The 114,420-nt window shown below is 66.5% G+C and carries 100 protein-coding genes and 1 pseudogene (2 of these 101 cut by a window edge); 53 read left to right on the top strand and 48 right to left on the bottom strand.

What is annotated here, in order from left to right:
* The 3 genes in view from msrQ to msrP are tightly spaced (at most 34 nt apart) and all read right to left on the bottom strand, a layout consistent with a single transcriptional unit that may run on beyond the window.
* Positions 1-591, bottom strand: partial view of a protein-methionine-sulfoxide reductase heme-binding subunit MsrQ gene (msrQ, locus tag RXV88_RS05260; RefSeq protein WP_316291055.1) — the 5' portion only. It extends 18 nt beyond the left edge of the window; the window shows 591 of its 609 coding nt (coding positions 1-591); the start codon lies at positions 589-591; its stop codon lies beyond the left edge, outside the window.
* Positions 588-794: a GDCCVxC domain-containing (seleno)protein gene (locus tag RXV88_RS05265; RefSeq protein WP_316291056.1), complete on the bottom strand. Its 207-nt coding sequence runs from the start codon at positions 792-794 to the stop codon at positions 588-590. The genes msrQ and RXV88_RS05265 overlap by 4 nt, the downstream gene beginning before the upstream one ends.
* 34 nt (positions 795-828) lie before the next feature.
* A complete protein-coding gene (gene msrP, locus RXV88_RS05270) occupies positions 829-1,731 on the bottom strand; it encodes a protein-methionine-sulfoxide reductase catalytic subunit MsrP (RefSeq protein ID WP_316291057.1) in 903 nt (300 codons plus the stop codon).
* A gap of 209 nt (positions 1,732-1,940) precedes the next feature.
* On the opposite strand from msrP, the gene RXV88_RS05275 reads away from it, so the two are divergent.
* From RXV88_RS05275 to RXV88_RS05290, 4 genes are all read left to right on the top strand, one after another.
* Positions 1,941-2,378 (top strand): DUF302 domain-containing protein, encoded by a 438-nt coding sequence (locus RXV88_RS05275; protein ID WP_316291058.1) that lies wholly within the window; start codon positions 1,941-1,943, stop codon positions 2,376-2,378.
* Positions 2,379-2,563: 185 nt separating this feature from the next.
* Complete coding sequence (locus RXV88_RS05280) at positions 2,564-3,043, top strand: fasciclin domain-containing protein (protein ID WP_316291059.1); 480 nt, start codon at positions 2,564-2,566, stop codon at positions 3,041-3,043.
* 237 nt (positions 3,044-3,280) lie between these two features.
* Positions 3,281-4,693, top strand: coding sequence for a calcium-binding protein (locus RXV88_RS05285; protein WP_316291060.1), 1,413 nt, complete (start codon positions 3,281-3,283; stop codon positions 4,691-4,693).
* A gap of 234 nt (positions 4,694-4,927) precedes the next feature.
* A complete protein-coding gene (locus RXV88_RS05290; protein ID WP_316291061.1) occupies positions 4,928-6,616 on the top strand; it encodes a calcium-binding protein in 1,689 nt (562 codons plus the stop codon).
* 66 nt (positions 6,617-6,682) lie between these two features.
* Here the strand turns inward: RXV88_RS05290 and clpB are convergent, their stop codons facing one another.
* Positions 6,683-9,301 (bottom strand): ATP-dependent chaperone ClpB, encoded by a 2,619-nt coding sequence (gene clpB, locus RXV88_RS05295; RefSeq protein WP_316291062.1) that lies wholly within the window; start codon positions 9,299-9,301, stop codon positions 6,683-6,685.
* Between the two features lie 240 nt (positions 9,302-9,541).
* On the opposite strand from clpB, the gene pyrF reads away from it, so the two are divergent.
* Positions 9,542-10,231 carry an orotidine-5'-phosphate decarboxylase gene (pyrF, locus tag RXV88_RS05300; protein WP_316291063.1) on the top strand — a complete coding sequence of 230 codons (690 nt, stop codon included), beginning with the start codon at positions 9,542-9,544 and terminating at the stop codon, positions 10,229-10,231.
* A gap of 81 nt (positions 10,232-10,312) precedes the next feature.
* Entirely contained in the window at positions 10,313-10,618 is a 306-nt protein-coding gene (locus tag RXV88_RS05305) for an orotidine 5-phosphate decarboxylase (protein WP_316291064.1), read from the top strand.
* A 13-nt stretch (positions 10,619-10,631) separates the two neighbouring features.
* Here the strand turns inward: RXV88_RS05305 and RXV88_RS05310 are convergent, their stop codons facing one another.
* On the bottom strand, positions 10,632-11,048 hold the full coding sequence (locus RXV88_RS05310; RefSeq protein WP_316291065.1) for an NUDIX hydrolase: 417 nt from the start codon (positions 11,046-11,048) through the stop codon (positions 10,632-10,634).
* Positions 11,049-11,120: 72 nt separating this feature from the next.
* On the opposite strand from RXV88_RS05310, the gene RXV88_RS05315 reads away from it, so the two are divergent.
* Complete coding sequence (locus RXV88_RS05315) at positions 11,121-12,374, top strand: DNA polymerase IV (protein WP_316291066.1); 1,254 nt, start codon at positions 11,121-11,123, stop codon at positions 12,372-12,374.
* Positions 12,375-12,442: 68 nt separating this feature from the next.
* On the opposite strand, the gene RXV88_RS05320 is transcribed toward RXV88_RS05315, so the two are convergent.
* The 6 genes from RXV88_RS05320 to RXV88_RS05345 form a co-directional block, all read right to left on the bottom strand.
* A complete protein-coding gene (locus RXV88_RS05320) occupies positions 12,443-12,760 on the bottom strand; it encodes a DUF3775 domain-containing protein (RefSeq protein ID WP_316291067.1) in 318 nt (105 codons plus the stop codon).
* A gap of 72 nt (positions 12,761-12,832) precedes the next feature.
* Positions 12,833-13,564, bottom strand: a complete 732-nt coding sequence (locus tag RXV88_RS05325) for an SDR family NAD(P)-dependent oxidoreductase (protein ID WP_316291068.1) — start codon at positions 13,562-13,564, stop codon at positions 12,833-12,835.
* Entirely contained in the window at positions 13,561-14,127 is a 567-nt protein-coding gene (locus RXV88_RS05330; protein WP_316291069.1) for a DUF3833 family protein, read from the bottom strand. The genes RXV88_RS05325 and RXV88_RS05330 overlap by 4 nt, the downstream gene beginning before the upstream one ends.
* A 2-nt stretch (positions 14,128-14,129) precedes the next feature.
* Complete coding sequence (locus RXV88_RS05335; protein ID WP_316291070.1) at positions 14,130-15,350, bottom strand: MFS transporter; 1,221 nt, start codon at positions 15,348-15,350, stop codon at positions 14,130-14,132.
* Positions 15,350-16,111 carry a DUF1365 domain-containing protein gene (locus RXV88_RS05340; protein WP_316291071.1) on the bottom strand — a complete coding sequence of 254 codons (762 nt, stop codon included), beginning with the start codon at positions 16,109-16,111 and terminating at the stop codon, positions 15,350-15,352. The genes RXV88_RS05335 and RXV88_RS05340 overlap by 1 nt, the downstream gene beginning before the upstream one ends.
* Complete coding sequence (locus tag RXV88_RS05345) at positions 16,108-17,403, bottom strand: NAD(P)/FAD-dependent oxidoreductase (RefSeq protein WP_316291072.1); 1,296 nt, start codon at positions 17,401-17,403, stop codon at positions 16,108-16,110. Before RXV88_RS05345 ends, RXV88_RS05340 begins: the two co-directional genes overlap by 4 nt.
* A gap of 260 nt (positions 17,404-17,663) precedes the next feature.
* On the opposite strand from RXV88_RS05345, the gene RXV88_RS05350 reads away from it, so the two are divergent.
* Positions 17,664-18,185: a sigma-70 family RNA polymerase sigma factor gene (locus RXV88_RS05350; RefSeq protein WP_316291073.1), complete on the top strand. Its 522-nt coding sequence runs from the start codon at positions 17,664-17,666 to the stop codon at positions 18,183-18,185.
* An 8-nt stretch (positions 18,186-18,193) separates the two neighbouring features.
* Entirely contained in the window at positions 18,194-18,841 is a 648-nt protein-coding gene (locus RXV88_RS05355) for a ChrR family anti-sigma-E factor (RefSeq protein WP_316291074.1), read from the top strand.
* On the opposite strand, the gene RXV88_RS05360 is transcribed toward RXV88_RS05355, so the two are convergent.
* The 9 genes from RXV88_RS05360 to RXV88_RS05400 all read right to left on the bottom strand — a co-directional run bounded on the left by RXV88_RS05360 (position 18,842) and on the right by RXV88_RS05400 (position 31,955).
* Entirely contained in the window at positions 18,842-19,612 is a 771-nt protein-coding gene (locus RXV88_RS05360; protein ID WP_316291075.1) for a carbon-nitrogen hydrolase family protein, read from the bottom strand.
* Positions 19,609-20,868, bottom strand: coding sequence for a M24 family metallopeptidase (locus RXV88_RS05365; protein ID WP_316291076.1), 1,260 nt, complete (start codon positions 20,866-20,868; stop codon positions 19,609-19,611). Before RXV88_RS05365 ends, RXV88_RS05360 begins: the two co-directional genes overlap by 4 nt.
* A gap of 64 nt (positions 20,869-20,932) precedes the next feature.
* Complete coding sequence (lpdA, locus tag RXV88_RS05370; RefSeq protein ID WP_316291077.1) at positions 20,933-22,678, bottom strand: dihydrolipoyl dehydrogenase; 1,746 nt, start codon at positions 22,676-22,678, stop codon at positions 20,933-20,935.
* Between the two features lie 14 nt (positions 22,679-22,692).
* Positions 22,693-23,976: a dihydrolipoyllysine-residue acetyltransferase gene (gene aceF, locus RXV88_RS05375; protein ID WP_316291078.1), complete on the bottom strand. Its 1,284-nt coding sequence runs from the start codon at positions 23,974-23,976 to the stop codon at positions 22,693-22,695.
* A 24-nt stretch (positions 23,977-24,000) separates the two neighbouring features.
* Positions 24,001-26,655 carry a pyruvate dehydrogenase (acetyl-transferring), homodimeric type gene (aceE, locus tag RXV88_RS05380; RefSeq protein ID WP_316291079.1) on the bottom strand — a complete coding sequence of 885 codons (2,655 nt, stop codon included), beginning with the start codon at positions 26,653-26,655 and terminating at the stop codon, positions 24,001-24,003.
* A 259-nt stretch (positions 26,656-26,914) separates the two neighbouring features.
* Positions 26,915-27,841 carry an ornithine cyclodeaminase family protein gene (locus tag RXV88_RS05385; RefSeq protein WP_316291080.1) on the bottom strand — a complete coding sequence of 309 codons (927 nt, stop codon included), beginning with the start codon at positions 27,839-27,841 and terminating at the stop codon, positions 26,915-26,917.
* Positions 27,842-27,844: 3 nt separating this feature from the next.
* Positions 27,845-29,017 carry a DNA recombination protein RmuC gene (locus tag RXV88_RS05390; RefSeq protein WP_316291081.1) on the bottom strand — a complete coding sequence of 391 codons (1,173 nt, stop codon included), beginning with the start codon at positions 29,015-29,017 and terminating at the stop codon, positions 27,845-27,847.
* Positions 29,014-30,849, bottom strand: coding sequence for a DNA mismatch repair endonuclease MutL (gene mutL / locus RXV88_RS05395; RefSeq protein ID WP_316291082.1), 1,836 nt, complete (start codon positions 30,847-30,849; stop codon positions 29,014-29,016). Before mutL ends, RXV88_RS05390 begins: the two co-directional genes overlap by 4 nt.
* A 71-nt stretch (positions 30,850-30,920) precedes the next feature.
* Entirely contained in the window at positions 30,921-31,955 is a 1,035-nt protein-coding gene (locus RXV88_RS05400; RefSeq protein WP_316291083.1) for a LacI family DNA-binding transcriptional regulator, read from the bottom strand.
* Between the two features lie 124 nt (positions 31,956-32,079).
* Between RXV88_RS05400 and RXV88_RS05405 the strand changes: the two genes are divergently transcribed.
* From RXV88_RS05405 to RXV88_RS05420, 4 genes are all read left to right on the top strand, one after another.
* Positions 32,080-33,144 (top strand): sugar ABC transporter permease, encoded by a 1,065-nt coding sequence (locus RXV88_RS05405; protein WP_316291084.1) that lies wholly within the window; start codon positions 32,080-32,082, stop codon positions 33,142-33,144.
* On the top strand, positions 33,144-33,980 hold the full coding sequence (locus RXV88_RS05410) for a carbohydrate ABC transporter permease (protein WP_316291085.1): 837 nt from the start codon (positions 33,144-33,146) through the stop codon (positions 33,978-33,980). Before RXV88_RS05405 ends, RXV88_RS05410 begins: the two co-directional genes overlap by 1 nt.
* A 39-nt stretch (positions 33,981-34,019) precedes the next feature.
* Positions 34,020-35,300 carry an extracellular solute-binding protein gene (locus RXV88_RS05415; protein ID WP_316291086.1) on the top strand — a complete coding sequence of 427 codons (1,281 nt, stop codon included), beginning with the start codon at positions 34,020-34,022 and terminating at the stop codon, positions 35,298-35,300.
* 68 nt (positions 35,301-35,368) lie between these two features.
* Positions 35,369-36,454 carry a hypothetical protein gene (locus tag RXV88_RS05420; RefSeq protein WP_316291087.1) on the top strand — a complete coding sequence of 362 codons (1,086 nt, stop codon included), beginning with the start codon at positions 35,369-35,371 and terminating at the stop codon, positions 36,452-36,454.
* A 6-nt stretch (positions 36,455-36,460) separates the two neighbouring features.
* Here RXV88_RS05420 and RXV88_RS05425 read toward each other — a convergent pair whose 3' ends face one another.
* Positions 36,461-37,681 carry a urate hydroxylase PuuD gene (locus RXV88_RS05425; RefSeq protein ID WP_316291206.1) on the bottom strand — a complete coding sequence of 407 codons (1,221 nt, stop codon included), beginning with the start codon at positions 37,679-37,681 and terminating at the stop codon, positions 36,461-36,463.
* Positions 37,682-37,781: 100 nt separating this feature from the next.
* Between RXV88_RS05425 and RXV88_RS05430 the strand changes: the two genes are divergently transcribed.
* Both RXV88_RS05430 and RXV88_RS05435 read left to right on the top strand, forming a co-directional pair.
* A complete protein-coding gene (locus tag RXV88_RS05430; RefSeq protein ID WP_316291088.1) occupies positions 37,782-38,690 on the top strand; it encodes a LysR family transcriptional regulator in 909 nt (302 codons plus the stop codon).
* 80 nt (positions 38,691-38,770) lie between these two features.
* Positions 38,771-39,145 carry a rhodanese-like domain-containing protein gene (locus tag RXV88_RS05435; RefSeq protein ID WP_316291089.1) on the top strand — a complete coding sequence of 125 codons (375 nt, stop codon included), beginning with the start codon at positions 38,771-38,773 and terminating at the stop codon, positions 39,143-39,145.
* A gap of 239 nt (positions 39,146-39,384) precedes the next feature.
* Here RXV88_RS05435 and RXV88_RS05440 read toward each other — a convergent pair whose 3' ends face one another.
* A complete protein-coding gene (locus RXV88_RS05440; RefSeq protein ID WP_316291090.1) occupies positions 39,385-40,788 on the bottom strand; it encodes an aspartate aminotransferase family protein in 1,404 nt (467 codons plus the stop codon).
* A 162-nt stretch (positions 40,789-40,950) separates the two neighbouring features.
* Here RXV88_RS05440 and RXV88_RS05445 point away from each other — a divergent pair, with 162 nt between their 5' ends.
* Complete coding sequence (locus tag RXV88_RS05445) at positions 40,951-41,652, top strand: SDR family oxidoreductase (RefSeq protein WP_316291091.1); 702 nt, start codon at positions 40,951-40,953, stop codon at positions 41,650-41,652.
* Between the two features lie 14 nt (positions 41,653-41,666).
* On the opposite strand, the gene RXV88_RS05450 is transcribed toward RXV88_RS05445, so the two are convergent.
* Positions 41,667-42,329 (bottom strand): GntR family transcriptional regulator, encoded by a 663-nt coding sequence (locus RXV88_RS05450; protein WP_316291092.1) that lies wholly within the window; start codon positions 42,327-42,329, stop codon positions 41,667-41,669.
* A 169-nt stretch (positions 42,330-42,498) separates the two neighbouring features.
* Here RXV88_RS05450 and RXV88_RS05455 point away from each other — a divergent pair, with 169 nt between their 5' ends.
* The 5 genes from RXV88_RS05455 to RXV88_RS05475 all read left to right on the top strand — a co-directional run bounded on the left by RXV88_RS05455 (position 42,499) and on the right by RXV88_RS05475 (position 48,217).
* On the top strand, positions 42,499-43,581 hold the full coding sequence (locus tag RXV88_RS05455) for a polyamine ABC transporter substrate-binding protein (protein WP_316291093.1): 1,083 nt from the start codon (positions 42,499-42,501) through the stop codon (positions 43,579-43,581).
* A 54-nt stretch (positions 43,582-43,635) separates the two neighbouring features.
* A complete protein-coding gene (locus tag RXV88_RS05460) occupies positions 43,636-45,054 on the top strand; it encodes an ABC transporter ATP-binding protein (RefSeq protein ID WP_316291094.1) in 1,419 nt (472 codons plus the stop codon).
* Between the two features lie 79 nt (positions 45,055-45,133).
* Entirely contained in the window at positions 45,134-46,024 is an 891-nt protein-coding gene (locus tag RXV88_RS05465) for an ABC transporter permease subunit (RefSeq protein WP_316291095.1), read from the top strand.
* 58 nt (positions 46,025-46,082) lie between these two features.
* Positions 46,083-46,901 (top strand): ABC transporter permease, encoded by an 819-nt coding sequence (locus RXV88_RS05470; RefSeq protein ID WP_316291096.1) that lies wholly within the window; start codon positions 46,083-46,085, stop codon positions 46,899-46,901.
* Positions 46,898-48,217 (top strand): FAD-binding oxidoreductase, encoded by a 1,320-nt coding sequence (locus RXV88_RS05475; protein WP_316291097.1) that lies wholly within the window; start codon positions 46,898-46,900, stop codon positions 48,215-48,217. Before RXV88_RS05470 ends, RXV88_RS05475 begins: the two co-directional genes overlap by 4 nt.
* 2 nt (positions 48,218-48,219) lie before the next feature.
* Here the strand turns inward: RXV88_RS05475 and RXV88_RS05480 are convergent, their stop codons facing one another.
* The 5 genes from RXV88_RS05480 to ilvD all read right to left on the bottom strand — a co-directional run bounded on the left by RXV88_RS05480 (position 48,220) and on the right by ilvD (position 52,895).
* On the bottom strand, positions 48,220-49,134 hold the full coding sequence (locus RXV88_RS05480; RefSeq protein ID WP_316291098.1) for a DMT family transporter: 915 nt from the start codon (positions 49,132-49,134) through the stop codon (positions 48,220-48,222).
* Positions 49,135-49,210: 76 nt separating this feature from the next.
* Positions 49,211-49,588 (bottom strand): hypothetical protein, encoded by a 378-nt coding sequence (locus tag RXV88_RS05485; protein ID WP_316291099.1) that lies wholly within the window; start codon positions 49,586-49,588, stop codon positions 49,211-49,213.
* A 16-nt stretch (positions 49,589-49,604) separates the two neighbouring features.
* Complete coding sequence (locus tag RXV88_RS05490) at positions 49,605-50,378, bottom strand: DUF6478 family protein (protein WP_316291207.1); 774 nt, start codon at positions 50,376-50,378, stop codon at positions 49,605-49,607.
* A 62-nt stretch (positions 50,379-50,440) separates the two neighbouring features.
* Positions 50,441-51,160 carry a dihydroxy-acid dehydratase gene (locus RXV88_RS05495; RefSeq protein WP_316291100.1) on the bottom strand — a complete coding sequence of 240 codons (720 nt, stop codon included), beginning with the start codon at positions 51,158-51,160 and terminating at the stop codon, positions 50,441-50,443.
* Between the two features lies 1 nt (position 51,161).
* Positions 51,162-52,895 (bottom strand): dihydroxy-acid dehydratase, encoded by a 1,734-nt coding sequence (ilvD, locus tag RXV88_RS05500; RefSeq protein WP_316291101.1) that lies wholly within the window; start codon positions 52,893-52,895, stop codon positions 51,162-51,164.
* A 318-nt stretch (positions 52,896-53,213) separates the two neighbouring features.
* Between ilvD and RXV88_RS05505 the strand changes: the two genes are divergently transcribed.
* The 3 genes from RXV88_RS05505 (at position 53,214) to RXV88_RS05515 (ending at position 56,394) form a co-directional block, all read left to right on the top strand.
* The gene (locus RXV88_RS05505; RefSeq protein WP_316291102.1) at positions 53,214-54,104 is read left to right on the top strand and encodes a CPBP family intramembrane glutamic endopeptidase; all 891 of its coding nucleotides are present in this window, start codon (positions 53,214-53,216) and stop codon (positions 54,102-54,104) included.
* An 80-nt stretch (positions 54,105-54,184) separates the two neighbouring features.
* The gene (accD, locus tag RXV88_RS05510) at positions 54,185-55,123 is read left to right on the top strand and encodes an acetyl-CoA carboxylase, carboxyltransferase subunit beta (RefSeq protein ID WP_316291103.1); all 939 of its coding nucleotides are present in this window, start codon (positions 54,185-54,187) and stop codon (positions 55,121-55,123) included.
* The gene (locus tag RXV88_RS05515; RefSeq protein WP_316291104.1) at positions 55,120-56,394 is read left to right on the top strand and encodes a folylpolyglutamate synthase/dihydrofolate synthase family protein; all 1,275 of its coding nucleotides are present in this window, start codon (positions 55,120-55,122) and stop codon (positions 56,392-56,394) included. The genes accD and RXV88_RS05515 overlap by 4 nt, the downstream gene beginning before the upstream one ends.
* A gap of 549 nt (positions 56,395-56,943) precedes the next feature.
* Here RXV88_RS05515 and zapE read toward each other — a convergent pair.
* From zapE to RXV88_RS05550, 7 genes are all read right to left on the bottom strand, one after another.
* Positions 56,944-58,008 (bottom strand): cell division protein ZapE, encoded by a 1,065-nt coding sequence (gene zapE / locus RXV88_RS05520; protein WP_316291105.1) that lies wholly within the window; start codon positions 58,006-58,008, stop codon positions 56,944-56,946.
* A 64-nt stretch (positions 58,009-58,072) separates the two neighbouring features.
* Positions 58,073-59,005: an alpha/beta hydrolase gene (locus RXV88_RS05525; RefSeq protein ID WP_316291106.1), complete on the bottom strand. Its 933-nt coding sequence runs from the start codon at positions 59,003-59,005 to the stop codon at positions 58,073-58,075.
* Positions 59,006-59,033: 28 nt separating this feature from the next.
* Entirely contained in the window at positions 59,034-59,654 is a 621-nt protein-coding gene (locus tag RXV88_RS05530) for an HAD family phosphatase (RefSeq protein ID WP_316291107.1), read from the bottom strand.
* Positions 59,655-59,725: 71 nt separating this feature from the next.
* Positions 59,726-60,175: a YaiI/YqxD family protein gene (locus RXV88_RS05535; RefSeq protein WP_316291108.1), complete on the bottom strand. Its 450-nt coding sequence runs from the start codon at positions 60,173-60,175 to the stop codon at positions 59,726-59,728.
* A complete protein-coding gene (gene fghA / locus RXV88_RS05540; protein ID WP_316291109.1) occupies positions 60,172-61,002 on the bottom strand; it encodes an S-formylglutathione hydrolase in 831 nt (276 codons plus the stop codon). Before fghA ends, RXV88_RS05535 begins: the two co-directional genes overlap by 4 nt.
* 56 nt (positions 61,003-61,058) lie before the next feature.
* The gene (locus RXV88_RS05545) at positions 61,059-61,985 is read right to left on the bottom strand and encodes an AEC family transporter (protein WP_316291110.1); all 927 of its coding nucleotides are present in this window, start codon (positions 61,983-61,985) and stop codon (positions 61,059-61,061) included.
* A gap of 94 nt (positions 61,986-62,079) precedes the next feature.
* Positions 62,080-63,117 (bottom strand): glutathione S-transferase C-terminal domain-containing protein, encoded by a 1,038-nt coding sequence (locus tag RXV88_RS05550; protein ID WP_316291111.1) that lies wholly within the window; start codon positions 63,115-63,117, stop codon positions 62,080-62,082.
* A 339-nt stretch (positions 63,118-63,456) separates the two neighbouring features.
* Between RXV88_RS05550 and RXV88_RS05555 the strand changes: the two genes are divergently transcribed.
* A complete protein-coding gene (locus RXV88_RS05555; protein WP_316291112.1) occupies positions 63,457-63,996 on the top strand; it encodes a hypothetical protein in 540 nt (179 codons plus the stop codon).
* Positions 63,997-64,087: 91 nt separating this feature from the next.
* Here RXV88_RS05555 and RXV88_RS05560 read toward each other — a convergent pair whose 3' ends face one another.
* On the bottom strand, positions 64,088-64,645 hold the full coding sequence (locus RXV88_RS05560; protein ID WP_316291113.1) for a TlpA disulfide reductase family protein: 558 nt from the start codon (positions 64,643-64,645) through the stop codon (positions 64,088-64,090).
* Between the two features lie 22 nt (positions 64,646-64,667).
* On the opposite strand from RXV88_RS05560, the gene argH reads away from it, so the two are divergent.
* The 4 genes from argH to RXV88_RS05580 all read left to right on the top strand — a co-directional run bounded on the left by argH (position 64,668) and on the right by RXV88_RS05580 (position 70,703).
* Positions 64,668-66,059: an argininosuccinate lyase gene (gene argH / locus RXV88_RS05565; protein ID WP_316291114.1), complete on the top strand. Its 1,392-nt coding sequence runs from the start codon at positions 64,668-64,670 to the stop codon at positions 66,057-66,059.
* Between the two features lie 100 nt (positions 66,060-66,159).
* Positions 66,160-66,480 (top strand): DUF2834 domain-containing protein, encoded by a 321-nt coding sequence (locus tag RXV88_RS05570; RefSeq protein ID WP_316291115.1) that lies wholly within the window; start codon positions 66,160-66,162, stop codon positions 66,478-66,480.
* A 301-nt stretch (positions 66,481-66,781) separates the two neighbouring features.
* On the top strand, positions 66,782-68,047 hold the full coding sequence (gene lysA, locus RXV88_RS05575; protein WP_316291116.1) for a diaminopimelate decarboxylase: 1,266 nt from the start codon (positions 66,782-66,784) through the stop codon (positions 68,045-68,047).
* Positions 68,048-68,084: 37 nt separating this feature from the next.
* A complete protein-coding gene (locus RXV88_RS05580; protein ID WP_316291117.1) occupies positions 68,085-70,703 on the top strand; it encodes a TIGR02302 family protein in 2,619 nt (872 codons plus the stop codon).
* Between the two features lie 292 nt (positions 70,704-70,995).
* On the opposite strand, the gene arfB is transcribed toward RXV88_RS05580, so the two are convergent.
* The 6 genes from arfB to RXV88_RS05610 form a co-directional block, all read right to left on the bottom strand.
* Positions 70,996-71,421 carry an alternative ribosome rescue aminoacyl-tRNA hydrolase ArfB gene (arfB, locus tag RXV88_RS05585; RefSeq protein ID WP_316291118.1) on the bottom strand — a complete coding sequence of 142 codons (426 nt, stop codon included), beginning with the start codon at positions 71,419-71,421 and terminating at the stop codon, positions 70,996-70,998.
* 251 nt (positions 71,422-71,672) lie between these two features.
* A complete protein-coding gene (locus RXV88_RS05590; RefSeq protein WP_316291119.1) occupies positions 71,673-72,302 on the bottom strand; it encodes a queuosine precursor transporter in 630 nt (209 codons plus the stop codon).
* Positions 72,303-72,365: 63 nt separating this feature from the next.
* Positions 72,366-73,274, bottom strand: coding sequence for an esterase-like activity of phytase family protein (locus tag RXV88_RS05595; protein WP_316291120.1), 909 nt, complete (start codon positions 73,272-73,274; stop codon positions 72,366-72,368).
* On the bottom strand, positions 73,247-74,167 hold the full coding sequence (gene mepA / locus RXV88_RS05600) for a penicillin-insensitive murein endopeptidase (RefSeq protein ID WP_316291121.1): 921 nt from the start codon (positions 74,165-74,167) through the stop codon (positions 73,247-73,249). The genes RXV88_RS05595 and mepA overlap by 28 nt, the downstream gene beginning before the upstream one ends.
* Positions 74,164-75,501 carry an MFS transporter gene (locus RXV88_RS05605; RefSeq protein WP_316291122.1) on the bottom strand — a complete coding sequence of 446 codons (1,338 nt, stop codon included), beginning with the start codon at positions 75,499-75,501 and terminating at the stop codon, positions 74,164-74,166. Before RXV88_RS05605 ends, mepA begins: the two co-directional genes overlap by 4 nt.
* 144 nt (positions 75,502-75,645) lie before the next feature.
* Positions 75,646-76,209, bottom strand: coding sequence for an acyl-CoA thioesterase (locus RXV88_RS05610; protein WP_316291123.1), 564 nt, complete (start codon positions 76,207-76,209; stop codon positions 75,646-75,648).
* 130 nt (positions 76,210-76,339) lie between these two features.
* On the opposite strand from RXV88_RS05610, the gene RXV88_RS05615 reads away from it, so the two are divergent.
* The 3 genes from RXV88_RS05615 (at position 76,340) to yaaA (ending at position 79,819) form a co-directional block, all read left to right on the top strand.
* Positions 76,340-76,624 (top strand): YggT family protein, encoded by a 285-nt coding sequence (locus tag RXV88_RS05615; RefSeq protein WP_316291124.1) that lies wholly within the window; start codon positions 76,340-76,342, stop codon positions 76,622-76,624.
* A gap of 339 nt (positions 76,625-76,963) precedes the next feature.
* Positions 76,964-79,018 (top strand): DNA helicase RecQ, encoded by a 2,055-nt coding sequence (gene recQ, locus RXV88_RS05620; protein WP_316291125.1) that lies wholly within the window; start codon positions 76,964-76,966, stop codon positions 79,016-79,018.
* A gap of 30 nt (positions 79,019-79,048) precedes the next feature.
* Positions 79,049-79,819 (top strand): peroxide stress protein YaaA, encoded by a 771-nt coding sequence (gene yaaA / locus RXV88_RS05625; RefSeq protein ID WP_316291126.1) that lies wholly within the window; start codon positions 79,049-79,051, stop codon positions 79,817-79,819.
* Between the two features lie 3 nt (positions 79,820-79,822).
* On the opposite strand, the gene RXV88_RS05630 is transcribed toward yaaA, so the two are convergent.
* Both RXV88_RS05630 and RXV88_RS05635 read right to left on the bottom strand, forming a co-directional pair.
* Positions 79,823-81,028: a response regulator gene (locus RXV88_RS05630; RefSeq protein ID WP_316291127.1), complete on the bottom strand. Its 1,206-nt coding sequence runs from the start codon at positions 81,026-81,028 to the stop codon at positions 79,823-79,825.
* 169 nt (positions 81,029-81,197) lie between these two features.
* A pseudogene (locus RXV88_RS05635) lies at positions 81,198-82,340 on the bottom strand (PAS-domain containing protein); the annotation flags it as partial.
* A 121-nt stretch (positions 82,341-82,461) separates the two neighbouring features.
* Between RXV88_RS05635 and RXV88_RS05640 the strand changes: the two are divergent.
* From RXV88_RS05640 to pbpC, 3 genes are read left to right on the top strand one after another with little or no spacing between them, the layout of a single operon-like run.
* Positions 82,462-87,891: an alpha-2-macroglobulin family protein gene (locus tag RXV88_RS05640; protein ID WP_316291128.1), complete on the top strand. Its 5,430-nt coding sequence runs from the start codon at positions 82,462-82,464 to the stop codon at positions 87,889-87,891.
* Positions 87,888-88,448 carry a putative glycolipid-binding domain-containing protein gene (locus tag RXV88_RS05645; RefSeq protein WP_316291129.1) on the top strand — a complete coding sequence of 187 codons (561 nt, stop codon included), beginning with the start codon at positions 87,888-87,890 and terminating at the stop codon, positions 88,446-88,448. The genes RXV88_RS05640 and RXV88_RS05645 overlap by 4 nt, the downstream gene beginning before the upstream one ends.
* Complete coding sequence (gene pbpC, locus RXV88_RS05650; RefSeq protein WP_316291130.1) at positions 88,438-90,462, top strand: penicillin-binding protein 1C; 2,025 nt, start codon at positions 88,438-88,440, stop codon at positions 90,460-90,462. The genes RXV88_RS05645 and pbpC overlap by 11 nt, the downstream gene beginning before the upstream one ends.
* Here pbpC and RXV88_RS05655 read toward each other — a convergent pair.
* The gene (locus RXV88_RS05655; protein WP_316291131.1) at positions 90,459-91,376 is read right to left on the bottom strand and encodes an ABC transporter ATP-binding protein; all 918 of its coding nucleotides are present in this window, start codon (positions 91,374-91,376) and stop codon (positions 90,459-90,461) included. The two genes, pbpC and RXV88_RS05655, sit on opposite strands and share 4 nt — an antisense overlap.
* Before the next feature lie 76 nt (positions 91,377-91,452).
* On the opposite strand from RXV88_RS05655, the gene RXV88_RS05660 reads away from it, so the two are divergent.
* The 11 genes from RXV88_RS05660 to RXV88_RS05710 all read left to right on the top strand — a co-directional run bounded on the left by RXV88_RS05660 (position 91,453) and on the right by RXV88_RS05710 (position 105,013).
* Positions 91,453-91,632, top strand: coding sequence for a zinc-finger domain-containing protein (locus RXV88_RS05660; RefSeq protein WP_316291132.1), 180 nt, complete (start codon positions 91,453-91,455; stop codon positions 91,630-91,632).
* 94 nt (positions 91,633-91,726) lie between these two features.
* On the top strand, positions 91,727-94,549 hold the full coding sequence (gene polA / locus RXV88_RS05665) for a DNA polymerase I (RefSeq protein WP_316291133.1): 2,823 nt from the start codon (positions 91,727-91,729) through the stop codon (positions 94,547-94,549).
* Between the two features lie 29 nt (positions 94,550-94,578).
* Complete coding sequence (locus tag RXV88_RS05670; protein ID WP_316291134.1) at positions 94,579-94,992, top strand: GFA family protein; 414 nt, start codon at positions 94,579-94,581, stop codon at positions 94,990-94,992.
* 317 nt (positions 94,993-95,309) lie between these two features.
* Positions 95,310-96,005, top strand: a complete 696-nt coding sequence (locus tag RXV88_RS05675) for a hypothetical protein (protein ID WP_316291135.1) — start codon at positions 95,310-95,312, stop codon at positions 96,003-96,005.
* Positions 95,992-97,020: a hypothetical protein gene (locus tag RXV88_RS05680; RefSeq protein ID WP_316291136.1), complete on the top strand. Its 1,029-nt coding sequence runs from the start codon at positions 95,992-95,994 to the stop codon at positions 97,018-97,020. Before RXV88_RS05675 ends, RXV88_RS05680 begins: the two co-directional genes overlap by 14 nt.
* A gap of 6 nt (positions 97,021-97,026) precedes the next feature.
* A complete protein-coding gene (locus tag RXV88_RS05685; protein ID WP_316291137.1) occupies positions 97,027-98,703 on the top strand; it encodes a peroxidase in 1,677 nt (558 codons plus the stop codon).
* A gap of 124 nt (positions 98,704-98,827) precedes the next feature.
* A complete protein-coding gene (locus RXV88_RS05690) occupies positions 98,828-100,186 on the top strand; it encodes a cytochrome P450 (protein WP_316291138.1) in 1,359 nt (452 codons plus the stop codon).
* A 9-nt stretch (positions 100,187-100,195) separates the two neighbouring features.
* Positions 100,196-100,969 carry a glutathione binding-like protein gene (locus RXV88_RS05695; RefSeq protein ID WP_316291139.1) on the top strand — a complete coding sequence of 258 codons (774 nt, stop codon included), beginning with the start codon at positions 100,196-100,198 and terminating at the stop codon, positions 100,967-100,969.
* A gap of 18 nt (positions 100,970-100,987) precedes the next feature.
* On the top strand, positions 100,988-101,383 hold the full coding sequence (locus RXV88_RS05700) for a hypothetical protein (protein WP_316291140.1): 396 nt from the start codon (positions 100,988-100,990) through the stop codon (positions 101,381-101,383).
* 60 nt (positions 101,384-101,443) lie between these two features.
* Positions 101,444-103,900, top strand: coding sequence for a LodA/GoxA family CTQ-dependent oxidase (locus RXV88_RS05705; RefSeq protein ID WP_316291141.1), 2,457 nt, complete (start codon positions 101,444-101,446; stop codon positions 103,898-103,900).
* A 9-nt stretch (positions 103,901-103,909) separates the two neighbouring features.
* Positions 103,910-105,013, top strand: a complete 1,104-nt coding sequence (locus RXV88_RS05710; RefSeq protein WP_316291142.1) for a tryptophan 7-halogenase — start codon at positions 103,910-103,912, stop codon at positions 105,011-105,013.
* Here the strand turns inward: RXV88_RS05710 and serB are convergent.
* Positions 104,977-105,855: a phosphoserine phosphatase SerB gene (serB, locus tag RXV88_RS05715; protein WP_316291143.1), complete on the bottom strand. Its 879-nt coding sequence runs from the start codon at positions 105,853-105,855 to the stop codon at positions 104,977-104,979. The genes RXV88_RS05710 and serB overlap by 37 nt on opposite strands.
* A 62-nt stretch (positions 105,856-105,917) precedes the next feature.
* The gene (locus RXV88_RS05720) at positions 105,918-107,573 is read right to left on the bottom strand and encodes a DUF6504 family protein (RefSeq protein WP_316291144.1); all 1,656 of its coding nucleotides are present in this window, start codon (positions 107,571-107,573) and stop codon (positions 105,918-105,920) included.
* Between the two features lie 134 nt (positions 107,574-107,707).
* On the opposite strand from RXV88_RS05720, the gene RXV88_RS05725 reads away from it, so the two are divergent.
* The 6 genes from RXV88_RS05725 to RXV88_RS05750 all read left to right on the top strand — a co-directional run bounded on the left by RXV88_RS05725 (position 107,708) and on the right by RXV88_RS05750 (position 112,663).
* The gene (locus tag RXV88_RS05725) at positions 107,708-108,145 is read left to right on the top strand and encodes a cytochrome c (protein WP_316291145.1); all 438 of its coding nucleotides are present in this window, start codon (positions 107,708-107,710) and stop codon (positions 108,143-108,145) included.
* Between the two features lie 98 nt (positions 108,146-108,243).
* Positions 108,244-109,356 (top strand): S-(hydroxymethyl)glutathione dehydrogenase/class III alcohol dehydrogenase, encoded by a 1,113-nt coding sequence (locus RXV88_RS05730; protein WP_316291146.1) that lies wholly within the window; start codon positions 108,244-108,246, stop codon positions 109,354-109,356.
* A 41-nt stretch (positions 109,357-109,397) separates the two neighbouring features.
* Positions 109,398-109,895, top strand: coding sequence for a GNAT family N-acetyltransferase (locus RXV88_RS05735; protein ID WP_316291147.1), 498 nt, complete (start codon positions 109,398-109,400; stop codon positions 109,893-109,895).
* Positions 109,896-109,973: 78 nt separating this feature from the next.
* Positions 109,974-110,873 (top strand): haloalkane dehalogenase, encoded by a 900-nt coding sequence (locus tag RXV88_RS05740; protein ID WP_316291148.1) that lies wholly within the window; start codon positions 109,974-109,976, stop codon positions 110,871-110,873.
* Between the two features lie 70 nt (positions 110,874-110,943).
* The gene (locus RXV88_RS05745; RefSeq protein WP_316291149.1) at positions 110,944-111,654 is read left to right on the top strand and encodes an NYN domain-containing protein; all 711 of its coding nucleotides are present in this window, start codon (positions 110,944-110,946) and stop codon (positions 111,652-111,654) included.
* A 181-nt stretch (positions 111,655-111,835) separates the two neighbouring features.
* The gene (locus RXV88_RS05750; RefSeq protein WP_316291150.1) at positions 111,836-112,663 is read left to right on the top strand and encodes a cobalamin B12-binding domain-containing protein; all 828 of its coding nucleotides are present in this window, start codon (positions 111,836-111,838) and stop codon (positions 112,661-112,663) included.
* On the opposite strand, the gene RXV88_RS05755 is transcribed toward RXV88_RS05750, so the two are convergent.
* The gene (locus RXV88_RS05755; protein ID WP_316291151.1) at positions 112,651-113,268 is read right to left on the bottom strand and encodes a TetR/AcrR family transcriptional regulator; all 618 of its coding nucleotides are present in this window, start codon (positions 113,266-113,268) and stop codon (positions 112,651-112,653) included. The two genes, RXV88_RS05750 and RXV88_RS05755, sit on opposite strands and share 13 nt — an antisense overlap.
* A gap of 266 nt (positions 113,269-113,534) precedes the next feature.
* Between RXV88_RS05755 and mbfA the strand changes: the two genes are divergently transcribed.
* On the top strand, positions 113,535-114,420 hold the 5' portion of the coding sequence (gene mbfA / locus RXV88_RS05760) for an iron exporter MbfA (protein WP_316291152.1). Its footprint extends 89 nt past the window's final position; the window shows 886 of its 975 coding nt (coding positions 1-886); the start codon lies at positions 113,535-113,537; its stop codon lies beyond the right edge, outside the window.

The raw sequence follows: 114,420 nt of genomic DNA on the forward strand, positions 1-114,420 counted from the left end.
ACGCGCCGGACGAATCCGCAGCGCCAGGAGGGCCAGGATCGCCCCCAAATAGGCCAGCGGCTCGATCTGGAAGCCCTTCACCAGCATCACGTAGTGAATCGCCCCCAGCAGAACCGCGCCATAGGTCAGCTTGTGCAGTTGCCGCCATTTCGGCCCCAGCTTGCGGACCGACCAGTTGTTCGACGTCGCCGCAAGTGGCAGCAGCAGCGCAAAGGCCGCCATGCCGACCGTTATATAAGGACGCTTCAGGATGTCGGCCCAGATCTGGCTGACGATCTGTACATCCAGCACCAGCCACACCAGCAGGTGCAGCGCCACATAGACAAAGGCCATGACGCCGATGGCGCGGCGGAACTTCAGCAGGTTGATGCCTGCGTGACGGCGCAGCGGCGTCACCGCCAGCCCGGCGATCAGAAGTTGCAGGGCGATCTCGCCCAGCCGGTGCTCCAGCTCCTTGATCGGCTCGACCCCAAGACCACCGGTTACACCGAGATAGAGCAGCCACGGAACGGGAAGCGCGCACATTATATATAGGGCCCAGCTGGGCACCCTGCGCGCGGTCTGGTTTATGCGGTCCGCAAGCAACGTCATGCGCAGCATCCGTTGCCGTCCTGAACCGGCGGGCACGGAACCGTTCCGTAGGAACAATAGACGCAGCAATCGCCGGGATTGGGCCGCAGCACGGCGCCGCAGCCCTTGCAGTCGTAAAAGAACTGGCAGGCGTCCTCGGGCATCGTCTCGACGCTTTGATGTCCGCAGTGCGGGCATGTGAGAGTAGAGATCAATTCGGCCATGTCGGCCCCCATTGTCTGCCGCGCCGCCGCAGGTTCAGAAATTCTCGGCCAGGTCCATGCCGGCATAGAGGCTGGCGACCTCTTCTTCGTAGCCGTTGAACATCAGCGTCGGCTGGCGGCGCGAGAAAAGGCCGCCGCCGATGCGCCGCTCGGTCGCCTGGCTCCAGCGCGGGTGATCCACGTTCGGGTTCACATTACTATAGAAACCGTATTCCCGCGCGTTCGCTTTGTTCCAGCTGGTCGGCGGCTCGTCCTCGGTCAGGGTAATGCGCACGATCGACTTGATCGACTTGAAGCCGTATTTCCACGGCACCACCAGCCGCAGCGGCGCGCCGTTCTGGTTGGGAATGGTGCGACCGTAAATCCCCGTCGCGATCATCGTCAGCGGATGCAGCGCCTCGTCCAGCCGCAGCCCCTCGACATAGGGCCAGTCCAGCACCGGATAGGCGAGCCCCGGCATTTCCTCGGGACGGTAGGCGGTTTCGAAGGCCACGTATTTCGCGCCCGACTGAACGCCCGCCATCTGCAGCAGATCGGCCAGCTCGAACCCGTTCCAGGGCACCACCATCGACCAGGCCTCGACACAGCGGAAGCGATAGATACGTTCCTCGACGGTCATCGCCTCCATGATCTGGTCAAAGCCATAGTCGCCGGGGCGGTCCACCAGCCCGTCGATCTTGACCGACCAGGGATCGGTGGTCAGCTGGCCCGCGTATTTCGGCGGATCGGACTTGCCGGTACCGAACTCATAGTAATTGCAGTAGTTGGTGATGTCCTCGAACGCGTTCGGTTCCAGCGCCTCTTGCGCCTGCGCCTTGCCGCCCACGCCGAGGATCGAGCCCGCCGCCATACCCGCAATGATCTGCCTGCGGTTCAGAAACGCCGCCTCGGGCGTGACGTCGGCGTGAGTCAGGTCGTTTTTCCAGCGAAAGGCCATAGCGTTCTCCGTCGTTTCTTTCCTTCTAGGTAGGGGGACACACCGCCCCGGTCCAATAAAGGCGTGTCACGTCTGCGTGCCAGAATTGTAACACGGCATCCGCCCTGGCCCTTGCCACGCACTGTTGATTTGCATCATTCCAGACAGTCCCCCTGTCGGTTACGGTCGGATGCCAATCGTCAGCGGCAACAATAAAGGAGTGCCCTCTCATGAAACACCTCGTGATCGCCGCCTGCCTGGCCGCCACCCCGCTCGCCGCGCAGGACATGATACAATACGACACCGACCAAAGCTTCGAGGATGTGCTCTTTGGGCTGGAGAACGCGATCCTCAACGAAGGCCTCGTGATCGACAGCACCAGCCACGTCGGCGCGATGCTGGAACGCACCCGCGCCGACACCGGGTCGGACGTGCAGCTTTACGAAGCCGCCGATGTGTTCAGCTTCTGCTCGGCCACCCTGTCGCGCAAGGTGATGGAGGCCGATCCGATGAACATCGTCTACTGCCCCTACGATATCTTCGTCATGGTCCGGTCCGACACGCCCGGCACCACCACCGTCGGCTTCCGCACTTTCCCCGAAGGCCCGATGAAAGAGGTCGAGGCGCTTTTGGACTCGCTCGCCAAGGCGGCCATCGGCATGGAATAGGACACGCGGACTCACACCCCGGTCACAAAGATTTCAGTAGAATTCCAACTGGTCCGCGGCTTAGCGGGCCAGCCCGTTTCGTCAAACCCGATCGGCGAAAAATCCCGCTGAACCAACCCTATGCCCCCTGCGTAGGCTAGTACGATGCAACACGGCATCGGAACGCAAAAAAGGAGGACATATCCATGTTCCGCAGAACTTATCTTGCCCTCACCGCCGCCGCCGTCATGGCCGGCCCGTCGTTCGCCGGCGGCCATTCCAAAGACATCGTGGACACCGCCGTCGAGGCGGGCAGCTTCTCGACCCTCGTCGCCGCCGTTCAGGCCGCCGGTCTGGTCGACACGCTGAAAGGCGAAGGCCCGTTCACCGTCTTCGCGCCCACCGACGAGGCCTTTGCGGCGCTGCCCGAAGGCACGGTCGAAACCCTGCTCATGCCCGAGAACAAGGATCAGCTGACCGCGATCCTCACCTACCACGTGGTGCCGGGTAAGGTCATGTCGTCGGATCTGTCCAACAACATGATGGCCACCACCGCGCAGGGCACCGACGTCACCATCATGACCGAAGGCGGCGTGACCGTGAACGGCGCCAATGTCGTCACCGCGGATATCGAGGCGTCGAACGGCGTGATCCACGTGATCGACGCGGTGATTCTGCCCGAATAAAGCGAGAATTTTTACAATTCTGTCCGGGCGCGGGGATTGTCTCGCGCCCGGAGTCGGTTTTTGCCATGATTGGGGCAAAGCCGCCCCAATTCAGCACTTTTTCGACACATTCTTTGCACAATTCCCAACGGCTGCTTACCCTTTGGAGCAATAACAAAATGATAACGAGGCCGGTTTAAACAGTGACCTTCAAGTGGACGGGTGTGGGGCAACACCTTTGGAAAGGGGAATTCCGGTATGGCCACGACATTTGGCACCAGCGGCAACGACACTCTCTCCGGGACCGGCGTACGTGATGTCGTCGATCTGCTGGAGGGCGACGATTATTACTTCGGCGACAACGGCGCCGACCTGATCGTCGCAGGGCTCGGCAACGACACCGTGCTCGGCGGCAACGGCAGCGATGTTGTCGAAGGTGGCGGGGGCGACGACAGCCTGGTGGGGGCCTGTGGCCACGACACCATGTTCGGCGACGATGGCAACGACATCCTCTCCGGCGGCAATGCGAACGATGTGCTTTACGGCGGGCTTGGCCTGGACACGCTGCTGGGCGGCAACAATCAGGACGCGCTTTATGGCGGCGACGGCAACGACTCGCTCAATGGCGGCCAGGACAACGATACGCTCGATGGCGGCGCGAATGACGACACGCTGGTCGGCAACAAGGGCGACGACCTGATGACCGGCGGGGACGGCGCGGATCTGTTCCTGATCGACGGCTACCAGACCGGCAACGACACCATCACCGATTTCGAGATCGGCATCGACACGATCGACCTGTCGATCCTCGGGGTTTGGGACATCTCGCAGATCGGCGTGACCGATCTTGGCACCGGCACGCTTCTGAACCTGGGCAACGGCAATTCGCTCGAACTTTCGGGCATCGCGGCGGGCGCGCTCTCGAACGCCGATTTCATTCTGGTCGACGCGCCCGATCCCATCGCCACCTCGACCGGCGGCGACAACGTGACCGGCACGGCCGTTGGCGAGTTGATCAACGGGATGGACGGGTCCGACCGGATCGACGGCGCGGGCGGGAACGACACAATCACCGGCGACAACGGCGAAGACACGCTGATCGGCGGCGCGGGCGACGACCTGATGGACGGCGGATCGGGCCAGGACAAGCTCTATGGCAACGACGGCAACGACACGATCACCGGCGCGGCGGACAATGACCTGATCTACGGCGGCAGCGGCGATGACGACCTCGACGGCGGCAACAAGAACGACCGCCTTTACGGCGACGACGGCGCGGACAACCTGATCGGGGCCCATGGCAACGACAAGCTTTATGGGGGGAACGACAGCGACACCCTCGACGGCGGCGCGGGGCGCGACATCCTCGAGGGTGGCGCGGGCGACGACATCTTGTCCGGTGGCTGGAACGACGACACCATGACCGGCAACGCCGGCGCGGATGTCTTCGTCTTCGAGATCCGCAGCGGGTTCGACACGATCACCGACTACGAGGATGGCGTCGACAGCTTCCAGATGGGCGATCTCAGCGCGATCGGAGTCTTCGGCTTTGACGATCTCACGGTCGAGGGCGTGGACGGCAACACGGTGGTCACGCTGAACGACTACAACGCCTTCACGCTGACCGGCATCGACGCAGCGACCATCACGGCCGACGACTTCGGTTTCTGATCCGGTTTGCCCCAACAAACACCGTTCAGGATCAGGGCACCCTCTGCGGAGGGTGCCCTTTTTCATGCATGCATTGGCTTTCAAGCAGAAACAATTTCGGTTCTGACGCGGATTTGGCGCCCAAATGAAATCAAACTTCGGCCAAAGGCCGGCCATTAACCACGCTTAATCACCCATCCAAGGGCAGAAGTCCCTTTTCAGGCGAACGGCAGCCCCGGCCGCAGATGGTGGAGTATGAGCGACATGGCGACGATCTACGAAAACGGCGATTCCGACTATTTCACGCCGCCCAGCCAGACCATGCAGGTCGGCGATGTCTTCGAAGGGATCAATTACACCGGCGACTTCGGCGACAAGGTCTGGGTGCCTCTGATCGCGGGCGCGCGCTATACGATCACCATGACCGGTCTCTCCGCGACCGACGCCTACCACATCTACTGGAACAACTTCGCCGGCGACGCCGGTTCGATCAGCTTTTCCGGCGGCGCGATCACCGGCACCAACAACGTGTCCGGCGCGGCCAGCGACATCGAGGCGGGCCCCGGGACGGTGACCTATACGCTGACCCCGCTGGTCAGCACGGATTACGAAATGATCCTTGCGCGCGGTTCCTGGGCGGATGGCGACATCACTTACCAGATCGGCGTGGCCGATTTCGTCGTGCCGACGCTCTTTACCGACGAGGCCGACAATGTAACCGGCACCTCGGGGGCCGACGATTACAATATGCTGCGCGGCGACGACACGCTCGACGCCGGGGATGGAAACGACTCGGTGTTCGGCGCGCATGGCGCGGACGACATCACCGGCGGGCCGGGTGACGATTCCCTGAACGGCGACAACGACAACGACGTCGTGTCCGGCGGCACCGGGCGCGATACGCTGCTGGGCGGCAACCATGACGACACGCTCAGCGGCGGGGCGGATGACGACCTGCTCAACGGCGGCAACGGCAACGACTCGCTCTTGGGCGACGGCGGGGCCGACCTGCTGATCGGCGGCAAGAACGACGACATTCTCGACGGCGGCGCGGGGGCGGATACGCTCAACGGCAGCTTCGGCAACGATACGATGACCGGCGGGACCGAGGCCGACGTCTATGTCATCTCGGCCAGCAACGGTGCCGACGTGATCGACGCTTTCGAGGACGGGGTGGATCTGATCGACGTTACGGCCATAGGTGTGGCCGGGCTTGGCGACATGGCCATCAGCCAGGCTGGCGCGGATGTGCTGATCGACCTTGGCGGCGGCAACCAGATCACCCTGACCGCCTTTGACTTGGCCGATGTGGACGCCGGCGATTTCATCCTGGCCCCCGATCCGACGCTGGGCACCGCGGGCGACGACATGCTGATCGCCGACGACAGCGCCACCACGATAGAGGGCGGCGAAGGCGCCGACCGCATCCACGGCAAAGCGGGCAACGACAACCTCTCGGGCGGCAATGGCAAGGACAGCATCGACGGGAACGAGGGCGACGACACGCTCGACGGCGGCGATGGCAACGACCGCATGTCGGGCGGCAAGGGGGCCGATGTCATGTCCGGCGGGGCCCGGAACGACGACATGTCCGGCGGGGCCGAGGCCGATGCGATGAGCGGCGGCACCGGCAACGACGCACTGGCGGGCGACGATGGCGATGACACGCTTGAGGGCGGCGCCGGGCACGACGAACTGAGCGGCGGCACCGGCGCCGACACCTTTGTCTTTTCGGTCGTCAACGGGCGTGACACGCTCACGGATTTCGAGGATGGCGTCGATCTGCTCGATGTGCAGGCGCTGACCCTGACGGGCATCGCCGATCTGACGATCACCCAGGATGGCGCGGATGCGCTGATCAGCCTCGACGGGTCTATGGGCAATACCGTGCGGCTGACCGGCGTCGACATCGCCGATATCGACGCGGCCGACTTCCTGTTCTGACCGCCGCGCCGGCAACGAAAAAGGCCCGCCATCTCTGGCGGGCCTTTCACATTTTTCAGGCAGCGCTCAGTGCACCACGGCATCGTCCGGTCGGGGCCGGTTGCTCGCCGCGATGCGGTCGCCGATGATCAGCCCGTCGGTCCCGGCGCTGACCGGCACGGTGTCGCCGTCGGCCACATCGCCCGCCAGCAGCATCTCGGCCAGCGGATCCTGCAGGCTGCGCTGTATCACCCGCTTGAGCGGCCGCGCCCCGAACACCGGATCGTAACCTTCGTCGGCGAGCCAGGTCTTGGCCGCATCGTCCAGCTCGAGCCGGATCTTGCGCGCTGCAAGCCGCTTGAGCAACCGGCTGAGCTGGATATCCACGATCCCGGCCATGTCGTCGCGCTTGAGCCGGTCGAAGATGATCGTCTCGTCCAGACGGTTCAGGAATTCGGGGCGGAAATGCGCCCGCACCGCATCCATCACGTCGCGCCGCGCCTGGCCGCTGTCCGCGCCCTCGGGCAACTGGCTAAGCGCCTGCGAGCCAAGGTTCGAGGTCAGCACGATCAGCGTCTGCTTAAAGTCGACCGTGCGGCCCTGACCGTCGGTCAGCACACCGTCGTCGAGCACCTGCAAGAGCACGTTGAAGACATCCGGATGCGCCTTTTCGACCTCGTCGAAAAGCACAACCTGATAGGGACGCCGCCGCACCGCTTCGGTCAGCACGCCGCCTTCGTCATAGCCGATATAGCCCGGAGGCGCGCCGATCAGGCGGGCGACCGAATGTTTCTCCATGAACTCGGACATGTCGACGCGGACCATCGCGTTGTCGTCGTCAAAGAGGAACTCGGCCACGGCCTTGGTCAGCTCGGTCTTGCCCACGCCGGTCGGCCCGAGGAAGAGGAACGACCCAAGCGGGCGGTTCTCATCATTCAGCCCGGCACGCGCGCGCCGCACGGCATTGGCCACGGCGGTGACGGCCTGATCCTGGCCGACGACCCGCTTGTGCAGACCTTCTTCCATGCGCAGCAGCTTTTCACGCTCGCCTTCCAGCATCTTGGCCACCGGGATACCGGTCCAGCGCTCGACCACACCCGCGATCTGTTCGGGCCGCACGGCCTCTTCGACCATGACGCCGTCGTCTTCCTGCGCCTCGGCCTCGGCCAGCTGCTTTTCAAGCTGCGGGATGACGCCGTAGGACAGCTCGCCCGCCTTGGCCAGATCGCCGTGGCGCTTGGCGATTTCCAGATCGGCCCGCGCCTTGTCGAGCTGTTCCTTCAACTCGCGCGCGCTGGCCAGCTTGTCGCGCTCGGCCTGCCACTTGGCGGTCATCTCGGCGCTCTGCTGCTGCAGATCGGCCAGGTCCTTTTCCAGCTTTTCCAGCCGGTCGCGCGACGCCTGGTCGTCTTCCAGCCGCAGCGCCTCGACCTCGATCTGCTTTTGCAGGATGTCGCGGTCCAGCGCGTCCAGCTCCTCGGGCTTGCTGTCCACTTCCATCCGCAGACGCGACGCCGCCTCGTCCATCAGGTCGATGGCCTTGTCCGGCAGGAAACGGTCGGTGATATAGCGGTTCGACAAGGTCGCCGCCGCCACCAGCGCGCTGTCCGAGATACGCACGCCGTGGTGCAGCTCGTACTTTTCCTTGATGCCGCGCAGGATGCTGATCGTGTCCTCGACCGTCGGCTCCTGCACCAACAGCGGCTGGAACCGCCGCGCCAGTGCCGCGTCCTTTTCGACGTGCTTGCGGTATTCATCCAGCGTGGTCGCACCGACGCAATGCAGCTCGCCCCGCGCCAGCGCCGGTTTCAAGAGGTTCGAGGCGTCCATCGCCCCGTCCGCCTTGCCCGCGCCGACAAGCGTGTGCATCTCGTCGATGAAGAGGATGATCTCGCCCGCTGCAGACGTGACCTCATTCAGCACGGCCTTCAGCCGTTCCTCGAATTCACCGCGGTATTTCGCACCGGCGATCAGCGCGCCCATGTCGAGCGCCAGAAGCCGCTTGTTGCGCAGCGATTCCGGCACGTCGCCGTTCACGATCCGCAGGGCGAGGCCCTCGGCGATCGCGGTCTTACCGACGCCCGGCTCACCGATCAGCACCGGGTTGTTCTTGGTCCGGCGGCTCAGCACCTGCATGGCGCGGCGAATTTCCTCGTCGCGGCCGATGATCGGGTCGATCTTGCCCTGCTCGGCGGCCTCGGTCAGATCGCGCGCATATTTCTTCAGCGCGTCATAGCCTTCTTCCGCGCTCGCCGTGTCGGCGGTGCGGCCCTTGCGGATGTCGTTGACGGCGGCGTTGAGCGCCTGCGCGTTCACCGCGCCGGCCTCCAGCGCCTCTTTCGCCGGGCTTTTGACCATGGCCAGCGCCATCAGAATACGCTCGACCGGCACAAAGCTGTCGCCCGCCTTCTTGGCGATTTTCTCGGCCTCGTCCAGCACCTTGGCGGTGGTCGAATCGAGATAGACCTGCCCGGCGTCGCCGGACACCTTGGGGATCTTGGCCATCTTGGTATCAAGCGCCTGCACCACGCGCTCCGGCGCGCCGCCGGAGCGCGTGATCAGGTTGCTGGCCAGACCCTGATCGTCGTCCATCAGCGCCTTGAGAACATGTTCGGGGGACAGTTTCTGATGGCTCTCGCGCATCGCAATGGTCTGTGCGGCCTGAATGAAACCGCGCGACCGTTCCGTGAACTTCTCCAAGTTCATGGCATTCTCCTTCCGCTAAGCGCCCGGTGAATGAAACCGCGCCTGACTTGGCAGCACGCGAAGGGCCCGGGCCTCTGCTGGAAAAGATGGCAACGGGGCGCGCGCCCTTCAAGCCCGCAAGGTGAAATATCTCGGTTTTTGAATATGACTCGCACCCACATCTTTTCCGGCGCAACACGTGCTTGACAGCCCGCCCACCGGCACCCATCACCGCCGCAGCGAAAACCAGAGGAAAGCCCCATGTCCGATGACCGTCTGATCGTAGCCCTCGACGTGCCCAACGCGCTCGATGGGCTGGCCCTGTGCGAACAACTGGGCGACGCGGTGTCGTTCTACAAGATCGGGCTGGGGATGCTGACGGGCGGCGGGCTGGCGCTGGCCAACGAGCTGAAGCAGGAACACGGCAAGCGCGTCTTTCTGGACATGAAGCTTTTCGACATCGGCGCGACCGTCGAAAACGCGGTGCGCGGGCTGGCGCAGTTCGATCTGGATTTCCTGACCGTGCATGGCGACCCCCATGTGGTGCGCGCCGCCAAGGAGGGCGCTGCGGGCAACGACCTGCAGATCCTGGCCGTCACCATCCTGACCTCACTCGACCGCGCCGATCTGGACGCGGCGCTGATCCAGCCGGGCAATATCGCCGATCTGGTCGCGACCCGCGCCGCGCGGGCCTTCGAGGCCGGGGCCGACGGGGTGATCGCCTCGCCCAACGAGGCGGCGATGATCCGCGCCCTGCCCGAGGCGGCGGGCAAGCTGATCGTTACCCCCGGCGTACGACCCGAAGGCGCGGACGCGGGCGACCAAAAGCGCATCGCAACTCCCGCCGCCTCAATCGCCGCCGGGGCCGATCACATCGTGGTCGGCCGCCCCGTCTGGCGCGCCGCCGATCCCGCACAGGCCGCGCGGGACATCCTGGATACCCTGCCCTGACGCACCTGCGGCAATGCTTAGCGGGAACAATTTCCGGCCTGTCGGCGTTGCACGACAATATGACAGGCACGAGGTTAACCCATGAGCACCGGAAACCCGCAGCTTCGCGACGTCACCTACAACGCCGCAACCCAGGCCTTCGAGGCGCTGGTCGCCTTTGACACGGCAGAGGGCCGCCAGCGCATCGCCAGCACCTTCGCCGCCCCCATCGACACACCATTCGAACGCGCGGCACAGGGGCTTTGGCAGGCGGCGCTGGTCCGTCTGAACCAACCCGGCACGTTGCGGTCGCGCCGCGCGACCGCGGCAGACGCCGCGCGCGAAACGGCGGAATCCCGCACAATCGCTGCCTTCTTCCAGCAGTTCGTGCAGCGCCGCGCGGCCTGACGCGCCCCGGCCCTCAGCGGTTCGGGCGGTCGAGCAGATAGGCTTGCAGCACGTCCCGAAAATGCGGGATCGCATCGGGGCTCTGCACAAAGGCCTCTGCCGTCATCATCAGCCAACCCGCGCCCTCACCGCCAAAGCGCACATCGGCGATCCGTTCCGCGCCGAATTCCGCCGCAAAAAACCAGCTCGCCGCACCGCCCTGCCGGTGAACATGCGACCAGATCAGCGCGTCCGGCGCCACTGACAGCCCGATCTCTTCGCGGGTCTCGCGCAGGGCACAGGCCTGCGGGCTCTCCGCGCCCTCGCGGCCGCCGCCAGGGAAATCCAGACAACCGGGCCAGGGAATGCCCGGCGCGTGGTCGCGCCGCAGAACCACCAGCCGTTCCCCCAGAAAGAGGATCAGCTTGGCCCCGGCAAATGGTGCAGTCATGTCGGTCATGGTGTCGGGTCCATCTCGGACGTATACTGCACACATAGTCTCTCCGTCCCCGGATCGCACCCCATGCCCGCCCTCTGCCGCGATTGTCTGACGATGTTCGACGACGGCCCCCGTTGCCCGTCGTGCAAGCGGCCGCGCATCCTGCGCCATGACGAGCTCTGGGACCTCAGCATCGCGCATATGGATTGCGACGCCTTCTATGCCAGCGTGGAAAAGCGCGACGATCCCTCGCTCGCCGACAAGCCGGTGATCATCGGCGGCGGGCGGCGCGGCGTGGTGTCCACCGCCTGCTACATCGCCCGTATCCGCGGCGTGCGCTCGGCCATGCCGATGTTCCAGGCGCTCAAGCTTTGCCCCGACGCGGTGATCATCAAACCCCGGATGGAGGCCTATGCCGAAGCCTCCCGCGCCATTCGCGCGATGATGGAGGACCTGACCCCCGCCATCGAACCCCTGTCGCTGGACGAGGCGTTTCTCGATCTCACCGGCACCGCGCGGCTGCACGGCGCGCCGCCCGCGGTGATGCTGGCGCGGCTGATCAAGAGGATGCGGTCGGAACTGGGGCTGACCGGCTCCATCGGCCTGTCGCACAACAAGTTCCTGGCCAAGATCGCGTCGGATCTGGACAAACCGCACGGCTTTTCGGTGATCGGCAAGGCCGAGACCGAAAGCTTTCTGCGGCCCCGGCCGGTGCGGCTGATCTGGGGGGTCGGCGCGGCCGGGCAAGAGTCGCTGGACAAGGCCGGCATCCGCACCTTCGACGATCTGCTGCGCTGGGAACGCGCCGATCTGGCGGCGCGCTTCGGATCGATGGGCGACCGGCTCTGGCATCTGGCGCGCGGGCAGGATCGCCGCCGCGTCAGTCGCGACGCGCCGATGAAATCGGTCTCCAACGAAACCACCTTCAGCGATCCCACCGCCGACCCGGATATCCTCGACGGCCACCTGTGGCGCATGTGCGAAAAGGTGGCCGACCGCGCCAAGGCCAAAGGACTGGCGGGGCGCGTGGTGACGCTGAAACTGAAACGCGCCGATTTCACCCTGATCACCCGCCGCCACGCGCTGAGCGACCCCACACAGATCGCCGACCGGCTCTACCGCACGGCGCATGACCTTTTCCAGCCGCAGGCGCACAAGGGCCCGTTCCGGCTGCTGGGCGCGGGGCTCTCGGATCTCTGCGCCGCCGACAGCGCCGACCGGGCGGGCGATCTGCTTGACCCCGGGGCTCTGACGCGCGCGCATGCCGAACGCGCGACCGACGCGATCCGCGCCCGCTTCGGCCCCGACGCGATCCTCAAAGGCCGCGCGCTGCGCTGAACAAAGCACCCCACGGGACGGCGGGCGGGGCGACGCGCCTTGGCGCGAGCGGCGCCCGTCGGCCCCGACTAGAGAACCTCGTCTTCCTCGTCGGTCACATCATACCCCAGCGCTTCCAGCCCGGCCTCCAGGTTGTCGGCCAGATGCGGCGTGCCGATCAGGTAATCCGCCGTCGGCGTCGTCGCCTCGGCCCGCGCGGTGCCGATGGCCTCGGCCCAGTCCTCGGCCTCGAACGCCCCGCGTCCGATCCACATCACCGCCACCAGCGCGGCCTGCTCGTCCTCGTCCATCCGGTCGATCAGACCCCGCAGCTCCGCCTCGCCGCGATGCAGCTCTCGGGCCATGACGATCACGGCGGCCACCTTTCTGACAGAGATTTCATCCATAGCGCGTCTCCTTTTCCTGCCCCCACCATGAGGACGGAGGGGACCCCGCGCCTTGATCTTACGCAAACCCGCTCAGGCAAACAGCCGGTAATAGAGCCAGTCCGGCAGAAACTGGCTGCCCCGGAACACCAGGCTGAAGAGCGTCGGGAAGGAGGTCTTGAACGCGTTCGAATTCATGTGTTCGAAATAGACCCGCGCGGCCTTGTCCGGATCCATGATGAACGGCATGGCAAAATCGTTCTTGTCGGTCAGCCGCGTCTTGATGAACCCCGGGTTCACCAACTGCACATCGACCCCGGTCTTGCGCGTGTCCGCATGAAGCGATTCCGCCAGCGTCATCACCCCGGCCTTCGACGCCGTGTAGGGTGCCGCCGCCGGCAATCCGCGAAAGCCCGACAGCGACCCGGTCAGCACGATATGCCCCCGGTCCCTTTCGATGAACCGCGGCAGGACCACGCCCATCAGCCGCATCGCCCCGGTGAAATTCACATCGGCCATCATATTGGCCTGTTCGGCGTTCCAGCCTTGCGCGCCGAAGGGCCAGTAGACCCCGGCCATCTGCACCACCCCGTCGATGTCGCCGATCGCCTCGGCGGCCCGCGCCAGACTATCCGCATCGGCCAGATCGACCGGCTGCACCTCGGACGGGCCGGGCAGCGCGGCGGACAGGGCCTCGAGCTTGTCGCGCGACCGGGCCGACAGGATCAGCCGCACCCCGGACGCGGACAACCGGTGCGCCAGCGCCTCGCCCAGCCCCTCGGACGCGCCGACGAGCCAATAGCGTTTGCCGGCCCACTCCCTCATACGGGTTCCTTCTGGCGCATCGTGGCCACCAGTTCGGCCACCTTGATGCCGAATTTGCGGAACTGGCTGCGGTTCACGATGGTGCCGTTCGGGGCAAGATACATCCAGTCGGTCGTGTCCAGCACATGCCCGCCCGCGTCCTCGGGCAGCCGAATCCGGTAGCGCAGTTGCAGCGACGGGCCGCATTGCACACCCTGCCCCTCACCGACCACGTCGGCGGCGGTCGCCCGCACGCGGCCGTCATTGCCCAGCGTCAGGTTCCACTGACGCTCCTGCACCTCGCCGCTGTCATAGGTGAAGCGTTCGCGCATCACGCCCACATTGCCGTTCCACTCGGCCTCGAAATCGCCCACGAAGCGCGAAGTCACACGGCCCGTCGGACCATATATCACGCCTTCGCAGGCAATCGGGCCATTAAGGTGGCGGCGCAGGTCCAGCGCCTCGCCCGGCGCGTCGGCATAATCGCCGGGCGCCTGCGCGACAAAGGTGAAATACCGGGTCTTGAGATAGCCCAGAACCGCCATCAGAACGGAACCGAGCAGCACGTAGTAGAGGGCTTCCATTTTCAGTCCTCCGAAATCGGGGTGGCCGCCAACAAGGCGATTGCCACCAGTTTCAAAACGCAGGGCACGCCCGCGTACAACAAGGAGAGGGTCCAGAGCGCCTGCGCGTCATTCCCCCCGCCCGACACAAATCCGCTCGCTTCCAGTGTTGGAAGTAGCGCGACCGCCGCAAAGGCCAACGTGAACTTCGACACGAAGGACCACAGGGCAAAGCCCTCGGTGGCGTTGGGCGCCACCACCTGCATCCGCGCGGAGAAGATCGCGGGCAGCAGCGTCATGTCCGCCCCCAGCGCCGCGCCAGACGCCAGGCAGATCAGCGCAAAGGCCAGCGTGTCGCCCGCCCCCAGCCCCAGCGCAAAGCCGAAGGCGACGATGCTCAGCACCATGGCCGCCAGCAGCACGCGCTTCGCGCCCAGCCGCTCGGCCAACACGCCCCAGACCGGGGCCGCCGCCGCCGCCGCCACGAAGAAGAGCAGCAAGAGCGGCCCTTCCCAGCCCGGCGCGTCCAGACGGCTTTCGACGAAGAAGAGAAACAGGGTCGAACTGACGGCCACCGGGGCCGCGTTCACCAGCGCGACCAGCAACAGCCTGCGCGACACCGCATCCCCCAGCACCGGCCCGAAGCCGCTGGCGGGCAGGTCGACATCGCCCCCCCATTCCGCCGACATCAGAGCCGCAGCAACAGCGCACATGACTGCAAAGATCAGCGCGAAGGCCGCAAAGGCCGGCCAGCCCATCGTCATGAAGACCGCAGGAAGCACCGACGCGACGCAGACGCCCAAAAGCGCCCCGGTCTCGCGCCAGCGGGCCAGCCGCAGGTGGCCGCGCCCGCCCAGAGTATCGGCCTTGGCGACACCGCGGGCGTAGAAGTTGATCGTCAGAAAGCTGAAGGCCGAGAAGACCAGCGTCAGCATCACCGCGAACCAGATCAGCGGCGAGCCTATCGGCTCCACCGCAAAGAGCCCCAGCATCGCCGCGCCCATCACCGCCGCCGCCACGCCGACCGCCAGCGCCTGGTGCCGCCGCACCGCCGTGGCCAGTCGGCCCAGCAGCGGGTCCTGCACCACGTCAAGCAGCCGCAGACCGAACAGCACCGCGCCCAGCGCGCCAAGGCTGACGGCGTATTCGTCGACGTAGAACTTGGGGGCGTGGATGTAGATCGGCAATCCCGCCGCCGCCAGCACCCCGGCAAAGACGGCATAGGCCGGCAAACGATGGGTCATCACTGGCTGACATCCTCCACCGGCGGCGTGGGGCGGACACGATAGCGCGCGCCCTTCCACCACAGTTTCAGCGCCTGCCAGTGGATCAGCGCCAGCACCCGCCGCGCGCCCAGCGGGCGCGTCAGCGCCGACCACAGGATCGAGCGGTTGGTCAGCCGCCGCCGGCGGCCGGTCAGCGTGGCGATCAGCCCGCCCGTCTGCGAGGTGTAGTCGATCCAGATGCCGATCCGGTCCTCGCGGATGTCGAAGCGGAAGACATAGCCGCCCTCGATGGGCTGGAACGGCGAGACGTGAAAGATCTTGGTCGCGGTCAGCCGGTCGCCGGGTCCGATTTCGGACCGGTCCGGCTTGACGCAGAGGTAGGAATGCCGGTCGCCGAAGGTGTTGCTCACCTCGGCGATCACCGCGATCAGGCGGTCGCTGTCGTCATGCGCCAGCCAGAAGGACACCGGGTTGAACACATGGCCCAGCATGCGCGGCTGCGCCAGCAGCATCAGCGGCCCACCGGCACGCACCTGATGCGCCTCGAGCACCTCGCGCGCCCAGATCGCGCCGCGCCCCGCGCCCGGCGCGCCGCCATGGTCGCGGTCGTGCAGCGACACCAGATTGCCGCCGTTGCGCGAAAACAGCAGGGGTGCGCGCGGCTTCTCGGCCTCGGCGTCCAGCATCACGAAGTCCACCGAATAGCGGAAGGCATTGGCGATCGCCCCCTTGCGCCCGTGGTAGGTATGCCCGGCGATATGATCGACGGCGGCACTCATGCGGCGGTGGCCACCGCATTCTGCGCCCGGATCGCCGTGACCACGTCCACCGCGCTCGACAGCCCGTCCTCGTGAAAGCCGTTCTTCATCCAGGCCCCGCAGAACCAGGTGTTGCCGGTCCCGTTCATCGCCGCGACGACCTGCTGCGCCTCGAGCGCGGCAAGGTCATAGACCGGATGGCGCAGCACGGTCTCGTCATATATCAGCTCTTCGCGGATCGTCCGGGCCGAATTCAGCGTGACGAACATCGGGTCGTCCATCGGGATCGGCTGCAGGCAGTTCATCCAATAGGTCAGGTCGATGGTGTTCATCGCCTTGACCTTGTCCTCGGTATAGTTCCACGACGACCACGTCACCCGCCGCTTGGGCATAATGCTTTCGTCCGCGTGCAGCACGACGCGGTTGGGCTGGTATTTCACCGCTCCCAGCGCGCGCTGTTCCATCGGGGTGGCGTCGGACAAGAGCCGCAGGGAATCGTCGGAATGGGTGGCAAAGACCACCTCGTCGAAGCTCTCCCATTCGCCGCCCTGCGCTTTGACTTCGGCCCCGGCGACGACGCGGCGTACCGCATCGATGGGCGTACCCAGACGCAGCTGCACGCCCTGGCGGACCATCTCGTCGCCCAAACGGCGGACGTATTCCACCGATCCGCCGTCCACCGTGTACCACTGGTGCTGGCCGGTGTGGTGCAGCAGCGCGTGGTTCTCGAAGAACTGGATCATCGCGTGCGCTGGAAAGTCGAGCATCTGCTCGACCGGTGTGGACCAGATCGCACCGGACAGCGGCAGCAGATAATAATCGCGGAACCAGTCGCCAGTCCCAAGATTGGCCAGGAAGTCGCCCAGGCTGAGCGATCGGTCGCGGCTTTCCTCCAGCGCGCGGGCGTTGAATTTCGCAATGTCGCGGACCATCCCGAGGAACCGGGGGTTTACCGCGTTACGCTTTTGCGCAAAGAGCGCCGAAAGACTGCGCAGCCCGTATTCCAGATCGCCGCCGCGCAGAGAGGCGGCAAAGCTCATGTCCGACTTGACGACGGGAACATCCAGCCGTTCGAAGAGTTGCGCCATATGCGGATAGTTGGCGTAGTTGAACACGATAAAGCCGGTATCGACCGGCTGGTCCCCGCGCTTGCCGGCGATCTTGGTGCGCGCGTGCCCGCCCAACCGCGGTTCGGCCTCGAACAGGGTGACGTGATTGTCGTCCGCCAGCATGTGCGCGGCCCCCATCCCCGAAATCCCTGCGCCGATCACGGCAATTCTTCGCGGCTTACCGGCGCGGGCTTCAAATGGCATCTGGGGAGTGCTCCTTGGCGATTGTCTACTTTGCTTTACGCCGTCCCGCGCCGTTCGGATGAAAAATGAAAAAGAAATTTTGTTGTGATCCACGGAAGGCACACGCCCGTAATCAGTTTATGTTAGTCAGTCAGGGCCTCATGGATGTCAGTGGCGCGGAGTCGGATGTTTCCGGCGGTACGGTGCTTTCGTCTCAACAGATCAGGACTGCGGGACCCGAAGGGTTGGAGACTTCTAAAAACGACACGACCGAGGACCTGATGACCTTGCTCATCCGGATCCGCGACCACAAGGACGAAGCGGCCTTTGTGGCGGTGTTCCGGCACTTCGCGCCGCGGCTCAAGTCCTTTCTGATGCGCTCTGGCACCGATGCCGCGCTCGCAGAGGAATGCGTGCAAGAGGTGATGGCCACCGTCTGGCGCAAGGCGCATCTCTTCGATCCCAGCCGCGCCAGCGTGGCGACGTGGGTCTATACGATCGCACGGAACAAGAAGATCGACGTTCTGCGCAAACAGAAACGCCCCGAACCCGAGGATCTGCCCTGGGGGCCCGAGGCGGAACCGGATCAGGCCGATGTGATCGGTCTGCAACAGGAAAGCGAACAACTCGGGGCCGCTATTGCAGCCCTGCCCGAAAAACAACGAGAGCTGATCGAAAAGGCGTATTTTGGCGACTACACCCATTCGGAAATCGCCGAACAGACGGGCCTGCCGCTTGGCACGATCAAATCGAGAATACGGCTGGCGCTGGAACGACTGCGCCGCGCCATGGACCAGAAGTGACCAAACCGATGAAGATACGACATCATCTTACCGACGACCTGATCATGGGGTATTCGTCCGGCACCCTGCCCGAGGCGGTGAACCTGATCGTGGCGACGCATGTATCGCTCTGCGACGAGTGCCGCGCGGCGGTGGAATCGTACGACGCTGTGGGCGGCGCCCTCGTCGAAGGGTCTGACATGGTCGAGGTGTCCGACGCCTGCCTGTCCGGCGCGCTCGACCTGATCCGCAACGGTGCCTGGTCCGCGACCGAGGCGCGTATGTCGGCCGGCGACGACGTCCTGCCCGCCCCGCTGGCCGATTACGTCGGCGGCACGCTGGAGGATGTGAAATGGCGCCCGGTCGGGATGGGCGTCAAGCAGGCCATCCTGCCCACCTCCGACACGGCGACCGCGCGGCTGCTCTATATCCCTGCAGGCACCGCGATCCCCGACCATTCGCATTCGGGGATGGAGCTGACGCTGGTTCTGAAAGGCGCGTTCGAGGATGACGACGGCCGTTTCGCCCGTGGCGATATCGAGGTCGCGCATGAAGAGGTGCACCACACACCCGTCGCTGATATCTCTGAGGATTGCATCTGCCTTGCGGTCACCGACGCGCCGCTGCGGTTCAAGGGGCTTCTGCCGCGTCTTGTGCAGCCTTTCGTCAAGATCTGATCACAGTTTCAAGCGGCTTCTGTCGCTGAGATAGGGAAGTCGCGCCTGCGCGGCTTCGACCGCGTCGGCGGTGATCGTCGCCGTGATCGGTTGCGGCCCGTCCCCGGCGCGGGCCGCTTCGACGCCGCCTGGCGCGGCGATCACGCTGCGGCCCAGATAGGTCAGGCCATTTTCGGCACCCGCATGGTTGGCATAGGCCAGCCAGACGCCGTTTTCATAGGCCCGCACCGGGATCATGCTGTCCGCGACCCAGCCCCAATCCGCCCCCAGCGCGGTCGGCACCAGCACCAGCTGCGCGCGCTGCGCCGCCACGTGGCGGACAGTTTCCGGAAACTCGGCGTCGTAGCAGATCAGGATGGCCAGCCGGAGCCCCGCCAGATCGAACAGCGTACAAGCCGCACCAGGGGTAAAGACGTCGCGCTCGAACCCCGGCGGGATGGCGAGCTTGCGTTGATGCGCCAACACCGCGCCATCCGGCCCAAAGCATTGCGCCGCGTTGTAAAGCGCCGCGGCCCCGGCCTCTGCATAGCCATAGCAGATCGCGATGCCATGCGCGCGGGCAAGCGCGGCGATCCGTGTTGCTGCCGGCCCGTCGCGCGGCTCGGCCCGGTCGCGCAACAGCCCGCTGATGTTGTAGCCGCAGGCGAAAAGCTCTGGCAGCAGCACCAGATCGGCACGAAGCCTCGCCAGCTGCGTCTCCAGCCAGTCCAGCCGCGCATCGACACCGTCCAGCGCGCCGGGGCTTTGCAGAACTGCCAGGCGAAGGCTCATGTCACCATGACCTCGCGCGGGTAATCGGTCAGGTATTCGCAGCCGGTCTCGGTCACCACCACCGAATCGCCGATCCGCCCGGCGGTGACACCATCGACCGATATCCCGCCGTCGACGGCGAAGGTCATGCCCGGCTGCAGCACGGTCCTGTCCCCGGCCTTGAGTTCTGGCGCCTCCAGATAGGCCACACCGATGGACCGTCCGGTGCGGTACCCGGTCTGATAGCCCCGCTCGGCATAGACGGCATCCGCGGCGGCGGCGATATCCTGCGCCTCGACCCCCGGCCGGATCGCTGCAATTGCGGCCTGTTGCGCGTCGATGGCCGCCTGCTGGACGCGGGCGGCCTCGTCCGTCACGCCCGAGACATGAAACATCCGGTCGAAGCCCAGCTTGTATTGCTTGAACTGCGCCATGTTGCAGAAGCAGAAATAGACCGGGTCGTAGGCGGCATAGGGTTTGACCGACGCGCGGCGGTGCACCATCGAGGTGTCGCGCCCGCTTTGCAGGATTTGCAGATTGTGGATGAGCGGCGACACGAAACGCTCCCATCCGCGATCGGTCAGGAACCCCGCCGCGGCGCGCGTGCCCGCCTCGATCACCGCCAGCGCGCTTTCGTATTCATGCGCCCCTTCCCGGAGCGAGCCCTGGGCAGCGGCCATCATCGCCCCGGCGATCTGTCCCGCCTGCCGCATCACGTCGATCTCGAAGGGTGACTTGATCATCCGCTGCGCGCCCAGCACCGGGCCGATGTCGCAAAGCGGCACGCCCGGCCATGTGTCATCGAGGAAATTGCGCACCAGCGCGGGCAACTGCCGCTTTTCCACCCAGATCGCAGACGGCGCGTCCGGCAGAACCGACGCCAGCGCCCGGCCCCAGCTGTTGGGGCCCATATCCTCCCACCGGCGGATATCGCCGACCCAGGTCATTTCGGCGACCATCTCGGATTCCATCAGCGGGGTGATGATCACCGGATCGGCCTCGGCGCGCACCACCAGCATGGTGGGCCGCCCGAACTCGATCCCCAGATAGCCCCAGAAGCCGGCCAGATAGGCGATAGAGCTTTCGTCGGTAAAGACCGCCTCGGCGATCCCGTCCGCGCGCATCCGTTCCTGTAAGATCGCGGTTCTGTTGCGCGCCTCTGCCAGCATGGTCGATCCTCCTGTGATGAGACCAGCATAGGCCAGCCCGACCCCGCGCGAAAAACGCGATGCGACATCGGAGGTCGCGAAACGCCTGTCCTGAAAGAAGTTGGCCAAGGCGGCGACGCCTTGGCCAACAATCGGTCTGCATAGTCAGGATGGGGTCGGCCCCACCCCTTGATCAATGCTTGCGCTTTTTCGGCGGCATCAGGTCGGTGATCGTGCCTTCGAACATCTCTGCCGCAAAGTTCACCGTTTCCGACAGCGTCGGGTGCGGGTGGATGGTGTGGCCCAGATCGACCGCATCCGCCCCCATTTCGATGGCAAGCGCCGCTTCGGCGATCAGATCGCCGGCGTTCGTGCCGACGATGCAGGCGCCGATCAGGCGGTCGTCCTCGGGATCGAAGAGCAGCTTGGTGATGCCCTCGCTGCGCCCGTTGGACAGCGACCTGCCCGACGCGGCCCAGGGGAAGACGCCCTTTTCGTACTTGATGCCCTTGGCCTTGGCCTCGGTTTCGGTCAGGCCGCACCAGGCGACCTCGGGGTCGGTATACGCGACCGATGGGATCAGCTTGGCGTCGAAGAACCGCTTTTCGCCCGCCGCGACCTCTGCCGCGACCTTGCCCTCGTGCACGGCCTTGTGCGCCAGCATGGGCTGGCCCACCACGTCGCCGATGGCGAAGATATGCGGCACACCGGTGCGCTGCTGGTTGTCGACGGCGATAAAGCCGCGCTCGTCCACCGCGACGCCGGCCTTTTCCGCGTCGATCAGCTTGCCGTTGGGCTTGCGGCCGACGGACACCAGCACCTTGTCGAAGGTGTCGGTGAAGGTCTCGCCCTTGTCGTCCTCGAAAGTGACCTTGAGGCCCTTCTTCTGCGCCTCGACCGCCGTCACCTTGGTCTTGAGGAAGATATTCTCATACCGCCCCTCGATGCGCTTGTGCAGAGGCTTGACGATGTCCTTGTCCGCCCCGGGCATCAGCTGGTCCATGAATTCGACCACGGTGATCTTGGCCCCCAGCGCGTCGTAGACGCAGGCCATCTCCAGCCCGATGATGCCGCCGCCGAGGACCAGCATCCGCTTGGGAATATCGCGCAGCTCGAGCGCGCCGGTGCTGTCAATCACCCGCTCGTCGTCATGCGGGATGAAGGGCAGGTTCACCGGTTCGGACCCGGCGGCGATGATGCACTGGTCGAAGCTGACGTTGGTCTTGCCGCCGTCGCCCACGACCTCGATCATGTTGGGCCCGGTGAAAGTGCCGTAGCCCTGCACGACCTGCACCTTGCGGCCCTTGGCAAGACCGCCAAGGCCACCGGTCAGCTGACCTACGACGCCGTCCTTGAACTTGCGCAGCTCATCAAGATCGACCTTGGGCTTGGAAAAGCTGACGCCATGCGCGCCCATCTCCTCGGCCTCGGTGATGACCTTGGCCACGTGCAGCAGCGCCTTGGAAGGAATGCAGCCGACGTTGAGGCAGACCCCGCCCAGATTCGGGTATTTCTCGATCAGGACGACCTTCTTGCCCAGGTCGGCGGCGCGAAAGGCCGCGGTGTAGCCGCCGGGGCCGGAACCCAGCACGACCACCTCGGCATGCACATCGCCCTTGCCGGCGGCCGTGCCGGTGGCGGCGACCGCCTTGGGGGCTTCGGCGGGTGCCTCCTCGGCCCCTTTCTGGGCCTCCTCGGCACCGGCGGCGTCGGCGCTTTCGACCACCATGATCACGGTGCCTTCGCTGACCTTGTCGCCTTCGCTCACCTTGATCTCGGTGATCTTGCCGGCGGCCGGAGAGGGCACCTCCATCGTAGCCTTGTCGGATTCCAGTTCGATCAGCGGATCCTCTGCGGCGATCGTGTCGCCGACGCTGACAAGGATGCTGACCACGGGCACATCGGTGAAATCGCCGATATCGGGAACCTTGATGTCCATTTTACTGACCTCCCTTACCACATCAGCTTGCGCATATCGCCAAGCAGCGTCTTGAGCGTCACGCAGAAGCGCGCGGCCAGGGCGCCATCGACGGCACGGTGGTCATAGCTGAGCGACAAGGGCTGCATCAGGCGCGGCACGAAGTCCTCGCCGTTCCAGACCGGCGCAATCTTGGAGCGCGTGAGGCCCAGGATCGCCACCTCTGGCGCGTTGACGATGGGGGTGAAGGACGTCCCGCCGATCCCGCCGAGCGACGAGATGGTGAAGGTCGCGCCCTGCATATCCGCCGATTTCAGCTTGCCGTCGCGGGCGGCGGCGGAAAGCTCCATCAGCTCCTTGGAGATCTCGACGATCCCCTTGCGGTCGGCATCCTTGATCACCGGCACCATCAGCCCGTTGGGCGTGTCCGCTGCGAAACCGATGTTGTAGAAATCCTTCTTGATCAGCTTGTCGCCGTCCGGATGGATCGAGCTGTTGAACTCCCAATGGGTCTTCAGCGCCGAGACCGAGGCCTTGATCACAAAAGACAGCAGCGTCACGCGATAGCCCTGCTCCTTGGCCATCCCGTCCATCTCTTTGCGGTAGGCGTCGAGATCGGTGATGTCGGCCTCGTCGTTATGGGTGACATGCGGGATGTTCAGCCAGGACCGGTGCAGCGCGGGGCCCGAGATCTTCTTGATCCGGGGCATGTCGACCTCTTCGATGGGGCCGAACTTGCTGAAATCGACGGCGGGGATCGGCGGGATGCCCATGCCGCCCTGCACGGCCGCGCCGCCACCGGCGGCCGGGGCCACCTGGGCCTTGAGCGCCTTCTCGACATCCTCGCGCAGGATGCGGCCCTTGCGGCCGGTGCCGTTTACGGTGTTCAGATCGACCTCGACCCGGCGGGCATAGGCGCGCACCGAAGGCGAGGCATGGACGCGGGAAAACCCGGCGTCGGTCACTGCGGCCGCAGCGGCAGGGGCCGGAGCGGGCGCCGGTGCCGGGCTTGATCCGGCACCTCCCGCGGGCGCAGCTTCGGCCTTGGGGGCCTCTTTCGGCGCGTCCTCGGCGGCCGCCCCGCCCGAGGCTTCGACGATCAGGATAACCGCGCCTTCGCTGACCTTGTCGCCTTCGCTGACCTTGATTTCCTTGACCACACCGGCGTGGCTCGACGGCACTTCCATCGTCGCCTTGTCGGATTCCAGTTCGACGATCGGGTCTTCCTCGGCGATGGTATCGCCGACGCTGACCAGCACGGACACCACCGGCACGTCGGTGAAATCGCCGATGTCGGGAACTTTGATTTCGGTTGTCATACTTCTGTCTCCTCGTTCCCGCCGTTACACCAGACGCGGGTTCGGCTTGCCGCCGTCGATGTCATATTTCTGAATGGCCTTTTCCACGTCCTTTTCGGACAGCACGCCCTCGCGGTACAAATCCACGACGGCCGCCGCCGCGATGTGGTTGGCATCCACCTCGAAGAACCGCCGCAGGTTCACACGGCTGTCGGACCGGCCAAAGCCGTCGGTGCCCAGCACCGTGTACCGCTGGGGCACAAAGCCGCGGATCTGCTCGGCGAAGTTCTTCATATAGTCGGTGGCCGCGATCACCGGGCCTTTGACCCCGTCGAGCTGCTGGGTGACGTAGGGCACCCGCTGTTCGGCGGTCGGGTTCAGGCGGTTGTGGCGCGCGCAGTCCTGACCGTCGCGGGCCAGCTCGTTAAAGCTGGTGGCCGACCAGATGTCCGAGGTCACGCCAAAGTCTTCCTTCAGCATCTCGGCCGCCTTGATCGCCTGCACCAGGATCGTGCCCGACCCCATCAGGTTGACGTGCTTCTTGCCCGGACGCGGGGTCTTCGACATCCGGTAAAGACCCTTGATGATGCCCTCCTCGGCGCCCATCGGCATTTCGGGATGCTGATAATTCTCGTTCATCAGGGTCAGGTAGAAGAACACGTCCTCCTGATCCTCATACATCCGCTTGAGCCCGTGCTGCACGATCACCGCAACCTCGTAGCTGAAGGTCGGGTCGTAGCTGATGCAGTTGGGGATGGTGCCCGCCAGGATGTGGCTGTGCCCGTCCTCATGCTGGAGCCCCTCGCCGTTCAGCGTGGTGCGCCCCGCCGTGCCACCCAGCATGAAGCCGCGCGCGCGGCTGTCGCCAGCGGCCCAGGCCAGATCGCCGATCCGCTGAAAGCCGAACATCGAGTAATAGATGTAGAACGGGATCATCGGAACGCCGTGGGTCGAGTACGACGTCGCCGCCGCGATCCAGTCGGCCATCGCGCCCGCCTCGTTGATGCCTTCCTGAAGCACCTGACCGTCGGCGCTTTCCTTGTAGAACATCATCTGGTCGCGGTCCTGCGGGGTATAGTTCTGCCCCAGCGGGTTGTAGATGCCGACCGACCGGAACAGCCCCTCCATCCCGAAGGTGCGGGATTCGTCCGGCACGATCGGGACCACGTTCTTGCCGATCTTCTTGTCGCGCAGCAGCGTGGTCAGGATGCGCACGAAGGCCATGGTTGTGCTGATCTCGCGGTCGCCCGTCGATTCCAGCTGGCCCTTGAACTTGTCCAGCCCGGGGATTTCCAGCGCATCGACCTTGCTGTCGCGCTTGGGGAAGCTGCCGCCCAGTTCCTTGCGCCGCTCGGCCAGATAGGCCTTTTGCGCGTTGTTCAGCGTCACAAAGGGCGCCTTGGGAAGGTCGGCGTCGTCCACCGGGATCTTGAACCGGTCGCGCATGGCGCGCAGCTGGTCCTCTTGCATCTTCTTTTGCTGGTGGGTGGTGTTCTGGCCTTCGCCGGCGGTGCCCATGCCGTAGCCCTTGACCGTCTTGACCAGAATGCAGGTCGGCTGGCCTTGGGTCTTGGTTGCGCGCAGGAAGGCGTTGTAGACCTTCTTGGGATCGTGCCCGCCGCGCCGCAGCGCCCAGATCTGATCGTCGGTCATGTCCTCGACCAGCGCCGCGGTCTCAGGGTATTTGCCGAAGAAATGCTCGCGGATATAGGCGCCGTCCTTCGACTTGAAGGTTTGATAATCGCCGTCCAGCGTTTCGTTCATAAGCTGGCGCAGCTTGCCGCTGGTGTCCTTTTCCAGCAGTTCGTCCCAGCCCTTGCCCCAGAGCAGCTTGATCACATCCCAGCCCGCGCCGCGAAACTCGCCCTCAAGCTCCTGCACGATCTTCGAGTTGCCGCGCACCGGGCCGTCGAGCCGCTGCAGGTTGCAGTTGACCACGAAGATCAGGTTGTCGAGCTTTTCCCGCGCCGCGAGGCTGATCGCGCCCAGGCTTTCTGGTTCGTCCATCTCGCCGTCGCCGAGGAAGACCCAGACCTTGCGGTCGCCCGCGTCGATCAGGCCGCGGTTGTGCATGTATTTCATGAACCGCGCCTGGTAGATCGCCATCAGTGGCCCCAGGCCCATCGAAACGGTCGGGAACTGCCAGTAGTCCGGCATCAGCCAGGGGTGCGGATAGGAACTCAGGCCACCGCCATTGACCTCGGACCGGAACGCCTCGAGCTGGTCCTGGCTGATGCGGCCCTCCATGAAGGACCGCGCGTAAATGCCGGGCACCACATGGCCCTGAAAGAACACCAGATCGCCGCCGTGGATCGCCGACTTGGCGCGCCAGAAATGGTTGAGCCCCACGTCGTAAAGCGCCGCCGACGACGCGAACGAGGCGATATGCCCGCCGTATTCGGAAGATTCCTTGTTGCGCCGCACAACCGTGGCCATGGCGTTCCAACGGTTGATCGTGCGGATCCGCCACTCCATTTCGTAATCGCCGGGCATGGGGACCTCGTCATCCGGCGAGATCGTGTTCTGATACGGCGTCGTGGCCGAGAACGGCAGCCGCGCACCGGCGGCGCGGGCCTGCTGCACGGCCTTGTCGAGAAGATAATGCGCGCGGTCGGCGCCGTCGCGCAGGATCACATCCTCGATTGCATCCTGCCATTCCTGGGATTCCGTCGGATCGATATCCTGGGGATTGTCTGTCATAGTCCCTCTTCTTCCTGTCTTGCGCCCCCGTGGCGCTATATTTGGTTTAGGCCTAAACCATTCTTTCCCGGCCTGCGATGCGTCATCGGGTCTACCCAATTTCCGCAGCACGTCCCGGCGGTCAACGCGTGCCTAGCAGCTTGGGTTCCCCCGCGGCAGGCATGCCGCTGCATACCGTCCATGCACTGAGGGCATGAATATTGTTCAGCCTTAAACGATATTTCACCAAGCCCGATTCGTCCGCCATATTACTACGCACTCAGCCGGATTGGCCGGCGATCTGGCGCCAGACCCGTGCGGCGAGGGCGTAATCGCCGGCGGCCATGCCGCGGAACATGAAGGCCCGCGGCCCGGGCCGCAGCGGCACATCGCGGCTGAGCAGCCCGGTCAGGTCGTCGGTGATTTGCCCGGCGGGCACCACCGGTTCGGGCATCGACAGCTCTTGATCGACATCGTCGACCACGACGGTCCGGAACGCGGCGCGCCCTTCGGGAATCCAGGGCTTGGCCGCGTCGGTGACGATGGCCAGCGATCCCGGCTTCATCAGCCGCGCGTCCAGAAACGGCTCGCCGCTGTAGGTGATCGGGATCGAGGTGACGACGATATCGGCATCCTCCAGCGCCTCCTCGGGGCGCTCGCAGACCTTCGCCGCCATCCCCAGGCCGTTGGCCATGCCGCAAAGCCGGTCGATGTTTTCCTGCCCCCTCCCATAGGCGCGCAGCTCGCGCAAAGGGAAAAGCCCGGCGAAAAGCTCGAGATGGCTGCGCGCCTGCAGACCGCAGCCGACAAAGCTGATGACCCCGGCCTTGGGATCGGCCATCCGCCGCGCGGCGGCGCCGCTAAGCCCGGCGGTGCGCACGCCGGTGATCCATTCGGAATCCATCACCGCCAGCAGCACACCGCTATGGGCGTCCAGCACCATGATCGCCCCGGTGATCGATGGCAGGCCACGGCCGGGGTTGTCGGGGCAGACCGTCACCGCCTTGACCACGGTCACCTCGCCCGAGGCCAGCGTGGTCATCATGTAGCGCCCGTCGCCGGGCTGGAGCGCCGATTTGGGCGTGGTCAACAGACGACCCGCCGCCTTGTCGCGGATCGCGTCCTCGATACAGGCGACGACGTCAGACGGGGTGATCCCCAAAGCGCGCAAATCGTCATCGGTCAGAACGCGCGGGGCAAAGGGCATGGGTCACTCTCCGGGTTTGGTCAGTTTGACGATTCTGTCGTCACCCTCACCCGCGAGCTCCTCAAAGTCAAAATTGTCGAGCCGCTTGGCCCGCCGACCCGCCTTGTCGGCGCTGATCTTGATGTCGGAAATGTCCTTGGCCGCCTGCCCGAAATGCCGGTCGAGGTTTTCGACCCGCGTGCCCAGACGGTCCACATCGGCGTAAAGCAACCCCAGTTCCCGGCGGATCGCCCCCGCCTGTTCGCGCATCCGCGCGTCTTTCAGAATGGCGCGCATGGTGTTGAGCGTCGCCATGCAGGTGGTTGGGCTGACGATCCAGACCCGCGCGGCAAAACCTTCGCGGACCACTTCTGGGAAATTGGCATGCAGCTCGGCATAAATCGCCTCGGACGGCAGGAAGAACAGCGCGCCATCCGCCGTCTCGCCCTCGAGGATGTAGCGCTCGGCGATGTCCTTGATGTGCTTGCGCACCGAAAGCCGCAGCGCCTGCACCGCGCGGTTGAGCTGATCCTGGGTTTCGGCGCGGCGCAGCTGTTCGTAGGCCTCAAGCGGAAACTTGCTGTCGATGGCGATGGGGCCGGGAGGGTTGGGCAGATGGATCAGGCAATCGGCGCGCTTGCCGTTCGACAGCGTCGCCTGCAGCGTGAAACTGTCCGATGGCAGCGCCTTGGTCACGATGTCGGTCAGCTGGATTTCCCCGAAGGCCCCGCGCGTCTGCTTGTTCGACAGGATGTCCTGCAGGGACAGCACGTCGCCCGACAGCTTGGTGATATTGTCCTGCGCCTTGTCGATGACCTTGAGCCGTTCCTGCAATTCGCCAAGGCTCTGGGCCGTGCGGCGGGAAGAGCCCGAGAGGTTCTCGGTCATCCGCTCCTGCACCTCGGCCAGCCGCTTTTCCATAAGCTGCAGCATCGCGGTCTGGCTTTGGGCCTGCGCCTCGCTGACGTGGTGCAGCCCGCCGGCCAGCCGTTCCTGCCCGTCGCCAAGCGACTGCACGCGCTGGCCGAGCTGGCCCAGTTGCAGCGCAAGCGGTTCGGCCAGCCGCGCCGACCGGCCCGCGGCCCGCGCCGCGACGATGAGAAGCACGAGGATCAGCAGCAGCACAACCGCGCCCGCGAGCACGGCCAGCACCAGCGGATCGTTCAGCGCATACGAGGTGTCGCCGATGGTGATCATGTGCGCCCGAAGAGCCGTTCGATATCGGACAGCTTCAGCGACACATAGGTGGGCCGCCCGTGGTTGCACTGACCGGAATGCGGCGTCGCCTCCATCTCGCGCAGGAGCGCGTTCATCTCTTCGGCGCGCATCCGGCGGCCGCTGCGGATCGAGCCGTGGCAGGCGACACGGCTCAGGATCGCCTCGATCCGGGCCTGCACCAGCGAGGCGCTGCCCAGGTCGGCCAGCTCGTCGAGGATGTCGAGGATCAGCGCCTTTGCGTTGACCTCGCCCAGGATGGCGGGAGTTTCGCGCACGGCCACGGCCGCGCCGCCGAAGGGCTCGACGGTAAGGCCCATGCGCGCGAGATCCTCGGCCACCGACAGGATCAGCGCCTGGTCGTCGGTCGACAGATCGACGATCTCGGGGATCAGGAGGGCCTGCGCGGCGACGCCGTTTTCCGCCATCTGCGTCTTGAGCCGTTCGTAGACCAGCCGTTCGTGGGCGGCGTGCTGGTCGACGATGACGAGGCCGTCCTCGGTCTGGGCGATGATGTAGTTTTCATGCACCTGCCCCCGCGCGGCGCCCAGCGGAAGGGCGGTGGCGGGCGTCTCCTCCTGCCCTTGCGGGCCGTCCTCGACAGGATCGACCCGCGCGCTGTAGGTGCCCGCCATCTCGGCAAAGCCCGGGGCCTGCGCGTGATAGGCGGTGCTGCGCGCCTGCTGCGAAGGCCGGTCCATCTGGTAGATGCGTGGCTGCATCGGTTCGGGCCGCATTGCGCCCAGCGTCGCGTCGGCCACGGTGGACGAGGCGCGGTGCCCGGCCTCGGCCAGCGCATGACGGACGGCGGAGACGATCAGCCCGCGCACCAGCCCGGGATCGCGGAAGCGGACCTCGGCTTTGGCCGGGTGCACGTTGACGTCGACGCGTTCGGGCGGGCAATCGACGAAGAGCGCGGCGGCGGGATGGCGGTCGCGGCTGAGGAAATCGGCATAGGCCCCGCGCAACGCCCCGATCAGCAGCTTGTCGCGGACCGGACGGCCGTTGACGAAGAGGTATTGCGCCACCGCCGAGCCCCGCGAATAGGTCGGCAAGGCGGCATAGCCGGTCAGGCGGATGTCCTCGCGAATTGCGTCGACGGGCAGGGCGTTGTCGGTGAACTCCGCCCCCATGACCTGCGCCAGCCGCGTGCGCAACGCGTCGAAGAGATCGCCGGTGGCCGCATCGGCACGGAAGACGATCCGGTCCTGGCCGTCGGAAACCTCGCGCAGGGTGAAGGAGATCGACGGCTCGGCCATGGCCAGCCGGCGGATCGTGTCGGTGATCGCCTGGCCTTCGGCGCGGTCGGTGCGCAGGAATTTCAGCCGCGCCGGGGTGGCGTAGAAGAGATCGCGCAGGGTGACCACGGTGCCCGCGTTCAGCGCGCAGGGCCTGACATCGCCGAGGATACCGCCGTTGCAGGCGATCTCGGCCGCCTCATGACCGTCGGCGCGGCTCTGGATCGTCAGCCGCCCGACGGCACCCAGCGACGGCAAAGCCTCGCCGCGAAACCCGAAGGTGTGGATGTCGAGCAGGTTCGATCCGTCGATCTTGGAGGTGGCGTGCCGCGACAGGGCGAGGTGCAGATCCTCGGGCGCCATGCCGTGGCCGTTGTCGGTGACCCGGATCAGCGACTTGCCCCCCTGGGCGATGTCGATCTGGATGCGGGTCGCGCCCGAATCGATGGCGTTTTCAACCAGTTCCTTCACCGCCGAAGCCGGGCGTTCGACCACTTCGCCCGCGGCGATGCGGTTGATCGCTGCTTCGTCCAGTTGCCGGATTTGCGGGCGCATATTGGGGGCGTGTGTGTTCATGACACAAGACTTAGCAGGCTCACGGCGATTCTGAAACGGCAAAGCGCGGGGCGGGCGGGCTTGATCGCCGCCTAGACGCCGGTCCTGCAAAAGTGGGAATCCCGCACCACGACCGGGCATTCCATGCGGTGATGCCCGGCCGCCTTGCCCTCGCCCGCCAGCAGCACCTGGGTGCACCAATGCCCCATCTCGCGGTGCGGCAGCAGCACGGTGCTGAGCGCCGGCGAGAGGTGCTGGGCGATTTCCTGGTCGTCATAGCCCATCACCGCCATGGTCTCGCCCACCCGTTCGCCGCGCTCTTTCAACGCCTCGTAGCAGCCGACGGCCATCAGGTCGTTGGCGCAAAAGATGGCGTCGGGGCGGGTCGGCCCATCGAGCAGGCGAAGCGTCGCGGCACGGCCGCCGCTGGGCAGGAAGTTCCCCGCCTGGATCAGCCCCGGGTCGACCGGCAGCCCCGCCGCGCGCAGCGCGCGCTCGTAGCCTTCGAGCCGCTGGTCCGCCGCCTCCATCCAGCTTTCGCCCGAGATGAAGGCGATCTTGCGGTGCCCCGCCTCGATCAGCATCCGCGCCGCGGCCTCGCCGCCGCGCCGTTCCGCCGGCACGACCGAGGGCAGCCGCCCCTCGGCATCGTGGCAATTGAGCAGGACCGCGCGGTGCTTGCCCAGCGCGTCGGGCGGGTCAACCGGGCGCGTCAGGATCGCGCCATAGACCACCCCCTCGACCCGGTCGGCGGACCATTTGCGCAGGATCGCGTTCTCATAGGCCGTGTCGCCGCCGGTCATCACCACTTCGACCAGCACGTCGTGTTTCCAGGCTTCCTCTTGCACACCCTCGATCGAGATCGCGGCGAAGGGGCTGGTGGCGATTTCGTCGAACATCAGCCCGATCACCCGCACACCCGCGCCCTTGGGCGGCCGCCCGGCGGCGCGCGGCCGGTAGCCCAGCTCGGCCACCGCATCCATGACGCGTTTGCGCGTTTCGCTGCTGATGCGCATCGACTGCTGGCCGTTCAGCACGAAGGAGACGGTGGATTGCGACACCCCGGCATGGGCCGCGATATCCTTCATCGTGACGCGGGCGGGGGGCGCGCCGGGCTTGTCCGACATGACCTGAAAACTTTCTGTTGCCGCCCGCTAATAAATATTGCTAATATTTTTAGCGCAAGCGGAATCGATTACCTGGACCCGGAGGGGAGGCCGAATGCCCGAGGCACCGAAAACGGCAAGGCGCATGACGCAGTCGCAGGCCGCCTTTGTGCTGCTGCTGCCGTTTCTCGCCACCTATGGGCTGTTCCTGGTCTACCCGTTCTTCCGTGGCGTCTGGATCAGCCTGCACGACTGGAACCTGCTGGCCGTCGCCTTCAACCCGGACGCCAAGGAATTCGTGGGCCTGCGCAATTACGAACGCGTCATGTGGGGCCGCAACATCACCTGGGGCGCCTTCGTCAGCCCGGCCCTGCAGATCGCGGGCATATTTGGCGCGGGGCTGGCGCTGTGGCTTGACCGGTCGCGCCGGGTCAGCCGCGTGACGGCGATTGCGCTGGGGGTCGCGGCGGTCTTGCTCTTTGTGCTACCCGGGTTCCATGCGGGCGAAGGCGGGCGCTGGTACGACCGCCGGTTCTGGCCGACGGTGGGCAACACGCTGGTCTTCGTCGCACTGACCGTGCCGGGCGTCACCGTGTCAGCGCTGCTGCTGGCGGCGGCGCTGAACCGAGAAACCCGGGCGATGACGGTGCTGCGGACGCTGTTCTTTCTCAGCCAGATCCTGTCGGTGACGGTGGTCACGCTGATCTGGCAGATCCTGTTCTCGCCGCGCCAGGGTCTGATCGCCAACATCACCGAGGCCCTCGGCGGCTCGCCCATCGTCTGGCTGACGGACGAACGCTTTGCCATGGCGGCCATCGTGATCACCACGATCTGGTGGTCGCTGGGCATCGCGATGATCCTGTTCCTGGCCGGACTTCAGGACATCTCGGCCGATCTTTACGAGGCGGCGGCGCTGGACAACGCCACGGGTCTCAAGGCGTTCTGGTACATCACCCTGCCGAACCTCAAGCGGACGATCACGCTGGTGATCGTGTTGCAGGTAATCCTGCAATTCCAGGTCTTCGGGCAAGCGCATCTGATGACGCAGGGCGGACCGAACGACACGACGCAGGTGCTGGTGCGCTACATCTACCAGACTGCCTTTCGCGACAGCGAGCTGGGCCGCGCCTCGGCGATGGCGGTGTTCCTCTTCGTGATCATGGGCGCGTTTTCCATCCTGCAGTTCGTCCTGGGACGGGAGAAGGACTGATGCTGAACCGGGGCTATTACTGGCTGGTGACCGCGCTTGCCATCCCGGCGTTCCTCTGGCTGGTGCCGACGCTTTGGATGGTGTCGCTGTCGTTCCAGCCGAACGAGGTTCTGGCCCGCACGACCTCGACCACCGCCTTCGGGCTGATGCCGCTGCCGTTCACGGCCGACAATTACGCGGCGCTGTTTTCCTTCGGGCAGACGCCGATGTGGTTTCTCAACTCGCTGATCGTCGCGGCGGGCATGACGCTGGGCGTGCTGGCGGTGTCGACCACTGCGGGCTATGCACTGGCGCGGCTCGAGTTTCCGCTGAAAAAGACGGTCACAGTGCTCTGCCTGATCGGGCTGATGGTGCCCGAACAGGCGGTCTTCATCCCGCTTTACACGATGTTCGCCGATTTCGGCTGGCACAACAGCTATCACGCGCTGATCCTGCCGCGCATGGCGGTGCCCATCGGGGTGTTCCTGATGCTGCAGTTCTTCAAGGCGATCCCAAAGGATATCGAAGAGGCCGCGCGGCTGGATGGGGTGGGCTGGCTGCAGATCTTCTGGCACGTGATGCTGCCGCTGGCGCGCCCGGCGATGATGACGCTGGCGATCCTGACGTTCCTTTACGCCTGGAACGATTACCTCTGGCCGCTCGTGTCGGCACAGCGGCAGGAATATTTCACCATCACGCTGGGCCTGGCCAGCATCCAATCGAATTTCGCGCAATCGGAGGGTTTGGGCCGGGTCATGGCCTCGGGCGTGATCGCCTCGCTTCCGGTCGTGCTGATGTTCCTGATCTTCCAGCGGTACGTGGTGCAGGCCATGACCGTCGGCGGAAGCAAGGGCTAAACCGGGGCCGCCAAAGGCCCCACCACAGGGAGGAGAGACATGAGACATCTCATCATAGGCGCGGCGGCCGCCGCGACACTGGCCACCGGCGCCATGGCGCAAGAGGTCACGCTGGGCCGCTTTTTCGGCGCCTGCGAGGACGCGGGCACCGACACCAAGACCAGCACGGGCGAGGCCTGCATCATCCAGTCGATCATCAACGCCGCCTCGGCCGAGATCGACGGCGTCACCGTCACCACGCTGCCCACCGACTGGGGCAATTACTATGACCAGATCAAGGCCTCCTACGCCGGGGGCACGCCGCCGGACGTGCATGTGATGCACCGCCACCGGGTGCCGGAATTCGCGGGCCTGGGTGCGCTTGCCGAAATCTCGGGCGACCTCGAGGCGGCCGGCATCGACCCCGCCGATTGGTCGGAAAACGCGCTGGCCGCGGTCAGCTACAACGGCGGCGTCTACGGCGTGCCGATGGATTTCCATGCCAACCTCTGGCACGTCAACATGGACCTGATGGAAGCCGCCGGTCTGGTCGAGAACGGCGCACCCGTGCTGCCTTCGTCGCCGGCGGAGCTGCTGGCCCATGCGCAGCAGGTCAAAGAGGCCACCGGGCAGAACTACCTCGCCGCCGATTTCGCGCAATTCCCGATCGGGGTGCGGCTGGTGCTGGCGCTGATGTGGCAGCAGGACGCCAACATCTTCACCGAGGACGGCACCGCCACCATCGACAACGACGCCGCGCGCAACGCCGTCACCGCGATAACCCAGCTTTTCGACGCAGGGCTAGCCGATCCGCAGCTGAACTATGCCGACAGCCAGCAGTCGTTCCTGAACGGCGAGGCGGCGATCCTGGTGAACGGCACCTGGGTGGTCGATTTCTACACCGCCGAGGCGGCGAAGGAAGAGGTTGGGCTGGATAATTACTATGTCGCCGATTTCCCGACGCTTTTCGACACCGGCGCGACCTGGGCGGACAGCCATATGTGGGCGGTGCCCGCCTCGCTGAAATCGGACGCCGACAAATACGCCGCCGCGCTCAAGGTGCTGGCCTTCATCAACGATCACAACATCGACTGGGCCCGCACCGGCCACATGGCGGTGCGCAAATCGGTTCTGGACAGCGATGAATACGCCAACCTGCCGCACCGGTCCGAATACACCGGCACCGCCGCCATCGCCCGCGACACGCCCCCGTCCGAGCGCTATGGCGCGATCCAGGACGTGCTCAACCGCGAGCTTCAGGCGATCTGGCTGACCGGCAAGTCCGTCGACGACGCGCTCGCCGATGCCGAGATCGAGGTCCAGGACCTGCTCGACCGCTAAACCGCCCTGCCCGGCCCCCCTCCGCACGGGGCCGGGCGATGCTTTTCAGGACCAGCCGGGGGAGAGACGTGGCACGTTGGGACAAGGACAAGGCAAGGGCCTGGTGGGCGGATCAGCCATGGATCTGCGGGTTCAACTTCCTGCCCTCCACCGCCGTCAACTTCATCGAGATGTGGCACCCCGACAGCTTCGACGCCGCCACCATCGAGAAGGAACTGGGCTGGGCCGCCGAGCTTGGGTTCAACGCGCTGCGGGTGAACCTGCATTACCTGGTCTGGAAGCACGACCGCGCCGGGCTGATCCGGCGGCTCGACTGGCTGATGGGCGTGGCGGAGGGGCTGGGCCTGCGCACGGTCCCCTGCCTCTTCGACGATTGCGGCTTTGGCGGGTTTGAGCCGGCCTACGCCCCCCAGCCGGACCCGGTGCCGGGCGTTCACAACAGCCGCGCCGTCGCTTGCCCCGGACGCGCCGCCCTGCTGGAGGGGGCCGAACGCGCCGGATGGGAGGCCTACGTCCGCGACATCCTCCGCCGCTTTGGCCGCGATCCGCGCGTACTCTTCTGGGATCTCTACAACGAGCCGGGCAACCGCATGGTGTTCGAGGCAACGGGCTCGCGCCTCTATGAACCCGATTTCACCCAAGCCAGCCGCGATCTGATGCTGGCGGCCTTCGACTGGTGCCGTGACGAGGCGCCAGACCAGCCCGCCACGGTCGGGGCCTGGACAACGCCCCCGCCCGGATCGACCGACGCCCCTTACCAGACCGAGATCGACCAACTGGCGTTGGCGCATTCGGACATCGTGACCTTTCACGCCTATTGGGACAGCGCCCATGTCCGGCGTTTCATCGACCACCTGTCAGAACAAGACCGCCCGATGATCTGCACCGAATGGATGGCGCGGCCCGTAGGCAGCCGCATCGCCGATCAGCTGGACCTGTTCCAGCAGGCCAAGGTCGGCTGCTTTCAGTGGGGCCTGGTGCGCGGGCGCACCCAGACCCACCTGCCCTGGCCCGCCGATCTGGTGGCCGCGCATGGCGGGACGGCGGACCGGTCGGTGTGGTTTCACGATCTGCTCGACGAGTCCGGCCGCGCCTATGACGCGACCGAGACGGCAAAGCTGCGGCAGGCGCTGTCGCCGGGGCAAACCGCCTGAGCCGCGTCAGCCCCCGGCGTTCTCGAACCAGGCGCGGATCGTCGCGCGCTCGTCCTCCTCCATCCACGACAGGTTCGCCGGCGGCATGGCGTGCGACAGCCCCGCCTGCAGATAGATCGCCTTGGCGTTGCGGGCGATTTCATACTCGGTGTCCAGCATCACGCCCTTTGGCGCCCAGAACAGCCCGTCCCAGACGGGTTCCTCGGCGTGGCACATCGAACAGCGGCCCAGCACGATGTCGTGCACCTCGGCATAGCCCTCGGCCTCGGTGAAACGTGTCAGCGATCCTTGCGCGGTCTCGGGCGTGTCGGCCCGGAACAAAGGCGCGGTCGATAGCCACATGATCAGCAGGAAGAGCACGGCGGTGACGGCCCAGGTCCAGTGCGGCTCGCCCTTGCGGGCGTGCATCGAGTTGAAGAAATGCCGGATCGTGACGCCCATCAGGAAGACGAGGCTGGCGATGATCCAGTTGTACTCCGACGCGAAGGCCAGCGGGTAATGGTTGGACAGCATCAGGAAGATCACCGGCAGCGTCAGGTAGTTGTTATGCGTCGAGCGCTGCTTGGCGATCTTGCCGTAGATCGCATCGGGCGTGCGGCCCGCCTGCAGGTCGGCCACCACGATCTTTTGGTTGGGTATGATGACAAAGAACACGTTGCCGGACATGATCGTCGCCGTGAACGCGCCCAGATGCAGCAGCGCCGCCCGGCCCGTAAAGACCTGCGTGTACCCCCAGGCCATCGCCACCAGCAACACGAAAAGCGCCACCATCAGCACGGTCTGATCCGCCTCGACAAAGACCTTGCAGAGCGTGTGATAGGCGACCCAGCCGAACGCCAGCGAGGCCAGCGAAATGGCGATCGCCTGCGATGTGCCAAGGTCCATGACATTGGCATCGACCAGATAAAACTCGGCCCCCAGGTAATAGACCAGCGCCAGCAGGACAAAGCCGCTGATCCAGGTCCAGTAGCTCTGCCATTTGTGCCAGATCAGCCCGTCGGGCATGCCCGGCGGGGCCACCAGGTATTTCTGGATGTGGTAGAAACCGCCGCCGTGCACCTGCCATTCCTCGCCATCGGCGCCGCTGGCCAGGTTGCGGTCGCGGTGCAGGCCCAGATCCAGCGCGATGAAATAGAACGACGACCCGATCCACGCGATGGCGGTGATCACATGCAGCCAGCGGACGGCGAATTCGGCCCAGGCGGCCATAGCGACGAAATCGTACATGGGGGCTCCGATCATGGTTTCGGTCAGGCTATACGGAACGGCGTTTGACTGATAAGCCTGAAAATCCCGGGGCACTTTCAAAAATCGCCGAAAGGTGGCCATGGCCTACGTGAACGACATCCGGATGTTCGTGCGTGTCTACGAATTGGGCAGCATGTCGGCGGCGGCGCGCGATCAGCGCACCTCGCCCGCCGTGGCCTCGTCACGCATCGCCGAGCTCGAGCGGCGGCTGGGCGTGCGGCTGTTCAACCGGACCACGCGGGCGCTGAACCCCACCGAACACGGGCGCATGTTCTACGACGGCGCGCGCGGCATCCTCGAGGCGATCGAGGCCGCCGAGGCCACGGTCATGGAAGCCACGCAAAGCCCGCGCGGCACGCTTTTCGTCGCCGCACCCCTGGGGCTGGGCCGACGCATCCTGGCCCCCGCCGTGCCCGCCTTCCGCGACGCCTACCCCGAAATCGACCTGCGCCTTCGCCTGTCGGACCGCAGCGTCGACGTGACGACCGAAGGCCTCGACCTGGCGTTCCACCTGGGCCAGCTGGCCGACAGCGACCTCAAGGTGCGGATGATCGCCGATTGCCCCCGCGTGCTGGTGGCCGCGCCGGATTACGTGGCGCGGCGCGGGATGCCCGTGGATGGCGCGGCGCTGGTGGCCGACAAGCACGATTGCCTGAACCTGCGCTTCCCCGGCGCCCGCGAATTCCAGTGGACGCTGCGGACCGAGGCGGGCCCGCAACGGTTCGACATCACCGGGCCCTTCGAATGCGACGACGGCGATGTGCTGACCGACTGGGCGCTCGCCGGGGCCGGGATCGTCTTGAAACCGGTGTTCGAAGTGGCCGAACATCTGCGCAGCGGCGCGCTTGTGCCCGTGGCCGAGGCGACCCCGCCCTACCCGGTGCAGCTCGCCTGCCTGTCGCCCTCGCGCCGCCACCGCGACCCCAAGGTCCGGGTCTTCGCGGATTTCATGATCGCCCATTGCCGGGACGCGCTGAAATCGGCGTGAGACGCCCCTTGCCCAGCCGAGACCGATGGCAGACAGTATTTCAGGATCCCGGAAAACCGGGTCTGACGAAGGAGACGATCATGAAGACCGAAACCATCGGCGACGCGGTTCTGGAAACCTGGGACGCAGAGGACGTCGCCGCCGCCTTTGCCCGGGACGAGATTTACCTCGTGGATGTGCGCACGCCGCAGGAATACATGTTCGAACATATCGAAGGCGCGCTGCTGATGCCGATGGCGTTCTTCTGCGCCGACAAGCTGCCGGGACAGACCGAAAAGCAGCTGGTGCTTTATTGCGGGTCGGGCGTGCGGTCGGACAAGATGGCTCGCAAGGCGATCGAGGCGGGCGTCAAACGCGTCGCCCATCTGGCGGGCGGCTTCGGCGCCTGGAAGGCCGCCAAGAAGCCCTTCATCGGCACCAACATGGGCACCGGCGCGCCGCAGCGCGTGGGCTAGGGGCGCGGAGAGCGCGGATCAGCCTTGGGGCGGAACCGTTATTCCGACAAGCACCGAGTCGCGGAATCAAGGCCGCAGGCCGCCGCGACCAGCGCCTGCCCGTACCGGCGGGCTGGCGCTTTGGCGACGACAGCGCTTCGTTCATTCGATGCAATGACTTGGCCGAGATAAAGCGCATCGAAGGACCGCTGCGGCGCCACCCCACGGGCAGGCGCCGGTCGCTCCCCTAGAACCCGGCGTCAAACCGACCGCCGCGGCTCCATCAGCCCTTGCTCTTCAAGCTGCGCGTGCGCCTCGTCGAGGCACTGCCACGCGCGCGAGATCAGCGTGTCGATCTCGTCCTTCGAGATCACCAGCGGCGGCGAGATGATCATCCGGTCGCCCACGTGCCGCATGATCAGATTGTTGGCGAAGCACCGCTCGCGGCAGATGTACCCGGCCGTGCCCGCCTCGGCGGCAAAGGCCGCGCGGCTGGCCTTGTCGGGCGTCAGCGCAATCGAGCCCATCATCCCAACGATCCTGGCCTCGCCAACCAGCGGATGGTCGGTCAGCGACTGGAACTTTTCGGTCAGATAGGGCCCGGTCTCATCCCTCACCCGGTCGATCACGCCTTCGTCCTGAAGGACGCGGATGTTCTCCAGTGCCACAGCGCAGGCCACGGGGTGGCCGGAATAGGTGTAGCCGTGGTTGAATTCGGTGCCCGATATGACCTCGGCCACCTCAGCCGACAGGATCGACCCGCCGATGGGCTGATAACCAGAGGACAGCCCCTTGGCGATGGTCATGATGTCGGGCGTGATGCCCATGGTCTGCGAGCCGAACCAGTTGCCGGTGCGCCCGAAACCGCAGATCACCTCGTCGGCGATCAGCAGGATGCCGTATTTCTTCACGATGCGCTGGATCTCGGGCCAGTAGGTTTCCGGCGGCACGATCACGCCGCCCGCGCCCTGCACCGGCTCTGCGATGAAGGCGGCGACGGTGTCGGGACCCAGCTCTTCGATCTTCGCCTCAAGCTGGCGGGCACGTTCCAGGCCGAACTCCTCGGGCGTCATGTCGCCGCCTTCGGACCACCAGTCGGGCTGGTCGATGTGATGGATGCCGGGGATCGGCATCCCGCCCTGCGCATGCATCCCCTTCATGCCGCCCAGCGACCCAGACCCGACCGACGAGCCGTGATAGGCGTTCCAGCGACTGATGACGTTCTGCCGCCGGGGCTGGCCCTTTTCGGTCCAATAGGTGCGCACCAGCCGCAGGTTGGTGTCGTTCGCCTCGGACCCCGAGGAGGCATAAAAGACGTGGTTCAGATCGCCCGGTGCCAGCTCTGCCAGCTTGGCCGACAGCGCGATGGCGGGCACATGGGTGGTCTGAAAGAAGGTGTTGTAGAACGGCAGTTCCTGCATCTGCCGCGCCGCCGCGTCGGCCAGCTCGCGCCGGCCGTAACCGACGTTCACGCACCAAAGCCCCGCCATGCCGTCGAGAATGCGGTTGCCGTCGCTGTCGGTCAGCCAGCAGCCTTCGGCCCGGGTGATCACCCGCGCGCCCTTCTTGCCGAGATCGGCCCCGTGGGTGAACGGATGCATGTGGTGTGCTGCGTCCAGACGCTGAAGCTCGGACGTCGGGGTGTTGGTGGAAATCACGGTCATTCGGGGGCCTCCAGCTGGGGTCCGCGCAGAATATGATCAAATTTTCCAGTGTCAATCGCACAGCGTTTCGCGAATCGATTCCGCCCCTATGCGGGCTTGCGCGGCACCGGCTGCGCCGCCGCTGTGCTAGACTGGCGCAGGAACGGGCGACAGGAGGGCGGCATGGACCGGAAAATCGCACTGATCACGGGGGCCTCCAGCGGCATCGGGCGCGGCACGGCGATTCGGCTGGCGCGGGACGGCTGGTTCATCATGGCGCAGGGCCGGCGCGAGGACGCCTTGCAGGACACGCTGCGCGCGGTCCGCGACGCGGGCGGCGATGGCGACGCGATGACCGCCGAAATGAGCGATCCGGCGGCGCTGGCAGCACTCGGCGCCTGGGCGACCCGCGAAGGCAGGCTCGACGCAATGGTGCATTGCGCGGCCAAGTTCACCTATGGGCCCGTATCGGTGGACAGGTTCGAGGATTGGGACAAGACCATCGACACCGTGCTGCGCGGCACCATCCGCCTGACAGCCCATGTGCTTGACGCCATGCGCGCGGCCCAGGGCGCCTATGTCTATATCTGCGGGCCGACCTCCTGGACCGGCTGGAAGAATCACGCCATCCACTGCGCCACCCGCCACGCCCAACTGGGCTTTGCCAAAGCGCTCTTCGAGGACGTGCGCGAGGACGGCGTCCGGGTGACGGTGGTGCACCCCGGCTTTGTCCATACCGAGGGCGTCGGGATGCAGGGCAAGGACCCGGCCCGCATGATCCAGGTGTCCGACATTGCCGAGATGATCGCCCAGGCCGTGACCCTTCCGAACACCGCGTGCGTCACCGAACTGACCATGCGTCCGCAGCGCTCACCCTATCTCTGATCTGCGGTGGCGGGTCAGAGGCTCTGCGCGATCAGATCCATGCCCTGTTCGACGTCGGCCAGCATCGCCGCAGCGGCGCCCTGCGAATCGCCGGTGTCCAGCGCCGTCAGGATATCCTTGTGCCGGTCGGGCAGGTTGCGCGTGCCCATCTGCCCGCAAACCACGCGCAGCGAAGGGCCGAACCGCAGCCAGAGCCCGTCGACCAGCGCGGTGAGGATCGGCGCGTCGGCCAGCCCATTCAGAACCGCATGAAACCGGTGATTCTCCAGCAGATAGCCGCGCACGTCGCCGCGCGCGATGGCACGGTCCAGCGCATCGTCGATGCCGCGCAGATGGGCCACTTCGGCCGCCGTGACGCGCCCGCTGGCGCGAGCGGCGAGCCGTGGCTCCAGAGCCGAGCGCGCCTCGGTCAGCTCCTCTATGGCCCGCCCGTCCAGCACGGGAACCGCGATGCGGCGATTGCCCAGCGCTTCAAGCGCGCCCTCGGCGGTCAGGCGGCGCAGCGCCTCGCGCACCGGGGTCATGCCAGCGCCCAGCGCGTCGGTCAGGCCCTGGATCGTGACCGGCTGGCCCGGGGCCAGCTCGCCAAAGAGCACCTTGTCGCGCAATTGCCGATAGACCGTCTCGTGCGCCGGCAGCGCCACTGCCCCGTTCCCGCGGGATGCCTGCGAATTCATCGTTCTCCCCCTCGCTCGCCTGTGACGTGCCGCGTCCGCTTGCGTGCCGCCTTTCGCCGTGAAAGCATGACGCATATTGCTATTGGCGGCAATATTTGATCAAATTCTGTAACCGACAGGGGCACAAACGACTCCTGCGGCCTCACGGGAGCGTATGGAGCGTATGAAAATGACCAAGCTGCTGAGTTTCACAGCCACACTGGCCCTCGTGGCCGCGGCCGCCCAGGCCGAAGAAGTCCGGGTCTACAACTGGTCCGACTATATCGACGAAGCCCTGCTGGAAAAATTCGAAGCCGAAACCGGTATCGAGCTGATCTACGACGTCTTCGACAGCAACGAAGTGCTCGAGACCAAGATGCTGGCCGGCGGGTCGGGCTATGACGTCGTGGTGCCAACCGGCACCTTCCTGCAGCGGCAGATCGCGGCGGGCGCCTTTCAGGAGCTGGACAAGTCCAAGCTGCCGAATATCGAAAACATGTGGGACGTGATCGAAAAGCGCACCGCGACCTACGATCCGGGCAACGCCTATTCGATCAACTACATGTGGGGCACCACGGGCATCGGCGCGAATGTCGGCAAGGTGACCGAACTGCTGGGCGACGACGCCCCCCTGGGCAGCCTGGCACTGGTGTTCGATCCGGCGAACATGGAAAAACTGGCGGAATGCGGCGTGCATTTTCTCGACGCCCCGACCGAGATGATCCCGGCGGCGCTGGCCTATGCCGGCATGGACCCCGATGCCAAGGACGACGAATCGCTCGCCAAGGCCGAAGAAGTGCTGATGGCGATCCGTCCCTACGTGCAGAAGTTCCACAGCTCGGAATACATCAACGCGCTGGCCAACGGCGACATCTGCGTCGCCGTGGGCTGGTCGGGTGACATCCTGCAGGCCCGCGACCGCGCCGCCGAGGCCGACAACGGCGTCGAGATCGTCTACAACGCGCCGTCCGAAGGCGCGCTGATGTGGTTCGACCAGATGGCCATTCCGGTGGACGCGCCCAACCCCGAGGCGGCGCATGTCTTCCTGAACTTCATCATGGATGCGCAAAACATGGCCGCGGCGTCGAACTACGTCTACTACGCCAACGGCAACCTCGCGTCGCAGGAATTCCTGGTCGAGGACGTGATCGGCGATACAGCGATCTATCCCGACGCGTCGGCGCTGGAAAATCTCTACACAGTCACGCCCTTCGGCCCGCGAGAGCAGCGCACGTTGACGCGGCTCTGGACCAAGATCAAGTCGGGCACCTGACGCCCTTCCGGCCCGCGCCACCCCGGCGCGGGCCCTTTCATGTCCGGGAACGCCATGGCCGCAACCACCCCCAAGACCAAGCCGAAACCCGCCGCGCATGGCGGCGTCTTCGAACCGTGGAACGACCCCGACGCCAAGCCGCTGATCCAGTTCAAGGGGGTCACCAAGCGCTTTGGCGATTTCGTGGCGATCGACAACCTGACGCTGGATATCTTCGAACGCGAATTCTTTGCGCTGCTGGGGCCGTCTGGCTGCGGCAAGACCACGATGATGCGGATGCTGGCCGGGTTCGAAACCGCGACCGAGGGGCAGATCCTGCTGGCCGGTCAGGACATCGGCAACGTGCCGCCCAACAAGCGCGCGGTGAACATGATGTTCCAGAGCTACGCGCTCTTTCCGCATCTGTCGGTGTGGGACAACATCGCCTTCGGGCTGAAGCGCGAAGGCATGGCGAAGGACCGCATCGAAGACCGCGTGGACGAAATGCTGCGCCTCACGCGGCTGACGAAATTCGCGCGCCGCAAGCCGCACCAGATCTCGGGCGGGCAACGCCAGCGGGTGGCGCTGGCGCGCAGCCTCGCCAAGGCGCCGAAGCTGCTGCTGCTGGACGAGCCGCTGGGCGCGCTGGACAAGAAGCTGCGGCAGGACACCCAGTTCGAGCTGATGGATATCCAGGAGAAGCTCGGCACCACCTTCGTGATCGTGACCCACGATCAGGAAGAGGCGATGACCGTCGCCAGCCGCGTCGCGGTGATGGACGAAGGCCGCGTGGTGCAGGTCGCGACCCCGGATGTCATCTACGAGGCCCCGAATTCGGTCTATGTCGCCGATTTCATTGGCGACGTGACGCTGATCCGGGGCACCGCACACAAGGCGGTGGCCGAGGCGCCCGAGGCCGCCGCACCGGTCCCGGCCTCCGAACCCACCCAGACAAAAGCATCCGCATCCGCGCAGCCCGCGCCGCGCAGCCCCCAGCCCAATGCACTGGGCATCTGGCTGCACGACCGCGTTCTCAAGCCCGTGCTCGGCCCCCGCACCGCGACGCCCGAGACCAAGCTGCTGCCGCCCCCATCCGCGCCCGACACCGCCCCCACCCCCGCGGCGGGGCTTCCCCCCCGGCCGCGCGGCCCCGGGTTCGAGATCGATTGGGCCGAAGGACAGCCGCGCCTCTTTTACGCCACCGAAGACATGGCGCTGGAGGGCAAGCCGGTAATCCTCGCCCTGCGTCCTGAGAAGGTTGCAATCTCGAAAAACCGGCCGGAGACGGCTGTCAACGCGCTAAGCGGCAAGGTCATCGACATTGCCTATCTCGGCAACATCTCGACCTATCACGTGGAACTGGCGGACGGGTCGATGATCAAGGCCCAGACCGCCAACACCCGCCGCATCGCGCGGCGCGACATCACCTGGGATGACGAGGTCTGGGTCAGCTTCTCCGCCACCGGTGGCGTGCTGCTGGAGGATGGCGCATGATCGGTAATCGCGGGTGGGGGGCCAGCCCCCCACACCCCCCGGGATATTTATGGATCGATGAAACAGGGGCGCGGGTCTGATGCGCCGGGCCGTTCTGATCGCCGTACCTTTTGCCTGGCTGCTGGCGCTTTTTCTGGTGCCGTTCCTGATCGTGCTGAAGATCTCGCTTTCGGACGTGGCGCTGGCGCGGCCGCCCTACCTGCCGCAGCTCGATTTCGGTGCCGGCTTGGATGGATTGCGGGAATTCATCGCCGCGCTCGATTTCGAGAATTTCTGGTTCCTGACCACCGACGATCTTTATTGGAAGGCCTATCTCAGCTCGCTTCAGATTGCAGGACTTTCCACCGCTATGACACTGCTGGTGGGCTACCCCATCGCATACGGCATGGCGCGCGCAGCACCAGAGTGGCGGCCGACACTGCTGATGCTTGTGATCCTGCCGTTCTGGACCAGCTTCCTGATCCGCGTTTATTCGTGGATGGGGATCCTGTCGACTGAAGGGTTGCTGAACCAGTTCCTTTTGTGGCTGGGCGTGATCGGCGAACCGCTGACCATCCTCAACACCAACACCGCGGTCTATATCGGCATTGTCTACACCTATCTGCCGTTCATGATCCTGCCGATCTATTCGGCGCTGGAACGTATGGACGATTCGCTGCTGGAGGCGGCCGAGGACCTGGGCTGTTCCCGGATGCAGGCGTTCTGGCTGATCACTGTGCCACTGTCGAAGAACGGCATCGTCGCGGGCTGCTTCCTGGTCTTCATCCCCGCCATCGGGGAATTCGTGATCCCCTCGCTGCTGGGCGGGTCGGGCACGCTGATGATCGGCAAGGTGTTGTGGGAAGAATTTTTCTCCAACCGCGACTGGCCGGTCGCCAGCGCCGTGGCGATCGTCCTTCTGCTGATCCTGATCCTGCCCATCGTGCTGTTCCAGCGCAACGAGCAGAAAGCGCGGGAGGCCGAGGGATGAGCCCGGAATTTTTCAAAAATTCCGGATCGTTTTCTTTGCAAGAAAACGAGGCGCTGGAATGAAACGGTTTTCCTGGTTCAATGCCACCGCGCTGACGTTGGGCTTTGCCTTTCTCTATCTGCCGATGATCATCCTGGTGATCTACAGCTTCAACGCCTCCAAGCTGGTGACGGTCTGGGCCGGGTTCTCGACCAGGTGGTACGGCGAGCTGTTGAGCAACGAGGAATTCCTCGATGCCGCCTGGGTCACGCTGAAGGTGGCAGTGGCTTCGTCGACCCTGGCCACAATCCTGGGCACCATGGCGGCCTATGTGCTGGTGCGGGCCGGGCGCTTTTCCGGGCGAACTCTCTTTTCGGGCATGATCTACGCGCCGCTCGTCATGCCCGAGGTGATCACCGGCCTATCGCTGCTCTTGCTTTTCATCGGCATCGGGCTCGACCGGGGCGTCTTTACCATCGTGCTCGCGCATACGACCTTTTCGATGTGCTACGTGTCCGTCGTGGTTTCGTCGCGGCTGACGACCTTCGACCGGTCGCTGGAGGAAGCCGCGCTCGACTTGGGCGCCTCGCCTTTCGATGCCTTCCGGCTGGTGACCCTGCCGATCATCGCGCCCGCGGTGATTTCGGGTTGGCTACTGGCGTTCACTCTGTCGCTCGACGATCTGGTCATCGCCAGCTTCACCACCGGGCCCTCCGCAACCACCCTGCCGATCAAGATCTTCTCGGCGGTCCGGCTCGGTGTCTCGCCCGAGATCAACGCGCTCTCGACGCTGATGATCGCCGTGGTCACGGTGGGGGTGATCACCGCCTCGCTGGTGTCCAAGCGTGCCGCGGTGGCGCAGGCGCGCGACGAACAGGCCGCCGCGCGGGCGGGATGAAACGCATCTACGAGGCCCCGGCCTATGGCCCGCAGGGGGCCTGTTTCTGGGCCGATACCGTCACCGCGCAGGACTGGCCCGCGCTGACAGGCGACCACCGCACGGACGTCGCGATCATCGGCGGCGGCTTCACCGGGATCAGCGCCGCCCTGCAGCTTGCGCAGGATGGTGTCGGGGTCACCGTGCTCGAGGCCGGGCAGCCGGGCTACGGCGCCTCGGGGCGCAACGGCGGGTTCTGCTGCCTGGGCGGCGCCAAGGCGTCGGCCGGGATGTTGCGGCGGCGGTTCGGGGCTGAGGGTTTGGCAGAGTGGCGGGCCACCGAAAAGGCCGCTATCGAGACCGCCGCCAAGTTGATCGAGGCGCATGACATCACCGCCGACGTCCATTCCGAGGGGGAAACCCTGCTGGCCCATACGCCCCGCGCCTTTGCCGCCATGCGGGCAGAGGCCGATACGATCCGCCAAACTTACGGCGTCACGCCAGAGATCCTTCCGCCGGAAGCATTGCGCCATAACGGGCTGGGCGGGCCGTTCCATGGGGCGGTCACGATCCCGCTGGGCTTTGCCCTGAACCCGCGGAAATACCACGCCGGGCTGGCCCAGGCCGCGCAGTGCGCGAGCGCCCGGCTTTGCGCGCACAGCCCGGTCACCGGGTTGCAGCGCGACGGCGGCTGGCGGTTAGAGACGCCACAGGGCACCGTCACCGCCGACCGGGTGATCCTGGCCACCAACGGCTATTCCTCCGAAGACCTGCCGGACTGGCTGCGTGCGCGCTATCTGCCGGTGCAATCGAGCGTCATCGTCACCCGCCCCATCACCGCCGCGGAACAGGCGGCGCAGGGCTGGACCAGCGGCCAGATGGCCTATGACAGCCGCACTCTGCTGCATTACTTCCGCCTGATGCCGGACGGGCGTTTCCTCTTCGGGATGCGCGGCGGGCTGAGGGCGACGCCAAGCGCACAGGCGGCGATCGACCGCCGTATCCGCGCGGATTTCCACGCCATGTTCCCCGCCTGGCACGAGGTCGAGATCACGCATGAATGGTCGGGGCTCGTTTGCCTGATGCCGGGGCTCACGCCCTTTGCCGGGCCGGTGCCGGATCATCCGGGGCTCTTTGCAGGGCTGGGCTATCACGGCAACGGGGTGGCGATGGCCAGCCATACCGGCCGCATCCTGGCGGATCTGGTGCAGGGCCGGGCGCCGCGCGCGCTCTACCCCGCCGCGATGCGGGCGGTGCCGCGCCGCTTTCCGCTGGGGCGCTACCGCCGGGCGCTGCTGGCCCCGGCCTATTGGGCGGCGGAGACCTTCGATCTTTAAGATCAGCCCTGCGGCGTCATCCCCGGCCGCGCCTGCCCGCGTTTCAGGCCCAGCTGGCGCTCGCGCCAGATGATCACCACGCCGGCCAGGATCACCACGCTCGACCCGGTCAGCATGGGCAGGGTCGGCACCTCGGCAAAGACCACATAGCCGATCAGGATCGCGAACAGGATCGAGGCATAGTCGAACGGCGCCAGCAGCGCCGCCTCGGCGTGGCGGTAGGCCGAGGTGATCAGGATCTGCGCCACCCCGCCGATCAGCCCGGCCCCAACCAGCATCGCCGCCTCTGCCGGGGTCGGCCAGACCCAGCCAAAGGGGATCGTGGCCAGCGAAAACACCGTCGCGGTCAGCGAGAAATAGAACACAATCGCCGAGGTCTGCTCGGTCTGCACCAGCTTGCGGATGTGGATCTGCGCCAGCGCCCGCAGCGTGGCCGACACCAGCACCAGCACCACGCCCAGAACCGCGATACGGTCAGCGCCGGCAGCGCCGAGCCGCGGCCAGAGCACGATCAGCACCCCGACCAGCCCGATCCCCACTGCCGTCAGCCGGAACGCCCGCAGCCGCTCGCCCAGAAGGGCGGCGGCGAAGAGCACCGTCAAGAGCGGCGCAGCATAGCCCAGCGCGGTCACCTCGGGCAGCGGCAACAGCCCCAGCGCGGCAAAGCCGCAGCCCATCGCCGACACGCCGATCACCCCGCGCCAGACATGGCCCAGGGGCCGCTCGGCGCGCAGCCCGGTGGCCAGATCGCCGCGCCAGAGCAGCCAGGCGACGATCACGGGCATGGCAAAGAACGACCGGAAGAACACCGCCTGCCCGGTCGGCACATGGGCGGCGCTCGCCTTGATCAGCGACGCCATGATCACGAACAGAAAAACCGAGGCGAGCTTGAACGCAACGCCGCGCAGCGGGGACATGAGAGGCCTCATTCAGGGTGCCGCGCCACATTGGGCCGGGCGGCGGACAAGGTCAATCGAGTTGCCCGCCCGTGGGCTACATCGTCTCGACGCAATGCCGCCGGAACGCGCGTTTCAGCATGTCGAGCTCGGCCCGCAACAGCGCCATCTCGGCGCGGATGTCGTCGCCCAGCGCCTCGCCCGCGATCAGCGTGAAGCTGTCCAGCACCGCATCGGCATTGGCGTCGAGGATCAGGAAGGTGTGAACCCCGTCGCCCACGGCATCCATCGGCACCGGCACCTCGAGCACCCAGCGCCCGGGGTCCTTGGTTTCGGTCACCGTCACCCCGCGCAGCGGCTGGTCCAGATGGGTCACGGCGATTTCCGGGGCCGGCAGATCCTTGGAAATGGCGGTCAGCAGCCCCTGCCACACGCCTTCCTTGAAACGGGTCTTCGTCAGCGCATAAGCGGTCATCGCGGTCTCCGGTGCATCACAATTCGGCCCGCGGCCGGCGGCTGAAGGTCAGGTCGCGCAGGATCACCTGGTTCATCTGCGGCCCCTCGAAGATCAGGTCCAGCCACATCTTCTCGACCCGTTTCTCGTTCAGCTTGGTGTAGGCCAGGTCGAATTCGACGCAGATGTCCTCTTCGTGCAGTGGCAATTCGCGGACGATCTGTTCGGTGTTCGGCCCGTGCTTGATGTTGAGCCGGGCAAAGATTTCCAGCGGCTTCTCCATCTCGACGATGGTGTCGAAGCGGATCAGATGCTTGCGCCGCAGCCCCTGCGCCGCCTCTTCCGGCAGGTCGATGGCCAGCGACAGGTACGAGCCGTCGAAGCGGAACACATCCATCCGCAGGCCGTAAGCCGCCAGATCGGCCTCGCGCGTGTTGCGCAGCTGGCGCAGGGTCAGCTCGGAATGGGCGCAGTCGTGAAACAGCGTCGCCTCGGTGCCCAGCATCGACTTGGATTCGACCGACGAAAGCCCCGGTACCGGCAGCGGGCCGCACCAGAGCTCGGGCCGCCAGGCCCAGTCGGCATCATGCGGGCGCGGAAAGGCCTGGTTGCCGGGCATAGGCAGGGCAAGACGGCTTTCAGCCTTGTGGATCAGCGTATCGAGATGGAATTTCAGCCGCCGGGCGGTGGCCCGCTGGCGGCGCAGCTCGGGCAGGTCGGCGTCGTCGGCCTGACGCGCGGCCTTGGCCCAGCGGCGCAGCGCGCCGTTCTGGATCAGCCGGTCGATCATCGAATGTGTTTCGCCTGCCATCTGCCCGATCCCGCGCCCCTTGCGCGCCTGCGCGGCCATGCCGGGGCGCGCCGTTTTCAGTGTTATGGCAAATTCTTTTGATTGAATAAACGGGCAAATACGCCGCCGGATGAGGCCTGGGCCTGTTTTTCAACCGGCGCGTCGCCGGGCGCCGGGCTCAGCGCCACGATCCGCCCCTTGACGCGTGTCAGCATCCGCCCGCCCGAAGCCCCCGCAAGGTCGGCGCCCCGAGGCGCATAAAGCGCAAGGCTGACCAGCCGGTCGCCCAGCGCGAAAACCCCGCGCCAATAGCGCGGATCGCCCTCGCTCAGAACCTCTTCTCCGCCGGTGGCCAGATGCGCCATCACAAGGTCGCCGGACCGGTCGCCGCGCAGCAGCGCCGCGTCCGCGTTGCCCGCCAGATCCTCCGGCGCGGGCAGGGCGTCGCCCGTGCCGGGCGCCCCGACCACGATTGTCACGATCACCGGCTCGACATAGGCACCACCCCGGCCGCCGGACAGGATATTGCAGCTGGCCAGCATCGCGAACCCGCTGTCGCGCTGCCGCTTCACGGTCTTGGGATCGACGCAATAGCCCTCCGGCCCCGCCACGACAACGGCGCCGCCGACCAGATCGGCCCGCGCCAGCGGCGGCTTGCGGAACGGCCGCGACAGGAACCCGCCGCCGCCGGCCCGGGCCGCGTCGCCCTGCGTGCTGGCAAGCGCGCCCTCCTCGCCCGTGCCGGCGCAGCCGGCCAGCACGAGGCCCGCCAGCAGCCACGCCACCGCGCGCCGCGCCGCCATCCTAGAGATCCGCGTAGACGTGCTTTTCCTCGGCCGCACCGGGATGGGTGACCGCGCCGCGATAGGTCTCGCCCACCAGCTGCGCGTATTTCCAAAGCGCACCCGAGGCATAGATCGTCTCGCGCGGACCCTGCCAGGCGTCCTTGCGTGCCGCCAGCTCCTCGTCACTGAGATCCACCGACAGCTCGCCAGAGATGGCATCGATCGTGATCACGTCGCCGTCTTTCAGCAGCCCGATGGGCCCGCCATGCGCCGCCTCGGGCCCGACATGGCCAACGCAGAACCCGCGCGTCGCGCCCGAAAAGCGCCCGTCGGTGATCAGCGCGACCTTCTTGCCCATGCCCTGACCCGACAGCGCCGCGGTTGTGGCCAGCATCTCGCGCATGCCGGGCCCGCCAGCGGGGCCCTCGTTGCGGATGACCAGCACCTCGCCCTCCTTGTAGGTGCGCGCCTTGACCGCCTCGAACGCCTCTTCCTCGTTCTCGAAGACACGCGCGGGGCCCGAAAAGACCTGCTCCTCGGCGCTCATGCCCGCGACCTTCACGATGGCGCCCTGCGGCGCGAGGTTGCCTTTCAGGCCCACGACGCCGCCGGTCTTGGTGATCGGCGTCTCGATGGGATAGATCACCTTGCCATCGGCTTCGCGCTCGATCTTGTCCAGCTCCTCGCCGATGCTGTTGCCGCTGGCGGTGACGCAATCCTCGTGGATCAGCCCCGCCTTGCGCAGCTCCTTCATCACCACCGGCACGCCGCCCACCTCATAGAGGTCCTTGGCCACGTATTGCCCGCCGGGCTTGAGGTCGACGAAATAGGGCGTGTCCTTGAAGATCTCGCAGACGTCGTCGAGCAGGAATTCGATCCCCGCCTCATGCGCGATGGCGGGCAGGTGCAGGCCCGCGTTGGTCGACCCGCCGGTGCAGGCCACGACCCGCGCCGCGTTCTCCAGCGATTTGCGGGTGACCACGTCGCGCGCGCGGATGTTATGCGCCAGAAGGTTCATCACCGCGATGCCCGACGCGGTGCCGTAAGCGTCGCGGCTTTCGTACGGCGCGGGCGCGCCCGAGGAATTCATCAGCGCCAGCCCGATCGCCTCGCTGACGCAGGCCATGGTGTTGGCGGTGAACTGGCCGCCGCAGGCCCCCGCCGACGGGCAGGCCACGCGCTCAAGCGCGCGCAGCTCCTCGTCGGAATTCTGCCCCGCCTGATGGCGGCCCACCGCCTCGAACACGTCCTGAACGGTGACGTCGCGGCCCTGGAACCGGCCTGGCATGATCGAACCGCCGTAGATGAAAACCGACGGCACGTTCAGACGCACCATTGCCATCATCATCCCCGGCAGGCTCTTGTCGCAACCCGCCAGCCCGACGATGGCGTCATAGCAATGGCCGCGCATGGTCAGCTCGACCGTGTCGGCAATCGCCTCGCGGCTGGCCAGCGACGACCGCATCCCCTCGTGGCCCATGGCGATGCCATCGGTCACGGTGATCGTGGTGAATTCGCGCGGCGTGCCCGAGGCCTCCTTGACCCCCAGCTTCACCGCCTGCGCCTGCCGGTTCAGCGCGATGTTGCAGGGCGCGGCCTCGTTCCAGCAGGTCGCCACGCCGATCAGAGGCTGATGGATTTCCTCCTCGCTCATGCCCATGGCATAGTAATACGACCGGTGCGGCGCCCGCGCGGGGCCCTCGGTCACATGGCGGCTGGGCAGTTTCGACTTGTCGAACGGACGCTTGAGCATGGCACGCTCCTCCCTGAAAGCTGTTGCCACGGGAATAGCGAAGCGGCCAAGGCCGCACAAGCGCGAAGGCAATGCGCCCCGCCCGCCCCCTTGCGCGCGTCCCCTGCTTCTTCTTGGCGAAAATACTCCCGCCGGAGGCTCCCACCTCCCCCTTCGCACACCCGCCGGGCCCAACGCGCCGCCGTTGACAGAGGCCCCGGCAACACCCGATCATCGCGCCATGACCGCCAACCCAACTTTCCAGTCCCCAGCCAGAGCCTGCCGCCCGACGCCGTCGAGCGTTCGGGGCTTTCCCCGTCACGCCGCGGCGTGCCTCGCATGAGCTACGACAAGTACAAGCCGCTGATCGCCCCGGCCCGCGCGAAAGCGCAGATTTGGCGGCTGGGCGCGGGCATCGCGCTGACCATGCTGGTGATGTTCGGCCTCGGCCGGGGCGTGGTGACGCTGCTGCACATGGTGCTCGGCGACGCGGCGTTCCGGGCGTTCTGGGCCGAGGTGCAGACCGGCATGACACCCGCGGGCCTTCTGTTCCTGCTGTCCAGCATGGGGACCGTAGGGCTGGCGACCATCGTGACCGCGCGGGTGATGCACCGGCGCGGGGCGGGCACGCTCTTTGGCCCCAGACGCGCCTTCTGGGGCCAGTTCCTGCGGGTCGCTTTCGCCATCGCCGCGCTGCAGGCGGCAATGGCCGTGCTGCCACCCTGGCCCAAATTCGACGATCTGCAACCCGGTCTGCCGACCGGGCTCTGGCTGCAGCTGCTGCCGCTCACGCTGATCGCGCTCATGATCCAGACCGGCAGCGAAGAGCTCTTCTTTCGCGGCTACCTGCAATCGCAGCTGGCAGCGCGCTTTTCGCATCCAGGGGTCTGGCTCGTCCTGCCCTCGGCGCTCTTTGCGCTGGGGCATTACGTGCCGACGATCTACGACGAAAACGCTCTTTGGGTCGCGCTCTGGGCCTTCATCTTCGGCGTGACGGCGGCGGACCTGACCGCCCGGTCGGGCACACTGGGGCCGGCGATCGCGCTGCATCTCGTCAACAACTTCATGGCCATCGCGGTCACCGCCCTGCCCGGCGACATGTCGGGCCTCGCCCTCTACCAGCTGCCCTTCGGCGCCCAGGACGCAGAGGCGATGCGCGCGGTGCTTCCGCTCGACCTCGCCACACTGATCGTCAGCTGGCTGGCGGCGCGGCTGGCCTTGCGCGCCTAGGCGGCACGGCGGATTGCAATTCTCAGCGCCGCGGCTTAGATCAGCCACAGCCACAAGACGCGCCGTAAAGGACGCCGCACATGAACTGGATCACCAATTACGTCCGCCCCCGGATCAACTCGATCTTCTCGCGCCGCGAGGTGCCCGAGAACCTCTGGTCCAAATGCGACGATTGCGGCACGATGCTCTTCCACCGCGAAATCAGCGACAATCTCAACGTCTGCTCGAACTGCGGCCACCACATGCACATCACTCCGCGCGACCGGTTTCGCGCGCTGTTCGACGGCGGTGTGTTCAACGAGATCGCCGTCCCCGAACCGCTGGCCGATCCGCTGCATTTCCGCGACCAGAAGAAATACCCCGACCGGATGCGCAGCGCGCAGAAAAGCACCGGCGAGAAAGAGGCGATGCTTGTCGCCGCCGGCGAGATCGGGCGCACGCCCATCGTCGCAGCGGCCCAGGATTTCAGCTTTATGGGCGGGTCCATGGGCATGTATGTGGGCAACGCCATCATTGCCGCCGCCGAAGAGGCGATAAAGCTCGGCCGCCCGCTGATCCTTTTCTCCGCCGCCGGCGGCGCGCGCATGCAGGAGGGGATCCTCAGCCTGATGCAGATGCCGCGCACCACGGTCGCGGTGCAGATGCTCAAAGAGGCCGGCCTGCCTTATATCGTCGTGCTGACCCATCCCACCACCGGCGGGGTGACCGCGTCCTACGCAATGCTGGGCGACGTACAGATCGCCGAGCCCAACGCGCTGATCTGCTTCGCCGGGCCGCGGGTGATCGAACAGACGATCCGCGAACGCCTGCCCGAGGGCTTCCAGCGCGCCGAATACCTGCTCGAGCACGGGATGCTCGACCGCGTCACCGACCGGCGCAAGATGCGCGAAGAGCTGGTCGTGATCTGCCGGATGCTGATGAACATGGCCCCCGCCACCTGGGGCGACCTGCCCCCGCCCGGGCCCGAGACCTCTGACAGCAAGGCGTCGGAACCGGCCGGCAAGACGCCCGGGAAATGACCGCACAAGGCTCGGACCTCATCCTTGAGAGGATGATGGCGCTGCACCCCAAGATCATCGACCTCACGCTCGACCGTGTGTGGCGGCTGCTCGAGGCGCTTGGCAATCCGCAAAACGATCTGCCGCCGGTGATCCACATCGCGGGCACCAATGGCAAGGGCAGCACCCAGGCGATGATCCGCGCCGGGCTCGAGGCGGCGGGGCAGCGCATGCACGCCTATACCTCGCCGCATCTGGCGCGGTTCCACGAACGCATCCGTCTGGCTGGCGAGCTGATCGCCGAGGATCGCCTGACCGCCGTTCTGGACGAATGCTACGCCGCCAACGGCGACGCGCCAATCACCTATTTCGAAATCACCACCTGCGCCGCCCTCCTGGCCATGGCCCGCACCCCGGCCGACTACACCCTGCTCGAGGTGGGCCTCGGCGGTCGGCTCGACGCCACCAATGTGATCGACGCGCCTGTGCTGACGGTGATCACCCCGGTGTCGATGGATCACGAAGGCTTTCTGGGCGACACCCTGGCCAAGATCGCCGGCGAAAAGGCCGGGATCCTCAAACGTGGCGTGACTTGCGTCGTCGCGCCCCAGGCCGACGATGCGCTCGAGGTGATCGAGGCCCGCGCCGCCCGGCTGGGCGCGCCGCTGCTGGTCCACGGCCAGCACTGGCACAGCTATCAGGAACACGGCCGCATGGTGTTCCAGGACGACACCGGCCTTCTGGACCTGCCCCTGCCGAACCTGCCCGGCGCACATCAGATCCAGAACGCGGGCGCGGCGCTGGCGGCTTTGCGGCACCTGGGCTTCGGTCCCGAACCCTGCGCGGCGGCGGTCACGAAAGCCCATTGGCCCGCCCGGATGCAGCGGCTGCGCACGGGGCCGCTCGCCGAGATCGCCAAAGGGGCCGAGCTCTGGCTCGACGGCGGGCACAACCCCGCGGCGGGCCAGGCGCTGGCCGCGTATCTGGCGCAGCTGCCCGCCCGCCCGACCCACCTGATCTGCGGCATGCTCAACACCAAGGATGTGCGCGGCTACCTCACGCCACTGGCGGCGGTGGCCGACGGGCTGACGGCCGTGTCCATCCCCGGAGAGGCCGCCACGCTCCCCGCCGACCAGACCGCCGCCATCGCCAGCGCGGCCGGTCTTGACGCCACCACCGCGCCCGATGTCGCCGCCGCTCTCAGCGCCATCCTCGCCCGGACCCCCGGCGCGCGGGTGCTGATCTGCGGATCGCTCTACCTCGCCGGATCGGTTCTGCGCGAAAACGGCTGAGCGGCAACGACCTGACCGCCACCCCACAACTGCTTCCCCATTGCGCAGCTTCACACCATAGAGGTTGATCCCGTCACAATATGTTGACGCATCGCGAATCACCTGCGTATAACGGGTGAAATCCCGCATCGTGGTGTCGATACATACCGCGCACGGGTCTCTGAGGGACATGAGATGGTCAAGGCAGCTGCCTATTCGGGCGTGACGCGGGGAGCTTCGGCGACCCAGCCGGGACGCGCCGGATGACCCCCCTGCCACCCGCCGCGCCGAACCGTCACGGCGTGACGGCTCCGCTGCGCGTACACACGACATTTTTCAACGCCCCTGCGGGACCGAGCGTCTTCAAAACGACGCCACCCGCGCGAAATTCCGAATTCCCATAACAGGCAGTAAGGCCGACGCGAGCAGCCTTGAGGGTCCTTCGGGACCCTTCTTTTTTCCACGCCACCGCGACAGAAAAAGAACCGCCCCCCTGCTTCTTCTTGGCAAAAATACTCAATCGACGGCGGCCTCTTGGGGCCCCGGCCCGAAGGCACACGACCCGGCGATTCAAACCTCCGCAGACCCCCAGTCGGCCGCCTGCATCTCCCGCAATCGGCTCGCGGTGCGTTCGAATTCAAAACTCCCGGTGCCCTCGATATAAAGACTTTCCGGCACGTCCACCGCCGTCGCGATCACCCGCACCCGCGCCTCGTAAAGCGCGTCGATCAGGGTGACGAAACGCTTGGCCTCGTTAAAGTTCTGCCGGCTGAGGCGGGGGATGTCCTCGATGATCAGCACCCGCACCGCATCGGCCAGCATGAGGTAATCCGCAGGCCCCAGCGCCCGCCCGCAAAGCTCGTAGAACGACGCCCGCGCGACCGCGTTGTGATAGCGCGGCAGTTCCACCTCGCGGCCCTGCACATGCAGGGTCAGGGTCTCTTCGGTGTCATGGGTCAGCTCCGACCAGATCTTCTCGATCTCACCGCGCGCCGCCGCGTCGTTGGGATGGAAATAAACCTGCGCCCCGGCCAGCCGGTCCTGCCGGTGATCGCGGTCCGAGGCCAGCTCGTGCACCACCAACCGCTCTTTCAGCAGCGCAATGAACGGCAGGAAAAGCTGCCGGTTCAGCCCATCCTTGTAAAGATCGTCCGGCACCCGGTTCGATGTGGTGACCACCACGCAGCCCGCATCGAAAAGCTGCTCGAAAAGCCGCCCGACGATCATCGCATCGGTGATGTCGGTGATCTGCATCTCGTCGAAGGCGAGCACCCGGACCGAGTCGCTCACCGATTTCGCCACCGGCTTGATCGGATCCTCGACGCCTTCGCCGCGCAGCCGGTGCATCTCGCGGTGAATTTCTTGCATGAAGGCATGGAAATGCACGCGCCGGGCGGGCACGGTCAGGGTCTCGACGAAAAGATCCATCAGCATGGATTTCCCGCGCCCGACCCCACCCCAGAGGTAGAGCCCCCTGGGCGGCTCGGGCGCGCGGCGGAAAAGACCCTTCTTCACCGGCGCCGCCAGCGCGGCGCGGATACGCTCCAGCTCCGGCAGCGCATCCTCCTGCGCCGCATCGGGCTTCAGCCGGCCTTCGGCCACGCGGGCGCGATATGTCTCGGTTACGCTCTGCATGCCCCCGGATACCGCGACCGGCGGCGTTTGTGTAGCAGGGCGGATGCGGAAAGTGCCACCGGGCTCAGGCGGCGTCGGCGATAATGGCGCGGATCCGGCCGGCAAGCTCTTCGGTATGGGTGAAGACCAGCCCGTGGCCCGCGCCGTCGATCACCTCCTGGCGGACCTTGCGGTTCCACTGGGTCAGCTGACCCATGGCCCGAAGCGGGATCACCGCATCGTCACGCGCCCAGACCGCCGCGACGGGCAGCCCGCTCGCGGCAAGCGTGCGATGCTCCGCCTCGAGCGGATGGCGCAGGATGCCGCGCAGGCTGGACAGCACCGAGCGCACGAACCCGCGCCGTTTCAGCTCGTCGCGCTGGAGGTCCCAGATCCCCGGAACGCTGGTGGGCCCGCCTTCCGTGGCGGCGATGTCGGCCAGCGCCTGACGCGGCCAGAACATGTGAAACGCCCAATCGCCGACAAAGGGCCAGTCGGCAACCCATTTCGCAAGCGGTCCCAATTCATGCCCCATCCCGGCCGGCGCGATCAGGATCAGGCGGCGCAGGCGGTGGTCCTCTTCGGCCGCAAAGGCCGCCGCGATGGCCCCGCCCATGGAATAGCCGATCAGCGTAACCTCTTCGGTCAGCCCCTCCCGGTCCATCAGTTCGCGCAGCTGCGCGGCGTGGAACGCCGCCGTCTGCGCCCCCCGCGGCGCGTCGGAATAGCCGCGCCCATAGAGATCGTAGACCAGAACCCGGAAGCCCATAGCTGCCAGCTCTTCGGCCAGCCCGTCCCAGACCGGCGAAGGCGTCGTCAGCCCGTGCACGCAGAGGGCGACCGGCCCGCGCACGGGACCCAGCCATCGGTAATGGGTCTTGCCGCGGTTGAGATCGGCGAACCGGCCGGGTGCTTCACGGCGCAGCGCATCGTCAACCGGTCTGCGGCGGTATTCCGCCAAGCGCGGCAGCGCCGACAACGCGACCACCAGCGCCAGGAAGACGATCCAGCCGGTCATGGGTCCCCGCACCTGCCGCAGCCGCCGGTCATGCGGCGGCCTGCCCGGTCAGCAGACCATGCGCGGTCAGGCATTCGGCCCAGCCCTGCGGCCCGGTGAACTGATGCGTTTGCCAGCCTCGCGCGGCTGCGGCCGCAATGTTGTCGGCCCGGTCGTCTGTGAACAGCAGCGCTTCCGGCGCCAAGCCGCAATCCGCCTCGACCATGGCGTAGATCTCGGGGTCGGGCTTTATGACCTTCATCTCGCCGCTGATGTAATGCCGGTCGAATTCCGACAGGAACAGATAGCGCGGCACCGCGATCCGCCAGGTGCCGATGCCGAAATTGGTCAGCGCGAAGACCGGCACGCTCTGGCCTCGCAGAGCGCGAAGCAGGCGGACAGAATGCGGGATCTCGGGCGTGGCCAGCTCCAGCCAGCTGTCGTGCCAATGCCGGATCTGCGCGCGCCAGTGGGGGTAGGTTTCGGCGGTGTCGTAGACGATCTGGCGAAAATCGCCGCCCCGGTCGATAGCGTCGTTCATACCGTGCAGATCGACTTCGGCGAACATCGCCCGGCGCAGGTCCGGGCCGTATACCCGGTCATAAAACCGCTCGGGCTGCCACTCGATCAGCACATTGCCGATGTCGAAAATCACCGCCTTTGGCGTCATCGCAAACCTCTCCACCAGCGCCGGAATTTTCCAAAAATTCCGGATCGTTTTCTTTTCAAGAAAACGCGCCCTTACCGCAAAGCGGCGCGCAGTTCCCGCTCAAGCGCGTCCAGAAAACGGGAGCGGTCGGCCTTTGTAAAGCCCTTGCCGCCGCCCTGCCGGAACGGGTCGGCGGCGCGCAGGTCGGCCATCAGATCGCGCATCGCCAACTGCTGGCCGATATTGGCCTCGGTGAACGCCTCGCCGTTGTGCCGCAGCACCCGCGCTCCTGCCCCGACGCATTTCGCCGCCAGCGGAATATCCCCGGTCACCACGACATCGCCCCGGCCCGCCCGTTCGGCGATCCACATATCGGCCACATCCGGCCCGGCATCGACGATCACGTTTTCCACGAGCGGGTTCTGCGAGGGCCGCAGTCCGCCGTTCGACACAACCTTGACCGGCACCTTGTGGCGCGTCGCCACGCGCTCGGCCTCCGCCTTCACCGGGCAGGCGTCGGCGTCGATAAAGAGCGTGGTCAAGCGTAGAGCGCCTCGGCGTGGAAGGCCACGTGATCCTCCATGAGGGTCGAGATGAAGAAATAGCTGTGGTCATAGCCTTTCTGCATCCGGAAGACGCCTTCCTGCCGCCGCGCCGCCATGGCCTCGGCCAGAGCCTCGGGCTTGAGCAGATCGAGGAACTGGTCGCTGCCGCCCTGGTCGATCAGCACCGGGCCATCGAAGCCCACGTCGCGCATCTGCAGCGTCGCGTCGTGCCGCGCCCAGGCGCTTTCGTCATCGCCCAGATACGCCCCCAGCTGCTTGCGGCCCCAATCGCTGACGCTCGGATGCGCGATGGGCGCGAAGGCCGAGACCGACCGGAACCGCCCGGGATGCGCCATCGCCAGCGTCAGCGCGCCATGCCCGCCCATGGAATGACCGGTGATCGCCTGACGCTCGGGGTCGATGGCGAAATGCTCCGCCAGCAGGGCGGGCAGCTCTTCGGCCACGTAGTCCCACATCCGGTAATGCGGCGCCCAGGGGTCTTGTGCGGCGTTCACGTAAAACCCTGCACCCTTGCCCAGATCGTAGCTCTCGTCATCGGCGACATCCTCGCCCCGCGGCGAGGTGTCGGGAAAGACCAGCGCGATCCCATGCTCGGCCGCCCAGCCCTGCGCGCCAGCCTTGGTCATGGCGTTTTCATGCGTGCAGGTCAGGCCCGACAGATACCACAGCACCGGCACCGGGCCATGCGCGGTCTCTTCTGGCAGGAACAGGCCAAAGGTCATGTCGCAATTGCAGGCCGCCGACGCGTGGGAATAGACCCCCTGCACGCCACCGAAACTGCGGTTCTCGGAAATTGTCTTCATGTCGTGCACCTCGCTCTCGCCAATGGGCTAACCCAACGGCGGGGGGCGGGCAAGGCTCAGCCGGTGACCCAGGCGATCACCGCACTGACCGTCACGATGCTGGCGGTGGTCGAAATCAGGATCGAGGCCGACACCCTGTGCGGCGCGATTCCGTAGTGCTGCGCCAGGATAAAGACGTTGCCCGCCACCGGCAAAGCCGCCGCCGACACCACCACAGCCGCCTGGAACGGATTGACCGGGAAGAACAGGAAAGCCGCCAGCCCCACGAAGAGCGGATGCAGGATCAGCTTGCAGAAACTCAGCCATCCCGCGACCACCAGCCGTTCGGCGGATTTGCTGGCCAGCGACGCCCCGATGGCAAAGAGCGCCCCCGGCGTCGCCGCATTGCCCAGGATGGTGACGAATTCGTTGACCACCACCGGCGGCTCCACCCCGCTGGCCGACACGACGAGCCCCAGAGAGATCGAGACGATCATCGGGTTCTTCAAAAGCCCCAGCCCCACCGTCCGCAGGATGCCGAACGACATCCGCCCCTCGGTCGAGCCGGTCACGAGAATCACCAGAAGCGACGAGAACACGATCAGGTCGATGGCCAGCACAAGGATAATCGGCCCCACGGCCTCTTGCCCCAGTAGCAGCGCCAGCATCGGCACGCCCAGAAAGCCGGTGTTGCCGATGGCCGCGCATTGCGCCTCGATCGCGGCAGTGCGCACGCCGATGCCGCGGATGAACGCCACCGCCATGGCGATGCCATAGGTGAACGCCGTGCCCCAGAGATAGGCGGCGGCCAGCCGCGCATCGAAGATCTCGGCAAAGCTCAGGTTGGCGGAAAACCGGAACAACATGGCCGAGAGCGCGAAATAAAAGACGAATTTGGTCAGCCACGCCGTCGCCTCTTCGCTGAAAAACCCCGTCCGTCCGGCACCGTAGCCCAGACCGATCAGCCCGAAGAACGGCACGGTTTTCAGGAAGATTTCCAACATGGGCACTCTGTTAGCAGGGTTTCACGGGGCGTCAATTGCCGGCCTTGGCCAAGCGGTCCGACCGACGGCCGGCAACCGGGGGGCGCGGCCCCGGTTACGTCCTGCCGCCCGGTCCCTGCCGTGCCAGTTCGGGATGAGCGTAGGCATCCGGGTAGGGCATCGGCACCATCGGGCCCAGCGGCACGACCGTATTCCAGGACCGCCCGAAATAGCCCTGGCGGCAGTGGACCAGCGACCCGGCCCCGGCCACCCCGTCAAGCGCATGGACCCGGCACAGCCACCGCCAAAGGTTCTGGTAATCCAGGATATGCGCCCCGTTCAGCTTCATGCGCAGGTAATAGACCGGATCGTGCCGGTAGAGCGTCGGAAAGAGCCGCAGATCGGCTTCGGTAAAGGTGCCGCCGGTCAGGAAGGCGCGGCCGTCCGACAGCAGCTCTTCCAGCGCGCCAAGGGTTTCGAAATAGGCCGCGAACGCCTTGGCATAGACCCCCTGATCCGATGAAAACCCCGCTTTGTAGGCCCCGTTGTTGATCGTGACGTATATTCGCTCGTTCAAGGCCGCGATGGCGGCTTGCTGCCCGGGATCCTCCGGCATCAGCGCCGGGCGGTCCTGGGCGGTGCTGCCCAGAGCCTCGGCATGGGTATCGAGCATCCGAAGGATCTCGGCGCTCTCGTTGTTGACGATCCGGCCCGCGATCTTGTCGTAGAGGACCGGAAGCGATTGCTCGTCGGACCCCTCGCGCCGATAGATTTCCTTGGCCAGCCGCAGGCTATCGCCGGTCCCGGTCTCTGTGGTGCATTCGGGCAAGGGCGCGCCGGTCAGGGACGCCACGCGGCGCGGCGCGAATTCCCAGAGGTTCGGGCCGGCCGGGTCGTCCTCGCCGGTGCGGTTGGGAAAGGCCACGTCCAGCGTGACGCTGTCCTGCAACCCCAGGACCGCGCGCGCCAGGGTCACGCGATGGCACCACGGACAATTCAGCGCCACGAAAAGATGATACCGCCCCGGTTCCGCCGGAAAGTCCGGATCGCCGATGGCGTGCCGGAACCCGCTGACGCCGCGCACGAATTCCCCGCGCGCGCGGCGGCGGGCGGCTTCGGTCTGGTCTTCCTCGGTCGAGACGTCCTTGGTCATCAAGCCTGCCTTTCTGTCGGGGTGGTTCGGACTGCCAGCGCATCCGGCCTGCCGAAAGTTACCGGAACCGGACCTTCGCGAGCCCTGCGGCATTCGTCAATAAGGGCCGGACGGCCTGTGCGGCGCCGACCCCGGTCCGCGGCAAGCGATTCGGCAGGAAGGCGGCGGAAATGTGGAGCGATTGGGGCGGCGTCCGGAAACCGCCCCTGGCGATCCTGCCAGATTGTTGCCGCATCGGGGCCCAAACGGCGCATTGTGGCCAAAACCTGTTGCCAGATGCCCCATTTCTGCCGCATTACCGAACGCATCAGGTGGGGGCCTGTGACCCGGAGTACCGATATGCGTGCGCTTCTTCTCGCTGCCCTGACCACCCTGATCGCGACGGCCTCGACCGCGGATATCGCGTGGAAGGCCGACCGGATCGCCCCCGGCTCGGTCATGGTTCTCGACAGCGACGGCGACGTGTTTACCCACGTGCGGCGCGCCTCGGACACGGGCCTCTTTCGGTTCGACGCCTATGCCGGTCACGGCAAGGCCGCAGATTACGTCGGCAGCTATCTGACCAACGCCCGGGGCGAGATTGTCCGCCAGATCGACGCCGACGGCAAGGTCACCTCGTATGCGCCGCACCGTTGCCAGCGCAGCGTCGGCAAGTGCAGCTATACCATCACCCATGCCGACGGCTTTCAGGAGGCGCGCACCCGCGTCACCCGCGACACCGGCGGCGTGCTGGAATATCGCGAATACGGGCTCGACGGGCTGATCGGCTCGGGCCGGCTGACGCTGGACGCGATGGGCACGACGCTGAGCGGCTGGCGCAAGGACCACCAGACCGGCCAGACCACCCGGATTCGCCAGATCGCGGCAGCCTACCGGTAAAAACCGTTTCCGGGGCTGGACCGATTTTCATGCAGCATTAAGTGCTTACAGAATTAACCAGTGATGGGGCCGGGCGACCGGCCCCTTTTTTTCAGCCCGATGGCAGAAGCGCCCGCAACACCGCCTTGGCGCTGTCCGACGACCAGTCGGCATCGCCGCGCAGGCGGGCGACCTCCTGGCCATCGGGGTTGAGGATGACCGTCACCGGCAGGCCCAGCACCCCCATCTCGCGCGCCAGCACCGATCCGGGATCGCGGTGCAGCGGCAGGTTGGCGATCCCGACCTCGTCGAAGAATTTCTTCATCGCGGGGGGCGCGTTGCGGGTGGTGGCGATTGTGACCACCTCGAAATTGTCGCCGCCCAGTTCGGACTGGATCTCGGCCAGCATGGGCATTTCCTTGCGGCAGGGCGCGCACCATGTGGCCCAGAAGTTCACCAAGAGCCATTTGCCCCGCCAATCCGCCAGGTTCAGCGGGTCGCCTTCGAAGGTGATGAAATCCGCCGTGCCCGACGCCTGCGGTTCGGCGTGGAAGACCAGCTTCTTCATGTCGCCCTCGCGCAGTGCCTCGGCGGCGGCGGTGTCGGCCGCGGCCGGATTTGCAAGCGTCACGGCGGCGGTATAGAGGGCTGCGAGAACAAGCTGTTTCATTCTTCCTCCGGAAAGGTGGGTCATGTCGGACAAATCCTCGAACCAGATGTGGGGCGGCCGGTTCGCCGCCGGGCCAGATGCGATCATGGAGGCAATTAACGCCTCGATCGGATTTGACCAGCGGATGGCGGCACAGGACATCGCCGGATCGCGGGCCCATGCCGCCATGCTGGCGGCCACGGACATCATCACTGATAACGACGCCGAGGCGATCCGGGAAGGGCTGCTCACGGTGTTGTCAGAGATCGAGGGCGGCACGTTTCAATTCTCGACCGCGCTGGAGGACATCCACATGAACGTCGAGGCACGGCTGAAAGAGCTGATCGGCGATCCCGCCGGGCGTCTGCACACCGGGCGGTCGCGCAACGACCAGGTGGCGACCGATTTTCGGCTCTGGGTGCGCGATCAGCTCGACGCCTTCGAAGGCGGCCTCCTCGCGCTCTTGCGTGCGCTCCTCGGCCAGGCCGAGGCCGGGGCCGACTGGGTGATGCCCGGTTTCACCCATCTGCAGACCGCGCAGCCCGTCTCCTGGGGCCATCACATGATGGCCTATGTCGAGATGTTCGCCCGCGACCTTTCCCGCGTGCGCGACGCCCGCGCACGGATGAACGAATCGCCGCTGGGCGCCGCGGCGCTGGCCGGTACCGGCTTTGCCATCGACCGCGAGATGACCGCAGAGGCGCTTGGCTTTGACCGGCCCATGGCCAATTCGCTGGACGCGGTCAGCGACCGCGACTTTGCGCTGGAGTTCCTGAGCACCGCCAGCATCTGCGCCATGCACCTCAGCCGCTTCGCCGAAGAGCTGGTGATCTGGTCCTCGGCCCAGTTCCGCTTTGTCACCCTGTCGGATCGGTTCTCCACCGGCTCGTCGATCATGCCGCAGAAAAAGAACCCCGACGCGGCCGAACTGATCCGTGCCAAGGTCGGGCGCATCTTCGGTGCGAACGTGGCGCTGATGATGGTGATGAAGGGCCTGCCGCTGACCTATTCCAAGGACATGCAGGAGGACAAGGAACAGGTCTTCGACGCCGCCGACAACCTGATGCTGGCGCTGGCCGCGATGGAGGGCATGGTCCGCGACATGGCCCCCAACAAACATGCCCTGGAAGGGGCGGCCAGCGCCGGGTTCAGCACCGCCACCGATCTGGCGGACTGGCTGGTGCGCGAAACCGGGCTACCTTTCCGCGACGCGCATCACGTCACCGGCGCGCTGGTGGCCATGGCCGAGGGCAAGGGCTGCGATCTGCCGGATCTGAGCTTGGAGGATATGCAGTCGGTTCACGCCGCCATCACCGCCGATGTCTTCGACGTGCTGGGCGTGCATAATTCCGTGGCCAGCCGCACCAGCTATGGCGGCACGGCCCCGGTTCGGGTGCGCGAGCAGATCGCGCGGTGGAAGGAGCGTCTGGGATGAGAACGGTCATGATTCTGACTTTGCTGGCCCTCGCCGCCTGCGGCGCGGACGGCGATCCGTTGCGGCCAGAGCCCAAATCCGAGACGGCGGAACAGTGACCATGCCCCCGCTGCGATACCTCTGGCTGGCGCTCGCCGTTTGGGGCGCGATCCATCCGATGTACTACTTCGTCAGCTGGTTCCTCGAACACGGCTGGCAGCTCGGTCCGATGATCGACACCTGGTATGTCAACGACGCCACCAGCGGGCTGGTCTGGGACCTGACCATCGCCGCCGTCACGCTGACGCTCTGGATCCTCGCCGAGGTCGCGGTGCGCCGCAACTGGAGCGGCCTGATCGCCATCCCGGCGATCTATTGCATCGGCGTCAGCTGCGGGCTGCCGCTGTATCTTTACCTGCGGTCGCGCCCGATCCGCGATTGAAGCGGCGAAGCAATGCCGACCTTGGTTGTATTTTGCAATTTTTATTTCCCGTTTAAGGAGAATCACGTTACGTTCCAATAGGGCATCGACCCGATCGTCCCAGACCCAAGCGGACACCATTCCGGTGTCCGTGCAACGTGGGCGGACCGTGCTGCCTCCGGCATCCCCTGACGGAGCGCGGTTATGCGACTTGCCCTCGCAGTGTTTGCCCCCTGTCGCGCGCGGTGTTTTCATCGCGCGCGATTTGCATTATGCGCCGGGGCGCGTGTGATGGACACGCGGCGCAGCGGGACCTTTTGACATGGACCACTTTCTCTATCGCGACGGGGCGCTGCATGCCGAGGACGTGCCCGTGGCCGAGATCGCCGCATCGGTCGGCACGCCGTTCTACCTTTATTCCACAGCCACGCTGGTGCGCCACTTCCGGCTTTTCGACGAGGCGCTGGACTGGGGCCCGCATCTGGTCTGCTACGCGATGAAGGCGGCCAGCAACCAGGCGATTCTGAAGACGCTCGCGGCCGAGGGCGCGGGCATGGACGTGGTGTCGGGCGGCGAATACCGCCGCGCCCGCGCCGCCGGGGTGCCCGGCGAGCGGATCGTGTTTTCCGGCGTGGGCAAGACCCGCGACGAGGTGCGCCTGGCGCTTGAGGGCGGCATCCGCCAGTTCAACGTCGAATCCGAGCCCGAGATGCAGGTCATCTCCGAGATCGCCGGCGCCATGGGGGTCACGGTGCCGATCACCATCCGCGTCAACCCGGACGTCGACGCGCGCACCCATGCCAAGATCTCGACCGGCAAGTCGGAAAACAAGTTCGGCATCCCGATTTCCCGCGCCAAAGAGGTCTATGCCGAGGCCGCCGCCCTGCCCGGCCTGAAGGTCATCGGCATCGACGTGCACATCGGCAGCCAACTGACCGAGCTGGAACCGTTCGAGCTGGCCTACCGCAAGGTGGCCGAGCTGACCGAAATGCTGCGCGCCGAGGGGCACGAGATCAGCCGCCTCGATCTGGGCGGCGGGCTTGGCATTCCCTACACGCCCAGCAACGTCGCCCCGCCGCTGCCCACCGATTTCGGCGCGATGATCCAGCGCACGGTCGGGCATCTGGGCTGCGAGGTCGAGATCGAGCCGGGCCGCCTGATCGTCGGCAATGCCGGTATTCTGGTCAGCCGGGTGATCTATGTGAAGCAGGGCGAGGACCGACAGTTCCTGATCCTCGACGGGGCGATGAACGACCTCATTCGACCGGCCATGTACGACGCCTATCACGACATCGTTCCGGTGGTGCAGGCGGAACCCGGGGCCGAAAAGGTGCCCTATGACGTGGTCGGCCCGGTCTGCGAATCCGGCGACACTTTCGCCAAGGGGCGGATGCTGCCGCCGCTCAAGGCCGATGACCTGATCGCCTTCCGTTCGGCGGGCGCTTACGGTGCGGTCATGTCCAGCGAGTACAATTCGCGCCCGCTGATTCCCGAGGTTCTGGTGCATGGCGATCAATTCGCTGTCATCCGACCCCGCCCCAGCTTTGACGAAATGATAAATCGCGATACCATTCCAGAATGGCTGTAGGGCATTCCTCCTGCGGTCCCGACCCGCAGGAGCATGAATGTCCTCTAACGCGACCGTCCCGACCGAGATTTACCGCGCCGTAAAGTGGCCGCTGCGCCTGACCCATTGGGGCATGCTGGCGGAGCGAGTGGTGCGGTGTTTCTGGCCACTGTGGTCGGTGATTTTCGTCGCGCTGGCGCTGCTGATGCTGGGCGTGCAGGACATGGTGCGCGTCGAATGGGTCTGGGGGGCTGCGGGCGTTCTGGTGCTGGCGATGCTCTGGACGCTGGGGCACGGGGTGCGCCGGTTTCACTGGCCCACCCGCGACGGCGCGCTGGCCCGGCTGGACCAGACGCTGAAGGGCAACCCGATCCAGGCCGCGCTCGACAATCAGGCCATTGGGGCCGAGGACGCCGCGTCGCTCGCTGTATGGCGCGCGCACCAGGCAAGGATGCGCGCCAAACTGGCCGAGGCTCGCGCGGTCGAGCCCGACCTGCGGGTGTCCCGCGCCGATCCGTTCGCGCTGCGCTATGTGGCGCTGCTGGCCTTCAGCACCGCGCTGGTCTTTGGATCGTTCCTGCGGGTGCAATCGGTCACCGCCATGGCCCCCGGAGACGGCGGGCTGACCTCTGGCCCGACCTGGGAAGGCTGGATGGAGCCGCCCGCCTACACCCGCCTGCCGTCGATCTATCTCAACGACATCACCGCCCAGTCGATGAACGTGCCGCAGGGCGCCCGCATCACGCTGCGGATGTACGGGGAGGTCGGCGCGCTCAGCGTCACCGAATCCGTGTCGGGCGCGCCCCTCGCGCCCGAGGACGGCGCGACAGCGACGGCGCAGGATTTCGACGTGGTACAATCGGGCCGCATCGCCATCGACGGCCCCGGCGGCCGCGCGTGGGAGGTGGCGATGACCCCCGACGGCGCGCCCTCTGTCGCGCGCGAAGGCGAGGTCGAGGTCAGCTATGACGGCAACGCCCAGATCCCCTACGCGGCGCAGGACGATTATGGAATCGTCGCCGGCACCGCCCGCTTTACCCTGGCGCTGGACGAGGTCGACCGCCGCTACGGCCTGACCATCGACCCCGAGGCGCGCCCCACGATCGAAGTGCCCCTGCCGATGCCCATCGCGGGCGACCGGGCCGAATTTACCGAGACGCTGATCGAGAATTTCTCGGAACATCCCTGGGCCAACCTGCCCGTGCGGCTGGAACTGACGGTCGAGGACGACGCCGGGCAGACTGGACTGTCGGAACCCGAGGTGCTGCCGCTGCCGGGACGGCGGTTCTTTGACCCGATGGCGGCGGCGGTGATCGAACAGCGCCGCGCGCTGCTCTGGAACCGCGACAACGCCCGCGCGGCCGCGCAGGTGCTGCGCGCCGTGTCGCACCGGCCCGACGACATGTTCCGCAGCGCGGTGCATTACCTGCGCCTGCGCACGATCATCCGCCGGACCGAGCTTTTCGCCGCGCATGACATGACCGTGCAGCAGCAGCAGGAACTGGCCGATGCGATGTGGGATCTGGCGCTCTTGCTGGAAGAGGGCGATCTGGACGACGCGCTGGAACGGCTGCAGCGCGCGCAGGACCGGCTGTCGGAGGCGATGAAGAACGGCGCCAGCGATCAGGAGATCGCCGAGCTGATGCAAGAGCTGCGCCAGGCCACCGACGAATACCTCCGCCAGCTCAGCCGTCAGGCGCAGCAGCAGCGCGACCAGAACGGCGACATGGCCCAGCAGCAACAGCAGCAGGGCGACATGATGGAGATGAGCCAGAGCGATCTCCAGCAGATGATGGACCGCATCCAGGAGCTGATGGAACAGGGCCGCATGGCCGAGGCGCAGGAGGCGCTCGACCAGCTCCGCCAGATGATGGAGAACATGCAGGTCACCCAGGGCCCCGGCCAGCAGGGCCAGTCGCCCGGTCAGCAGGCGATGGAGGGGCTGGCGGAGACCCTGCGCGAACAGCAGGGCCTGTCGGATCAGGCCTTCCGCGACCTGCAGGAGCAGTTCAACCCCGGCGCCAACCAGGGCCAGAACCAGGGCAACGAGGGCCGCGACGGCGGCCAGGGCCGCGGTCAGCAGCACAGCCAGCAAGGCCAGGGCGGTCAGGGTCAGGGCCAGCAGCAGGGTCAGGGCAGCGGCGACCAGCAGCAGGGTCAGGGTCAGGGCGGCCAGTCGATGGAAGACAGCCTCGCCGACCGCCAGCAGGCGCTGCGCGACGAGCTCAACCGCCAGCGCGGCAACCTGCCGGGCGCGGGGACCGAGGCGGGCGAACGCGCCGCCGAGGCGCTGGGCCGCGCCGAGGGTGCGATGGACGGGGCCGAGAATGCCCTGCGCGACGGCGATCTGGCCGAGGCCATCGACCGCCAGTCCGAAGCCATGGAGGCGCTCCGCGAAGGGATGCGCAATCTGGGCGAGGCGCTGGCGGAACAGCAGCAGCAGAACCAGGGCCAGCAGGGCATGGCCGATGGATCGGATCCGGGCACCCAACGCGATCCGCTGGGCCGCGACGCCGGTTCGAACGGCCAGCTGGGCACCGAAGAGGGCATGTTGCAGGGCGAGGACGTCTATCGCCGGGCGCGCGAGCTGCTCGACGAGATCCGCCGTCGCTCGGGCGAGGGGGAACGCCCGGACGAGGAGATCGAGTATCTCGAACGGCTGCTCGAGCGGTTCTGACAAGGTCAGCAAAGCTGTCCCAATGTTTCGCGCGCGAAACATAAGGGCAGGAAGGCTGACGTTTAACTTATTGTTTTGTTGAGGGTTTCCAGCGCCCCGGAGGCGTCGGCTGCCGCGACCAGCGCCTGTCCGTGGGGTGGCGCCACGACATCCGTTCTGCGCGCTTTATCTCTGCCAAGTCATCGCGTCGAATGAGCGATGTACCAACGTCGACAAAGCGCCAGCCCGCCGGGACGGGCAGGCGCTGGTCGCGGCGGGCTTTGCCCTTGATTCCGCGACTTTGGGACTTCTGTCATGAATCCGAGGGATCCACTTTCCCACGCATGGATTTGACCTCACCGCGCACCTTCTTGGCCTTCAGCCGGCGTTTCTTGGACCCCAGCGTCGGGCGCGTGGGGATGCGGCGTTTGGGCTTTTCGCAGGCTGCGCGGATCAGTTCGGTCAGCCGGTCGCGGGCGATCTCGCGGTTGCGGGCCTGGCTGCGGGTCTCGTCAACCTGCAGCACCACCGCGCCCTCCTTGGTCCAGCGCCGCCCGGCCAGGCGGCGCAGGCGGCTCTTGACCGGATCGGGCAGGTTGGGCGAGCGGGCGGCCTCGAACCGCAGTTCCACGGCAGTCGAGACCTTGTTGACGTTCTGCCCGCCCGGCCCCGAGGCGCGGATGAACTGTTCGGTCACTTCCCAGTCTTCGATACTGATCTTGTCGTTAATGCGCAGCATGGTCTTCGTTCAATCAAAAAGGGTCGCCCTGCCTGTGCGGGCGACCCTTCGAGAAGTCAGGAGGCGGGGCCGGTTAGGCGCTGCCAATTCGGGTTTATCGCACCGGGGTCTGCCCTAGTGCACTGCCCTCCGAACTGTTCCGACACCTCTCTCCAATGTTTCTCTCGACACTGGATCACCTCCTTTCAGCTGTTGATAAACGCAAGTTCAGCGTGGCACGGAACACCCCGCATGCAAAGCGTTTTCTGCGCTCAGGCGAGGTGCGTCGTGCCGGTTGCCTTGGAAACGATCACACGGAAGGGGATCAGCGCCACCAACGCCAGCGCCAGCTTGACCATCCAGTCGGCCACGGCCAGCGACACCCAGAGCGGCACGGCGGGGCCGACGCCCAGAAGCGGCAGCACTTCGCCGGCCCAGGACACGTCGTTGGCGGGCTCGATCCAGGTCAGCGCGCCGGAAAAGGCGATGGTGAAGAAGAGCGCGGTATCGACCGAGCTGCCCACCAGCGTCGAGGCCAGCGGCGCGCGCCACCAGGTGCCCTGGCGCAGGCGTTCGAAGATCGCCACGTCCAAAAGCTGGGCGGTCAGGAACGCCACGCCCGAACCGATGGCGATGCGCAGCGTGACCAGCGGGCCGAATTCGCCCATGATCTGCGTGCCCACCAGCGAGCAGAACACGCCGACGATGAAGCCCGCGAACACCACCTTGCGGGCGGGGCCCGCGCCGTAGAGGCGGTTCATCAGGTCGGTGACCAGAAAGGCCAGAGGATAGGTGAAGGCGCCCCAGGTCAGCCATTGGCCGAAGAGGAACTGCACGAGGATGTTCGAGGCCACGACGATGGCGGCCATGGCAAGAATGCCGGGAAGGTGCTGACGCGTCATTGGATTACCCGTTTTTGCAAGGTTGCGGGGACTTGGCCCGCCGGGATGACGGACGGCGCTGCCTTACGGGCTTGCGGGCGCGGACGCAAGGGTCTTGGGCAGGGCGTATTCGACGATCTCGGTGCGCTGGAAGGCGCGGAAATTGTCGTCCGAGATCAGCGTCAGCCGGATCCGGCCGGTGGCATCGCGCCAGACCGACAGCCCTTCGAGGTTGTCGTGCCGCCGGGTGCGGGTGGTCAGCAGCGTCTCTTCCCCGGTCAGCCGGTCGCCGTCGATGGTGAAGGCGCGTACGCGGCTGCGAAAGCCGAATCCGTTGAAGCCGCGTTCGAGCAGGTAGAACCGCCCGTCCGGTCCGAAATCCGCGCCCACCGGCAGGAACCCAGCGCGGCGCGGGATGGCGAAGGGGTTGTCCCAGCCACCGTCGCGGAAGCGCCAGACGGGGAAGCCCTGGTTCAGCGCGCCGGAGCGTTCCGGGATGGCGTAGAGCGCGCCGTCCGCGTCGATGGCCAGCGTCTCCATCCCGGCGTTCGGGTGCATGTCCGCCAGCCCCGGCGGGCGCGGCAACTGATCCGGCGCGGCGCCGGTATAGGCCAGGACGCGGTCAGTGCCCTCGAAGGATATAAAGACCAGGCCGCCGGGCGCAGCGGCCAGCCCCTCGGCATCGGTGATGTCCTCGGCCAGTGGCGCGCCCGTGGTCTCGAGCAGAGGATCGAGCCGCGCCGTGACCGCGCCGATCCTGCCCGCTTCGCGGTCGATCCGGCCGCGGGCGATGTGGCCCCGGTCGCTGATGGCGGTGAAGCTGTCGCCCCCGGCCCCGATCTCGATCCCCGAGAACCCGCCGAAGGCCGGGTCGTCCATCTGCCAGCGGTGGCTTTGCAGGAAGACCGCTTGCTGCGGCGCATCCCGGGACGCGCCGAAGGACAGGCCGAGGACGAGCGCCGCGCCTAGCGCGCCGACAGAACGGACGCGCATTGCTGCGGCAGGTCGGCCATGGTTAGCTCGCGGCGCGGTTTGGGCGGCGGGGCGTCCGGGTCGGGCGGCGGCGGGTTCAGGATGTTGTTCACCCAACGCTGGGCATCGTCGCAACCGTCGCCCGCGGGCGGCGGCGATTGGTCGACGCAGCCGCGCGCGCCGGGCGGGCAGGCCAGCCGCACGTGGAAATGATAGTGATGCCCCCACCACGGACGGATCTTGCGCAGCCAGGCGCGGTCGCCCTTTTCATCGTTGCACATGCGCACCTTGGCCCCGGGGAAGATAAAGATCCGCGCCACGCGCGGATCGCTGGCGGCGGCCTTGAGAATCTCGTGGTGCTGGCGGGTCCATTTGTCGTTGGTATAGGCCCCGTTGGCGCGGCGCAGCGAGATCGACGAGATATCCTCGCGCGCCTGACGGCTGAGGTTCAGGTTGTCGGCCGGGCGCAGCCAGATGTCGGCATCCAGCCCGCTCTGGTGACTGCGGTGCCCGGTCAGCATCGGCCCGCCGCGCGGCTGGCTCATGTCGCCGACGTAAATCCCGTTCCACCCCGGCTGCCGCGCCGCCTTGCGCGACAGATCCTGGATAAAGTCGATGGTTTCGGGATGCGCCCAGTTGCGGTTGCGCCCAAGGCGCATCGCCTGCCAGGTCGGCCCGGTTTCCGGCAGCTGCGCGCCGCCCGCCAGACACCCCTTGGAATAGCTGCCATAGGGGGCGGGGCTTTGTGCAGAACCCGCCGCCTTGGCCCCGAAGAGCTGCTTGGCCTGCTTGGTCGACAGCACGCCGCTGTAGCGCGGAAGCTCGACCTGCTTGGGGGCAGGTGCCTCGCGCCCGCCGCCGCAGGCGGCAAGGGTGGCGACCAGGAAAAAGGTGAGAAGGGTGCGGATCGTCATGCTGCTCGATCTCCGTCGGGTTTTACCCAGAGTAGCAGAAAGAGCCCGATTGCGAAAAGAACAATGATCGGTGACACGCCAAGGGGTTGCGACCCGGTGGCGGCGGTGACGATCCCGATCGAGAGCGGCGCGAGGAACGATGTCGCCTTGCCCGCCAGCGCGTAAAGACCGAAGGCTTCGGTCATGCGGTTGGGATTGGCCTGGCGCACCATCATTGTCCGGCTGGCCGATTGCAGCACACCGCCCGCCGCCCCGATCACCGCGCCGAAGGCGTAAAAGGCGATGTCGGGAATGGCGCTGCCCTCGGCCACGGCGATGCCGAAGACCGACGTGGGGCTGAGGGTCACGATCCCCACCGCGACGACGATCAGCAGCACGATGCAGATCACGATCACCGGCTTGGGGCCGAAGGCGCTGTCGGCGCGCCCGCCGATCACCGCAAAGACCGCCCCCGCGACGATGGCCAGAATGCCGAAGACGCCGACGTCCACCACGCTCCATCCCAGCACGCCCGAGGCATAGATGCCGCCAAAGACATACATCCCGTTCAGCGCGTCGCGATAAAACATCGACCCGCCGAGATAGGCGAAAAGCGACGGGCTGGACGGCAGGCGGCGCAGGGTGCCCGAGAGGTCGCGCAGCGCCTTTTTCACCGCGCCCGGCGGGGCCTTGTGCGCGCGCGGATCGCGCACCCACAGAAAGAACGGCACCATGAACACCGCGAACCACATCGCGGTCAGCGGCCCGACGAACCGCGTCCCCTCGCGCATTTCGGGGTCCAGCCCGAAGGCGGGCGCGAGGCCCAGCAGCGTCTTGCCGGTCGTGGCGTTCTCGGCAAAGAAAAGCAGCATGATCACCAGCGTGACCAGCCCGCCCAGATAGCCGAAGGCCCAGCCGTTGCCCGAGATCCGCCCAAGCTTTTCCGGCGGGCCGAGGTCGGGCAGCATAGCGTTGGTGAAGATCGTCGCGAACTCCATCCCGATGAGGCCGATGGCGAAGAAGAAGAGGATCGTCACCAGGCTGAAATCCACCGGCGCCGCGAACCAGAGCATCGCCGACCCCGCCACATAGAGCGCCGAAAAGAGCCAGATCCAGCGCAGCCGGTTGCCGCCCGTGTCGGCCAGCGCGCCCAGAACCGGGGCCAGCAGCGCGATGACGAAGCCCGCCGCCCCGATGCCGAACCCCCAGGCCGATTGCGCCGCGGTGCCGTCGCCCAGCAGATCGTTGACGTAAGGCCCGAAGATGAAGGTCAGCAGCAGCGTGTTGTAAGGCTGGCTGGCCCAGTCGAAAAAGAACCAGCCCCAGATGCGTTTTCGCGAATAAAGCTCTGTCATGCCGGCCCCCTGCCCATTCGCGGCGATCAAACAGTGCGGCGCGGGCAGTGGCAAGGGCCAGCGGGCGCGTGGAGACGTTCAGCGCGCCAATGGCACTGACCCAAGGCCGCCGTGCCATTGGCGCGACTTGGGGCGCGCCGCCCCCTACGCCCGCAGGCGGGTGTCGGCGGGGGCGTCCTGCATCGGCGGCCAGGGGCGCGCCTCTTCGGCCCGCAGCCAGAGCCGCACCCAGTCGGGCAGCGGCGGCGATACCGGGTCAGCGCCCATCTTTTCGGCCACCTGAGGGGCCGGCACGATGCCGTTGGGGCCGGTGACTGCGCCGCGATAGACGGCGTGGCTGGCGCATTCGCCGTCCGTCTTCCACATGGATTGTTCGAGATACATGAACCGCGCGTCCCAGCCGATCAGGCGCGACCGCATCTCGATCCGGTCGAAGGCCCGCACCCGGCGGCGATAGCGCACCGTGGCCCCGGCCATCGTCAGCCCCCAGCGCTCTTGCGCCAAGAGCTTCAGCAGACCGGTGCGCTGCGCCAGCGGGATGCGCCCCAGGTCATAGAGCGTCAGGGTGCGGCCGTTGTTCAGCTCCATCCACACGTCGAGGTCCCAGGGCCAGCAGATGTGATGCGAGACATGGGTTTCGAAGAGCGTCAGCGGCACCGCGCGGCGCGACAGCAGCGTTTCCTTGAGCAGTCGGGGGAAGGGGTACATGCGGCGGGCTCCTTTTCGCCCCTTGGTTGACGTTCGGCCGGGCGGCGTCAACCACGACCTCGCGGCACCCTTGCTCTTTCACGTGGGTATGATTACCTCTGGCCGGAACCGACGAAGGAGCAGACCTGACATGATGGCACTTTACGGACCGCTGCGGCTTATTCTCGATGTGGCGTTCTTCATCATGATCGCCCATATCATCATGAGCTGGCTGATCAGCTTCCAGGTGCTGAACCTGCGCCAACCGATCGTGGATCAGATCTGGACCGGGCTGAACCGGTTGCTCGAGCCGATCTACATGCCCATCCGCCGCATCCTGCCGGACACGCGACCGCTGGACCTGGCGCCGCTGGTCGCGTTCATCGTGGTCATTTCGCTGCGCGACTATATCCTGCCCGAGCTGCTGCTGCGGTAAGAGCGGCCCGCGCCTGCCGATGGGTTTTTTCTAAGACCTCCGATCAATGCGCCAATGGCACGGAATCAGGGCCGGAGGCCGCCGTGCCAGCGCCGACCCGCCCCCCGGGGCGGCGCTTTGGCTGGGCTTGGCGCGTCAATCATTCAAAGCAATGAGTAGGCGGGCATAAAGCGCGCAGAAGAGCTGTCGCAGGCGCCACCCCGCGGGTCGGCGCTGGCACGACTATCCAACAATCCATCCCGGTGCGTCGTTCAAGACAGCCCTCGGGACTTGCTCCGCAAATCTTAGTGTGTGATTAACGAATAAAGAGCAGATTTAGTCAAAACCGGCAGGACACCCATGCCCCGCGATACCTCTGGCGCCGAGGCGCTGCTCAGGGACGTTTTCGGATTCGACGCTTTCCGCCCCGGCCAGGGCGAGATCGTCGAGGCCGTGACCGAGGGCCGCAACGTCCTGGCGATCATGCCGACGGGCGGGGGCAAATCGCTCTGTTTCCAGCTGCCCGCGCTGATGCGGGGGGGCGTGACCGTGGTCATCTCGCCGCTGATCGCGCTGATGCGCGACCAGGTGCGCGGCCTTCGCGAGGCCGGTGTGGCGGCGGGCGCCCTGACCAGCGGCAACACCGAGGAAGAGACCGACGCGGTCTGGGACGGGTTGCGCGACGGGACGCTGAAACTGCTCTATCTCGCGCCGGAACGGTTGGCGGCCACGGGCACGCAGCGGATGCTGGCGCAGGCCGGGATTGGGCTGATCGCGGTGGACGAGGCCCATTGCGTCAGCCAGTGGGGCCACGATTTCCGCCCCGATTACCTGCGCATCGGCGAATTGCGTCGCACGCTCGACGTGCCGCTGGCCGCCTTCACCGCCACGGCGGACGCCGAAACCCAGGACGAGATCGTCACCCGGCTTTTCGACGGGCAGACGCCGCAGACCTTTCTGCGCGGCTTTGACCGGCCCAACATCCACCTTGCGTTCCAGCCCAAGGACGGACCGCGCAAGCAGATCCTGTCCTTTGCCGCCGCTCGCAAGGGGCAGTCGGGCATCGTCTATTGCGGCACGCGGGCGAAGACCGAAACGCTGGCGCAGGCGCTGCGGGCCGAGGGGCACGCCGCCTGCCATTACCACGGCGGGATGGAGGCGGGCGACCGCCGCCATGTGGAGGAACGCTTCGCCACCGAGGACGGGCTGATTGTGGTGGCCACGGTGGCCTTTGGCATGGGCGTGGACAAGCCCGACATCCGCTGGGTGGCCCACGCCGACCTGCCCAAGTCGATCGAGGCCTATTATCAGGAGATCGGCCGCGCGGGCCGCGACGGCGCCCCGGCCGAGACGCTGACGCTGTATGGCCCCGACGACATCCGCCTGCGCCGCGCTCAGATCGACGAGGGGCTGGCCCCGCCCGAACGCCGCGCCGCCGACCACGGGCGGCTCAACGCGCTTCTGGGGCTGGCCGAGGCGCTGGGATGCCGGCGGCAACAGCTGCTGCGGTATTTCGACGAAGACGCCGGGCCCTGCGGCAATTGCGATCTCTGCGACCGCCCGCCCGAGGTCTTCGACGGCACCGAGGCGGTGCGCAAGGCGCTGTCGGCTGCCCTCCGAACAGACCAAAGCTTTGGCGCGGGGCATCTGATCGACATCCTGATGGGCAACGCGACCGACAAGGTCACCGCCCGGCGGCACAACCAGCTTCCGACCTTCGGGGTCGGCCGCGATCTGTCGAAAGGTCAGTGGCAGGCGGTGTTCCGCCAGATGATGGGCCATGACCTGATGCGCCCCGACGCCGAACGCCACGGCGCGCTGGTGATGACCGAGGCCGCCCGCCCGATCCTGCGCGGCGAAGAATCGATCCAGCTCCGGCGCGACGCAGTGGTGCGAGCCGAGACCCGCCGCCCGGCGGTCAAGGCCATGGTCAGCGACGAGGACGCGCCGCTGTTGTCCGCGCTCAAGGCCAAGCGCCGGGCGCTGGCCGAGGCCGCGCGCGTGCCCGCCTATGTCATCTTCCCCGACCGCACGCTGATCGAGATGGCCGAGACCCGGCCCGCAACGCTTGACGACATGGCGCGGATCAACGGGGTCGGCGCGAAGAAGCTGGAACGCTACGGGGCGGAGTTTCTGTCGGTAATCACCGGGGCCGCCGAAGACATGCATCCCACCCGGCGCAAGCTGGCAGGCCGCGAGGCCGGGCCGCTTTACGATGCGCTGATGCAGGCGCAGGCGGCGCTGATGCGGGGTGCGGACGGCACCGAAAAGCCGCTGTCGTGCTCGGCCTCGCAGCTGGCCAAGGTGGCGCAGGTCCGGCCAGACTGCGCGGACGGGCTGGAACGAATCCTGGGCGACAAGCGCACCGAACGCTTTGGCCTCGCGTTTCTGGACGTTCTGGCTGAGGCGGGCTAGATCACCCCCCGGACCAAACGGAGGACGGATATGCTGGTGGTGATCTCTCCGGCCAAGCGGCTGGACTGGGCGGAATGCGATGTGCAGGCGACCGCGCCCGACTTTCAGGAGGATGCCATCCGGCTGGCCAGGACCGCGCGCAACCTGCCTCTGCGCGACCTCAAGGCGCTGATGAGCCTCAGCGACGATCTGGCCCGGCTGAACCGCGACCGGTTCCAGGCCTTCGCCGAGGCCCCCGAGGCCGAGGCCACGCGCCCCGCCGCGCTGGCCTTTGCCGGCGACACCTACCAGGGGCTCGAGGCCGCGAGCCTGGACGAGGACGCGCTGCACTATGCGCAGGATCACCTGCGCATTCTGTCGGGGCTTTACGGCCTGCTGCGCCCGCTGGATGCGATCCAGCCTTACCGGCTGGAGATGGGCAGCCGGCTGAAAACCCGGCGGGGCGCGTCGCTCTACGACTATTGGCGCGACCAGATCGCCCGCGCGCTGAACGCCCAGGCCGAAGCCATCGGAACCGACGTTCTGGTGAATTGCGCCAGCCAGGAATATTTCGGCGCCGTGCCGCTCAAGGCGCTGAAATTGCGGGTGATCACGCCGCAATTCATGGAAGACAAGAACGGCACGCCCAAGATCGTCAGCTTCTTCGCCAAGAAGGCGCGGGGGTCGATGGCGCGGTTCATCGTCGAGAACCGGTTGACCGATCCGCAGGCCCTGCGCGATTTCGACACCGGCGGCTATGCCTTTGACGAAGGCCTTTCGACCGAGGACAAGCCGGTCTTTGTGCGGCCCTACGCGGCCTGAGGGTCAGCCGGTGTCGGCCACGGGCAGCGTCGCGCCGTAGCGGTCGATCATCTCCAGGATTTTAGCCTTGCGCAGAGGCTTGGTCAGATAATCGGTCAGCCCGGCGGCGATGATCACCTCGCGGTCGCCCTCCATCGCGTGGGCGGTGACGGCGATGATCGGCACTTGCGGGCCATCGCCCTCGATCCGGCGGATTTCATGTGTCGCCTCTTTGCCGTCCATGCGCGGCATGGAAATATCCATGAACACCAGATCCGGCCGCCTCTCGCGGAAGGCGGCGACAGCCTCGATCCCGTTGTCCGCAAAGCGCAGATCGAGGTCTAGATGCTGCACCATCTTGCGGAACACCAGCTGATTGGTCTTGTTGTCCTCGGCCACCAGCACATCGAGCCGGGCGTGCAGCCGCGCCTTTTGAGGCCCGGCCGCCTCAGGCGGCGCGGTGGGACTTGCCCGGTCGGTAACGATCGCCTCGAGCGCTTCGAAGAGCGCGCGGCGGGCGACCGGTTTCTGCAAGACCCTGCAGACGTTCGGCGGCAGGCCCTGCGCCATCAGCACCGACGCCTCGGCCGACAGGACTAGCATGGGGGCGGCGCAGCCCGACGTGGCCAGCGCCTGCGCCAGATCGGCGACCGGCATGTCGGGAACCGCGCCCTCGACGATGACGATGTCCGGCGGCGCGACGGCAAGGCCCAGCGCCTCGGCACCGTTGCTGCAAAAGGTTGTCTGCGCGCCGAGCAGACCCAATTGCCGGGACAGGATCGAGCAGTTGGCGCTCTGCTCGCTGACGACCAGCGCGCAGGTGAGGTTGGGCGGCAGGCACGGTGCGTCGGCGCCATGCGGTTCGTCCACCGGAAGCCGCAGCCGGAACCCGAAGCACGACCCCTGCCCGACCTTCGATTCGACCCAGACCTCGCCCTCCATCATCTCGATCAGGCGGCGGGTGATCGAAAGCCCCAGACCGGTCCCTTCGAAATTGCGGTTGCTGGCCTCTTCGACCTGATTGAATTCGCCGAACACGTGGTCGATCTTGTCCTCGGGGATGCCGATGCCGGTGTCTTCGACCGTGAGGCGGATATCCGCGCTCTCGCCGTTCTGGACCACCCCGACGACCCGGACGGAGACATGCCCATGGGCGGTGAACTTGACCGCGTTGCCCATCAGGTTGGTAAGGACCTGGCGCAAGCGGCCCGGATCGCCGACGAATTTCATCGACCACGAGGTGAAGCCCCTTTTCCTGCGCGCCCGGCTGCAACAGCAGGATGACCTCGTGAATCGCACGTTCCAGATCGAAGGGTTCGGAGTGGAGCACCATCTTGTCCGCCTCGATCTTGGAATAGTCGAGGATGTCGTTGATGATGACCAGCAGCGCCTCGCCCGAGCTTTTGATCGTGTCGGCGTAAAGGCGCTGTTCGCTGGTAAGGTTTTCCTCGGCCAGAAGGGCCGCCATGCCGACGACGCCGTTCATCGGCGTGCGGATTTCGTGGCTCATGTTGGCGAGGAAGGCGGATTTGGCGCGGCTGGCCGCCTCGGCCCGTTCCATCGCCTGCTCAAGTTCGGCCTGGGTCTGCTTGAGCCGCGAGATGTCGACGCGCAGCCCGACGCGCCCGCCATCCGAGGTCTCGGATTCGAACACCCGCACCCAGCGCCCGTCCTGCAGTTGCTGCTCGAGCTCGGATCGCGGCTTCAAATGGTGCGCCATGCGTTCGCTCAGCCATTCCTCCTCGCGGCCGATCGCCTCTTCGTACTGGCCGCGCTCCAGACCGTATCGCAGGATATCCTCGAACGCGGTGCCCTTTTGCATCACCGGGGCGCTGGCGCTGTAGAATTCCCGATAAGGCTCGTTGCAGATCAGCAGCCGGTCGTCGGAATCGTAAAGCACGAAACCGTCGGGCATTTCCGACACGGCAGACCAAATGCGCATCAGATCCGTAACATCGGTGGCCAGGGTAACGATGCCGCCGTCCGGCGTGCGCCGGTCCTGAATTTTGATGAATTCACCACTGAACAGCCGGATGGTCTGGTCCGGGATTCGCAGATGATCCCAGCGGCGCGCCATCTGCTCGCGCCAGGCCGCGCGGTCCGCGCCATCGAGGTTCACGATCCCCTCGTCGACCATGACATCGAGAATATGCTCGTAGGTGGCACCGGGCCCGATTGAATCGATGCCCTCGAAGATCGAGAGAAAGGCGGAATTGGCAAGCTCCATCTCGCCTTGCGCATTGTACATGGCGAAACCATCGCGGATGGTCTGAAGCGCCTTCCAGAGCTGTCCCTCGACCAGTTCGATTTTCTGGTTCGCGGCGCCGAGTTCGGATTTCACCCGCTGGTTTTCATCGAAAACCTCGGCCACGCGGGCGCGGGTTTCGGTGATCTCGTACCCCAGTTTGCGGGCATGCATGGACAGCCTGCGATTGGCGTCGACCAGTTCGGCCTGCTTAAGCTCCAGCAGGCGCTCGGCCGCAAGGCGGGCGCGCCGTTCCTGTGCCAGCCGAGTGGCTATGTCGAGATTACGACTGTCCATGCCGGGAAAATCCTTAACGCACCGAAAGTGAACATCGCATTAAGTGCAATGCCACCTCGTGGCCGTTGCCAGACCACGGGGCGGCGTGTCACCATGAGGGTATTCATCGCCGGAGGTTTTCATGCGCCCGATTGTTTTCGCCCTCTTGTCGCTGCTGCTGTCCGCCCTTCCCGCAATCGCGCAGGACCCGGTGCCCGACCGGCGGCTGATCGTCACCCGCGACGTGGATTTCTACGGCGCCGATCTGCAGGCGCTCTTCGACACCGACCTGCAATCGTGCCAGACGGTTTGTCTGGCCAATCCGGCCTGCCGGGCGTTTACCTTCAACAGCCGCTCGAACGCCTGTTTCCCCAAGAGCGACATCACCGACCGCCAGCCCTATGAGGGCGCGGTGTCGGCGCAGGTGGTGCAGACCGCGCCGTCGGTCCTGGCGGCGGCGCGCGACCGCGCGGCCGAGCTGGGCTTTCTGCGCGGCGGCGATCTGAACGCGGCGCTGAAACAGACGCGCGAGCTGGCGGTGCGTCATGGCGGCGGCGAGTGGAGCGTGCAGGCGCTGCTCGATGCCGCGCTGGACAGCCAGCGGCAGAACAATCTGCGCGACGCGGTGCACTGGACCGGGGCCGCGACGGCGCAGAGCGACGATTCCGACCACTGGCTGCAATATGCGCGGCTGTCTCTGGACCATGCCCAGGCGCTACGCGGCAACGACCAGCGCAGTTACCATGGGCGTGCCCTGTCGGCGGCGGTCAACGCCTATCTGCGCGCGGGGTCCGCGCCGCAGCGCGTGACGATCCTGCTGACCCTGTCCGAGGCGCTGGAACAAAACGGTCGCGGGCGCGACATGATCCCGGCGCTGCGGCTGGCCGAAACGCTGGGACCGCGCGCGGATGTGACCGCGGCGCTGGACGACGCCATCGGCAAATACGGCTTTCGCATCACCGGGCACGAGGTCACCTCGGACAGCGCCGATCCGCGCATCTGCGCGGAATTCTCCGACCCGCTGATCCGCGCCGGGCAGGACTACACGCCCTTCGTGCGCCTGCCCGATCCGCGCCTCGCGGTCGAGGCCGACGACACCCGGATCTGCGTCTCGGGTCTGATCCACGGCGAGCGCTATACGCTGACCTTCCGTTCGGGCCTGCCGGCGGAGAGCGGCAATGAGCTGGTGCGCGACGTGCCGATCATCGCCTATGTCCGCGACCGGTCGCCCGCCGTGACCTTCCCGGGCCGCGCCTATGTGCTGCCGCGCAGCGCCGATGCGGGGCTGCCGGTCGAGACGGTGAACCTCGACACACTGGATCTGACGCTGCTGCGGGTGTCGGACCGCAACCTGATCCGCGCCATGCAGGACAGCTATTTCGGTCAGCCGCTGTCGGCCTATGCGCTGGATTACGTCGGCGAACAGCTGGCCGAAGAAGTCTGGACAGGTACGGGCGAGGTCGAAAACCGGCTGAACGCCGATGTGACGACGCGCCTGCCCATCGGCGAGGTGGTCGGCGATCTTGAACCGGGGATCTATGCGCTGACGGCCGCGGTGCCGGGGGGCGATCCTTATGACGATCCGGGCGCGACGCAGTGGTTCGTGCTGTCCGACATCGGGCTGAGCACACTGCTGGGCAACGACGGGCTGACCGTGGTGGCGCGCGGTCTGTCGGATGCCGAACCGCTGGACGGGCTGAACGTGCAGCTGGTGTCGCGTGCCAACCGGGTGCTGGCCGAGGCCAAGACCGACGCCACCGGGGTCGCGACCTTCGCGCCCGGCCTTGTCCGGGGCACCGGCGGCGCGGCACCCGCGCTGGTGATGGCCGCGCGGGGCGAGGACGACATCGCCTTCCTGTCGCTGACCGATCCCGCCTTCGATCTGTCGGACCGCGGCGTCGCGGGGCGTGAACCCTCGGGGCCGGTCGATGCTTTCCTGGCCACAGACCGTGGCGCCTATCGCGCGGGCGAGACGATCCACGCCACGGCGCTGCTGCGCGACGCGGGGATCCGCGCCATCGACGGCGTGCCGGTGACCGCCATCCTGACCCGCCCGGACGGGGTCGAGCACAGCCGCCATGTGTCGTCGGGCGGCGTGGCCGGTGGCCATGTCTTCGCCCTGCCGCTGGCACCTTCGGTGCCGCGCGGCACCTGGCAGTTGGCGGTCTATGCCGATCCCGACGCCGAGGCGCTCGCCAGCGAGACCCTGCTGGTCGAGGATTTCGTGCCGGAAAAGATCGACTTTGACCTGAGCCTGCCCGAAGGCCCCATCGACCCGCTGTCGCCGCCTCTGCTGGAGGTTTCGGCGCGGTATCTCTTTGGCGCGCCCGGGGCCGATCTGCCGATCGAGGGCGAGGTGACCCTGACCCCGCTCGACCGGCTGGAGGCGCTGCCGGGCTACCGTTTTGGCCGCCACGACAAACGGGCCGAGACGCGCTATCAAGGCTTCCCGCCGGACCTGCGCACCGATGCGCAGGGCCGCGCCAGCCTGGCGCTGCCGCTGGGCGATGCGGGGCTCGAGGGCCAGCCGGTCGAGGCGCGCATGACCCTGCGGCTTTCCGAAGGATCGGGCCGCCCGGTAGAGCGCAGCATCGCCCGCCCCGTGGCCCCCGGCGGGCCGATGATCGGCATCCGGCCGGAATTCGACGACACCCTGCCCGAAGGGGCCGAGGCGCGGTTCCTGGTGCAGGCTTTGGGGCCCGATCTGACGCCAACCCCGATGACCGTGTCATGGCAGATCAACCGCGTGAACACGCGCTATCAATGGTATCAGATCTGGGGCAACTGGAACTGGGAACCGGTCACCACCCGCACCACAATCGCGCGCGGCACCGCCACGCTGGGGGCCGACCCGATGGCGCTGGCGGCGGATGTGACCTGGGGCCAGTACGAGCTGGTGGTGGAGCAGACGGACGGGCTCTACGTCGCCGCTTCGGTCGGCTTTGACGCGGGATGGTACGCGCCCGCCAACGCCACCCTCACCCCCGACACGCTGGAACTGTCGCTCGACCGCGAAAGCTATGCCCCCGGCGACACCGCGCGCCTGCGGATCGTGCCGCGCTATGCGGGCAAGGCGGTGGTCAGCGTGCTGGCGGACCGGGTGATCGCCATGCAGACGGTCGAGGTCGGCGAGGGCGAAAACCTGATCAACCTGCCGGTGACCGATGATTGGGGGGCGGGTGTCTATGTCACCGCGCAGGTGATCCGGCCGATGGATGTCAGCGCCGGGCAGAACCCGGCGCGGGCGCTCGGCCTCGCCCATGCCGCCATCGCCCCGGGCGCGCGGCTGCTCGACGTGGCGTTCGACGCGCCCGCCGAGGCTGCACCGCGCGAAACCCTGCACGCAGCGGTCACGGTCGCGGGCGCGGCCGAGGGCGAAACCGCCTATGTCACCGTCGCGGCGGTCGATCTGGGCATCCTCAACCTGACCGGGTTCCAGAGCCCCGATCCCGCCGGGCATTACTTCGGCCAGCGCCGGCTGGGCGTCGAGATGCGCGACATCTACGGCCGTCTGATCGACGGGCTGAACGGCGCGATGGGACAGATCCGGTCGGGCGGCGACGCCTCGGCGCAGATGCGCCTGCAAAGCCCGCCGCCGACCGAGGAGCTGGTCGCCTTTTTCACAGGCCCCGTCACCGTCGGCCCGGATGGTCGCGCAGAGGTCGCCTTTGACATGCCCGATTTCAACGGCACGGTGCGGATGATGGCGATCGCCTGGACCGCTGGCGCGGTCGGGCAGGCCGAAACCGACGTTCTGGTCCGCGATCCCGTGGTCATCAGCGCGGCGCTGCCGCGCTTCCTCGCACCCGGAGACGACAGCCGCCTGCTGCTGGAAATCACCCATGCTACCGGTCCGACCGGGCGCATGGGCCTTGACGTGGTGGCCGAGGGCGTCCGCCTCGACACCGCCGCGATCCCCTCGGGGCTTGATCTGGCAAGCGGCGAGACCGCGCGCCTGCGCATCCCGCTGCGCGCCGAGGATGTGGGAGATCACAGCATCCGCGTCGCCCTGACCACGCCGGACGGGCGGCAGCTGACCAAGGCGCTGACACTGGGCGTGCGCGCCAATGACCCGGCGACCAGCGCCACGCGGCGCTTTTCGCTGGCCCCGGGTCAGACCTTCACGCTGGACCGCAACGTGCTGGCGGGCTTCCGCCCGGGCGGCAGCGCGGTGATGGTGTCGGCCGGGCCGCTGGCGCGGTTCGATGCGCCGGGCTTGCTCGGCGCGCTCGACCGCTATCCTTACGGCTGCACCGAACAGGTGACGTCGCAGGCGATGCCGCTGCTCTATCTCAGCGCGATTGCCGAACCGTTGGGGCTGGGCAATCAGGCGCGGATCGACACCCGGATCGCGCAGGCGATCACGCGCATCCTGACGCGGCAATCGGGCAATGGCAGCTTTGGCCTCTGGTCCGCCGGATCGGGGGATTTCTGGCTGGCCGCCTATGTCACCGACTTCCTCAGCCGCGCGCGGGCGCAGGGCCATGAGGTCAGCGACCTGGCGTTTCAGAGCGCGCTGGACAATCTGGCCAACAGCGTCGCCTACGCCGCCGATTTCGACGATGGCGGCGAGGATATCGCCTATGCGCTGATGGTGCTGGCCCGCGAGGGGCGCGCGGCGATGGGCGATCTGCGCTACTACGCCGACGAAAAGCACGACGCCTTCGGCTCGGCCCTGGCGGTGGCACAGCTGGGCGCGGCGCTGGCCAGCTACGGCGACCAGATGCGCGCCGACCGGATGTTCGCGCAGGCCGCCCGGATGATCGCGGCAGAGGACGACGCCACGCGGGTCTGGCGCGCCGATTACGGCAGCACCCTGCGCGACGCCGCGGGCCTGCTGTCGCTGGCCGTCGAGGCGCGGAGCGAGGCGGTCGACCGCGGCGCGCTGAGCGCGCGGATCGGCGCGGCGAACCGGCCCCTGTCGACGCAAGAACAATCCTGGGCGCTGCTTGCGGCGCACGCCATGGTGCGCGATCCGGCGGTGTCGGGGCTTGCGGTCGATGGCGTGCCGGTCACCGGCCCCTTCGTGCGGCGGATCGACGGGGCCGATCTGGCGCCGATGCGGATCGCCAATACTGCCGACACCCCGACCGACATCACCCTGACCACGCTCGGCGTGCCCGAGGGCGCGACCGAGGCGGGCGGCTATGGCTATGCCATCGAGCGGGCCTATTACACGATGGAGGGCGATCCGGCGGAGGGCGAGATCGCGGCGGGCGACCGTCTGGTTGCGGTGCTGACCGTGCGCCCGGCCGAGGATATCCGCGCCCGGTTGATCGTGAACGACCCGCTGCCCGCCGGGTTCGAGATCGACAACCCCAACCTTTTGCGTGCCGGGGACATCCGCGCGCTCGACTGGCTCGACCCGGCCGAGACCGAATATGCCGAGTTCCGCAGCGACCGTTTTTTGGCGGCGGTGAACCAGTCGGGCGACGACACCATCCGCCTGGCCTATATCGTCCGCGCGGTCAGCCCCGGCAGCTATCACCACCCCGCGGCTCTGGTCGAGGACATGTACCGCCCCGAGTACCGCGCCACCACGGCCTCGGGCCGGCTGACGGTGGCCCAATGAGCGGGACCACGGTCGCCAAGGTCCACTGGCGTGCGCTCGACCGGGATGGCGAGGATACCTGCCGTCTGTGCCATATGGACGACGGCTGGATGCTGGTCGGTCATGCGCGGTTCCGGTCGGAGCGCGGCTGGTCGGCGCTGGATTACGTGGTGCGCTGCGGCGCGGACTGGCTGACGCAAAGCGCCGATGTCACCGGCGTGCATAATGGTGCCAACGTCGCCCTGCGCTTTCTGCGCACGGGCGAGATGTGGACGCTGGGCGATCTGCCGCGCCCCGAGCTGCGGGGCGCCAGCGATATCGACTTCGGCTTCAGCCCGGCGACCAACCTGATGCCGGTGCGCCGCCTGCCCGAGGTCGGGCGGATCGACACCAAAGCCGTCTGGCTGCGCGACCCGGCCAAGCCTCCCGAAACGCTCGACCAGAGCTATACCCGCGAACGCGGCGGGCTGGTGCGTTATCACGCCGAACAGACCGGTTTCACCGCGCTTCTGAGCCTTGACGACCACGGGTTCGTTCTGGCGTACCCCGGCCTCTGGGAGCAGGACAATGCGCCCTGACCGCTGGCTGATCCTGGGCGTTGCGCTGCTGTGGTCAGTGGCGCTGGCGCGGGACGGGATCGACCGCTGGGCCGCGGCGACCGAACTGCCGGTGCTGGTGCATGCCACCGCGCCCGAGGTCCGCGACCGCAACGGCACGCTGCTGCGCGCCTATACCGTGGACGACGGCATCTGGCGGCTGGCGGTCAGCGTCGATCGGGTCGACGCCGGGTATATCCGGATGCTGACCGCCTTCGAGGACAAGCGGTTCTACCGCCATTCGGGCGTCGATCCGTTGGCGATGGCGCGGGCGGTGGGGCAGGCGGTCTGGCACGGGCGGGTGGTGTCGGGCGGCTCGACCCTGACGATGCAGGTGGCCCGGCTGCTCGAGGACAGCGGCACCGGGCGCTGGCCTGGCAAGCTGCGGCAGATCCGGGTCGCGCTGGCGCTGGAGCGGCGGCTGGACAAGGACGCGATCCTGTCGCTCTATCTGCATCTTGCGCCTTTCGGCGGCAATATCGAGGGCGTGCGCGCGGCCTCTCTGGCCTGGTTCGGCAAAGAGCCGCGCCGCCTGACGCCCGGCGAGGCGGCCTTGCTGGTGGCCCTGCCGCAATCGCCCGAAACCCGCCGCCCCGACCGCCACCCTCAGGCGGCGCGCGCCGCGCGGGCGCGGGTGCTGAGCCGCATGGCCGAAGCCGGGGTTCTGCCCGCGGGCGACGCGACCGCCGCGCTGCGCGATCCGATCCCTTCGCTGCGCCACGCCGTGCCGCAGCTGGCCCCGCACATGGCCGACCGTGCTGTCGCGCGCGGGCCCGGTCGGCACGATCTGACGCTCGACGCCGACCTGCAAGCCCGGCTGGAGACCTTGGCCCAGAAACACATGACCGGGCGCGATCCGCGCCTGTCGCTGGCGCTGATGGTGGCCGATCACACGACCGGCGAGATCCTCGCCTCGGTCGGGTCGGCGGGCTATGAGAACGGCGCGGCGCAGGGCTTCGTCGACATGACGCGCGCGCTGCGCTCGCCCGGATCGACGCTGAAACCGCTGGTCTACGGGCTCGCCTTCGACCGGGGGCTGGCGCATCCCGAGACGCTGATCCTGGATGCGCCGGTGCAGTTCGGCGGCTATGCTCCGCAAAACTTCGACGGGTCCTATCGCGGCGAGCTGCGCGTAGCGCAGGCGCTGCAATTGTCGCTGAACATCCCCGTGGTGCGGCTGACCGACCGGATGGGCCCCGCGCATCTGATGACCGCTTTGCGCAAATCCGGGGCCGATCCGAAGCTGCCGGCCGGTCAGCCGGGGCTGGCGATGGCCCTGGGCGGCGTCGGCATGACGCTGGAGGATCTCGTCCAGCTTTACGCGGCGCTGGCCCATGACGGCATGGCGCGGCCGCTGATCTGGGATCGTGCCGCCGGGCCCGGCCCCGAGCAACGGCTGCTCAGCCCGCAGGCCGCCTGGCAGGTCGGGCACATCCTTGCGGGCATCGCGCCGCCGCCCGCCGCCGGCCCGCCCGGGCGCGTGGCCTACAAGACCGGCACGTCCTATGGCCACCGCGACGCCTGGGCCATCGGCTATGACGGGCGTTACGTGGCCGGGGTCTGGATCGGGCGGCCGGACGGCACCCCGGTTCCGGGCGCGTTCGGCGCGGATCAGGCCGCGCCGCTGCTCTTCCAGGTGCTGCAGCACAGCCGGACCGTGGCGGAACCCCTGCCCGCCACGCCGCCCGAGACGCTTCTGGTGGGCAACGCCCGGCTGCCCCTGCCCCTGCAACGGTTCGACCGTAGGGAACCTGGCGAGCGCCTGTCGCTGACCTTCCCTCCCGAAGGCGCGCGGCTGGCGCTGTCGGACGCGGGCGTGCCGCTGAAACTGCGCGGCGGCACGCCGCCTTTCACGCTGATGGCGGACGGCGCGGTGCTGGCGACGGGTTTGCGGCGGTCCGAGCTGAACGCCGCGATCACGTCACCCGGATTCACCGCGCTGTCGGTGATCGACGCCGCCGGGCAGGCCGACAGCGTCCGGATCGAGCTGCGTTAGGCCGAACGGGTCAGCGACAGGAACACATCCTGCAAATCGGCCTGTTCGGTGCGCACGTCGCGGATCAGGATACCCGCCTCGCGCACCATCGCCAGAACGTCCTCGGCCCGGGTCTTATGCGCGTGATAGCTGAGCGCCAGCTGCCCGCCGTCGCGGCGCTCAACCGTGATTCCGTCGGCCTGCGGCAGGGTGTCGGGCATTTCTTCGGGCTCGATCACCATAGTCTTGGCGTCGAGCTGGCCCAGTAGATTGGCCGTGCTGTCCTGCGCCACCAGCGCGCCGTGGTTGATGATGGCGATCTCGTCGCACATCTCTTCGGCTTCTTCGAGGTAATGGGTGGTCAGGATGATGGTCATCCCGCGCTCGCGGTTGAGCTTGCGCACGTTGTCCCAGAGCATCTGGCGCAGCTCGATGTCGACCCCCGCGGTCGGTTCGTCGAGCACCAGAACGCGCGGGTGATGCACCAGCGCCTTGCCGAGCAACAGCCGCCGCCGCATCCCGCCCGACAGGGTGCGGGCATAGGCCTCGGCCTTGTCCTCGAGCCCGACCATGCGCAGGATCTCTTCCGAGCGCCTTTGCGATTTCGGCACGCCGTACAGCCCCGCCTGCACCTCGAGCGCGCCGCGCGGGGTGAAGAAAGGGTCGAGGTTCAGCTCTTGCGGCATGACCCCGATCGAGGCGCGCGACTGGCGCGGGTTGACGTCCTGGTCCCAGCCCCAGATCGTCACCCGCCCCTCGGTCTTGACCACCAGCCCGGCCAGAATGTTGATCAGCGTCGACTTGCCTGCGCCGTTCGGGCCCAGCAGCCCGAAGACCGAACCGGCGGGCACAGTCAGATCGACGCCTTTCAGCGCCTCCTTGCCGCCGTCATAGACCTTGCGCAGCCCTTCGATGCGAATGGCGTCGTCTCTCATAGCGATCCCTTGCCCCTGCTCATCGCTTCGCCCATAACGCAGGTAGTGCAACGGAGGCGAAAAGGGAACCGGACCGATGACCACAGAGGCGCCCGAAACGAAGATCGTCGAAAGCTACCGTGTCGCCTGCGACGGCGGGGAAGGCGCGCTGGGACATCCGCGCGTATGGCTGCAGATCCCGCATGAGACCGGGTTCGTGGAATGCCCCTATTGCGACGCGAAATACGTGCACAAGGATTTCGAAGACAAGGCCTGAGCCGCAGCGAGGACGCCCGCAAGGGCGGAGGAGCAGCTCCTCGGTCCCTTGCGGGCCCTCCTCGCCAGGGACCATTAGCGAAGGAACGTCTGCCATGGCTTTCGGCAAAGGCTGCCACCTGCATCTGATCGACGGATCGGCCTTCATCTTCCGCGCCTATCACGCGCTGCCGCCGCTCACCCGCAAATCCGACGGCCTGCCCATCGGCGCCGTCAGCGGCTTTTGCAACATGCTGCAGCGCTATATCGACGGCAATTCCGGCCCCGACGCCCCGACCCATGTCGCCGTGATCTTCGACAAGGGCAGCCACACCTTCCGCAACGACCTTTACGACCAGTACAAGGCCAACCGCGAGGAAATGCCCGAGGACCTGCGCCCGCAGATCCCGCTGACCCGCCGCGCCACGGAGGCCTTCAACATCGCCTGCAAGGAGCTCGAGGGCTTCGAGGCCGACGACATCATCGCCACCCTCTCTTGCCAGGCCCGCGAGGCCGGGGGCCGCGTCACCATCATCAGCTCCGACAAGGACCTGATGCAGCTCGTCGGCGACGGCGTCGTGATGATGGATGCGATGAAATCCAACCGCATCATCGACGTCGAAGGGGTCGAGGAGAAATTCGGCGTCGGGCCGGAACGCGTGGTGGACGTCCAGGCCCTGGCCGGCGATTCCGTCGACAACGTGCCCGGCGCGCCGGGCATCGGCATCAAGACCGCCGCGCTTCTGATAAACGAATACGGCAGCCTCGAGGAATTGCTCGACCGCGCCGAAGAGATCAAGCAGCCCAAGCGCCGCCAGACCCTGATCGACAACCGCGCCCAGATCGAGCTGTCCAAGAAACTGGTCAGCCTCGATTGCGAGACGCCGCTCGATTTCACGCTCGACGATCTGGAGGTCAAGGACCCCGAGCCCGACGCCCTCCTTGGTTTTCTCACCGAGATGGAGTTCCGCACCCTGACCAAGCGCATCTCGGATGCGCTGGGGGTCGAGGCGCCGGCGATTCCCGACACCACGCCCGAAGGCGCCAACCCGCCGGAGGCGGGCGCGCCCGAGGCCCCGCCCATCGACCCGGCCAAGTACGAATGCGTCCGCGATATGGACGCCCTGCAACACTGGATCGCCAAGGCGCATGAACGCGGCTGGATCGCGGTCGACACCGAAACCACCGGTCTCAACGAAATGACCTGCGATCTGGTCGGCATCTCGCTCTGCGTCGATGCGGGCGAGGCCTGTTACATCCCGCTGACCCACAAGGCCGGTGCCGCCGCCAAGGACGACCTCTTTGCCGACAGCGCCGACGACGCGCTGGCCGAGGGGCAAATCCCGCTCGACGACGCCATCGCGGCGCTGAAACCGCTGTTCGAGGACCCGGCGGTGATGAAGATCGGGCAGAACATGAAATACGACGCCAAGGTACTGGCCCGCTACGGCATCGACATCGCGCCCATCGACGACACCATGCTGATGTCCTACGCGATGAACGCGGGCCTGCACGGGCACGGGATGGACACGCTGTCGGAACGTTACCTCAGCCACACGCCGATCCCGATCAAGGAGCTGCTGGGCAGCGGCAAGAGCATGATCACCTTCGACCGCGTGCCTATCGACGACGCGGTGAAATACGCCGCCGAAGACGCCGACATCACCCTGCGGCTGTCACAGCTTTTCAAGCCGCAGCTGCATCGCGCCCATGTCACCCGCGTCTACGAGGGGCTGGAACGCCCGCTGGTGCCGGTGCTGGCGCAGATGGAGCGCAACGGCATCAAGGTCGACCGCGACACGCTCAGCCGCATGTCCAACGCCTTTGCCCAGAAGATGGCCGGGCTCGAGGCCGAGATCCACGAGCTGGCCGGGGAGAAATTCAACGTCGGATCGCCCAAGCAGCTGGGCGAGATCCTGTTCGACAAGATGGGGATCGAGGGCGGCAAGAAAGGCAAGACCGGGGCCTATGCCACCGGCGCGGACGTGCTCGAGGATCTGGCGACCGAACACGAACTCCCCGCCCGCGTGCTGGACTGGCGGCAGCTTTCGAAGCTGAAATCGACCTATACCGACGCCCTGCAAGAGCACATCAACCCCGATACCGGCCGGGTGCATACGTCCTACGTAATCGCCGGGGCCAACACCGGGCGGCTGGCCTCGACCGATCCGAACCTGCAGAACATCCCCGTGCGCACCGAGGAAGGCCGCCGCATCCGCGAGGCCTTTGTCGCCGAAGAGGGCAAGACGCTGGTGTCGCTCGACTATTCCCAGATCGAGCTGCGCATCCTGGCGCATATGGCCGGGATCGACGCGCTGAAACAGGCCTTCCGCGACGGGCAGGACATCCACGCCATGACCGCGTCGGAAATGTTCAACGTGCCGCTCGACGAGATGACGCCGGACGTGCGGCGCAAGGCCAAGGCGATCAACTTTGGTGTGATCTACGGGATCTCGGGCTTTGGCCTGGCACGCAACCTGCGCATCCCGCGCGCCGAGGCGCAGGATTTCATCGACCGCTATTTCGAGCGTTTCCCCGGCATCAAGGCCTATATGGACGACACCACCGCCTTTGCGAAAGACCACAAGCGCGTCGAGACGCTGTTCGGTCGGGTGATCCACACGCCCGAGATCGCCGCCAAGGGCCCGCGCGCGGGCTTTGCCAAGCGCGCCGCGATCAACGCACCCATTCAGGGCACCGCCGCCGACATCATCCGCCGCGCCATGATCCGCATGCCCGCCGCCATCGACGGGCTGCCAGCGAAGATGCTGCTGCAGGTCCACGATGAACTGTTGTTCGAGGTCGAGAACAGCGCGGTCGACGACCTGATCGGCGCGGCCCGCGAGGTGATGGAAGGGGCCGCCGAACCGGTGGTCAAGCTCGACGTGCCGCTGGTTGTCGATGCCGGACAGGGCCGAAACTGGGCCGAGGCGCACTAGACCGGCAGGCGACATCGGGAGGAGACAACATGAAGATCGACGGTACCTGCCACTGCGGCGCGATTGTCTTCGAAGCAGAGCTTGATCCCGAACGCGTCGGCATCTGCCACTGCACCGATTGCCAGGCGCTGTCGGCCTCTGCCTTCCGCACCATCGCGATGGTCCGTGACGAGGATTTCCGGCTGCTGAAGGGCACGCCGCAGGAATACGTCAAGACCGGCGACAGCGGAAACCGCCGCATCCAGGCCTTTTGCGGCACCTGCGGGTCCGGCATCTACGCCACAGGCGTCGGGGACGGACCCAAGCTCTACAACGTCCGGCTGGGCACGGTCCGCCAGCGCCGCGACCTGGTGCCCAGGTTCGAATGCTGGCGGAAATCCGCGCTGAACTGGCAGCCGGCGGTGGAGGGCGCAAGGCTCTTCGACGAAAACCCGCGTTTCTGAGCGGCATTGGCCTGAACCTGGCCGGGTCGCGTTGACCGGCCCCAGATCTGCACATTTTTCAGGCGGCCACGCGGGAGGCATCCGATTGACCACGAGGCCGGCCTTGTGGGCGTCTTCGACCGACCACGCAAAGCCTTGTCATTGCGCGACTTTCTGTTTGCCCGCGTGAAGAGCGAATATCCTTTTACGCACAAATCGATCGTGAATTTCTACCGCTGATAGAATTTTCAATTGACACGCGCCGCTACGCTGCGCTTCCCTAGAGGCAGTTTTTCCCGCCCCCGGGCGATGACGCATTTTCTGCACGAGAGGTTTCGATGTCGAATATCGCTGGCAAGGCCTATGCCATGAATGTGGTGACACCAAGCCACCCCCGGATCACCTGGGTCAATCGGCTGCTCTTTATGGCGTCGCGGGGGCTGCCGAAGAACCTGATGGGGCTTTTGGGCCTGTCGCTGATCCACTTTGCACGGTGGGTCATCATCAAACCCGATCAATGGCCCAATCTGGGCCAGGGCAAGGAGAAGGTGCAGAACGACTACATGCTGTTCTGCTCCAACTTCAACGGCACCTGGGACCAGTATATCGACGCCTTTTCCGACGGCATCCCGAACGGGCTCAACCTCTTTTGGTACTCGGCCACGAAATACCCCGGCTCGATCCCGATCACGCCGTTCAAGAATTACATCACCTACAACCAGATCGGCACCGATTACTATTACAACGCCACCCCCGGCTCGGCCCAGCGCGACGTGAAATCGGCGTTGCAGGTCTATGACGAGGTGCTGGCGCTGACCAAGGCGCATGGCGGATCGGACCCCGAGGGCTTTGCCAAGGCGTTCCGCGCAGCCGTGATCAAGGTGCAGGACGATCTGGGCGATCCGGGCTTTGGTCCCGTGGCCAGCCTCGACACCGAACGCGCCGACGTGAACCGCGAGGAATACGTCAACCGCGCCCAGAAGAAGTTCCAGAAGCTGCGCAGCGCAAAGGGGGCCGACCATGGCGGATCTTGATACAGGGCACATCTTCCTGACCACGCTCGCGCCGATCAAGCAGGGCGTCCCGCCGGACAATTCCGCCGCCTCCTATGAACAGAAGGTGCGCATCGCGCTGGCGCGGCTGCCCACGGCGCAGCAATCGCCGGCAACCGAGGACTCGAAGTTCAACAGCCCCTTCGCGCGCAACCTGCGCAACCACTTCTGCCGTATGTTCGTGCTGAACGACGTGGTCTACAACGGGCGCGACGGCTCGGGCGCGCTGGTCAACACCGTGAAAGGCGTGAACACGATCAACCCGCTGCACGTGGACGAGTTGAAGAACCCCTACCTGGTGTTCTGCGCCGATGTCGACGCCATCACCGAGGACCACGAAAAGCTGCCGACCGATCTGTCGCCCTCGCGCCAGAAGGCGGTGCGCAGCGCTTATGCGCGCGAGCTTTGGGACACGATGGGCGAAGAGCTGGCCGATCTCTACGGCAATTGCGTGGGGTTCGACGACGTCAAGACGGCCGACGATTTCGCCACCTATCTCAATCGGTGCCACGTCGAGACGACGATGCCCTACCACGATTACTACCTCAAGCTGCCGCAGTTCCATATCCTGCCGTTCAAGCCGCTTCTGGCGGCGGTGCTGATCCCGCTGGCGGTCGGGCTGCTGTCGCTGCTTTTGTGGCTCTTCGGGATGAGCACCCTGCCGCTGGTCGGCTGGCCATCGCTGGCGACCGGGCTGATCGCGCTGGTGCTGACGGTTGTGGCCTTCGTCTTTTCGGTGAACTTCGCCATCAAGAACGGCGAAAAACCATTGGCGCCGGGCAAGTACGACGACCTGCCCTCGGTGCTCAAGGCGCTCTACATCCAGCAGAAGTTCGCGGATTTCGTGGTCGACACCCAGGGCAAACCCGATGCCGACCTGCACAACGCGTTCGGCGACTTCCTGGCGCAGCACGCGCCCGCCGACGTCACCGGGCCCCGCCAGAAAGCCGGCGTGATTTCGTCGGCCAAGCCCGAAAACATTCATCAAAAGGCATAAGGCCCCATGACACGCGAGCTGAACCTCACCGACATTCAGGGCAATGTGACGCGCGCCTACGGCCGCTACTCCTTTCCCTTCGCCCGTTATTTCTTTTTCCACATCGAGGACCCGGCCGCCGGTCGCGCCTTTGTCGATGAGGTCCGCAAGAAGGTCACCACAGCCGCCCGCTGGGGCGAGGATCTGCCCCGGCCGGACTGCACCACCAACATCGCCTTCACCTTCATGGGGCTGTGGATGCTGGAACTGCCGGTGCGCACGCTTCAGGGGATGCCGGACGTCTTCGCCGAAGGCATGAAGGCGCGCGCCTTCGTGCTGGGCGACCGCGACCAGACCCAAACCCAGAAAGAGGCGGAAGAGGAAGATTGGGACGCAAAATGGGATCCCCTCTGGCAGGACAACCGAGAGGCGGGATCGGGCGGCAAGAACGACGTGCATCTCTGGGTGTCGCTGAACGCCCAGCTGGCCGAGCCCTTCGGCATGAACCCGCATCCCGAGCTTGAGGAACGCACCAAGTGGCTGATGGGGCTTTGCGACGACAAGGGCGTGCGGCTGCTGGCGCGCAACGGCCCCAAGGGCGACCAGCCCTATCAGGATGCCTCGGCGGTGTTCGACGATCTGGACGGCGCGGTCGTGCCAACGCCGAAAGAGCATTTCGGCTTTACCGACGGCATCGGCAACCCGGTGTTCGAAGGGCAATATCCCAAGGAGGCCGAAAAGGTCGCCGTGATCGGGCGCGGCAAGCGCATGGGCAAGGGGTGGGAGCCTTTGGCGACCGGCGAATTCATCCTCGGCCACCCCGACGAAAGCCAGGAACTGCCGCCCACGTCGATGCCGCCGGAATTCATGCACAACGGCACGTTCTTCGCCTACCGCAAGCTGCACGAAAACGTCGGCAGCTTTAACGAGGTGCTCGAGGAAGAGGCCGAAGCATATGCCGCGACCATGGGCGTCGGCAAGGAGCAGGCGCGCGAAACCCTGATGGCCAGCATGTGCGGCCGCTGGTCCGACGGCGTGCCGATGGCGCTGGTGCCCACCTATGACGAATGGATCAAGTTCGGCCAGGAACGCCGCTTTCGCGGAGAGGGCGTCGAGCCGCTGGAGGGCTACAAGAACCAGCTGACCTATATCGCATCGCCCGAGGCGTCGGATTTCCGCTTTGCCGATGATATGGCCGGGCTGAAATGCCCCGGCGGGGCGCATCTGCGGCGGGTGAACACGCGCGACTACATGGACCCGCTCAACGCCTTCGGCGTCGACCAGAAGACCGGCACGCAGCCCGCCAACAAGAACGCCGCCACGGCGCTGAACAAACGCCGCCGCATCCTGCGGCGGGGCCTGCCCTACGGCGGCCCGGCGTGGGAGGAAAAGACCGACAAGACCGAACAGGGGGTGATCATGATCATCATGGGCACCAGCCTGTTCCGGCAGTTCGAATTCGTGCAGCAGCAGTGGATCCAGTACGGGCTGGATTTTCATCAGGGCAACAACACCTGCCCGCTGCTGGGCAATCACGACCATCACAAACGGCACACGATCCCCGCCGACCCCAGCACCGGCAAGCCGACCTATGTGATGTCAAAGCTCAAGACCTTCGTCGAATGCCGGGGCGGCGATTATTTCTTCGTCCCGTCGATGACCGCGCTGCGGATGATCGCAATGGGGATCGTCGACCCGACCTGACACGCGCGCGACGCAGCCCCGGACCTGATCCGGGGCCTCTTGGCCGGGAGGTCCCGGATCAGGTCCGGGACCGCGTTGCGCAACCGGCGGGCGGCGCGCCCGGAGATTTTGAAGGAGCAAAGGCATGATCGGCCTGATCGGGAATATCTTCACCGCCACCGGCCGCACACTGGCGGTTCTGGGCGAAGGCCTGACGTCGCTGCTGTGGCTGATCGGCAAGGGCGCAGCCATCATTCTGGCCGGGGGCGACCGCAAGGCCGCCCTGCTGGCCTTTGCCCAAAAGGTGCCGACCCAGCGCCGCGTCTTTTCGGTGCTCAGGGCGTTCAAGCCCAACCTCGCCGTCAACCGCGTGGTGATGAAGGCCTATGACAACACCGGCACCGCCGTCGTCACAAGGCGCGAGGATTGCCTCGACCTGCTGCATCGCGACGCGGATTTCGAGGTGGTCTACGGCACCCGGATGCGCAAGCTGACCGAAGGCGAGAACTTCTTTCTCGGGATGCAGCCGGGCTGGGATTACACCCGCGACACCTCGGCCATGCATCTGGCCGCGCGCACCACGGATGTGGCTGAGATCGTCCTGCCCCGCGCTGCCGCGCTCGCCCAGGAAATCGTTGCCGCCAGCGGCGGCAAGATCGACATCGTGCCATCGCTCACGCTCGAGGTGCCCTGGGACATGACCGACCGCTATTTCGGCGTCGGCGGCACCCGCGAGACGATGCAGGACTGGACCACGATACTCTTTTGGTATCTCTTCGAGGACCTGCCCGCCGACCCCGACCTCGACGCCAAGGCGATGAGCTATGCCGCCGCCCTGCGCGGCTATCTCGACAGCGCCATCGCCGAGCGCAAGGGCGCGCCCACCGGTGCGCCCGATCTGCTGAACCGCTGCCTTGCGCTGCAATCGGCGGACACGCCGGGGATGTCCGATTTGGGCATCCGCAACAACCTGCTCGGTCTGCTGATCGGCGCGATCCCGACCATTTCCAAGGCCAGCTGCCTGGCTCTGGACGAGCTTCTCAACCGGCCCGACATGCTCCGCAGCGCACATCGCGCCGCCGTGGAGGGCGACGACGAGAAATTCGCCAATCACATCTGGGAGGCGCTGCGTTTCAACCCGCACAACCCGGTGATCTACCGCCGCGCCGCCCGCGATGCGGTGATCGCGCCCTCGACCCTGCGCGAGCTGCGGGTGAAGAAAGGCCAGATCGTCTTTGCCGCCACCCTGTCGGCGATGTTCGACCGGCACGAGATCGAGGCCCCCGACCAGTTCCGCATCAACCGCCGGTGGGAGGATTACATCATCTGGGGCACCGGCATGCACACCTGTTTCGGCGCGCAGATCAACCGCGCGGTGATCCCGGCGATCCTGAAGCCCCTCATCGCGCAAAAGAACCTGCGCCGCGCCGTCGGACCGGCGGGGCAGATCGACAGCGGCGGCACCCCGCATCCGCAGCATTTCCACCTTGAATTCGACACGTAAGGGCACGCCATGGCGAAACCATATCTGATCACGCTTCTGCCCTCGGCGGATGTCGACCTGGGCCGCTGGCTGCTGCAGCATTACCAGCAAGGCTATATCGAGCGCCCGCATGCGCCGGTGTTCCACGTTCTGGCGCTGAAATGGTACGGCTTCGGCAAGGACGACTACCCGCTGCTGGTGGATGGCGACACCAAGACGCCAACCGTCGACAAGATACTGCCCCTGCTCGAGGCGCAGGCGCCGGACGAGCTAAAGCTCATCCCCTCGGACCCCGCGCTCGCCGCAGAGGTCGAGGCACACCAGAAATTCGCGCGCAGCACCACCGGCCACGCGGTGGTGCTCTGGTCGTATTTCAACCTGCTGAAATACAAGCGGGTGGTCTGGCCCTCGCTGACCACGCATGTGCCCTGGTACGAAAAGATGATCTGCTTTCTGGCCTTCGGGCTGATCCGCGACCTGATGTACAAGGGGCTGGGGCTGAACAAGACAGTGTCCGATCAGGCGCTGCAGACGATCTACGAAGGCTTCGATCATTTCGACAAGGTGCTGGCGGACGGGCGCGACTACCTTGTTGGAGACCGGCTGACCTTTGCCGATCTGGCGCTTGCCAGCGGGATGGGGCCGCTGATCCTGGCGCAGGGCTATCACGGGATGCTGCCCAACCACGCCATGTGCCCGCCCTACATGCAAAAGGTCTATGCCGAGCTGCGCCAGCGTCCCACCGGCCTTTTCATCCAGAAAATATATGACCGGCACCGCGCCCCGGCGCTTTTGTCACTTTGATCCGCAAAGGACGTTTCGATGACCCATTCCCCCGATCCCCTGGGCCCGCCCACCGCCAACGATGTCACGTGCTGGGACTGCGCCACCAAATCCACCGAGCGGCTGGAAGAGATGTTCGTCGGGCTGATCCAGGCCGAGCGCATCGCGCGCGGCCAGAACCCGGCGCTGCGGACGGTGTTCCTGAAACAGCACGGCGTCGCCTATGGCTGGTGGGAGCCCATGCCCGATCTTTCGCCCGCCTTCCGGCACGGCACGTTTGCCACTGGCAAACTGCCCGCCTGGGTGCGGTTTTCGTCGGACACGCAGCCGACCTCGCCGGATCTGCACACCACGATGGGTGTGGGGATCAAGCTGTTCGGCGTGACCGGCGGCACCCTGATGGGCGACGCCGAGACGGCGGATTTCATCCTGTAGAACCACGATGTCTTTTTCGTCGATAACGCGCAGGAATTCTGCGAATTCACCACCGCGGGCGTGATCGACGGCAATTACCCGGCCTATCTCGAACGCCACCCCAAGGTGCAGCATATCCTCAACGAGATGGAAAAGGCCGAGGCCTCCTGCCTGACCGCCTCGTATTGGTCCACCCTGCCCTTCGCGCTGGGGGAGGGGTTCGTGAAATACCGCATCGTGCCGGTCGACGCCGCGCCGGGCGAGCCGGTGAACGACACGAATTACCTGGCCGAGGACCTGTCGCGCCGCCTGCTCGAGGGGGACGCGAAATTCGCCTTTCAGGTCCAGGAACGGCAGGGGGACGAACCGCTCGACAAGGCGACCGAACGCTGGTCGGGACCGTGGCAGACGGTGGCGACGCTGACCCTGCCACAGCAGGATATCGAGGCGCGCGGGCAGGCCAGCTATGGCGAACATCTGGCCTTCAACATCTGGCGCACGCCCGAGTCTCAGGAACCGCAGGGCTCCATCGCGGCGGCGCGGCGCGTGGTCTATCAGGGCAGCGCCGATCAGCGGCGGCAGGCCAACGGCATCGCGCTGGACGAACCGCGCAGCGCACGCGATCCCGCCCCCGCGCCGGTGGCCGACGACGATTGCATCGTCTCGGCGGCGATCTACCCACCGATCGGCGTCATGCGCGTGGGCAACGCGCCCGATGGCTATTACGTCGGCCCCGAGGTCACCCACCCGCTGCCCGAAAAGACCTATCGCGACGATCAGGGTAGGCTCTTGCGTGAGGCGGCGCGGTTCCGCGTCTATGGCCTCAACGCCAAGGGCACGCCGATTAAGGAGCTGACCGCCGAGAATGCGCAGATCGAGTGGCGGGTCGAGCTCGCGAACCAGAAATCCAGCTGGTATCAGTTCCAACTGGCCATGGACATTCCCGAATTCGCCGACGCGCCCCCCAGCCTGCAACGCAACGCCGATGTGGGCGACCGCGCGTCCCTGACCATCGCGCCCAGCCGGCAGAAGATCAGCGGCTGCAACGCCGACGGCCCCGCCTTCGACGATGGCGCGTTCCTGGGCACCAAGGTCTATCTGGGCGAGCTCAAGACCGACGAAAAAGGCCGCCTGATCGTGCTGGGCGGGCGCGGCCATTCGGCCAGCCACGACGGATCGCCCGCGATCACCTTCGCTAACAACGAAGGCTGGCACGACGACACTTCGGACGGGCCGGTGCATGCCCATGTGACCTACGAGGGCGCGCGGCTGAAGGTCGAACCGGCCTGGGTGGTCTGCGCCCCACCCAACTATGCGCCGCTGATCAAGTCGGTGCGCACCATGTGGGACCTGATGCGCGACACCGCAATCAACGCCGGCCTTCTGGCGCGGCCCGAAAGGCCCTCGTTCCAGCACGACATCCGCCCGATATTCGAACGGATGACCCATCTGGAATGGGTCAATCAGGGGTTCTTTGGCGGCTTCGGCCACAACGGCCCGTTCAACTTTGCCAGCGCCGAATGGATGGCGCGGCTGGCCGACCCCAGCCCGGCGATGACCGAAACCCGCCGCGTGCTGTCCAACAACTTCCGCAATCTGGACCGCAACAACAATTCCGCGGTGCCCTGGCCCTGGCTTTACGGCGACGCGATGAACATCCCCGCCGCCGACACGCCGCGCCAGAACGCAGCGCTGAGCGATCTGCAATTGTGGATGCTGGACCAATGGGTGATCGGCAATTTCGACGCCGATTACGACCCGGATTATGCGCCGCCGCGCCATATCGACGAGGTGGCCCAGGCCGAACAGCCCGACATGCTGACCCGCGCCGCGATGGAATTCTGCCTGGCCGACGCCTTCCACCCGGGATGCGAGATGACCTGGCCGATGCGCAATGCCGGGATGTATGCGTCGGCCTTCCGGCTCAAGCACCGCAAGCCGTGGAACCCCGAGCCGAACTATGGCGCCGAGCTTGGCACCGACGACACAAGCCTGCCCGACGGTCCGCTGAACGGCGGTCAGTCGCCGGGGTCGATCACGCGCTGGATGGCGGTGCCGTGGCAGACCGACACCGCGTCGTGCCGGTCGGGCTATGACCCGGCCTACGATCCCTACCTGCCGACGTTCTGGCCCGCCCGCGTGCCGAACGAGGTCATGGGCGAAACCGCCGCCGGAATCGTCAACGATCCGGATGCGCCGCTGTCCGAGCGGATTCAGGCCTTCGCCAACCGCGCCAACTGGCTCGAGCCGCTGGGGCTCGATAAATCCTACACGCACCAGATCAACCACATGATCCACCATTTCGACCAGATGGGCGTGGTCACCCCACAGACGGGTCCCGGCGGCCCCTTCCCCGAAGAGCTGCAGGTCTCGGACCAGAAACAGCTGGACTGGAAAGCGCCCAACGTCGCCAGCGCGGGCCGCACCGCCGAGCGGCTGGGGGCCGAGGCCGCGCCGGTCGGTGGCGTCGGCGGCGGCGCAAAGACCGATCTGAGCGGGATCGAGAAAGTTCGGCGTCTCAAGCCCGCCGGGGGCTGACCGCGCGCCATGATCGACGTGGCGATCATCGGGGCGGGCCCTGCCGGGGCTGCCCTGGCCGGGCTTCTGGCCCCACGCTGGCGCGTGACGCTGGTCGACGCCCGCAAGGATCCCGCACCGCGCATTGGCGAATCGCTGATCCCCGCCGCGCGCCGCCTCTTGCGGGACATGGGCCTGCTGCGGGCCGTCGCGGCGCGCGGATACCTGGCCTACCGCGGCAACCGGTCGGCCTGGGGCGGACCCGCGTTCGCGTTCACGGATTTCCTGCGCGATCCCGACGGCCCCGGCTGGCACATCGACCGCGTCGATTTCGAACGCATGTTGCGGCAGACCGCCGTGTCGCGAGGGGCCACGGCGTGCTTTGGCCCGACGCTCCGCGCGCTGCACCGGCGCGGTGGGCAGTGGGCCATCACACTGGACAGCGGCGAAGAGTTAACGGCGCGAATCGTCGTCGACGCGACGGGCCGCAAGGCCGCCGTGGCGCGCCAGTTGGGCCTCGTGCCAGAGCGTCAAGGCCGGATCGTCGCGCTTTGGCTGCGGGGGGCCGACGCGTCGCCGCGCGATGCCGGGCTCTCGACCGTCGCGGCGGTGGAGAGCGGCTGGCTCTATACCGCCGTGGTGCTCGGAGGCCGCGTTCTGGCGCTGCATACCGATGCCGATCTGGTGACACCAGACCTGCGCGCGCGGGGCGGGGTCGAGCGTATGGCGCGGGCGCATCCGGCCTTTGGCGACAGCCTGAGGACCGCCGATTTCCAGGACGCGCCCGAGATCGTCCCGGCCCACGGCGCGATCCTGCCGCAGGTCGCGGGGGACGGCTGGCTGGCGGTGGGGGACGCGGCGATGGCGCTTGATCCGCTGTCGTCGCGCGGGCTTTTCAACGCGCTCTATTCGGCCCTCGCCGCCGCGACCGAGGTGGATGCGCGACTAACTGGCGCGATCGGGTCGTTTTCGGATTACCACGACCACATGCAGGGCATCGCCGCGAAGTATGAGCAAGACGCCCTACGGATGTACCGCGCCGAGACGCGCTGGCCCGACGCGCCGTTCTGGCAGCGCCGGCACGCGGGACAAGAGCGTCAGGCGCCGGTGGCGGCGAACTCCGACCTGGCGTAGCCCTGCAGGTAAAGCAGCGCGGTCAGGTCGCCGTTGTTGACACGGATATCGCATTGCGCCTGCACGCTTGGCTTGGCGTGCAGCGCCACACCGGTCCCGGCGAGCGACAGCATCCCCAGGTCGTTGGCCCCGTCGCCGACTGCCAAAACGTCGGAATGCTGCAACCCGCGCTGCGCGCTGATCGACTCGAGCGCCTCAACCTTGGCGGCACGGCCCAGGATCGGCTCGGCCACCTCGCCGGTCAGCAGACCATCCGCCGCCAGCAAGGTGTTGGCGCGGTTTTCGTCAAAGCCCAGCAGATCGGCGATGCGCTGGGTGAAGGCGGTGAAGCCGCCCGACACCAGCACGCAATAAGCCCCATGCGCCTTCATCGTTGCCAGCAGATCGCGGCCACCGGGCATCGGCGTGATGCGGGTGGCAAGAACCTCGGCGATGACCCCTTCGGGCAGGCCGCGCAGCAGCGCCACGCGTTCACGAAGCGCGCCTTCGAAATCCAGCTCGCCGTTCATGGCGCGGGCCGTGATGTCCTTGACCTGCGCGCCGACGCCGGCCATTTCGGCCAGCTCGTCGATGCATTCCTGCTCGATCATGGTGCTGTCCATATCGGCGATCAGCATCTTCTTGCGGCGGTTCGCGGCGGGCAGGATGTTGAGATCGGCGCCGCTGGCCGCCAGGTCGGCGCGGGCGGTTGCGACGGTGTCGGGCAGAGCGTGCAGCGGAAACTCCGCCGCTTCGTCGGGCGACAGCCATTGCACCGCGCCGCCGCCCCAAGCGTTGCGCAGCGCCTCTGTCAGCGCGGGGTCGAGCGTGCCCGGACGGGCGATGAGCGATACGATGTGCATTGGTGCGGGCTCCGTGGTCTGGCCTTCTGTTGCGCAAATCCCGGCCGGGTGCAACCGGGCCGTCAGGCAAAGGCGCCGTGGCAGAACCAACCCGACGACAGAAGCGCGCCATGGGCGTAATAAAGCCAGAGCCGGTCGCCCCGGTCGGTGTCGATGCGCCAGTAATCGCGCTGGCCGCTGCGCCATTCGGGATCGTCCAGCCACCATTCCGGCGCGATGCGCTCGGGGCCCTCTGCCCCGCGTGTTTCCAGCGTGCGGCCGCGCCAGCGGAACGTGGCGGGCGGGCGCGGGATGTCGGGGGCGATCACCGGTTCGGGCCGCCACAGCAACAGCGGGCGCGGCCCCGGCGGCGCGGGCCAGTCGCCCGCCGGTTCCGACCAGGCGGCGGCCAGAACCTGCGCGCCCTTCTCGGGAATGTGGCTTTGGCCCGGGTGGCGGCGGGTGATCGCCTCGAGCCCGATGCGCGCACCCAGACGGCCGATCAGATCGTCCATCGCGGTCGACCGGTCGAGCCGCGCGCGCACGTTGGCCCCGGCCTCCATATGGCCGACGCGGGTGCGGGCGTGGACCGGTTCGTGCCGCACCACCTCGAGCCGCAGCATGTCGATGCCGAACCCGGCGTCGAGATCGCTGACTTTCATGATCAACAGCGCGCGCAGGCGCTCGGGGTCCTGCGCCGGGCGGGCCAGGCTGACGGTCAGCCATTGCATGGTGTCGTCGGTGCGATAGGCCTCAAGCCGGAGCGACCGGATGCCCAGGCCCTTGCCCGCGATCCTGGCACAGAGCGGCGGCAGCATCCGGTCGATGGCGGCGAGGATGTCGGATTCAAGCCCGATGGGATCGGGCAGGCTGAGCCGGGTGGCGAAGCGGTCAGGCGGGGCGGCGGGCGACACCGGTTCGGGCGCGCTGCCCATGGCCTGATCCAGCCGGTCCACCAGCCCGCGCCCGAACCGCCGCGCCAGCCCGGCGCGCGGCTGACCCATCAGGTCGCCGATACGCCGCAACCCCAGCCGGGAGAGCTGTTCGGTGGTCGCCGCGTCCAGCCGCAACGCGGCGACCGGGAGCGGCGACAGCGCGCCGTAGGTCTGGCCGGGGGCCGCGATGCGGCCAACGCGCCCGGGCGGGGCGGCGATGGCGGGGGCGGCGCCGCCGCGTTCCCAATGCCGGCGCTTGCCGGCGCGGGACCGGGTGGCGCGCGCCTCCTGGTCGATGGCGTCGCCGCTGCGGTGGGATCCGCCGTCCTGATCGGTGAACCGCGCCAGCGCCCAGGCCGCGCCCAGCGTATCGGCGATTCCGATGCGCACGGTCAGCCCCAGATCGGCGCAATCCTGCGCCACCTGGGCGGCCAGCGGCTCTTCGCCGCCGAAGAGATGCGCGCAGCCGGTCAGATCGACGATCAGCGCATCCGGCTCCTCGGAGGCGACCCAGGGCGAAAACTTGCCCGCCCAGCGGTGCAGCACCCCCAGGAAGGCGCGTTCCTGATGCGGGTTCTGCAGGCGGGTGATGAGATCGGCGCACATGGCGTGGGCGTCGCGCAGAGGCTGGCCCGGGCGCAGCCCGGCACGGCTGGCGGCATCCGACAGCGCGGCCAGCACCTGCATCTGGCCGGTATCGCGCACCACCGCCAGCGGCTGACCGGCGAGATGAGGCTCGCGGCGGATCAGCCGCTCGGCCCCCAGACGCGGGAACCACAGGGACAGGATACGGCGGTTGGGCATTGGACAGGCAGCATTTTGTTCTTTTTTTGTTCTATTCCACACGAAAAGGTGAGTCGAGTCCCGCGACGCCGACGGTTTACCCCGGTGCGTGGATGCGGCAGTCAAAGGGCAAACCACAACGCAAGGGAGACGACATGCGTTTGAATATCTGGGTGACACTGGCCGTTGGGGTCTTTGCCACCGCAGCCTTTGCCCATTCCGGCGTCAAGGATCCCGACGTCAAGGCGCGCATGGCGCTGATGACCGAGGTCAAGGAAGCGACAGGCGTGCTGGGTGACATGGCCCGGGGCAAGATGGCGTTCGACGCCGCGCAGGCCGAAGTTGCACGGGCGGCGCTCGAGGCCCACGCGACCCGCATTCCGACCGCGTTCGAAACCCAGGCGCAGGATCCGAAATCCGAGGCGCTGCCCGTCATCTGGAGCGACTGGCAAGGCTTTGTGGCCGCGGCGGAGCAGATGGAGACCGCCGCGAGCGGGATGAAGGTCGCCTCGCTGGACGATCTGCGTGGCGGGATGGGCGCCCTAGGCAAAAGCTGTGCGAGCTGCCACGAGACCTACCGCATCGACAAGTAGAGCGTTGCGGCCGAAAACGGCGGGCCGCTCATCCGCCCTTGCGGGCGTCTTCGCTTGCGTGCGAGAGTTCGCGGCAGACATCAACGAGGGAGAGAGACATGCGGACACGCGCGGCTGTGGCACTGGAAGCGGGCAAACCGCTGGAAATCATGGAAGTGAACCTCGAGGGCCCCAAGGCGGGCGAGGTTCTGGTCGAGATCAAGGCCACGGGTCTCTGTCATACGGATGAATTCACCCGTTCGGGCGACGACCCCGAGGGCATCTTTCCAGCGATCCTGGGCCACGAGGGCGCGGGCGTCGTGATCGAGGTGGGCGAGGGCGTGACCAGCCTCGAGGTGGGCGATCACGTGATCCCGCTCTACACGCCCGAGTGCCGCGAGTGCGAGTACTGCCTGCATCCCAAGACCAACCTCTGCCAGGCGATCCGGTCGACCCAGGGGCAGGGCCTGCTGCCGGACGGATCGACGCGGTTCTCGATGGTCGATGGGACCCCGATCCATCATTACATGGGCTGTTCGACCTTCGCCAATCACACCGTCGTGCCGGAAATCGCGCTGGCCAAGGTGCGCAAGGACGCGCCCTTCGACAAGATCTGCTACATCGGCTGCGGCGTGACCACCGGCATCGGTGCGGTGATCAACACCGCCAAGGTCGAGATCGGCAGCCGCGGGATCGTCTTCGGGCTGGGCGGCATCGGGCTCAACGTGATCCAGGGCCTGCGGCTGGCCGGGGCGGACCAGATCGTCGGCGTCGATCTGAACGACTCCAAGGCCGAGATGGGCCGCCACTTCGGCATGACCGATTTCGTGAACCCCTCGAAGGTCGAGGGCGATCTGGTCGCGCATCTGGTCGAGCTGACCAAGGGCGGCGCGGATTACACCTTTGACGCCACCGGCAACGTGCAGGTGATGCGCGCGGCGCTGGAATCGGCGCACAAGGGCTGGGGCGAATCGATCATTATCGGCGTGGCCCCGGCGGGCGCCGAGATCAGCACGCGGCCCTTCCAGCTGGTCACCGGACGCAGCTGGCGCGGCACCGCCTTTGGCGGCGCGCGCGGCCGCACGGACGTGCCCCGGATCGTCGACTGGTACATGGACGGCAAGATCGAGATCGACCCGATGATCACCCACAAGCTGACGCTGGATCAGATCAACGAGGGCTTCGATCTGATGCACAAGGGCGAATCGATCCGCGCCGTGGTGGAGTACTGAGCCTTTGACGGTTCGGGGAGCCCGATTTGCCGAGGGCTGAGATGAATGGGGCGGGTCTGACGATCCGCTCCTACGACCCGGCCGACGCCGGTGCGCTGACAGCCATACTTATGCCGGTGTTCCGCGCCGGCGACACCTATACGATCGACCCGGATATATCTGAGCAGGAGGCGCGGGCCTACTGGACCGGGGCCGAGCGACGGGTGTTCGTGGCGGAAGAGGCGGGCACGCTTCTGGGCAGCTATTACCTCGTGCGCAATCAGAAGGGCGGCGGTTCGCATGTCTGCAACTGCGGCTTTGTGACGGCTGAGGCGGCGCGCGGCAAAGGCGTCGCGCGGGCCATGCTGGCCCATGCGCTGGACAGCGCGCGGGACGCCGGGTTCCGGGCCATGCAGTTCAACTTTGTCGTCGCCACCAACACCCGCGCCATCGCCACCTGGGAGAAGGCCGGGTTCGACGTGGTCGGACGTTTGCCGGGCGCGTTCAAACATCCGCGCGAAGGCTTTGTCGACGCGCTGGTCATGTACCGCGCGCTTTAGAGACCCGGCGCAGGATTGCCAGCCGCGGCCTGACGCGACATGCTTGCCAAAGCATGGCTTGGCGCGGAGGAACCGACGATGGACGTAGTGAGAACTCCGGACGACAGGTTCGCGGACCTGCCCGAGTACGCCTTCGCCCCGCATTACGTTGATGACCTGACCGGCTATGAGGGGCTGCGGGTGCATTACCTAGACGAGGGTCCGCGGGACGCGCCGCGCACCTTCCTCTGCCTGCCGGGCGAGCCGACCTGGGCCTATCTCTACCGCCGCATGATCCCCGTCTTTGCCGGATCCGGCGCGCGGGTGGTGGTGCCGGATTGGCTGGGCTTCGGGCGATCCGACAAGCCCACCGACGATGCGGTCTATGGCTTTGGCTTTCACCGCAACATGATGCTGGCCCTGATCGAAAGGCTGAACCTGCGCAACGTCACGCTGGTGGTGCAGGATTGGGGCGGCATTCTGGGGCTGACCCTGCCGATGGAGATGCCCGAGCGGTTTGCCCGACTGATCGTCATGAACACGGCCATTCCGGTGGGCGACAGCCTGGGCGACGGGTTTCGGGCCTGGAGGGATTACGTCGCCAGCCGGCCCGACATGGATTGCGGCGCGTTGATGAAACGCTCCTGCCCGCATCTGAGCGAGGCCGAGGCGCAGGCCTATAACGCGCCCTTCCCCGATCGGCGCTACAAGGCCGGCGTGCGGCGGTTTCCGCAGCTGGTGATGATCGAGCCCGGGATGGAGGGCATCGAAATCGCAAAACGCGCCCGGCAGTTCTGGAGCGAGGATTGGCAGGGCGAAAGCTTTATGGCCATCGGCGCGCAGGATCCCGTGCTGGGGGTGCCGGTAATGTCAGAGCTGCGCAAGATCATCCGCAACTGCCCGGAACCGATGATCGTCGAAGAGGCTGGGCATTTCGTGCAGGAATGGGGCGATGAGGTCGCCCGCGCCGCCCTCGCGCATTTCGGCGACGCCGGATGACCGGCTCTTTGCCGCAACGATATGTCCGGACGCTATTGCGCCCGTCTGTGTTAGCGTCCACATATCACCCATGTCCGATACCAAGCTTCTTGCCGTCCTGATCGACGCCGACAACACCTCTCCGAAATACACCAAGGCGATCTTTGACGAGATCGCGAGCCTGGGCGAGGCCAGCGTCCGGCGCTGCTATGGCGACTTTTCCAGCCAGCAGATGTCGGGATGGTCCAAGGTGCAGGCCGAGTTCGGGCTGGTGCCGCACCATCAGCCTGCGAACACCGTCGGCAAGAACGCCAGCGACATCGCGCTGGTGATCGACGCGATGGACCTGATGCATTCGGGGCGTTTCGACGGCTTTGTGCTGGTGTCGTCGGACAGCGATTTCACGCGTCTGGCCAGCCGGATCCGGGAACAGGGGCTCGATGTCTTTGGCATGGGAATGCAAAAGACGCCCGACGCCTTCCGCAAGGCCTGCAAACGGTTCATCTTTCTCGAGAACCTCGGCGGCGCGGTCGAGGTCGGGGCGAAGGGCCCCGAGACCCGTGCCAAGGGCCGAAACCTCGACGAGGCGCGCAACCTGATTTTCAAGGCGATGGACGCGATCGAGCAGGAAGACGACTGGTACACTTTGGGCCAGTTGGGCCAGTTCATCACCGCCGCCAATCCAGATTTCGACACCCGCACCTATGGCAAGCGCAAACTGAGCGATCTGGTCGCGGACATGAAGGTGTTCGAGACCAAGCGCGGGCCGGGCAACCAGCTGCTGGTGCGCCGGGTCGATTGACCTCTGCCAGACGATGATCCCGCAAAAAGAGCGTTGGGCGCGTTAACAACACGCTTGACGCGATATGCGCCTTTGGTCGTATATACTTTCTTGTAGAGACCTCGCACCCTGAAAGCGCGAGAGGGATTCGAAGCTCCGGCGGCCAAAGGCCGCTGGGCGTCGCGCGTTAGGATCGTTCAAGTTGATCGACACACCGAAACCCGTCCGCGCTTATGACAACGACGCACATGGCCAAGGCCATACCGGCCTGTCCGAGGGCGCGCTGATAGTGATGGCGCAGGAGGTGATCGTCAGGCTGTCCCGCTGGGCGCAGGACAGCGGGCGCGCGCGCACCCCCTTGGCGCCGGTGCGGCAACCGCCGGATATCGACGCCTTATGCGACGCACTGCTGGGGCAGGAACCGGCGGTGGCCCGGCACATCATCCTCGACGCCCACGCACAGGGCGCCAGCCATGAAGAGCTTTGCCTGTTCTACATCGCCGCCGCCGCCAAACGGCTGGGCGAGATGTGGGAGGAGGACACGATCAGCTTTCGCGACGTGTCGGTCGCCGGCGGGCGGATGCTGCACCTGCTGCGGGATCTGCGCGATCTGGCCCCGCCGGTGACGCCGCGCAGCGACCGCAGCGCGCTTTTCGCGAGCGTGCCGGGCGAGCAGCACATTCTGGGCGTCACCATGGCCGCCGATATGTTTCGCGAACGGCAATGGGACATCGACCTGCGGATCGGCCAATCCGAGGCGCAGCTGGCGCAATTGGTCCGCTCGGGCGGCTATCCCATTGTCGGGCTCTCGGCGACCAGCGTCGAGCGCGTGCGCGCGCTGACACGCGTGGTGGTGGAATTGCGGCTGGCCGCGCCCAAGCTGCTGATCTTCGTGGGCGGCTACATCGCCAAGGTCGAACCGGAAATCGCGGTGCGCGTGGGCGCCGACGGCGCTGGCTGGGACATGGACCAATGCCACGAGGAAATGAAACGCCTGTCGCGGCTGATTCCGGAAATCTACGCCTCGTAGCGGGCCATGAACGTTTCTATGGCGCCGTCGACGACGCGGTCGATCTCGTCCTCGGTGAAACTGTCGCGCAGCCCAAAGAGCAGCTTGGGCCACAAATCGGCCTTGCACAGTTCGGCGAACTGATCCGCCGCGAGGTCGAAATCGTCGATCCTCAGCTCGCCCCGGGTCACGCTGGCCTGAAGGTATCCGACCACGGCACGCCGCATGGTCATCGGGCCGCTGTTGTAGAACTTCCGGCCAAGGTCGGGGAAGCGGTCGGATTCGGCGACGCAGACCCGGAAAATCCGCTGCCCCAGATCCGAGAAAATGAACCCCAGGAAGGTCTTGGCGACCTGTCGCAAGACCTGGCGCGGCGGATTGGTCAGGTCGATGGTCATCAGCGCCTCGTCCGCCTGGCGGGCGCATTGGGCCGAGGCCACCTCCATGAACAAGAGCCGCTTGTCGGGAAAATAACTGTAAAGCGTGGCCTTGGACACGCCGGCGGCGCGCGCGATATCATCGACGCTGGCGCCTTCGAACCCGTCGCGCATAAAGATTTCGCGCGCGCCTTCCAGCACCTGATCGAACTTGCGCCCTTTACGGACGACCGCGGCCTCGCTTGTCATTGACGCCCTTCCCCTGCCCCGCGCCAGTATAGACCGGACAGTTCAGTTCGGGCAAGCGACGCGCGTCTCACCGGCCCCGCGCTGGCGGTTGCAGGCTTGGAAAGGGGCAAGAGCAGCGATTTCATCGGGACAGGTCCTTTCGTCGTGCCATCCGTCTAAACTATTCAGTTCAGATTACAAGAAAATAAACCGGTCAGTTCATTTTTCGGGATTGAAGGCGCGGGCCAGATTGCTAGATTAGAACCGTTCTAAAAAGGGTATGCCCGATGCAGTTTTTCACGCAACGCCGCCATTTCCGCGACCTCAGCGAGAAAGAGGTCCTGGCGCTGGCGATTTCCTCGGAAGAGGACGACGCCCGCATCTACCGCAGCTACGCCGAAATGCTGCACGCCGATTATCCAAGCTCGGCCCGCATTTTCGAAGGCATGGCCGCCGAGGAGGACACCCACCGCAAGGCTCTGATCGACCTTTTCACCCGGCGGTTCGGCGACGTGATCCCGCTGATCCGGCGCGAACATGTGGCGGGCTATTATGCCCGGCGACCGGTCTGGCTGGTGCAGAACCTCGGGCTTGAGCGGATCCGCGAAGAGGCCGAGGGCATGGAGCGCGACGCCGAGCGGTTCTACCTCGAGGCCGCGAAACGCAGTTCCGACGCAGCAACCCGCAAGCTGCTGGGCGACCTGGCGTCAGCCGAGGCCGGGCATCAGACCCTGGCCGACGAATTGACCGCCGAGCATCTGGACGAAGAGACCCGCGATGCCGAGGAACGCAGCGCGCACCGCCAGTTCGTGCTGACCTGGGTGCAGCCGGGGCTTGCGGGGCTGATGGACGGGTCGGTGTCGACGCTGGCGCCGATATTCGCCACCGCCTTTGCCACGCAGGACACCTGGACGACGTTCCTTGTGGGTCTGGCGGCCTCTGTCGGGGCGGGGATCTCGATGGGGTTCACCGAGGCGGCGTCGGACGACGGTCAGCTTTCGGGTCGTGGATCGCCGGTCAAGCGCGGCGTGGCCTCGGGCGTGATGACGACGGTCGGCGGGCTGGGCCACGCCCTGCCCTACCTGATCCCGGATTTCTGGACCGCCACGATCATCGCCTGCATCATCGTCTTCGTCGAGCTTTGGGCCATCGCCTGGATCCAGAACCGCTATA

The organism is Aestuariicoccus sp. MJ-SS9 (genome assembly GCF_032586235.1).
Lineage (GTDB): Bacteria > Pseudomonadota > Alphaproteobacteria > Rhodobacterales > Rhodobacteraceae > Aestuariicoccus.

Excerpts from the sequence above, each read along its gene's own strand:
- RXV88_RS05265 (WP_316291056.1), bottom strand. The coding sequence starts at position 794 with ATGGCCGAATTGATCTCTACTCTCACATGCCCGCACTGCGGACATCAA.
- msrP (WP_316291057.1), bottom strand. The coding sequence starts at position 1,731 with ATGGCCTTTCGCTGGAAAAACGACCTGACTCACGCCGACGTCACGCCC.
- RXV88_RS05275 (WP_316291058.1), top strand. The coding sequence starts at position 1,941 with ATGAAACACCTCGTGATCGCCGCCTGCCTGGCCGCCACCCCGCTCGCC.
- RXV88_RS05280 (WP_316291059.1), top strand. The coding sequence starts at position 2,564 with ATGTTCCGCAGAACTTATCTTGCCCTCACCGCCGCCGCCGTCATGGCC.
- RXV88_RS05285 (WP_316291060.1), top strand. The coding sequence starts at position 3,281 with ATGGCCACGACATTTGGCACCAGCGGCAACGACACTCTCTCCGGGACC.
- RXV88_RS05290 (WP_316291061.1), top strand. The coding sequence starts at position 4,928 with ATGAGCGACATGGCGACGATCTACGAAAACGGCGATTCCGACTATTTC.
- clpB (WP_316291062.1), bottom strand. The coding sequence starts at position 9,301 with ATGAACTTGGAGAAGTTCACGGAACGGTCGCGCGGTTTCATTCAGGCC.
- pyrF (WP_316291063.1), top strand. The coding sequence starts at position 9,542 with ATGTCCGATGACCGTCTGATCGTAGCCCTCGACGTGCCCAACGCGCTC.
- RXV88_RS05305 (WP_316291064.1), top strand. The coding sequence starts at position 10,313 with ATGAGCACCGGAAACCCGCAGCTTCGCGACGTCACCTACAACGCCGCA.
- RXV88_RS05310 (WP_316291065.1), bottom strand. The coding sequence starts at position 11,048 with ATGACTGCACCATTTGCCGGGGCCAAGCTGATCCTCTTTCTGGGGGAA.
- RXV88_RS05315 (WP_316291066.1), top strand. The coding sequence starts at position 11,121 with ATGCCCGCCCTCTGCCGCGATTGTCTGACGATGTTCGACGACGGCCCC.
- RXV88_RS05320 (WP_316291067.1), bottom strand. The coding sequence starts at position 12,760 with ATGGATGAAATCTCTGTCAGAAAGGTGGCCGCCGTGATCGTCATGGCC.
- RXV88_RS05325 (WP_316291068.1), bottom strand. The coding sequence starts at position 13,564 with ATGAGGGAGTGGGCCGGCAAACGCTATTGGCTCGTCGGCGCGTCCGAG.
- RXV88_RS05330 (WP_316291069.1), bottom strand. The coding sequence starts at position 14,127 with ATGGAAGCCCTCTACTACGTGCTGCTCGGTTCCGTTCTGATGGCGGTT.
- RXV88_RS05335 (WP_316291070.1), bottom strand. The coding sequence starts at position 15,350 with ATGACCCATCGTTTGCCGGCCTATGCCGTCTTTGCCGGGGTGCTGGCG.
- RXV88_RS05340 (WP_316291071.1), bottom strand. The coding sequence starts at position 16,111 with ATGAGTGCCGCCGTCGATCATATCGCCGGGCATACCTACCACGGGCGC.
- RXV88_RS05345 (WP_316291072.1), bottom strand. The coding sequence starts at position 17,403 with ATGCCATTTGAAGCCCGCGCCGGTAAGCCGCGAAGAATTGCCGTGATC.
- RXV88_RS05350 (WP_316291073.1), top strand. The coding sequence starts at position 17,664 with ATGACCTTGCTCATCCGGATCCGCGACCACAAGGACGAAGCGGCCTTT.
- RXV88_RS05355 (WP_316291074.1), top strand. The coding sequence starts at position 18,194 with ATGAAGATACGACATCATCTTACCGACGACCTGATCATGGGGTATTCG.
- RXV88_RS05360 (WP_316291075.1), bottom strand. The coding sequence starts at position 19,612 with ATGAGCCTTCGCCTGGCAGTTCTGCAAAGCCCCGGCGCGCTGGACGGT.
- lpdA (WP_316291077.1), bottom strand. The coding sequence starts at position 22,678 with ATGGACATCAAGGTTCCCGATATCGGCGATTTCACCGATGTGCCCGTG.
- aceF (WP_316291078.1), bottom strand. The coding sequence starts at position 23,976 with ATGACAACCGAAATCAAAGTTCCCGACATCGGCGATTTCACCGACGTG.
- aceE (WP_316291079.1), bottom strand. The coding sequence starts at position 26,655 with ATGACAGACAATCCCCAGGATATCGATCCGACGGAATCCCAGGAATGG.
- RXV88_RS05385 (WP_316291080.1), bottom strand. The coding sequence starts at position 27,841 with ATGCCCTTTGCCCCGCGCGTTCTGACCGATGACGATTTGCGCGCTTTG.
- RXV88_RS05390 (WP_316291081.1), bottom strand. The coding sequence starts at position 29,017 with ATGATCACCATCGGCGACACCTCGTATGCGCTGAACGATCCGCTGGTG.
- mutL (WP_316291082.1), bottom strand. The coding sequence starts at position 30,849 with ATGAACACACACGCCCCCAATATGCGCCCGCAAATCCGGCAACTGGAC.
- RXV88_RS05400 (WP_316291083.1), bottom strand. The coding sequence starts at position 31,955 with ATGTCGGACAAGCCCGGCGCGCCCCCCGCCCGCGTCACGATGAAGGAT.
- RXV88_RS05405 (WP_316291084.1), top strand. The coding sequence starts at position 32,080 with ATGACGCAGTCGCAGGCCGCCTTTGTGCTGCTGCTGCCGTTTCTCGCC.
- RXV88_RS05410 (WP_316291085.1), top strand. The coding sequence starts at position 33,144 with ATGCTGAACCGGGGCTATTACTGGCTGGTGACCGCGCTTGCCATCCCG.
- RXV88_RS05415 (WP_316291086.1), top strand. The coding sequence starts at position 34,020 with ATGAGACATCTCATCATAGGCGCGGCGGCCGCCGCGACACTGGCCACC.
- RXV88_RS05425 (WP_316291206.1), bottom strand. The coding sequence starts at position 37,681 with ATGTACGATTTCGTCGCTATGGCCGCCTGGGCCGAATTCGCCGTCCGC.
- RXV88_RS05430 (WP_316291088.1), top strand. The coding sequence starts at position 37,782 with ATGGCCTACGTGAACGACATCCGGATGTTCGTGCGTGTCTACGAATTG.
- RXV88_RS05435 (WP_316291089.1), top strand. The coding sequence starts at position 38,771 with ATGAAGACCGAAACCATCGGCGACGCGGTTCTGGAAACCTGGGACGCA.
- RXV88_RS05440 (WP_316291090.1), bottom strand. The coding sequence starts at position 40,788 with ATGACCGTGATTTCCACCAACACCCCGACGTCCGAGCTTCAGCGTCTG.
- RXV88_RS05445 (WP_316291091.1), top strand. The coding sequence starts at position 40,951 with ATGGACCGGAAAATCGCACTGATCACGGGGGCCTCCAGCGGCATCGGG.
- RXV88_RS05450 (WP_316291092.1), bottom strand. The coding sequence starts at position 42,329 with ATGAATTCGCAGGCATCCCGCGGGAACGGGGCAGTGGCGCTGCCGGCG.
- RXV88_RS05455 (WP_316291093.1), top strand. The coding sequence starts at position 42,499 with ATGACCAAGCTGCTGAGTTTCACAGCCACACTGGCCCTCGTGGCCGCG.
- RXV88_RS05460 (WP_316291094.1), top strand. The coding sequence starts at position 43,636 with ATGGCCGCAACCACCCCCAAGACCAAGCCGAAACCCGCCGCGCATGGC.
- RXV88_RS05465 (WP_316291095.1), top strand. The coding sequence starts at position 45,134 with ATGCGCCGGGCCGTTCTGATCGCCGTACCTTTTGCCTGGCTGCTGGCG.
- RXV88_RS05470 (WP_316291096.1), top strand. The coding sequence starts at position 46,083 with ATGAAACGGTTTTCCTGGTTCAATGCCACCGCGCTGACGTTGGGCTTT.
- RXV88_RS05475 (WP_316291097.1), top strand. The coding sequence starts at position 46,898 with ATGAAACGCATCTACGAGGCCCCGGCCTATGGCCCGCAGGGGGCCTGT.
- RXV88_RS05480 (WP_316291098.1), bottom strand. The coding sequence starts at position 49,134 with ATGTCCCCGCTGCGCGGCGTTGCGTTCAAGCTCGCCTCGGTTTTTCTG.
- RXV88_RS05485 (WP_316291099.1), bottom strand. The coding sequence starts at position 49,588 with ATGACCGCTTATGCGCTGACGAAGACCCGTTTCAAGGAAGGCGTGTGG.
- RXV88_RS05490 (WP_316291207.1), bottom strand. The coding sequence starts at position 50,378 with ATGGCAGGCGAAACACATTCGATGATCGACCGGCTGATCCAGAACGGC.
- RXV88_RS05495 (WP_316291100.1), bottom strand. The coding sequence starts at position 51,160 with ATGGCGGCGCGGCGCGCGGTGGCGTGGCTGCTGGCGGGCCTCGTGCTG.
- ilvD (WP_316291101.1), bottom strand. The coding sequence starts at position 52,895 with ATGCTCAAGCGTCCGTTCGACAAGTCGAAACTGCCCAGCCGCCATGTG.
- RXV88_RS05505 (WP_316291102.1), top strand. The coding sequence starts at position 53,214 with ATGAGCTACGACAAGTACAAGCCGCTGATCGCCCCGGCCCGCGCGAAA.
- accD (WP_316291103.1), top strand. The coding sequence starts at position 54,185 with ATGAACTGGATCACCAATTACGTCCGCCCCCGGATCAACTCGATCTTC.
- RXV88_RS05515 (WP_316291104.1), top strand. The coding sequence starts at position 55,120 with ATGACCGCACAAGGCTCGGACCTCATCCTTGAGAGGATGATGGCGCTG.
- zapE (WP_316291105.1), bottom strand. The coding sequence starts at position 58,008 with ATGCAGAGCGTAACCGAGACATATCGCGCCCGCGTGGCCGAAGGCCGG.
- RXV88_RS05525 (WP_316291106.1), bottom strand. The coding sequence starts at position 59,005 with ATGACCGGCTGGATCGTCTTCCTGGCGCTGGTGGTCGCGTTGTCGGCG.
- RXV88_RS05530 (WP_316291107.1), bottom strand. The coding sequence starts at position 59,654 with ATGACGCCAAAGGCGGTGATTTTCGACATCGGCAATGTGCTGATCGAG.
- fghA (WP_316291109.1), bottom strand. The coding sequence starts at position 61,002 with ATGAAGACAATTTCCGAGAACCGCAGTTTCGGTGGCGTGCAGGGGGTC.
- RXV88_RS05545 (WP_316291110.1), bottom strand. The coding sequence starts at position 61,985 with ATGTTGGAAATCTTCCTGAAAACCGTGCCGTTCTTCGGGCTGATCGGT.
- RXV88_RS05550 (WP_316291111.1), bottom strand. The coding sequence starts at position 63,117 with ATGACCAAGGACGTCTCGACCGAGGAAGACCAGACCGAAGCCGCCCGC.
- RXV88_RS05555 (WP_316291112.1), top strand. The coding sequence starts at position 63,457 with ATGCGTGCGCTTCTTCTCGCTGCCCTGACCACCCTGATCGCGACGGCC.
- RXV88_RS05560 (WP_316291113.1), bottom strand. The coding sequence starts at position 64,645 with ATGAAACAGCTTGTTCTCGCAGCCCTCTATACCGCCGCCGTGACGCTT.
- argH (WP_316291114.1), top strand. The coding sequence starts at position 64,668 with ATGTCGGACAAATCCTCGAACCAGATGTGGGGCGGCCGGTTCGCCGCC.
- RXV88_RS05570 (WP_316291115.1), top strand. The coding sequence starts at position 66,160 with ATGCCCCCGCTGCGATACCTCTGGCTGGCGCTCGCCGTTTGGGGCGCG.
- lysA (WP_316291116.1), top strand. The coding sequence starts at position 66,782 with ATGGACCACTTTCTCTATCGCGACGGGGCGCTGCATGCCGAGGACGTG.
- RXV88_RS05580 (WP_316291117.1), top strand. The coding sequence starts at position 68,085 with ATGTCCTCTAACGCGACCGTCCCGACCGAGATTTACCGCGCCGTAAAG.
- arfB (WP_316291118.1), bottom strand. The coding sequence starts at position 71,421 with ATGCTGCGCATTAACGACAAGATCAGTATCGAAGACTGGGAAGTGACC.
- RXV88_RS05590 (WP_316291119.1), bottom strand. The coding sequence starts at position 72,302 with ATGACGCGTCAGCACCTTCCCGGCATTCTTGCCATGGCCGCCATCGTC.
- RXV88_RS05595 (WP_316291120.1), bottom strand. The coding sequence starts at position 73,274 with ATGCGCGTCCGTTCTGTCGGCGCGCTAGGCGCGGCGCTCGTCCTCGGC.
- mepA (WP_316291121.1), bottom strand. The coding sequence starts at position 74,167 with ATGACGATCCGCACCCTTCTCACCTTTTTCCTGGTCGCCACCCTTGCC.
- RXV88_RS05605 (WP_316291122.1), bottom strand. The coding sequence starts at position 75,501 with ATGACAGAGCTTTATTCGCGAAAACGCATCTGGGGCTGGTTCTTTTTC.
- RXV88_RS05610 (WP_316291123.1), bottom strand. The coding sequence starts at position 76,209 with ATGTACCCCTTCCCCCGACTGCTCAAGGAAACGCTGCTGTCGCGCCGC.
- RXV88_RS05615 (WP_316291124.1), top strand. The coding sequence starts at position 76,340 with ATGATGGCACTTTACGGACCGCTGCGGCTTATTCTCGATGTGGCGTTC.
- recQ (WP_316291125.1), top strand. The coding sequence starts at position 76,964 with ATGCCCCGCGATACCTCTGGCGCCGAGGCGCTGCTCAGGGACGTTTTC.
- yaaA (WP_316291126.1), top strand. The coding sequence starts at position 79,049 with ATGCTGGTGGTGATCTCTCCGGCCAAGCGGCTGGACTGGGCGGAATGC.
- RXV88_RS05630 (WP_316291127.1), bottom strand. The coding sequence starts at position 81,028 with ATGAAATTCGTCGGCGATCCGGGCCGCTTGCGCCAGGTCCTTACCAAC.
- RXV88_RS05640 (WP_316291128.1), top strand. The coding sequence starts at position 82,462 with ATGCGCCCGATTGTTTTCGCCCTCTTGTCGCTGCTGCTGTCCGCCCTT.
- RXV88_RS05645 (WP_316291129.1), top strand. The coding sequence starts at position 87,888 with ATGAGCGGGACCACGGTCGCCAAGGTCCACTGGCGTGCGCTCGACCGG.
- pbpC (WP_316291130.1), top strand. The coding sequence starts at position 88,438 with ATGCGCCCTGACCGCTGGCTGATCCTGGGCGTTGCGCTGCTGTGGTCA.
- RXV88_RS05655 (WP_316291131.1), bottom strand. The coding sequence starts at position 91,376 with ATGAGAGACGACGCCATTCGCATCGAAGGGCTGCGCAAGGTCTATGAC.
- RXV88_RS05660 (WP_316291132.1), top strand. The coding sequence starts at position 91,453 with ATGACCACAGAGGCGCCCGAAACGAAGATCGTCGAAAGCTACCGTGTC.
- polA (WP_316291133.1), top strand. The coding sequence starts at position 91,727 with ATGGCTTTCGGCAAAGGCTGCCACCTGCATCTGATCGACGGATCGGCC.
- RXV88_RS05670 (WP_316291134.1), top strand. The coding sequence starts at position 94,579 with ATGAAGATCGACGGTACCTGCCACTGCGGCGCGATTGTCTTCGAAGCA.
- RXV88_RS05675 (WP_316291135.1), top strand. The coding sequence starts at position 95,310 with ATGTCGAATATCGCTGGCAAGGCCTATGCCATGAATGTGGTGACACCA.
- RXV88_RS05680 (WP_316291136.1), top strand. The coding sequence starts at position 95,992 with ATGGCGGATCTTGATACAGGGCACATCTTCCTGACCACGCTCGCGCCG.
- RXV88_RS05685 (WP_316291137.1), top strand. The coding sequence starts at position 97,027 with ATGACACGCGAGCTGAACCTCACCGACATTCAGGGCAATGTGACGCGC.
- RXV88_RS05690 (WP_316291138.1), top strand. The coding sequence starts at position 98,828 with ATGATCGGCCTGATCGGGAATATCTTCACCGCCACCGGCCGCACACTG.
- RXV88_RS05695 (WP_316291139.1), top strand. The coding sequence starts at position 100,196 with ATGGCGAAACCATATCTGATCACGCTTCTGCCCTCGGCGGATGTCGAC.
- RXV88_RS05700 (WP_316291140.1), top strand. The coding sequence starts at position 100,988 with ATGACCCATTCCCCCGATCCCCTGGGCCCGCCCACCGCCAACGATGTC.
- RXV88_RS05710 (WP_316291142.1), top strand. The coding sequence starts at position 103,910 with ATGATCGACGTGGCGATCATCGGGGCGGGCCCTGCCGGGGCTGCCCTG.
- serB (WP_316291143.1), bottom strand. The coding sequence starts at position 105,855 with ATGCACATCGTATCGCTCATCGCCCGTCCGGGCACGCTCGACCCCGCG.
- RXV88_RS05720 (WP_316291144.1), bottom strand. The coding sequence starts at position 107,573 with ATGCCCAACCGCCGTATCCTGTCCCTGTGGTTCCCGCGTCTGGGGGCC.
- RXV88_RS05725 (WP_316291145.1), top strand. The coding sequence starts at position 107,708 with ATGCGTTTGAATATCTGGGTGACACTGGCCGTTGGGGTCTTTGCCACC.
- RXV88_RS05730 (WP_316291146.1), top strand. The coding sequence starts at position 108,244 with ATGCGGACACGCGCGGCTGTGGCACTGGAAGCGGGCAAACCGCTGGAA.
- RXV88_RS05735 (WP_316291147.1), top strand. The coding sequence starts at position 109,398 with ATGAATGGGGCGGGTCTGACGATCCGCTCCTACGACCCGGCCGACGCC.
- RXV88_RS05740 (WP_316291148.1), top strand. The coding sequence starts at position 109,974 with ATGGACGTAGTGAGAACTCCGGACGACAGGTTCGCGGACCTGCCCGAG.
- RXV88_RS05745 (WP_316291149.1), top strand. The coding sequence starts at position 110,944 with ATGTCCGATACCAAGCTTCTTGCCGTCCTGATCGACGCCGACAACACC.
- RXV88_RS05755 (WP_316291151.1), bottom strand. The coding sequence starts at position 113,268 with ATGACAAGCGAGGCCGCGGTCGTCCGTAAAGGGCGCAAGTTCGATCAG.